At 71.5% G+C, this 115,343-nt stretch carries 95 protein-coding genes, 2 pseudogenes and 1 riboswitch (2 of these 98 cut by a window edge); of the genes and pseudogenes, 47 read left to right on the forward strand and 50 right to left on the reverse strand.

Features of this window, described 5'->3' with window-relative positions:
- The 3 genes and pseudogenes from OHS81_RS33375 to OHS81_RS33385 form a co-directional block, all read right to left on the reverse strand.
- Positions 1 to 404: the beginning of a PucR family transcriptional regulator gene (locus tag OHS81_RS33375; protein ID WP_328389477.1), read on the reverse strand. Its footprint begins 583 nt before the window's first position; only the first 404 of its 987 coding nucleotides appear in the window; the start codon lies at positions 402 to 404; the stop codon falls past the left edge of the window.
- Positions 352 to 1,320: an isocyanide synthase family protein gene (locus tag OHS81_RS33380; RefSeq protein ID WP_328391606.1), complete on the reverse strand. Its 969-nt coding sequence runs from the start codon at positions 1,318 to 1,320 to the stop codon at positions 352 to 354. The genes OHS81_RS33375 and OHS81_RS33380 overlap by 53 nt, the downstream gene beginning before the upstream one ends.
- A 224-nt stretch (positions 1,321 to 1,544) precedes the next feature.
- Positions 1,545 to 2,816 (reverse strand): annotated as a pseudogene (locus OHS81_RS33385) (cytochrome P450 family protein); the annotation flags it as partial.
- A 204-nt stretch (positions 2,817 to 3,020) separates the two neighbouring features.
- Here OHS81_RS33385 and OHS81_RS33390 point away from each other — a divergent pair.
- The 3 genes from OHS81_RS33390 to OHS81_RS33400 are packed head-to-tail and all read left to right on the forward strand — an operon-like array spanning position 3,021 to position 6,381.
- Complete coding sequence (locus OHS81_RS33390; protein ID WP_328389480.1) at positions 3,021 to 3,389, forward strand: hypothetical protein; 369 nt, start codon at positions 3,021 to 3,023, stop codon at positions 3,387 to 3,389.
- Complete coding sequence (locus OHS81_RS33395; RefSeq protein WP_328389482.1) at positions 3,386 to 5,887, forward strand: heavy metal translocating P-type ATPase; 2,502 nt, start codon at positions 3,386 to 3,388, stop codon at positions 5,885 to 5,887. Before OHS81_RS33390 ends, OHS81_RS33395 begins: the two co-directional genes overlap by 4 nt.
- Positions 5,884 to 6,381: a copper chaperone PCu(A)C gene (locus OHS81_RS33400; protein ID WP_328389484.1), complete on the forward strand. Its 498-nt coding sequence runs from the start codon at positions 5,884 to 5,886 to the stop codon at positions 6,379 to 6,381. The genes OHS81_RS33395 and OHS81_RS33400 overlap by 4 nt, the downstream gene beginning before the upstream one ends.
- A gap of 186 nt (positions 6,382 to 6,567) precedes the next feature.
- Here the strand turns inward: OHS81_RS33400 and OHS81_RS33405 are convergent, their stop codons facing one another.
- Positions 6,568 to 7,206: a sigma-70 family RNA polymerase sigma factor gene (locus tag OHS81_RS33405; protein WP_328389486.1), complete on the reverse strand. Its 639-nt coding sequence runs from the start codon at positions 7,204 to 7,206 to the stop codon at positions 6,568 to 6,570.
- Positions 7,207 to 7,255: 49 nt separating this feature from the next.
- Between OHS81_RS33405 and OHS81_RS33410 the strand changes: the two genes are divergently transcribed.
- Positions 7,256 to 7,645 carry a zf-HC2 domain-containing protein gene (locus OHS81_RS33410; protein WP_328389487.1) on the forward strand — a complete coding sequence of 130 codons (390 nt, stop codon included), beginning with the start codon at positions 7,256 to 7,258 and terminating at the stop codon, positions 7,643 to 7,645.
- A 214-nt stretch (positions 7,646 to 7,859) separates the two neighbouring features.
- On the opposite strand, the gene OHS81_RS33415 is transcribed toward OHS81_RS33410, so the two are convergent.
- The 3 genes from OHS81_RS33415 to OHS81_RS33425 all read right to left on the reverse strand — a co-directional run bounded on the left by OHS81_RS33415 (position 7,860) and on the right by OHS81_RS33425 (position 10,609).
- Positions 7,860 to 8,636, reverse strand: a complete 777-nt coding sequence (locus OHS81_RS33415) for a PE-PGRS family protein (RefSeq protein WP_328389488.1) — start codon at positions 8,634 to 8,636, stop codon at positions 7,860 to 7,862.
- Between the two features lie 562 nt (positions 8,637 to 9,198).
- A complete protein-coding gene (locus OHS81_RS33420; protein ID WP_328389490.1) occupies positions 9,199 to 9,414 on the reverse strand; it encodes a ferredoxin in 216 nt (71 codons plus the stop codon).
- A gap of 4 nt (positions 9,415 to 9,418) precedes the next feature.
- Positions 9,419 to 10,609 (reverse strand): cytochrome P450, encoded by a 1,191-nt coding sequence (locus OHS81_RS33425; protein WP_328389492.1) that lies wholly within the window; start codon positions 10,607 to 10,609, stop codon positions 9,419 to 9,421.
- 113 nt (positions 10,610 to 10,722) lie between these two features.
- On the opposite strand from OHS81_RS33425, the gene OHS81_RS33430 reads away from it, so the two are divergent.
- The 3 genes from OHS81_RS33430 to OHS81_RS33440 all read left to right on the forward strand — a co-directional run bounded on the left by OHS81_RS33430 (position 10,723) and on the right by OHS81_RS33440 (position 14,214).
- Positions 10,723 to 11,355 (forward strand): TetR/AcrR family transcriptional regulator, encoded by a 633-nt coding sequence (locus tag OHS81_RS33430; protein WP_328389494.1) that lies wholly within the window; start codon positions 10,723 to 10,725, stop codon positions 11,353 to 11,355.
- 146 nt (positions 11,356 to 11,501) lie between these two features.
- On the forward strand, positions 11,502 to 11,960 hold the full coding sequence (locus OHS81_RS33435; protein ID WP_328389496.1) for a hypothetical protein: 459 nt from the start codon (positions 11,502 to 11,504) through the stop codon (positions 11,958 to 11,960).
- A 946-nt stretch (positions 11,961 to 12,906) separates the two neighbouring features.
- A complete protein-coding gene (locus OHS81_RS33440) occupies positions 12,907 to 14,214 on the forward strand; it encodes a benzoate/H(+) symporter BenE family transporter (protein WP_328389498.1) in 1,308 nt (435 codons plus the stop codon).
- A 160-nt stretch (positions 14,215 to 14,374) separates the two neighbouring features.
- On the opposite strand, the gene OHS81_RS33445 is transcribed toward OHS81_RS33440, so the two are convergent.
- From OHS81_RS33445 to OHS81_RS33455, 3 genes are all read right to left on the reverse strand, one after another.
- Positions 14,375 to 15,643, reverse strand: coding sequence for an SPFH domain-containing protein (locus tag OHS81_RS33445; protein WP_328389500.1), 1,269 nt, complete (start codon positions 15,641 to 15,643; stop codon positions 14,375 to 14,377).
- 105 nt (positions 15,644 to 15,748) lie between these two features.
- Entirely contained in the window at positions 15,749 to 15,970 is a 222-nt protein-coding gene (locus tag OHS81_RS33450) for a hypothetical protein (protein ID WP_328389502.1), read from the reverse strand.
- 68 nt (positions 15,971 to 16,038) lie between these two features.
- A complete protein-coding gene (locus OHS81_RS33455) occupies positions 16,039 to 16,440 on the reverse strand; it encodes a hypothetical protein (RefSeq protein WP_328389504.1) in 402 nt (133 codons plus the stop codon).
- Between the two features lie 162 nt (positions 16,441 to 16,602).
- Between OHS81_RS33455 and OHS81_RS33460 the strand changes: the two genes are divergently transcribed.
- Both OHS81_RS33460 and OHS81_RS33465 read left to right on the forward strand, forming a co-directional pair.
- Entirely contained in the window at positions 16,603 to 17,688 is a 1,086-nt protein-coding gene (locus tag OHS81_RS33460; protein WP_328389506.1) for a hypothetical protein, read from the forward strand.
- A 48-nt stretch (positions 17,689 to 17,736) separates the two neighbouring features.
- Positions 17,737 to 17,825: riboswitch (ZMP/ZTP riboswitch) on the forward strand.
- Between the two features lie 20 nt (positions 17,826 to 17,845).
- Complete coding sequence (locus tag OHS81_RS33465; protein ID WP_328389508.1) at positions 17,846 to 18,694, forward strand: bifunctional 5,10-methylenetetrahydrofolate dehydrogenase/5,10-methenyltetrahydrofolate cyclohydrolase; 849 nt, start codon at positions 17,846 to 17,848, stop codon at positions 18,692 to 18,694.
- A gap of 611 nt (positions 18,695 to 19,305) precedes the next feature.
- Here the strand turns inward: OHS81_RS33465 and OHS81_RS33470 are convergent.
- Both OHS81_RS33470 and OHS81_RS33475 read right to left on the reverse strand, forming a co-directional pair.
- Positions 19,306 to 20,463, reverse strand: coding sequence for an NAD(P)/FAD-dependent oxidoreductase (locus OHS81_RS33470; protein ID WP_328389509.1), 1,158 nt, complete (start codon positions 20,461 to 20,463; stop codon positions 19,306 to 19,308).
- Complete coding sequence (locus tag OHS81_RS33475) at positions 20,460 to 20,780, reverse strand: bifunctional 3-phenylpropionate/cinnamic acid dioxygenase ferredoxin subunit (RefSeq protein WP_328389511.1); 321 nt, start codon at positions 20,778 to 20,780, stop codon at positions 20,460 to 20,462. Before OHS81_RS33475 ends, OHS81_RS33470 begins: the two co-directional genes overlap by 4 nt.
- 282 nt (positions 20,781 to 21,062) lie before the next feature.
- Here OHS81_RS33475 and OHS81_RS33480 point away from each other — a divergent pair, with 282 nt between their 5' ends.
- The 12 genes from OHS81_RS33480 (at position 21,063) to OHS81_RS33535 (ending at position 39,075) form a co-directional block, all read left to right on the forward strand.
- The gene (locus tag OHS81_RS33480; RefSeq protein WP_328389513.1) at positions 21,063 to 22,148 is read left to right on the forward strand and encodes an S-(hydroxymethyl)mycothiol dehydrogenase; all 1,086 of its coding nucleotides are present in this window, start codon (positions 21,063 to 21,065) and stop codon (positions 22,146 to 22,148) included.
- Positions 22,149 to 22,195: 47 nt separating this feature from the next.
- Positions 22,196 to 24,691 carry a GcvT family protein gene (locus OHS81_RS33485; protein WP_328389515.1) on the forward strand — a complete coding sequence of 832 codons (2,496 nt, stop codon included), beginning with the start codon at positions 22,196 to 22,198 and terminating at the stop codon, positions 24,689 to 24,691.
- A gap of 60 nt (positions 24,692 to 24,751) precedes the next feature.
- Positions 24,752 to 25,912, forward strand: coding sequence for an N-methyl-L-tryptophan oxidase (solA, locus tag OHS81_RS33490; protein ID WP_328389517.1), 1,161 nt, complete (start codon positions 24,752 to 24,754; stop codon positions 25,910 to 25,912).
- 10 nt (positions 25,913 to 25,922) lie between these two features.
- Positions 25,923 to 27,095 (forward strand): aromatic ring-hydroxylating oxygenase subunit alpha, encoded by a 1,173-nt coding sequence (locus OHS81_RS33495; RefSeq protein WP_328389519.1) that lies wholly within the window; start codon positions 25,923 to 25,925, stop codon positions 27,093 to 27,095.
- 540 nt (positions 27,096 to 27,635) lie between these two features.
- Entirely contained in the window at positions 27,636 to 27,800 is a 165-nt protein-coding gene (locus tag OHS81_RS33500) for a thiomuracin/GE37468 family thiazolyl RiPP peptide (protein ID WP_328389521.1), read from the forward strand.
- A gap of 130 nt (positions 27,801 to 27,930) precedes the next feature.
- Entirely contained in the window at positions 27,931 to 30,564 is a 2,634-nt protein-coding gene (locus OHS81_RS33505) for a lantibiotic dehydratase (RefSeq protein WP_328389523.1), read from the forward strand.
- A gap of 38 nt (positions 30,565 to 30,602) precedes the next feature.
- Positions 30,603 to 31,511 (forward strand): thiopeptide-type bacteriocin biosynthesis protein, encoded by a 909-nt coding sequence (locus OHS81_RS33510; protein WP_328389525.1) that lies wholly within the window; start codon positions 30,603 to 30,605, stop codon positions 31,509 to 31,511.
- Positions 31,508 to 32,626 (forward strand): thiopeptide maturation pyridine synthase, encoded by a 1,119-nt coding sequence (locus OHS81_RS33515; protein WP_328389527.1) that lies wholly within the window; start codon positions 31,508 to 31,510, stop codon positions 32,624 to 32,626. Before OHS81_RS33510 ends, OHS81_RS33515 begins: the two co-directional genes overlap by 4 nt.
- A gap of 77 nt (positions 32,627 to 32,703) precedes the next feature.
- Positions 32,704 to 34,008 carry a SagB/ThcOx family dehydrogenase gene (locus OHS81_RS33520; protein WP_328389529.1) on the forward strand — a complete coding sequence of 435 codons (1,305 nt, stop codon included), beginning with the start codon at positions 32,704 to 32,706 and terminating at the stop codon, positions 34,006 to 34,008.
- Positions 34,005 to 35,900 (forward strand): hypothetical protein, encoded by a 1,896-nt coding sequence (locus OHS81_RS33525; protein WP_328389531.1) that lies wholly within the window; start codon positions 34,005 to 34,007, stop codon positions 35,898 to 35,900. The genes OHS81_RS33520 and OHS81_RS33525 overlap by 4 nt, the downstream gene beginning before the upstream one ends.
- Complete coding sequence (locus OHS81_RS33530) at positions 35,893 to 37,845, forward strand: TOMM precursor leader peptide-binding protein (RefSeq protein ID WP_328389533.1); 1,953 nt, start codon at positions 35,893 to 35,895, stop codon at positions 37,843 to 37,845. The genes OHS81_RS33525 and OHS81_RS33530 overlap by 8 nt, the downstream gene beginning before the upstream one ends.
- A gap of 15 nt (positions 37,846 to 37,860) precedes the next feature.
- Positions 37,861 to 39,075 carry a cytochrome P450 gene (locus OHS81_RS33535; RefSeq protein WP_328389536.1) on the forward strand — a complete coding sequence of 405 codons (1,215 nt, stop codon included), beginning with the start codon at positions 37,861 to 37,863 and terminating at the stop codon, positions 39,073 to 39,075.
- 25 nt (positions 39,076 to 39,100) lie between these two features.
- Here OHS81_RS33535 and OHS81_RS33540 read toward each other — a convergent pair whose 3' ends face one another.
- The 3 genes from OHS81_RS33540 to OHS81_RS33550 all read right to left on the reverse strand — a co-directional run bounded on the left by OHS81_RS33540 (position 39,101) and on the right by OHS81_RS33550 (position 44,705).
- The gene (locus OHS81_RS33540) at positions 39,101 to 42,184 is read right to left on the reverse strand and encodes an AMP-binding protein (protein WP_328391608.1); all 3,084 of its coding nucleotides are present in this window, start codon (positions 42,182 to 42,184) and stop codon (positions 39,101 to 39,103) included.
- A gap of 146 nt (positions 42,185 to 42,330) precedes the next feature.
- On the reverse strand, positions 42,331 to 43,986 hold the full coding sequence (locus tag OHS81_RS33545; protein WP_328389538.1) for a hypothetical protein: 1,656 nt from the start codon (positions 43,984 to 43,986) through the stop codon (positions 42,331 to 42,333).
- A complete protein-coding gene (locus OHS81_RS33550) occupies positions 43,983 to 44,705 on the reverse strand; it encodes an ABC transporter ATP-binding protein (RefSeq protein ID WP_328389540.1) in 723 nt (240 codons plus the stop codon). Before OHS81_RS33550 ends, OHS81_RS33545 begins: the two co-directional genes overlap by 4 nt.
- Positions 44,706 to 45,328: 623 nt before the next feature.
- Here OHS81_RS33550 and OHS81_RS33555 point away from each other — a divergent pair.
- Positions 45,329 to 46,126, forward strand: coding sequence for a FadR/GntR family transcriptional regulator (locus OHS81_RS33555; protein ID WP_328389542.1), 798 nt, complete (start codon positions 45,329 to 45,331; stop codon positions 46,124 to 46,126).
- A gap of 106 nt (positions 46,127 to 46,232) precedes the next feature.
- On the opposite strand, the gene OHS81_RS33560 is transcribed toward OHS81_RS33555, so the two are convergent.
- Positions 46,233 to 47,906: an L-lactate permease gene (locus OHS81_RS33560; RefSeq protein WP_328389544.1), complete on the reverse strand. Its 1,674-nt coding sequence runs from the start codon at positions 47,904 to 47,906 to the stop codon at positions 46,233 to 46,235.
- A 213-nt stretch (positions 47,907 to 48,119) separates the two neighbouring features.
- On the opposite strand from OHS81_RS33560, the gene OHS81_RS33565 reads away from it, so the two are divergent.
- From OHS81_RS33565 to OHS81_RS33580, 4 genes are all read left to right on the forward strand, one after another.
- Positions 48,120 to 48,887, forward strand: a complete 768-nt coding sequence (locus tag OHS81_RS33565; RefSeq protein WP_328389546.1) for a (Fe-S)-binding protein — start codon at positions 48,120 to 48,122, stop codon at positions 48,885 to 48,887.
- A complete protein-coding gene (locus tag OHS81_RS33570) occupies positions 48,884 to 50,455 on the forward strand; it encodes a lactate utilization protein B (RefSeq protein WP_328389548.1) in 1,572 nt (523 codons plus the stop codon). The genes OHS81_RS33565 and OHS81_RS33570 overlap by 4 nt, the downstream gene beginning before the upstream one ends.
- Positions 50,452 to 51,090: a LutC/YkgG family protein gene (locus tag OHS81_RS33575; RefSeq protein WP_328389550.1), complete on the forward strand. Its 639-nt coding sequence runs from the start codon at positions 50,452 to 50,454 to the stop codon at positions 51,088 to 51,090. Before OHS81_RS33570 ends, OHS81_RS33575 begins: the two co-directional genes overlap by 4 nt.
- A gap of 244 nt (positions 51,091 to 51,334) precedes the next feature.
- Positions 51,335 to 51,961 (forward strand): GntR family transcriptional regulator, encoded by a 627-nt coding sequence (locus OHS81_RS33580; RefSeq protein ID WP_328389552.1) that lies wholly within the window; start codon positions 51,335 to 51,337, stop codon positions 51,959 to 51,961.
- Between the two features lie 19 nt (positions 51,962 to 51,980).
- Here OHS81_RS33580 and OHS81_RS33585 read toward each other — a convergent pair whose 3' ends face one another.
- Both OHS81_RS33585 and OHS81_RS33590 read right to left on the reverse strand, forming a co-directional pair.
- Entirely contained in the window at positions 51,981 to 52,775 is a 795-nt protein-coding gene (locus OHS81_RS33585) for a carbon-nitrogen hydrolase family protein (protein ID WP_328389554.1), read from the reverse strand.
- A gap of 138 nt (positions 52,776 to 52,913) precedes the next feature.
- A pseudogene (locus OHS81_RS33590) lies at positions 52,914 to 53,837 on the reverse strand (MFS transporter); the annotation flags it as partial.
- 15 nt (positions 53,838 to 53,852) lie between these two features.
- On the opposite strand from OHS81_RS33590, the gene OHS81_RS33595 reads away from it, so the two are divergent.
- A complete protein-coding gene (locus tag OHS81_RS33595) occupies positions 53,853 to 54,116 on the forward strand; it encodes a DUF2848 family protein (RefSeq protein ID WP_328391610.1) in 264 nt (87 codons plus the stop codon).
- A gap of 151 nt (positions 54,117 to 54,267) precedes the next feature.
- On the opposite strand, the gene aspA is transcribed toward OHS81_RS33595, so the two are convergent.
- The 5 genes from aspA to OHS81_RS33620 all read right to left on the reverse strand — a co-directional run bounded on the left by aspA (position 54,268) and on the right by OHS81_RS33620 (position 59,873).
- Positions 54,268 to 55,689 (reverse strand): aspartate ammonia-lyase, encoded by a 1,422-nt coding sequence (aspA, locus tag OHS81_RS33600; protein ID WP_328389556.1) that lies wholly within the window; start codon positions 55,687 to 55,689, stop codon positions 54,268 to 54,270.
- 62 nt (positions 55,690 to 55,751) lie between these two features.
- Entirely contained in the window at positions 55,752 to 56,783 is a 1,032-nt protein-coding gene (locus OHS81_RS33605) for an asparaginase (RefSeq protein ID WP_328389558.1), read from the reverse strand.
- A 2-nt stretch (positions 56,784 to 56,785) separates the two neighbouring features.
- Complete coding sequence (locus tag OHS81_RS33610) at positions 56,786 to 58,429, reverse strand: amino acid permease (protein ID WP_328389560.1); 1,644 nt, start codon at positions 58,427 to 58,429, stop codon at positions 56,786 to 56,788.
- Positions 58,426 to 59,163, reverse strand: coding sequence for a FadR/GntR family transcriptional regulator (locus tag OHS81_RS33615; protein WP_328389562.1), 738 nt, complete (start codon positions 59,161 to 59,163; stop codon positions 58,426 to 58,428). The genes OHS81_RS33610 and OHS81_RS33615 overlap by 4 nt, the downstream gene beginning before the upstream one ends.
- A 95-nt stretch (positions 59,164 to 59,258) precedes the next feature.
- Positions 59,259 to 59,873, reverse strand: coding sequence for a GNAT family N-acetyltransferase (locus tag OHS81_RS33620; protein WP_328389564.1), 615 nt, complete (start codon positions 59,871 to 59,873; stop codon positions 59,259 to 59,261).
- A gap of 375 nt (positions 59,874 to 60,248) precedes the next feature.
- Between OHS81_RS33620 and OHS81_RS33625 the strand changes: the two genes are divergently transcribed.
- A complete protein-coding gene (locus OHS81_RS33625; protein WP_328391612.1) occupies positions 60,249 to 60,716 on the forward strand; it encodes a GNAT family N-acetyltransferase in 468 nt (155 codons plus the stop codon).
- Positions 60,717 to 60,948: 232 nt separating this feature from the next.
- On the opposite strand, the gene OHS81_RS33630 is transcribed toward OHS81_RS33625, so the two are convergent.
- On the reverse strand, positions 60,949 to 61,641 hold the full coding sequence (locus OHS81_RS33630; protein ID WP_328389566.1) for a DUF7342 family protein: 693 nt from the start codon (positions 61,639 to 61,641) through the stop codon (positions 60,949 to 60,951).
- Between the two features lie 46 nt (positions 61,642 to 61,687).
- Positions 61,688 to 63,364 carry a sensor histidine kinase gene (locus OHS81_RS33635; protein WP_328389568.1) on the reverse strand — a complete coding sequence of 559 codons (1,677 nt, stop codon included), beginning with the start codon at positions 63,362 to 63,364 and terminating at the stop codon, positions 61,688 to 61,690.
- A 251-nt stretch (positions 63,365 to 63,615) separates the two neighbouring features.
- Between OHS81_RS33635 and OHS81_RS33640 the strand changes: the two genes are divergently transcribed.
- From OHS81_RS33640 to OHS81_RS33650, 3 genes are all read left to right on the forward strand, one after another.
- Positions 63,616 to 64,431, forward strand: coding sequence for an ABC transporter ATP-binding protein (locus tag OHS81_RS33640; RefSeq protein WP_328389570.1), 816 nt, complete (start codon positions 63,616 to 63,618; stop codon positions 64,429 to 64,431).
- On the forward strand, positions 64,421 to 65,299 hold the full coding sequence (locus OHS81_RS33645; RefSeq protein WP_328389572.1) for an ABC transporter permease: 879 nt from the start codon (positions 64,421 to 64,423) through the stop codon (positions 65,297 to 65,299). Before OHS81_RS33640 ends, OHS81_RS33645 begins: the two co-directional genes overlap by 11 nt.
- A gap of 71 nt (positions 65,300 to 65,370) precedes the next feature.
- On the forward strand, positions 65,371 to 66,396 hold the full coding sequence (locus tag OHS81_RS33650) for an ABC transporter substrate-binding protein (RefSeq protein ID WP_328389574.1): 1,026 nt from the start codon (positions 65,371 to 65,373) through the stop codon (positions 66,394 to 66,396).
- 78 nt (positions 66,397 to 66,474) lie between these two features.
- On the opposite strand, the gene OHS81_RS33655 is transcribed toward OHS81_RS33650, so the two are convergent.
- Positions 66,475 to 67,371 (reverse strand): DNA/RNA non-specific endonuclease, encoded by an 897-nt coding sequence (locus OHS81_RS33655; protein ID WP_328389576.1) that lies wholly within the window; start codon positions 67,369 to 67,371, stop codon positions 66,475 to 66,477.
- 220 nt (positions 67,372 to 67,591) lie between these two features.
- Complete coding sequence (locus OHS81_RS33660; RefSeq protein WP_328389578.1) at positions 67,592 to 67,783, reverse strand: DUF6381 family protein; 192 nt, start codon at positions 67,781 to 67,783, stop codon at positions 67,592 to 67,594.
- Between the two features lie 369 nt (positions 67,784 to 68,152).
- Between OHS81_RS33660 and OHS81_RS33665 the strand changes: the two genes are divergently transcribed.
- Positions 68,153 to 69,160 (forward strand): hypothetical protein, encoded by a 1,008-nt coding sequence (locus tag OHS81_RS33665; RefSeq protein ID WP_328389580.1) that lies wholly within the window; start codon positions 68,153 to 68,155, stop codon positions 69,158 to 69,160.
- A gap of 130 nt (positions 69,161 to 69,290) precedes the next feature.
- On the opposite strand, the gene OHS81_RS33670 is transcribed toward OHS81_RS33665, so the two are convergent.
- A complete protein-coding gene (locus OHS81_RS33670; protein WP_328389582.1) occupies positions 69,291 to 69,788 on the reverse strand; it encodes a DUF6328 family protein in 498 nt (165 codons plus the stop codon).
- Positions 69,766 to 72,345: an ATP-dependent Clp protease ATP-binding subunit gene (locus tag OHS81_RS33675; protein ID WP_328389584.1), complete on the reverse strand. Its 2,580-nt coding sequence runs from the start codon at positions 72,343 to 72,345 to the stop codon at positions 69,766 to 69,768. Before OHS81_RS33675 ends, OHS81_RS33670 begins: the two co-directional genes overlap by 23 nt.
- 318 nt (positions 72,346 to 72,663) lie before the next feature.
- Between OHS81_RS33675 and OHS81_RS33680 the strand changes: the two genes are divergently transcribed.
- Positions 72,664 to 73,857, forward strand: a complete 1,194-nt coding sequence (locus OHS81_RS33680) for a PP2C family protein-serine/threonine phosphatase (protein ID WP_328389586.1) — start codon at positions 72,664 to 72,666, stop codon at positions 73,855 to 73,857.
- Positions 73,858 to 73,886: 29 nt separating this feature from the next.
- Here the strand turns inward: OHS81_RS33680 and OHS81_RS33685 are convergent, their stop codons facing one another.
- Entirely contained in the window at positions 73,887 to 76,052 is a 2,166-nt protein-coding gene (locus tag OHS81_RS33685; RefSeq protein WP_328389588.1) for an FUSC family protein, read from the reverse strand.
- 353 nt (positions 76,053 to 76,405) lie between these two features.
- Here OHS81_RS33685 and OHS81_RS33690 point away from each other — a divergent pair, with 353 nt between their 5' ends.
- Positions 76,406 to 77,011: a helix-turn-helix transcriptional regulator gene (locus OHS81_RS33690; RefSeq protein WP_328389590.1), complete on the forward strand. Its 606-nt coding sequence runs from the start codon at positions 76,406 to 76,408 to the stop codon at positions 77,009 to 77,011.
- Positions 77,012 to 77,105: 94 nt separating this feature from the next.
- Here the strand turns inward: OHS81_RS33690 and OHS81_RS33695 are convergent, their stop codons facing one another.
- Positions 77,106 to 78,089: an acyl-CoA dehydrogenase family protein gene (locus OHS81_RS33695; RefSeq protein ID WP_328389592.1), complete on the reverse strand. Its 984-nt coding sequence runs from the start codon at positions 78,087 to 78,089 to the stop codon at positions 77,106 to 77,108.
- Positions 78,089 to 79,258: an acyl-CoA dehydrogenase family protein gene (locus OHS81_RS33700; protein ID WP_328389594.1), complete on the reverse strand. Its 1,170-nt coding sequence runs from the start codon at positions 79,256 to 79,258 to the stop codon at positions 78,089 to 78,091. Before OHS81_RS33700 ends, OHS81_RS33695 begins: the two co-directional genes overlap by 1 nt.
- 235 nt (positions 79,259 to 79,493) lie before the next feature.
- Here OHS81_RS33700 and OHS81_RS33705 point away from each other — a divergent pair, with 235 nt between their 5' ends.
- Positions 79,494 to 80,276, forward strand: a complete 783-nt coding sequence (locus tag OHS81_RS33705; protein ID WP_328389596.1) for an SDR family oxidoreductase — start codon at positions 79,494 to 79,496, stop codon at positions 80,274 to 80,276.
- Between the two features lie 120 nt (positions 80,277 to 80,396).
- Positions 80,397 to 81,554, forward strand: coding sequence for an acetyl-CoA C-acetyltransferase (locus tag OHS81_RS33710; RefSeq protein ID WP_328389598.1), 1,158 nt, complete (start codon positions 80,397 to 80,399; stop codon positions 81,552 to 81,554).
- Positions 81,555 to 81,662: 108 nt separating this feature from the next.
- On the opposite strand, the gene OHS81_RS33715 is transcribed toward OHS81_RS33710, so the two are convergent.
- Genes OHS81_RS33715 through OHS81_RS33730 form a run of 4 tightly spaced genes read right to left on the reverse strand, consistent with a single transcriptional unit; the run spans position 81,663 to position 85,079 of the window.
- On the reverse strand, positions 81,663 to 82,721 hold the full coding sequence (locus tag OHS81_RS33715; protein WP_328389600.1) for an NAD(P)H-dependent flavin oxidoreductase: 1,059 nt from the start codon (positions 82,719 to 82,721) through the stop codon (positions 81,663 to 81,665).
- Complete coding sequence (locus OHS81_RS33720; protein ID WP_328389602.1) at positions 82,718 to 83,467, reverse strand: CoA-transferase subunit beta; 750 nt, start codon at positions 83,465 to 83,467, stop codon at positions 82,718 to 82,720. Before OHS81_RS33720 ends, OHS81_RS33715 begins: the two co-directional genes overlap by 4 nt.
- A complete protein-coding gene (locus OHS81_RS33725; protein WP_328389604.1) occupies positions 83,464 to 84,303 on the reverse strand; it encodes a CoA transferase subunit A in 840 nt (279 codons plus the stop codon). The genes OHS81_RS33720 and OHS81_RS33725 overlap by 4 nt, the downstream gene beginning before the upstream one ends.
- 2 nt (positions 84,304 to 84,305) lie before the next feature.
- Positions 84,306 to 85,079: an enoyl-CoA hydratase family protein gene (locus tag OHS81_RS33730; RefSeq protein WP_328389606.1), complete on the reverse strand. Its 774-nt coding sequence runs from the start codon at positions 85,077 to 85,079 to the stop codon at positions 84,306 to 84,308.
- A gap of 82 nt (positions 85,080 to 85,161) precedes the next feature.
- Between OHS81_RS33730 and OHS81_RS33735 the strand changes: the two genes are divergently transcribed.
- Positions 85,162 to 86,040, forward strand: coding sequence for an SDR family oxidoreductase (locus OHS81_RS33735; RefSeq protein WP_328389608.1), 879 nt, complete (start codon positions 85,162 to 85,164; stop codon positions 86,038 to 86,040).
- 35 nt (positions 86,041 to 86,075) lie between these two features.
- Complete coding sequence (locus tag OHS81_RS33740) at positions 86,076 to 86,993, forward strand: SDR family oxidoreductase (RefSeq protein WP_328389610.1); 918 nt, start codon at positions 86,076 to 86,078, stop codon at positions 86,991 to 86,993.
- 44 nt (positions 86,994 to 87,037) lie between these two features.
- On the opposite strand, the gene OHS81_RS33745 is transcribed toward OHS81_RS33740, so the two are convergent.
- Together OHS81_RS33745 and OHS81_RS33750 are read right to left on the reverse strand one after the other, a co-directional pair.
- Positions 87,038 to 88,477 (reverse strand): MFS transporter, encoded by a 1,440-nt coding sequence (locus OHS81_RS33745; RefSeq protein ID WP_328389613.1) that lies wholly within the window; start codon positions 88,475 to 88,477, stop codon positions 87,038 to 87,040.
- Positions 88,478 to 88,672: 195 nt separating this feature from the next.
- Complete coding sequence (locus OHS81_RS33750) at positions 88,673 to 89,464, reverse strand: uracil-DNA glycosylase (protein ID WP_328389615.1); 792 nt, start codon at positions 89,462 to 89,464, stop codon at positions 88,673 to 88,675.
- 387 nt (positions 89,465 to 89,851) lie between these two features.
- Between OHS81_RS33750 and OHS81_RS33755 the strand changes: the two genes are divergently transcribed.
- From OHS81_RS33755 to OHS81_RS33785, 7 genes are all read left to right on the forward strand, one after another.
- Entirely contained in the window at positions 89,852 to 91,009 is a 1,158-nt protein-coding gene (locus tag OHS81_RS33755; protein ID WP_328389617.1) for a M20 metallopeptidase family protein, read from the forward strand.
- Between the two features lie 165 nt (positions 91,010 to 91,174).
- Positions 91,175 to 92,338, forward strand: a complete 1,164-nt coding sequence (locus OHS81_RS33760) for an NAD(P)/FAD-dependent oxidoreductase (RefSeq protein ID WP_328389619.1) — start codon at positions 91,175 to 91,177, stop codon at positions 92,336 to 92,338.
- 61 nt (positions 92,339 to 92,399) lie between these two features.
- Positions 92,400 to 92,720, forward strand: coding sequence for a (2Fe-2S)-binding protein (locus tag OHS81_RS33765; protein ID WP_328389621.1), 321 nt, complete (start codon positions 92,400 to 92,402; stop codon positions 92,718 to 92,720).
- Positions 92,701 to 94,095, forward strand: coding sequence for an FAD/NAD(P)-dependent oxidoreductase (locus tag OHS81_RS33770; protein ID WP_328389623.1), 1,395 nt, complete (start codon positions 92,701 to 92,703; stop codon positions 94,093 to 94,095). Before OHS81_RS33765 ends, OHS81_RS33770 begins: the two co-directional genes overlap by 20 nt.
- A gap of 74 nt (positions 94,096 to 94,169) precedes the next feature.
- Positions 94,170 to 95,066, forward strand: a complete 897-nt coding sequence (locus OHS81_RS33775) for a dihydrodipicolinate synthase family protein (RefSeq protein WP_328389625.1) — start codon at positions 94,170 to 94,172, stop codon at positions 95,064 to 95,066.
- A gap of 13 nt (positions 95,067 to 95,079) precedes the next feature.
- Complete coding sequence (locus OHS81_RS33780; RefSeq protein WP_328389627.1) at positions 95,080 to 96,081, forward strand: proline racemase family protein; 1,002 nt, start codon at positions 95,080 to 95,082, stop codon at positions 96,079 to 96,081.
- Between the two features lie 95 nt (positions 96,082 to 96,176).
- A complete protein-coding gene (locus tag OHS81_RS33785) occupies positions 96,177 to 96,893 on the forward strand; it encodes a GntR family transcriptional regulator (RefSeq protein WP_328389629.1) in 717 nt (238 codons plus the stop codon).
- A 42-nt stretch (positions 96,894 to 96,935) separates the two neighbouring features.
- Here the strand turns inward: OHS81_RS33785 and OHS81_RS33790 are convergent, their stop codons facing one another.
- Positions 96,936 to 98,321, reverse strand: coding sequence for an aminopeptidase P family protein (locus tag OHS81_RS33790; RefSeq protein WP_328389631.1), 1,386 nt, complete (start codon positions 98,319 to 98,321; stop codon positions 96,936 to 96,938).
- Between the two features lie 137 nt (positions 98,322 to 98,458).
- Between OHS81_RS33790 and OHS81_RS33795 the strand changes: the two genes are divergently transcribed.
- A complete protein-coding gene (locus OHS81_RS33795) occupies positions 98,459 to 100,801 on the forward strand; it encodes a collagenase (protein ID WP_328389633.1) in 2,343 nt (780 codons plus the stop codon).
- 114 nt (positions 100,802 to 100,915) lie between these two features.
- Here OHS81_RS33795 and OHS81_RS33800 read toward each other — a convergent pair whose 3' ends face one another.
- Together OHS81_RS33800 and OHS81_RS33805 are read right to left on the reverse strand one after the other, a co-directional pair.
- Positions 100,916 to 103,363, reverse strand: a complete 2,448-nt coding sequence (locus OHS81_RS33800; RefSeq protein ID WP_443058804.1) for a glycoside hydrolase family 65 protein — start codon at positions 103,361 to 103,363, stop codon at positions 100,916 to 100,918.
- Positions 103,360 to 104,121: an HAD family hydrolase gene (locus OHS81_RS33805; protein ID WP_328389635.1), complete on the reverse strand. Its 762-nt coding sequence runs from the start codon at positions 104,119 to 104,121 to the stop codon at positions 103,360 to 103,362. Before OHS81_RS33805 ends, OHS81_RS33800 begins: the two co-directional genes overlap by 4 nt.
- Before the next feature lie 252 nt (positions 104,122 to 104,373).
- Between OHS81_RS33805 and OHS81_RS33810 the strand changes: the two genes are divergently transcribed.
- Complete coding sequence (locus OHS81_RS33810) at positions 104,374 to 105,252, forward strand: universal stress protein (RefSeq protein ID WP_328389637.1); 879 nt, start codon at positions 104,374 to 104,376, stop codon at positions 105,250 to 105,252.
- Between the two features lie 26 nt (positions 105,253 to 105,278).
- Here the strand turns inward: OHS81_RS33810 and ppk2 are convergent, their stop codons facing one another.
- From ppk2 to OHS81_RS33855, 9 genes are all read right to left on the reverse strand, one after another.
- Entirely contained in the window at positions 105,279 to 106,100 is an 822-nt protein-coding gene (gene ppk2 / locus OHS81_RS33815) for a polyphosphate kinase 2 (RefSeq protein WP_328389639.1), read from the reverse strand.
- A gap of 33 nt (positions 106,101 to 106,133) precedes the next feature.
- Positions 106,134 to 107,480 (reverse strand): nicotinate phosphoribosyltransferase, encoded by a 1,347-nt coding sequence (locus OHS81_RS33820; RefSeq protein WP_328389641.1) that lies wholly within the window; start codon positions 107,478 to 107,480, stop codon positions 106,134 to 106,136.
- A gap of 61 nt (positions 107,481 to 107,541) precedes the next feature.
- The gene (locus OHS81_RS33825; RefSeq protein WP_328389643.1) at positions 107,542 to 107,841 is read right to left on the reverse strand and encodes a dsRBD fold-containing protein; all 300 of its coding nucleotides are present in this window, start codon (positions 107,839 to 107,841) and stop codon (positions 107,542 to 107,544) included.
- 192 nt (positions 107,842 to 108,033) lie between these two features.
- On the reverse strand, positions 108,034 to 108,912 hold the full coding sequence (locus tag OHS81_RS33830) for a universal stress protein (RefSeq protein ID WP_328389645.1): 879 nt from the start codon (positions 108,910 to 108,912) through the stop codon (positions 108,034 to 108,036).
- Between the two features lie 127 nt (positions 108,913 to 109,039).
- Entirely contained in the window at positions 109,040 to 110,284 is a 1,245-nt protein-coding gene (locus OHS81_RS33835; protein WP_328389647.1) for a permease, read from the reverse strand.
- Between the two features lie 86 nt (positions 110,285 to 110,370).
- Positions 110,371 to 111,657: a sugar ABC transporter permease gene (locus OHS81_RS33840; RefSeq protein WP_443058805.1), complete on the reverse strand. Its 1,287-nt coding sequence runs from the start codon at positions 111,655 to 111,657 to the stop codon at positions 110,371 to 110,373.
- Positions 111,654 to 112,463, reverse strand: coding sequence for an ATP-binding cassette domain-containing protein (locus OHS81_RS33845; protein ID WP_328389649.1), 810 nt, complete (start codon positions 112,461 to 112,463; stop codon positions 111,654 to 111,656). The genes OHS81_RS33840 and OHS81_RS33845 overlap by 4 nt, the downstream gene beginning before the upstream one ends.
- Positions 112,464 to 112,476: 13 nt before the next feature.
- A complete protein-coding gene (locus OHS81_RS33850) occupies positions 112,477 to 113,577 on the reverse strand; it encodes a sugar ABC transporter substrate-binding protein (RefSeq protein ID WP_328389651.1) in 1,101 nt (366 codons plus the stop codon).
- A 1-nt stretch (position 113,578) separates the two neighbouring features.
- Positions 113,579 to 115,343 carry the 3' portion of a SpoIIE family protein phosphatase gene (locus OHS81_RS33855; RefSeq protein ID WP_328391617.1) on the reverse strand. The gene runs 641 nt beyond the window's last position, so the window shows 1,765 of its 2,406 coding nt (coding positions 642–2,406); the start codon falls outside the window, past its right edge; it ends in the stop codon at positions 113,579 to 113,581.

Below are 115,343 nucleotides of genomic sequence, written 5' to 3' on the forward strand. Positions count from 1 at the left end.
GTGACCGCGTGCACAATCCGCTGCCCGGCCCCGAACAGATAGCCCGCCAGCTCTACCAGTGCGGCCTCCTCGCCCGGCCGGGCCGCGTCCCGCAGTGCCTGCCACAGCACCCGCACCCCCACACAGTGCGTGGTCAGCAGCAGAGGCAACGGCATGCCCTCCTCGGCCCGCTGGGCGGCGCGTTCGCGGAAGACGTCGAAGTCGCCGGGTGCGGTCCGGGGACCGGGGTCGTGCGTCACCCGGTCCAGGAACAGCCGCAGCCCGTGCCGCGCGGTCGCCGCGATCTCCACGTCCTTGACGTCGGCGGGGAGTTCGGCATAGCCGTGCAGCTGCTCGAAGGCGCCCCGTCCCTCACCCGGCCACGAAGTGGCTCGGCCGGCCCTGGCGGAACACCAGCCGGCCAAGCCGCTCGGCGTCCGCCCGGTGCAGCAACTCCCGCCGCCCGTCGCGGTGTTCGAGCACACAGGAGTGCCAGGGCGTCATCCACACATCGGGCGCATCGAGCAGCCGTATCCCGAACTTGGCCGAGCCCCGCGGCTGCGGATGAATGGAGAGCCGGATGGCGCCCGGGTGGTGCGCGCCGATCAGCTCGCCCCAGGCGCGGCTGCGCTGCATCACACCGTAGGCACGGCGGCGGCAGTCGCGCTGCCACGCCGAACGGGTGCCCGTGAACGAGGCCGAGTCCTCGGCGAGGAAGCGGGTGATGCCCTGGTACAGGCGGCGCGTCGGTTCGTCGCTGCGCGTCAGGGACCGCAGGTCCTCCAGGGCCGGGGCGTAGCGGTCGTGGACGAGGGCCCGTTTGGCGTCGTGCGACAGCCGCTGCCCGTAGACCTGGCGCAGGTCGAAGACGTCCAGCCGGGTCAGGCCCTCGTCGTGGATCAGTACGCGCAGGGCGTCGGCGTAGGCATCGATGTCCCGGTCCGGCACGTGGATGAGATCACTGAAGACATGCCCGTCCGAGCAGATGACCACCCGCGCCCCGGGCGGGTGGACGGCCTCGATCCGGGCACACAGGGCGTCCAGGAAGCGCAGCGCCAGCCGTTCGCCCTCGTCGGGGAGGTGGCCGAGCACCTTGGCCGGATGGGGTGATTTGCAGGGGAAACCCGGAAGGGTGAAGACGAGGGGTGCGCCCGCCGCCACCGGAGCGGCGAGCTGCCGCAGTTGGGCGGGGAAGGCGTCGGGGGTGTCCATGTCCATGTCCCCGTCCTCGTGGCCGGAGTCCAGGGTGCGGCGGTAGGGCAGCAGCTCGGCGAGCACCGCCGCGCAGCCGGCCGGGTGGCCGTCGGGCACACCGGGGCGCGGTCGGGCCGGGCTGGTCAGCACGCGGCATCCGGTCCGTTCGTGACCGGGCAGGTGGCATGTGGTCCCTCCGTGACCGGACGGGGAACATCCGGTCGGTCCGTGACCGGACAGGTGGCACCCGGTCTGTCCGTGACCGGACGGGGGACATCCGGTCGGTCCGTGACCGGACAGGTGGCACCCGGTCCGTCCGTGACCGGACGGGGGACATCTCGCCCGTTCGTGACCGGACAGGCGGCCGGTGCGCCGTAAGTCACCGGCAGCCGGTCGACCCCGCGTGCCAGTACCGCCGGGATCCAGCCCAGCTCGCCGTCCGGGACGGCGAGCCGCAGCTCCGGCAGCCGTCTCAGCAGGGTGCCCAGGGCGATCTGGAGTTCGATACGGGCGAGAGTGGCGCCGGGGCAGAAGTGGACGCCGTGGCCGAAGGCGAGATGCGGGTTGGGGGTGCGGTCGAAGTGCAGGGCGTCCGCGTCGGCAAACCGGCGCGCATCGCGGTTCGCCGCACACAGCGACACGATGACGGAGTCGCCCGCCGGAATCCGGGTCCCGTGCAGATCGGCGTCCTCCGCGAAGAACCGCCAGGTGGTCAGCTCGAAGGCGCTGTCATAACGGAGAAGTTCCTCGACGGCGCGGGGCAGCAGCTCCGGCCGGCCGGCCAGCTCCGCCAGGTGGGCGGGGTGGCGCAGCAGGGTCACCAGGGCGGTGGTGATCTGGTTCGTCACCGGTTCCTGCCCGGCGACCAGCAGCTGGAAAATCATCGAATCCAGCTCCTCCTGCCCGAGCCGGCCGTCGTCGCGGGCGGCCACCAGCCGGGAGAGCAGATCCTCGCCCTGCTCGGCGCGCTTGTGGACGACGAGATCGGCGATGTACTGCTGCAGCGCGCGCAGCCGTGCCTCGTACGCCGGACGCCCCGGATCCGACGGGCCGACGGGCTGGACCACCTTGCCCCAGTCCCGGTCGAAGCGCTCCTCGAACTCCGTGGGCAGCCCGATGACTTCGGCGAGCACCTGGAACGGGAAGCGCCCGGCGAACACCTCGACCAGATCGGCCTCGCCGGCGTCCGGGAGGCCGTCGAGCAGGGCATCGGCCATCTCCTGGAACCGGGGGCGGAGCCCTTCGACGCGCTGGGGTGCGAAGGCGTCGGTGATCAGCCGGCGCAGCGCGGTGTGCCGCGGCGGGTCCTGGTGGAGCAGATGCACCTGGAGCTGGGAGTGCTGGGGCTCGGGCATGATCGAGGCGCGGGCCCGCCAGGCCGCGTTGCCACGTGAATGGTGTTTGCCCAGCCGTACGTCGGTCAGCGCCTGGTGGGCGGCTTCGTAGCCGGTGACCAGCCAGGCGCACACGCCGCTGGGGAAGCGCACGCGGTGGACCGGGCCGCGCGCCCGCAGCTCGGCGTACAGGGGATAGGGGTCGCGGGTGTACTCCGGCCCGTACAGCTCTACGGGGTCGATGGGGTTGACGGGATCGACGGGGGCGGCAGGGGCGATGGGGGCGGCGTGATCGGGCGATGTGGACATGGGGGTCCTCCTCAGCAGACGTCGGGTGATGACGAACCGCGCCTGTACGGCGCACCGTTGGAGAGGTCGTGCGCGGGGCACGCCGAGTTCCCGCCGGGGGCCGCGGATTTCGGCCGGGAGGCGGCCGGGCCGAGGCCGAAGAACGCACCGTCCAAACCCAGTTAGTCGGGCCCGAACGCCGGTGAGTTCCGGCGCGGGAACGGGATGAACCTCACCCTCCGGCCGGCCCCCGATCCGCCGCTCGGCACCGCCTCCACCTGCCACCATGACGCGATGCCACGCTCTTCGGCCGACCGCAGTCGGCCCCCTCTTCGCCAGGCCGTCGCACGGTTGCTGCCCGCCCGGCCGGTCCTGGGTTTCCTCCTGCTGCTGGCGCTGCTCGGCACCCTGTCGTACGCGGCCGGTGCCGCCGCCGGTCCGGTGGCCCCGGATCTGCATCCGGCCGGCGGCACCCGTACGGGAGGCGGCACGCCCGCCGATGACGGTGACATGGGCGGGATGCACGGCATGGGCGGAATGCAGGGCATGGGCGGCGCGGCCCCTCGCCCCGTGCAGGGGGGAGCACCGCGATGACGCCGCAGCCCCGTCCCGGCCCCCCGTCGCCCCCCGACGCGGCATCGGCCCCGCCCCGCACCACCACCCTCACCATCGGCGGGATGACCTGCGCCGCCTGTGTGGGCCGGGTCGAGAAGAAGCTCGGCCGGCTCGACGGCGTCGCCGCCTCGGTGAACCTCGCCACCGGCCGGGCAACGGTCAGTCACCCGGCGGCGGTGTCCGTCACCGACCTCGTCACCACCGTCGAGGCGGCCGGATTCACCGCCCGGCTCCACGAGCCCGCCCCGGCACGGGACGCGGACGACCCACCGTCGTCCGAAGCGAGCCCCGGCGACTCGCCGTCGCCCGCCGCCCGCCCTGACAGCCGGGACGACGACGGCGACCGCGCCGAGCGGCACCGGCTGCTGCTGACCGCGGTGCTCTCGCTCCCCGTCCTGGTGCTGTCGATGGTGCCCGGCTGGCAGTTCCGTAACTGGCAGTGGCTGTGTTTCGTGCTCGCCGCGCCCGTCGCCGTGTGGGGCGCCGCCCCCTTCCACGCCCGTGCGCTGCGCGGTCTGCGGCACGGCGCCGCCACCATGGACACCCTGGTCTCGCTGGGCGTCGCCGCCTCCTTCAGCTGGTCCGCGTATGCGCTGTTCCTCGGCGGGGCCGGTGCGCCCGGTATGACGATGCCGTTCAGCCTGCTGCCCGCGGCCGGTGACGGGGCCGCGCACCTGTATCTGGAAGCCGCCGTCGGTGTACCGCTGTTCGTGCTGGCCGGCCGGCGGATGGAGGCCAGGGCCCGGCGCGGCACCGGAGCCGCGCTGCGCGCGCTGGCCGAACTCGCCGCCAAGGACGTCGAGGTACGCACGGCCGACGACGGAGAGCTTCCCCCGGGCGGACAGCGCCGGGAGTGGGGGAGGCGCATCCCCGTGGACCGGCTGCGGGCCGGTGACCACTTCCTGGTCCGGCCCGGGGAACGGGTCGCCACCGACGGCACCGTCGTCGACGGTAACTCCGCCCTGGACCTCTCCCTGATCAGTGGGGAGAGCCGCCCCGTCGAGGTCGGTCCGGGCGCGGCGGTCGTCGGCGGCGCGGTCAACTCCGGAGGTCTGCTGGAGGTACGGGCCGACGCGGTGGGCGCCGATACCCAACTCGCCCGGATCACCCGCCTCGTCGAGGACGCCCAGACCGGCAAGACCAAGGTCCAGCGGCTCGCCGACGCGGTGGCGGCCGTTTTCGTCCCCGCCGTCCTGTCCGTCTCGGTCACCGTCCTGGGCTTCTGGCTCGGCGCCGGAGCCGACCCGCAGTCCGCGATCACCGCGGCGGTGGCCGTCCTCGTCGTCGCCTGCCCCTGTGCGCTGGGGCTGGCCACCCCGACCGCGCTGCTGGCCGCCACCGGCCGCGGTGCCCAGCTCGGGATCCTGGTCCGCGGCCCGGAGGCGCTGGAGCGACTGCGCCGCATCGACACCGTCGTCCTCGACAAGACCGGCACTCTCACCACGGGCCGGATGAGCGTCACCGCCCTCACCGCGCGCACCGGCGGCCTGGACGCCCTGGAGGCGCTACGGCTGGCCGCCATCGTCGAGCAGGGCTCCGAACATCCGCTGGCCGGCGCGATCGGCGCGGCCGCCGATGCCCGGCTGCCGGGACACCCGCTGCCCTCGGGACACCTGCTGCCCTCGGGACACCCGCTGCCGTCGGGACAACTACTGCCCCCGGAACAATCTCTGCCGCCGGTCAAGGACTTCGGTGCCACCCCCGGATACGGCGTCCACGGTACGGCCGGCCGGCACCGGGTGGAGGTCACCCGCCCCGGCGACCTCACCGGCCTGCCCGCTCCGCTGCCGGACGCGGTGCACACCGCGGAGGCGGCCGGCCACACCGCCGTCCTGGTCACCGTCGACGGCACCCCGGAGGCCGTCATCGCGGTCGGCGACGCCCTCCGTCCCGACAGCTACCGCGCCGTCGACCATCTGCGCCGTCTGGGGCTGCGGCCGGTTCTGGCCACCGGCGACCGGGACGCCACCGCCCGAGCCGTGGCCGGCCATCTCGCCATCACCGAAATCCACGCCGGGGCCCGCCCCGAGGACAAGGCAGCCCTCGTCACCACCCTCAAGGAGCAGGGCGGACGGGTCGCCGTCGTCGGCGACGGCGTCAACGACGCGGCGGCCCTCGCCCTCGCCGACCTCGGGATCGCGATGGGCAGCGGCACCGATGCCGCGATCGGCGCCGCCGATGTCACCCTCGTGCGCGAGGACCTTCAGGCCATCCCCGACGCGGTACGCCTGGCCCGGCGCACCCTGGGCACCATCCGCAGCAATCTCGTCTGGGCCTTCGGCTACAACCTCGTCACCGTGCCGCTCGCCGCCGTCGGCCTGCTCAGTCCGATGCCGGCGGCCGCCGCCATGTCCGCCAGTTCCCTGCTCGTCGTGGGCAACAGCCTCCGGCTGCGCGCCTGGCGACCGGGCGGGCCCGGCAGGCCGGCCCGCCGCCCCCACGGCCGGCGGCCCCAACCCCGTGGGGAGACCTCATGAAACGGCCGTCCCTTCCCTCCTCCGCTTCCCTCCCGTCCCTCTCGTCCGTCGCCGTACCGCTGCTCACCTGTCTGGTGACCCTCGGCGCGCTCACCGCGTGGACCGCCGGCGGCAACGCGGGCAGCCCCGCGGAGCTGAGGATTCCCGAGGGCCGGGTGCTGATCCCCTCGGGATCCGAGGCGACCGCGGCGTTCTTCACCCTCCGCAACACCGGCGGCGCCGATGACGTCCTGACCGGCGTCACCGGCCCCGCCGGCCATCGTGCGATGCTCAGCCGCACCGTCGACATCGGGCACAACGCCCGGAGCATGGCGATGGTCCGCGGCGCCACCGTCCCGGCGGGCGGCGCGCTGACCATGACGCCGACCACCCTGGACGTCATGGTCAGCCCGCCGCCACGGCTCGCGCCCGGCGACCGGCTCACCTTCACGCTGCACTTCCGCCACAGCCCGCCACAGACCGTACGGGCCCGAGCGGTACGTCCCGGCAGCTGAACTGAACCGCGGGCCCTACGCCATGGGCCGCACGCCACGGGCCCCACGTCACGGGGCCGATGCCACGGGACCCACTTCACGGGCCTCATGCCACGGGCCCCACCGTCACGGGGCTCATGGACCGGCCCTTCGCCCGTCCATGAGCCCCGTCGCTCTGCCGTGTGCTCCGCACCCTGTGCGCGGCCGTCAGGCCACGGCGTCCGCGTAGACCCGCGGCCCGTGGGCCCGCTCCGGGCGCTTCCCGTCCGGGCGTTCCCCTTCCAGGAGCTTCCCTTCCGGGCACTCCGCATCCGTCAGCAACCCGACCAGCGTCTCCCGGGCGCGCGCCACCCGGGACCGCACGGTCCCCACGGGACAGCCCATGACCCCGGCCGCCGCCGCGTACGGCAGCCCCAGCAACTGCGTGAGCACAAACGCCTCCCGCCGCTGGGGCGCCAGCGCCGTCAGCAGCTCGGCCAGCGCGATGCCCTCGTCGAATCCCGGCACACCCCGCGGCTGCACCCGCTCCGCGGCCGTCTGCCAGTCGTCCGTCGCGGCCAGCCGGGGCCGCGCCGCAACGGACCGGATGCGGTCCGCCACGACCCGCCGGGCAATGGTCAGCAGCCAGGTACGCGCCGACGACCGGCCCTCGAACCGCGGCAGACTGCGCAGCGCCCGGACATAGGTGTCCTGCATCAGATCGTCGGTCGCCTGCGGATCACCGCTGAGATGCGTCACATAGCGCCGGACATCGAGCTGCGTGGCCCGCACGAACTGCTCGACGGCCCTCTCGTCCCCGGTGCGGGCGGCCAGCGCCCAGCCCGTCACCGCCTCGTCATCCCGCATGCCGCGACCGCCCCTCGCCGCGCCACCGTGCTTCGGGGAGGATGGACGCATGCTCTGCTCGCGCATCCGTACGGCACTCTCCGCCCGCCTCGACGGCGAGGAACTGCCTCCCGGGCTCGCCCCCGGCCGGCTCGACGACCACCTGGCCGGTTGCCGGGACTGCCGACGGTGGGACGCACAGGTACGGGCCCTGACGACCGGCTTCGACCGCGCCGCCGCGCACCCCGCAGACGAGCCGGCGGCCACCGGGGCGCTGCTCGCCCGACTGCGTGTGGTCTCCGCGGAACCGGCGATGTCCGGCATGGCGGACACCGGCACGGGAGACACCGGCACGGGAGATACCGGCACGGGAGATACCGGGACGGCGGACACCGGCACAGCGGACACCGGCACAGCGGATACCGGCACAGCGGATACCGGCGGTACACCCGCCGGCTGACGCGGTGGCCGGCGGGCGCCCGCCTCCGTCGGCCGGCGCGCCGGGGAGGGACGCGGGCGGCAGCGCCACCGGCATCCGGACAGGAATCATCATCTGGAGTCCTTCGCATGATCCGGTCGCCGCGCGCGGCGGGGACCGGTGAAGTCGGAGCCGGGACGTCGCCGGGTGCGCTCGGCACCCGGCCGTCCGCCGGCTCTGGAGTTCGACCGTGCTGTCAGCCGACAGCCGGCTCCTGCGGTGGACCCCGCAACGACCTCGTATACGCCAGCAGCAACTGCCGCACCGCACGCCGCGGCTCCTGACGGGCGGCGCGGACGGCGGGCCGCGGATCGGGCAGCCGGATCCGCAGGACGAGCACCAACGGCGCGAACAACCAGGCCGACAGGCTCCGTACGAGCTGGAACGCCGCCCGCTCGCCACCCCACAGCCACCCCGCGCTGAGCAGGGCGACCAGCAGGTGGGCCGCCAGCATGCCGGTGGCACTGCCGTGCATCCCCGGCATCTGACCCGCGTGGGCCATGCCGCTCATGCCGCTCATGGAGTCCATGTGCCCCATGCCGGCCATGTCCCGCATGCGGCTCGCGCCGTCCGTCGAGGGCAGGGCCGTCATCTGCTGATGCATCAGCTGGATCAACCGGGCGCTGCCGTGCCCGGAGAGCTGCGTCCCGTCCGCCCCGCACAGCCAGGTCTCCGCCCACCGGCGCGCGAGCGGGCTCTCGTCCCCACCGGAACCGGCGACCGCCTGGCCCAACGAGAAGGCACTGTGCAAGGCCGCCTGGGTGCCAACGGTCAGCACCCCCACGAGCAGCGGCCCGCGTTCCCGGCCCGCGCAGCACCAGGCGCCGGCCGCGGTCCCCACCCCGGCGGCGAGCAGCATCCACGCGGGTACCACGGCATCCGACATCACCATGTGCCCCAGCGCGGCGAGCAGCACACACACCACCGCGAACACCGCGGCGCGTAGCCCCCTGAGAACCTGCCCCGCATCCATGACAGGCCCATCGTCGCACCCCTGACCCGCAGCGGAGCGAGAGGGGCCGGTTCGCACCCCTGGTCGGCGGGCGTGTACGACACGATCATGTCGCGGCGCCAGTCGCGGGCGGTCCACAGAGTGAAGCCGATCCCGTCACCCGGGGCCTGGATCGGATACTGCTCCACCCACGCGGCGAGCATGAGTTCCAGGCCGGCGGCAGCATGGTCCCAGCACCACTGTTCACCGGCTTCGTCACCCGCCACGACGGTGCAAAGACACGGGGCGGGGCCACGGGATCAGCGCCGGGATGCGGGCGCGGTAAGCCTCGTAGGAGGTACCGGACTGACCGGCCGTCATGCCGTCCTCGATCCGGACCGGCGCAGCAGCCGGGGGCCGGCGACCGTCAGGTAGCCGATTCAGATGCAGCAGGGCGGTGGAACGAGCACGAGCAGGGCGCCCGAGATCCTTCCCTGCGGGTGGGCGCCGCGCCGGCGGTACGGGCCGCTCCGGGATGCAGCGCACCCGCATCCCGGAGGAGCCCGGTCGCCGGCCCCGGGAGGTTGACGGCACCTCCCTCTCCCTACGGCCGGGGCCCGACGACCCTTTCCCCGTCCCGTACGGTGATCGCGGCGGCCGGACAGACGTCGGCGGCGTCCAGCGCACGTTCGTCCTTGTCGATCCGCTCCTTGAGCGGACGGGCATGCGCGCCGTCCAGGACGAAGAGGTCCGGCGCGATGGCGGCGCAGGACCCCGAGGCCATGCACTGCCCGGGGTCGATCTCCAGCTTCCAGGTCATCAGTTCACCACCCCACCGGCATGACGCGGGGGCCGCGCACCAGCATCTCGCTCTTCCACACCACATCGCCCGCCGGCCGCAGATCCGGGAACCGGGTGATCAGGGCGATCAGCGCCTCCTGGAGCTCCAGTCGGGCCAGCGGCGCACCCAGACAGTGATGGACCCCGTGACCGAACCCGAGGTGCTGGGTCCCGGCCCGCGAGATGTCCAGCGCCCCCGGTGAGTCGAAGCGCAAGGCATCCCGGTTGGCCGCGCCCACCGCCACCAGGACCGGGGTGCCGGCCCGTACCAGCGTCCCGCCGACCTCGACGTCCTCCGTCGCGTAACGGGGCTGGCTCGCACCGCTGCCGAGCGGCACGAAACGCAGGAGTTCCTCCACGGCCCGGCCGATCAGCTCCGGCTTTTCGCGCAGCAGCGCGAGCTGGCCGGGGTGGTCCAGCAGCGCCAGAACGAAGTTGGGAATCTGGGTGGCGGTGGTCTCGTGCCCGGCGACCAGGATGCCCACGCAGAGGTCGACGAGTTCGAGTTCGGACAGCCGGTCGTTGACGTCCCGGGCGTCGATGAGCGCCGTCATCAGGTCGTCCTGCGGCGCGCCCCGGTGCTGCTCGATCAACTGCCGCATATAGGAGCGGAGTTCTTCTTGATTGGCGTCGAATTCCGCCGCGGTGAGGGAACTTGTCGACAGGGCGGCGTCACTCCACACCCGGAACCGCGGCCGGTCCTCGGCCGGGACACCGAGCAGGCGGCAGATCACCGCGACGGGGATGGGCAGCGCATAGCGGTCCACCAGGTCGGCGGGCGGCCCGGCCGCCGCGAGCTCGTCGAGCAGTTCGTGCGCCAGTTGCTTGACCTGCGGCCTGAGCTTTTCGACCTGCCGGACGGTGAAGGCCTTGGCCACCAGGGTGCGCAGCCGGGTGTGGTCGGGCGGGTCCATGCCCAGGATGCCGCTGTCGCGGCGCCCTTCGGACTGCCGGGGCTCGTCGTGCCGGACGCCCTCGGCGCGGCTGAAGCGCTGATCGCCGAGGACGAACCGGGCCTCGGCGTACCGGGTCACGAGCCAGGCCGGCTCGCCGTACGTCATCCGGACTTTCAGCAGCCCCGGACGGTTGCGGGCGTGCTCGTACTCCTCGGACAGCTCAAGGCTCTCGGGGACATTGAAGGGGTAGGAGAGGGGTGCTGTGTCGGCTGTGGTCAAGGTGACCTCCCTTGTGTAAGCACCTGCTTACATAAGGTAGGACGCCCCCCTCGGGCCGGTCAACGATCGATTGTGGCCGTCATTCTGACGGGCCAACGGAGAGGAGCGTGGTGATGGCGGAGTCCCCGCAGCACGGCGCGGAGAGCGCATACCGCCGTAGTGCACAGGGCACCCGGCTGCGGTTGCTCGATGCCGCGTCGGAGCTGTTCGCCGAGCGTGGCTACGAACGGGCGACGGTGCGCGATATCGCGGCCCGCGCCGGCGCCAATCAGGCCCTGCTGTTCCGCTACTTCGGCTCGAAGCGGGCGCTGTTCGGGGAAGTCATGGCACGTGGCGGCCATGAACAGCTGCGTACCACTCCCGCCGAGCGGCTGTTCGAGGTCGCGCTGCGCGGCATGCTGGCCGGCGGCCGGGAGGAGGGCGCCGACCGCTCGCTGGAGGTGTGTCTGCGCTCCATCGGCGGCAGCGACGAGATCGCGGAGGCGCTGCGGGGGCTGGGGGAGGAGTACGCGGCGGTGCTCGCCACGCTCTCCGAGTCCGATACCGGGACCTTGCGGGGCGATCTGGCGCTGTCCTGGCTACTGGGAATTGGCCTGATGCGTGTGGTGGTCGGCAAGGAGCCACTGGCGAGCGCCGATCCCGACACGGTCTGCCGGCTCGTGGTGGGCGCCCTGGGCGGTCTGCTGGAGAGCCTGCCGCAGACCGACGGGTCGGTGGCCGCGGAAAGCGGCCGGATGCCGGAGTGAACAGGGGGCCCGCGACGTGGGCTGTTGGGGTGCGTGCTGCGTTCCAGTGATTCTGCGGCGGGTCGCGGGTCGATGGGCAGAACTACCCTTATTGTCACTTTTGCAGAGAATATTCTTTTTCTGCAGAGTCGAGTGAAGGTGGAATCATGCACCCTTCGATCCCTCGCGGCCTTGCCGTGGCCGGTCTGGCCGCGGCTGCCCTGGTGGTGCCGACGGCAGGCGCTGCCACCGCCGCAACCCCGGTCCCCAGCAGCTCACAGAGCGCCAAGTGCTTCTCGCACCACTGCGACAGGGGCCACTACGGCGACCGGCACCACAACCGCCACCACAACCGCCACCACGGCCACGGTCGCGGCCACGGCCGCTTCGGTCACGGTGGCCACGACGGCTACGACGGCTACGGCCGCGTCGGCGCCCGTGACGACGGCTTCGGCCGTGACAGTGGCTATGACCGCGACGGCTTCGGCCGCGAGGGCAACGAGCGCGACGGCAACGAGCGCGACGGCAACGGGCGTGACGGCAACGGGCGTGACGGGCTCGGCGTGGGCAGGGACGGTCTGGGCAAGGACGGGCTGCTCGGCCTCGGCCTGCTCGGCGTCGTCTAGACACTGTCGGCTGATCAAGCGAGGGGCCCGGGATCGTGATCCCGGGCCCTCTGTATGCCGTGTCACATACCGATCTCCACCGGTCTCCGTGGCGCGAGCGGGGCCCACGTGCCGACGGGTACGGCAGGTATACGACCCGGCGGGGGCGCCCGGTCAATGGGAAGAATGCATTCCGCCCGGCCGCCCCGCCGCATTTCACCGTTCAACGTTTTCGGATTCCGGTGAATCGTTGTCACGAGGCTTGCGGAGTGGCAGGATTGCACCGTCACATCGCGAATGGGGGATTTGCGACCAACGCGGACGGGGGAACGGTCCCTTCCGCGGAGAGCGCACCTGACCCGTGCGCCGGCCAACAAGCCCATGGGTAACTCGCCACTGCGAGTGCACTTGCTTTGTGCTGCCCATTTTCAACGGTTTGGATTCTGGTCCGTCACCACGCACGGGTGGCCGAACGCCGGGCCGGAATGCCCCGGTACAAGGCATCTCAGGAACCTGCCTGAGAAGGGGGAGTCTTTCTTATGCTCAACTTCGGGACGGTCGCCGGAGAAACAGCCCGTCAGGTCTCCGGCGGTAAGCGGGGAGACGTTCCCGGAATGGTGCGCAGCGCCTACCAGGCACGGGAATCCCAAGACTTCATCATTCCGGACGGCTGTATCCCTCACTTCCCGGAAAGCCGGACCTCCCGGATCATTGCACGGCCCGCATTCCCGGGCGGGAGCCGCAACTCCGCTTCCGCGCCACGTCGTTGGACGGTGTGGAGAGTCCGGTGCCTGATTCCTGATACCTGACGCCTGATACCTCGCCTGATCGAACGCCGCTCCATCTTCGAAGGACCGGGTAGTACCTCGCCGATGGACGTGCTGCGGCCGTTCCTCGGTCTGGAGAGCCCCACAGACCTTGCCGCCGACCTCGAACAGGCCCTTGAAAAGGCCGCTAAGGACAACCGTTGAGTTCCAGGACGCCCACCCCCCACCCCGAGGCCGCACCGCCCAACTCCTCCTCGCAGACCGGCGCCACGACCCCGGAAGGTACCGACGCACCCCCGGCCGCCGGGCCGGACCGCCGCCCCGGCCTCTTGCGTGACGCCTCACTGTCCGCCGTACTGGCAGGCTTCGTCGCCGTCGTCGTGTCGTACTCGGGCCCGCTCGTCATCGTGCTCGCGGCGGCCTCAGCCGGGCATCTCGATACCGCCCAGACCAGCTCCTGGGTATGGGCCATCTCCATCGGCAGCGGCCTGACCTGCATCGCGCTCAGCCTGCGTACCAAGATGCCGGTGATCACCGCATGGTCGACACCGGGCGCGGCCCTGCTGGTCACCAGCCTGGGGGCGTACTCCTACGCGGAAGCCATCGGGGCCTTCCTGATCACCGGACTGGTGATCACCCTGGTCGGCCTGACCGGGGTGTTCGGGTGGCTGATGCGGCAGGTGCCCACCGCCGTCGTCTCCGCCATGCTCGCCGGCATCCTGTTCTCGTTCGGCACCGGCGTCTTCACCTCCCTCAAGACCGCGCCCCTCATAGCCGGTGCCGTCCTGCTCGCCTATCTCCTGGCGAAGCGGTGGCTGCCCCGGTACGCGGTACTCGTCGCCCTGGCGGCGGGCGTCCTCGCCAGTGCGGCAAGCTCCCGGCTGGACATCCACCTGGACCGGATCGAGCTGGCCAAGCCGGTCCTGACGACCCCGGACTTCTCGCTCGCCTCGCTCATCGGTATCGCGGTGCCCATGATCCTGGCGACGCTGGCCTCGCAGAACGCACCGGGCATGGCGGTACTCACCGCGTCCGGCTACCGGCCCGAGGACCGCCTCCTGATCGGTTCGACGGGCCTGGTCTCCACGCTGCTGGCCCCGTTCGGCTCGCACGCCATCAACCTCGCGGCGATCACGGCCGCGATCTGCACCGGTCCCGAGTCCCACCGCGACCCCCGGCGCCGCTACGTGGCCGGGGTCTCCTGCGGAGCGTTCTACCTCCTCATCGGGGCGTTCGGCTCGACGCTGGTGGTGCTCTTCGCGGGACTGCCCAAGGAACTCGTGGCGGCGGTCGCCGGAGTCGCGCTGCTCGGCGCCCTGGCCGGCGGCCTGACCGGTGCGGTGAAGGAGGAGAAGGACCGCGAGGCGGCCCTGATCACCTTCCTCGCCACCGCCTCCGGCGTCACCCTCTTCGGCATCGGCTCCGCCTTCTGGGGACTGCTCTTCGGGGTCATCGCCCATCTCGTCCTGACCCGGTGGCGCGGTACGTCCGAAAAAACCGCTGCCTGACCCGAGCCGCCGCTCACCGTCGGCCGGCGCCACCCGTGCCGGCCGGGCGCTGCAAGGCCGCCGGGCCGCAGGACTGCCGGACACCCTCCGTATCCGGCAGCCCGCGCCACCCGGCAGGCCCGGTCCATCCGCCGTACGGCAGACGGGATTACGGGAACGATCAGCCGGAGCCGGAGCCGGAGCCGGAGCCGGAGCCGGAGCCGGGCCCGGCGCCGTCCCGCTTCAGATTCGTCACCTTCTGCGGCAGCCGCCCCGCACCGCCGGCGAGCGGGGGAGTCGAGCCGGGCGCGGTGGTCCCGTTCTTCAGGCTGTCGAGAATGGCCAGCCCCTCGCCGACGATGCCGGAGGCGATCTCATTGATCCCGTCGGTGCCGTTGAGGACGGTGAGCCGGGAACCGGACAGGCCCTCGGCCGCCGCCTTGGCGAGGGCGGGAAGGTTCTCGATGGTGCGATTGGCGGCGATCAGCTCCTGGTTGCCGTCCCGCAGCGAGCCCGCGAGGGCCGTGTTCGCGTCGGCCCGGGCCTGAGCGACCGCCCGCTCGCTGTAGGCGCGGGCGTCCGCCTCGAAGCGGACCTGGTCACGCTGTGCCTCCGCCAGGGTGCGCAGCCGGTAGGCCTCGGCGTCCGCCGGGCGGCGCACCTCGGCCTCCAGCCGCTGGGCGGCGAGCGAGGCCTGCCGCTGGGCCAGCGCGGTCTGCTCCTCGATGACCTCCTGCGAGGCCCTGGCCTGCGACAGCGGGCCCGCCTGTGCGGCGCGGGCGTTGGACTGCTCGGTCTCGGCGAGGAAGCCGGCCCGCTTGATCGCGGTGTCCCGCTCGTACTCCGCCTTCAGGGCCGCCGCCTGCTGCTCCCGCTCGGTGGCTTCCTGGTCGGCCTTGGCCTGCGCGATCCGGGCCGCGCTGGCGACCGCCGCGGCGTGCGGAGCGGCGAGATTGGTGATGTAGCCGGAGGTGTCGGCGATCTCCTGGATCTGCAGGGCGTCGACGACGATGCCGAGCTTCTCCATCTCGGAATGGCTGCCGTCCTTGACCTCCTGGGCGACCCGGTCCCGTTCCCGGATGATCTGTTCGACGGTCAGCCCGCCGACGATCGAGCGCAGGTGACCGGCGAAGATCCGGCCCACCAGCTCTTCCATGGTGGTCTGCTCGTCCAGGAAGCGGCGCGCGGCGTTGGCGATCGACGTCTGGTCGTCACCGACCTTGAAGACGGCGACCGCCCGGACCCCGATCCGGATGCCCTGCTGGGTGACGCAGTCCTCGGAGATCTCCGCCTCCCGCAGCGACAGCGCCAGCACGCTCGCTTTCTGCTTGACGGGCATGACCCAGCAGCCATGGCCCGTGACGATACGGAATTGGGCGTCCCCGGTCCGGCGCTTCGAGCCGGAGATCAACAGCGCCTCGTTCGGCGCAGGAACATGCCAGAACAACATCGGAAGGCTCCTGGTCCGTTGCGACCGGCCCCGGGCCGGTGGGCGGGGACCGCCGCGGGAAGGGAACCGCCCGGGTGGCCGGGCGGGATCTTCAGGACGGTCCGGTCAGGCGGGCAGCGGCGCGACGATCACCGACCGCGCCGAGGTGTGCTCCACCACGATGACCTGGGTATGGCGGGCGATGGGCTCGCGGGACCAGGCGGCGAAGGCCTCGGTCCCGCCGCGTACGGGCAGCAGCACCTCGCCGGGGCCGTCGGCCGGGATGGAGACGGTCACCCGCCCGATCAGGCCGATCGGGCTGAAGTCCGTGTCATCCGTTGCGCTCACCCGGGCTCCGTCGCTGGTCAAAGCCGCTGCCCGATTCAAGATCCCGGCAGCGGGAAATCCTCGACAACTCAACGGTACTCCGGCTGGGGCGGCGTTTCAGACCGGGCTGCCGGGGCCGCCGGCGTACGCCGGGTTCCGGCGTCCAGGCGGGCGGAACGGGCCGCGGGGACCTGCGTCCTCGGCCCCGGAAGCACATCGGGCGCGCGATGGGGCCGCAGGGCGGTGAGGGCGGTCTCGGTCTCCTCCATCAGCGCGCGGTAGGAGACCAGCCGCTGCCACTCCGGGTCGGCAACCCCGGGCACGGTGGCGGCGCGCTCCGTCCACTGCTTCACCAGCCCGGCGTACACCGGTGTCTGCCGGAGGATGTCCGCGGTGATCCACCGCGGCATCTGCCCGGTGCGGGGGAGGGGGGTTCGTCCATGGCCTGCGACGGTGCCGCCTGCGACGGTGCCGGAAGAGGGGTCGCTCATGGCCGTAGAAACGATTCTTCCGCCCTGGGGTCACTGCGTATTTTTACCGCGGCCCGTACGTCTGCCGTGGAGGCAAGGGCGTATCTCTCTCGAATATCACCTTATGCAGTGATCTATAGCCGGGAAGCAGTCCAATCCGGGCGAGGAAACGTTGTCGCAGTCATGGAACCGAGGGAGTTGTGGGAGCGCCATGCCGTACTCGCACAGGCGTTTTGCAGCAGCGATGACGAGGTCCGCCATACGCAGGGACTTCTCGACGAGGCCGAGGCCCGCCGCTCGCGGACCCTGGCCGCCTTCGCCGTGACCGTGGGCAGCGACGCGGTGGTGGCGGAGCTGCTCGGCCTGGACGAGCGCGAAGTACGCCTGGCCCGCCGCACGGTGGGCAAGGAGGACGCCCGCGCGGTCGCCAAGAGCCTGCTCGCCCAGACCACGCGCGAGCAGCCCCCCGCCCAGCAGACCGCCACGCCTCCCGCCACGCCTCTCGCGACACCCCCCACGACACAGTCCACGACGCCCCCCGCGCCGCAGCCCGTGGGCCCGGCAACGGCGCCGCCCGCTGCCGCCCCCAACGCACCCCACGCCCCCCAGCCCCACGAGCCGGCCTGGGCGCCGGCTCTGGACGCGGTCCTGATGAGCAGCTGGCACAGCGGAGTTGACCTCACCGCCCTTGCCACCGAACTCGGGCTCGATGTCCGGCTCCTTGTGGCACGCGCACAACAGCTCGCCGCCGAGAGCCGTCCGGTGCAGTCGCCGCCACCGGACCGCACGGGCCGGCACCGCCGGCTGGCCCATCTTCCGCCTGCCCCGCAGCACGAGAGCACTTCTTCGACCTGGCGCGAGCGACCGCAGCAACCCCCGCGCGAGCCCTACGAGCAGGAGCCCTGGAAGCAACAGCCGTACCAGAACTACCGGGACCAGCAGGAGTACCAGGAGTACCGGGTGTACGAGGAGCATCCACAACAGCACCCGCAACACGTACAGCAACACCCGCAACAGCAACAGCTACAACAGCACCAGCAACACTCACTGAACCAGCACCAGCAACACTCACTGAACCAGCACCAGCAACCCTCACCGCATCACCAGCAACACTCACCGCATCAGCAGTATCAACAGGCCTCTCATGCCACCTGGGACGCCAATGCCATCACCGCTGCCCAGCACGACTGGGACGGCATCCTCAGTCAGTGGGAAGCCACCACCTCCCCCACGCCGCCGCTCTCCGCCCCTGGTCAAGGGGGTGTGTGACGGGCCCGCTCTCCCCGGCGCCCGGCGTCAGGGCGTCGATTAAAGTGGGCGCCGAGCCGTGACTGGCGCTTGGGTGGAGTACCACCGGGGAGCGGCTCGGCCACTTCTGGCCGGTGCCGCGCGCCTGGGCGATCCGACACCACGCTCAGGAGCACCGATGACCCCGACCGCCCGCCTCATGGACGGCAGCGCACTGGCCCGCCGTATCGTCGGACAGGCCGCGGAACGCGCGGCGGACCTCACCCGGCAGACCGGCACGTCCCCGTGTCTGGCCACCGTATTGGTGGGCGATGACCCCGCCTCGGTGACGTACGTCCGCATGAAGCGCGCCCGTTGCGAGAAGGCCGGGATCCGCTCCCGGCACGTCGCGCTCCCCGCCGCCACCACGACCGCCGAACTGGTCGACACGATCACCGCACTGTCGAACGACCCCGACGTCCACGGCATCCTGCTCCAGCACCCGGCCGGGCCGCACATCGACGAGCGCGCCGCCTTCGAGGCCATCGCCCCCGAGAAGGACGTCGACGGCGTCACCTGCCGCTCCTTCGCCGCGATGAGCTTCGGCCTGGACGGCTTCGCCTCCTGCACGCCCGGCGGCATCCTCCGCCTCCTGGATCACTACGACGTCGACCTGGCCGGCCGGCATGCCGTCGTGGTCGGGCGCAGTGCGATCCTCGGCAAGCCCGTCGGGATGCTGCTGCTCGCCCGCAACGCCACGGTCACCTATTGCCACTCCCGCACCACCGACCTCGCGTCGATCACCCAGGACGCCGACGTCCTGGTCGCCGCCGTGGGGCGGCCCCGGTTCCTGCGCGGCGAACACCTCAAGCCCGGGGCCGTCGTGATCGACGCCGGCTCGAACCCCGGCAACGTCGGTGATGTGGACTTCGACTCGGCGTGCACCCGCGCCTCCCTGATCACCCCGGTCCCCGGCGGCGTCGGCCCGATGACCATCGCCACCCTGCTCACCCAGACCGTCGATGCCGCTGCTGCCCAGCGGAGCTGACCGATACGCGCCGTTTTCGGCTCTCCCGCCGTGGGGGTTTCTCTTTGTTGCGCCTGGCGGCGGGCCCGTCCGCTGCGCTTTGCCTCCGCCCGTTTTTGGCTTTTCCGCCGTTGCGCCTGCGGCGGGCGGGGTCCGCTGCGCGGGGCGGGTCCGCTGCGCGGGGCTGTCGGGGTGCGGTGACGGGCCTGCGCGGGTGGGTGTCCGGACTGCTTCGCTTTACGTCCGGACACCCACCCGCTCCGGCCCGTCCCCTCCCGTTGGGGGTGGGGGAAGAAGGCCGGTGGGGGTGAACCTGGGTGGTCCGGTGCACCTCGTCGGCACGGGAAAACGGCCACGACCGTGGCCCGCCCCCACCCACATCCACTTCCCCACCCACGGGAGGGGACGGGCCGGAGGGGCCTGGTGTGTGGACGTAAAGCGAAGCAGTCCACACACCAGGCCCCGCAGGCCCGTCACCGCACCCACAGCCCCGCGCAGCGGACCCAGCCCGCCGCTGGGGGTACCTCCCACGCCCTTTAGGCAGTGGGGGAGCAACGGCGGGCGCACCGCGCAGCGGGCGACAAACGGCGAGCAACAACCACGGCGGGAAAGCCGAAAACGTGGGGCGGAGTTCAGGCGGTGAACGCCATTTCGCGACGCAGGCGCATGAAGGGGCGCGGGCGGTTGAGGGCGAGTACCGCGGTGGTGCGCCCGTCGCGTTCGTAACAGGCGAGGAAGCTGCGGTCGTCGGGGGAGCCTTCGAGGATGCGCGGGGTATCGGTGGGCAGCAGGCGGCCGGCGAACTGAAGGCGTACGCCGTACTGGTCGGACCAGAAGTACGGCAGGCTGTGGTGGGTGGCGACGGCGCTGCCGGCCAGCAGGTTCTGTGCGGCGACGGCGGCTTGTTCGGTGGCGCTGGTCCAGTGCTCGGCGCGGACGCCGTTCACCCGGGCGACGTCGCCGACGGCCACGACGGCGGGCAGCGGGGTGACACAGCCCGCGTCGCACAGCACACCGTCGTCGAGCGGCAGGGGGGAGTCCGCGAGCCAGTCGGTGTTGGGGCGCACCCCGATGCCCATGACGACCACCTCGGCGGGGAGCAGCCGGCCGTCGCTCAGCTCGACTGCGGTGACGCGGTTTTCGGTGCCGCCGCTGTGCAGCCGGGCGACACCGGTTCTGGTGAGCAGGGTGACGCCGTGGTCCGCATGGAGGGCGGAGCAGATCTCGGCCATGGCATGGCCGAGTTGGGGGACGAGGGGGAGCGGGGCGGCCTCGACCACGGTGACGTCATGGCCGAGGGCGGCGCAGGACGAGGCGACCTCGGCGCCGATGAAGCCGCCGCCGATCACCACGACCCGGACCGGCGGCGAGGACAGATCCGCACGGAGCGCCTGGGCGTCGTCGAGGGTGCGCAGGGTGTGGGCCCCGGCGGGCATCGGGCCGGGCAGCAGGCGCGGGGTGGCGCCGGTGGCGAGGACCACGCCGTCGGTGGTCAGGGAGCGGCCACCGTCGAGCAGGACCGTGCGCCCGCCGGTGTCGAGCCCGGTGGCCCGGGTGCCCAGCAGCCATTCGGCGTCCAGTTCGGCGATCTCCTCGGCGTCGGCCAGGGCCAGTTGACCCTGGTCGGTGGTGGTGCCGGTGAGGAAGTCCTTGGACAGCGGTGGCCTGTCGTACGGGCGGTGACACTCGTCCCCGACGATCACCAGGCGGCCGTCGAACCCCTGGGAACGCAGGGCCCGCGCGGCGTACAGACCCGCCAGCGAGGCCCCGATGACAGCGACCGACTTCATGCGGCGGTGCCCTCCTCGGCGGCGTGATGGACGTAGATCATGCCGTCCCGGACGGTCACGGGATGGGTGCGCACGGCCCGGCGGGCGGGCAGGCAGGTCGCCGCTCCGGTGCGGAGGTCGAAGGAGGCGGCGTGCAGCGGGCATTCGACCAGGCATCCTTCCAGCCAGCCGTCCGCCAGCGAGGCGTCCTGGTGGGTGCAGGTGTCGTCGATCGCGTACAGCTGCCCGTCGGTGTGGAAGACGGCGATCGGCGGTGCGGTGTCGATGCGTACGGACTCGCCTGCCGGCAGGTCGGCGAGAGGGCAGACAGGAATCACAGGACCCCCTGGTGCATTCGGAATCATCGAGTTTCGCGGAGCGCACGATGAAGCGCCATGCGCAACAGAATCCCGATGGTGGGCGGATGCGTCAAGCACTCCCGGGAATTGCCGGAACGAGGGCGGCGACGCCGGAGTTCCGGCTTCCCGGCTGTGCGCAGGGACGCGGCAAGTCCGTTGCCGAGAGCCGGCCCGTACCTCTTGACGCTGCCGATCCGGCGTTCCCACTATGTCTCTCATCGCGCAACCAGTCGTGCACTGCGCAACACTGAGGGGTAGGGCATGCCACACGAAGTCCATGCCGTCGTCGCGGCGAAACAAGGCGCACCCGTCGAGCTGCAGACGATTCTGGTGCCGGATCCCGGCCCCGGAGAAGTGCTCGTCGCCGTACAGGCATGCGGGGTCTGCCACACCGATCTGCACTACCGGGACGGTGCGATCAACGACGATTTCCCCTTCCTGCTGGGCCATGAGGCGGCCGGTGTCATCGAGGCGGTCGGCCCCGGCGTGACCGCCCTCGCCCCTGGTGACTACGTCGTCCTCGCCTGGCGGGCGCCCTGCGGCACCTGCCGGTCCTGCCGCCGCGGGCGGCCCTGGTACTGCTTCGACTCCGGCAACGCCGGCCAGCCGATGACGCTGCGGGACGGCACCCCGCTCGCCCCCGCGCTCGGCATCGGGGCGTTCGCCGAGAAGACCCTGGTGGCCGCCGGACAGGCGGTCAAGGTCGACCCCCACGCCCGCCCCGAAGCCGCCGGTCTCATCGGCTGCGGAGTGATGGCCGGGTACGGCGCGGCCGTGCACACCGGCGCGGTGGGCAGCGGGGACACCGTCGCCGTCATCGGCTGCGGCGGGGTGGGCAACGCGGCGATCGCCGGGGCGTCGATCGCCGGGGCGCGCCGGGTCATCGCGGTCGACATCGACGACCGGAAGCTGGACGGCGCGACCCGCTTCGGGGCCACCCACACCGTCAACTCCCGTGGCACGGACCCCATCGAGGCGGTGCGCCAACTGACCGGCGGCCATGGCGCGGATGTGGTGATCGACGCGGTCGGCCGCCCCGAGACCTACCGGCAGGGGTTCTACCTGCGCGACCTCGCCGGGACCCTGGTCCAGGTCGGCGTCCCCGACCCGGACATGCGTATCGACCTGCCGCTGATCGATCTCTTCGCGCGCGGCGGCGCCCTGAAGTCCTCCTGGTACGGCGACTGCCTGCCCAGCCGCGACTTCCCCGTGCTCATCGACCGCTACCTCAGCGGACGGCTCGACCTCGACGGATTCGTCACCGAGACGATCGCCCTGGACGAGGTGGAGTCCGCGTTCGACAAGATGCGCGACGGCCGGGTACTGCGCTCCGTCGTGGTCATCTGACGGCGTACCGCCCACCGCCGACCACCCCGACCAGCAGGAGGAGGGTCATGTCCCGCACGCCCGCACACCGTTCCCGTGTGGTTGTCATCGGTGCCGGCATCGTCGGCTGCTCGCTCGCCGACGAGCTGACCGCCCGCGGCTGGACCGAGGTCACCGTCCTCGACCAGGGCCCGCTGCCGGCCCCCGGCGGCTCCACCTCGCACGCCCCCGGCCTGGTCTTCCGGACCGGCCCGTCCAAGACCATGACCGAGTTCGCCGCCTACACCGTCGAGAAGTTCGGCTCCCTGGAGGTGGACGGGCTGCCCTGTTTCCACCCCGTCGGCGGCCTGGAGATCGCCACCACCGAGGCCCGCTGGGCCGATCTGCACCGCAAGGCCGGACTCGCCGCCTCCTGGGGCGTACGCGGTGAACTGCTCTCCCCGCAGCAGTGCAAGGAGCTGTGGCCGATGCTCGACGAGACCGTGCTGCACGGCGGTTTCCACACCCCCGACGACGGACTGGCCCGCGCGGTGCTCGCCTGCCGCGCCCAGATCGCCCGGGCCGAGAGCCGCGGCGCCCGCTTCCTGGAGCGGCACACCGTCACCGGCATCGAGCGGGAGGACGGCCGCGTCACCGGCGTCGTCACCGACCGCGGCACCTTCCCCGCCGACCATGTCGTCTCGGCCGCCGGCTTCTGGGGCCCGGTGATCGGCGCGATGGCCGGTGTAGACGTACCGCTGCTGCCGCTGGCCCACCAGTACGCCACCACCGAGCCGCTGCCCGAGCTCGACGGCGTCAACGCCCCCCGTAGCGAGGCGAGCAAGCCGATCCTGCGCTTCCAGGACCGTGACCTCTACTTCCGCGAGCACCACGACCGGCTCGGCATCGGCTCCTACGCCCACCGTCCGATGCCCGTCGACCCCTTCACCGTCCCCGCCTTCGACGAAGTTCCCGTGATGCCGTCCTCGCTGCCCTTCACCGAGGACGACTTCGCCCCGAGCTGGCAGGACAGCGTCGGACTGCTGCCCGCCCTGGGCGCCTCGCGGGTGGCCGAGGGCTTCAACGGCGTCTTCTCCTTCACCCCCGACGGCATGCCGGTCCTCGGCGAATCCCGTGAACTGCGCGGATTCTGGCTCGCCGAGGCGGTCTGGGTCACCCACTCGGCGGGCGTCGCCAAGGCCGTCGCCGAGTGGATGACGGACGGCCGGCCGGGAATCGACATTCATGAGTGCGACCTCTACCGATTCGAGGACGCCCAGCGCTCGCCCGCCTACGTCGCCGACCGCGGCGCCCAGAGCTTCATCGAGGTCTATGACGTCATCCACCCGCTGCAGCCCATGGAGCAGCCGCGGCCGCTGCGCACCAGCCCCTTCTACCCACGGCAGCAGGAGCTCGGCGCGTACTTCCTGGAGGCCGGTGGCTGGGAGCGCCCGCACTGGTACGAGGCCAACGCCCCGCTCACCGAGGGGCTGACCCTCCCCGAGCGCGACGCCTGGTCCGCCCGCTACTGGTCGCCGATCGCCGCCGCCGAGGCCAGGGCCACCCGCGAAAGGGTCGCCCTGTACGACATGACCCCGCTGCGCAGGCTGGAGGTCACCGGGCCCGGCGCCCTCGCCTTCCTCCAGCGCATGACCAGCAACAACCTCGCGAAGAAGCCGGGCGCGGTCACCTACACCCTGCTCCTGGACGAGACCGGCGGCATCCGCTCCGACCTCACCGTCGCCCGGCTGGCCCCCGACCGCTTCCAGGTCGGCGCCAACAGCGCATCCGACCTCGACTGGCTGCTGCGGCACGCTCCCGACGAGGGAGTGCAGGTCCGCGACATCACCTCCGGCACCTGCTGCATCGGCGTCTGGGGCCCGCTCGCCCGCGACCTGGTCCAGCCACTCACCCGCGACGACTTCTCCCACGAGGCCTTCGGCTACTTCAGGGCCAGGCAGACCCATCTCGGACACGTCCCGGTCACCGCGATGCGGCTCAGCTATGTCGGCGAGCTCGGCTGGGAGCTGTACACCACCGCCGACCTGGGACTGCGCCTGTGGGACACGCTCTGGGAGGCCGGCCGGGAGCACGGGGTGATCGCCGCCGGCCGCAGCGCCTTCAACAGTCTCCGGCTGGAGAAGGGTTACCGCTCCTGGGGCCATGACATGACCACCGAGCACGACCCGTACGAGGCCGGTGTCGGCTTCGCCGTCCGCCCCGCCAAGGGCGACTTCCTCGGCCGCGACGCACTCGAGGGCCGCAGCGAGGAGACCGCGGCGCGCAAGCTCAGCTGCCTCACCCTCGACGACCCCGAGGCCGTCGTCCTCGGCAAGGAACCGGTCTACGCCCCCACTCCCGACTCCGCTCGAACGGGAGGTGCCCCCACCGGCCTCCCGGCCGGCTATGTCACCTCCGCCGCCTACGGCTACACCCTCGGCCGGGCCATCGCCTACGCCTGGCTGCCGGCCGCCGCGGCAGCACCCGGCACCCCCGTCCACATCGAGTACTTCGGCCGGAAGATCCCCGCGACCGTCGCCCGGGAACCCCTCTTCGACCCGCAGATGGAACGCATCCGCAGGTAGCCGTCCTCCGTTGGTCCACCGGTGATCCGCTCGTCCCCCGTACGCAGAAGGAGCAACCGCATGGCTCCCACCTACGACGTCATCGTCCTCGGCCTCGGCGGCATGGGCAGCGCCGCCGCCCACCATCTCGCCGCCCGCGGTGCCCGGGTCCTGGGCCTGGAGAAGTTCGGCCCGGTGCACCACCGCGGCTCCAGCCACGGTGGTTCCCGTATCACCCGGCAGTCCTACTTCGAGGACCCCGCCTACGTACCGCTGCTGCTGCGCTCCTACGAGCTGTACGAGAAGCTGGAGCGGGAGACCGGCCGCGAGATCGCCACCCTCTGCGGCGGGGTGATGATCGGCCGCCCCGACAGCCGCACCGTCGCCGGCAGTCTGGCATCCGCCCGCCAGTGGGATCTCCCGCACGAGATGCTTGGCCCCGAGGAGATCCGCCGCCGCTTCCCGACCCTCACCCCCGCCGGGGACGAGGTCGCGCTGTACGAGGCACGGGCGGGCCTGGTCCGGCCGGAGTACACCGTCGCCGCGCAGATCCAGCTGGCCGGCCGGGACGGTGCCGAGCTGCACTTCGAGGAACCCGTCACCCGCTGGGAGGAGCTGCCCGGCGGTTCCGGGGTCCGCGTCCACACCCCCGAAGACACCTACACCGCGGGCCAGTTGGTGATCTGCCCGGGAGCCTGGGCACCCCAGCTGCTCACCGACCTGGGCGTGCCGTTCACCATCGAACGGCAGGTCATGTACTGGTTCGCCCCCGACGGCGGCACCGCGCCCTTCGTCCCCGAACGGCACCCGGTCTACATCTGGGAGGACGACCGGGGCGTGCAGGTCTACGGCTTCCCGTCGATCGACGGCCCCGGGGGCGGCGCCAAGGTCGCGTTCTTCCGCAAGGGCACCGTCTGCACTCCGGAGACCATCGAACGCACGGTGCACGACCACGAGGTACGGGCCATGGCCGACCAGATGCGCCCCCGCATCCCCGCCCTCCCCGGCCGCTTCCTCAAGGCCGCCACCTGCATGTACTCCAACACTCCCGACGAGCACTTCGTGATCACCCGGCACCCCGCCCACCCGGAGACCGTGACCGTCGCCTGCGGATTCTCCGGACACGGCTTCAAGTTCGTCCCCGTGGTCGGCGAGATCGTCGCCGACCTCGCGCTGACCGGGGCCACCGCGCACCCCATCGAGCTGTTCGACCCCCGCCGGCCCGCCGCCGCGGGCGCTTGAGGAGACCGCCATGACGACCACCCACACCGAGACCGCCCCGGCCGCGGCCACTTCGCCCGCGGCCGGTGCCTCCCCGAGTCTGATCGCCACCCTCGCCGGCCCTTACTACACCGACCCCGGCATCTTCCGCCAGGAGCAGGAGAAGATCTTCGAGCGGTTGTGGTTCTGCGCGGTCCGCAGCGCCGACCTGGGAAAGCCCGGCGCCTTCCGTACGGTCTCCATCGGCCGGGAGAGCGTCCTGATCACCCGTAACCGCGCCGGAGAGCTGCGCGCCTTCCTCAACATCTGCCGGCACCGAGGCGCGCAGCTGTGCACCGAGGAGTCCGGCGAGGTCCGCCGCAACCTCCAGTGCCCGTACCACGCCTGGACCTACGACCTCGACGGCCGCCTGGTGGCCGCCCCCAACCTGCAGAGGATGCCGGACATCGACCGCGGCGAACGCTCTCTGGTCACCGTCCCGCTCCGCGAATGGCTCGGCTACGCCTGGGTGTGCCTGGCCGACGAGCCGCCGTCCTTCGAGGACACCGTGATCGGCGCGGCCGTCGAGCGGCTGGGCGACGCCGCCTGTCTCGACCGCTACCGCACCGAAGGGCTCGCCCTCGGCAGGCGCTTCACCTATGACGTGCACGCCAACTGGAAGCTCATCATCGAGAACTTCATGGAGTGCTACCACTGCGGCACCATCCACCCCGAACTCACCGACGTTCTCCCGGAGTTCGCCGACGGATTCGCCGCCCAGTACTACGTCGGCCACGGCGCGGCCTTCTCCGAGGAGACCACCGGATTCACCGTGGACGGCACCGAGGGCTTCGGCCGGCTCCCCGGTATCGAGGACACCCAGGACCGCCGCTACTACGCGATCACCGTCCGGCCGCAGGTGTTCGTCAACCTCGTCCCGGACCATGTCATCGTCCACCGGATGTTCCCGATGGCCCCCGACCGCACCGTCGTCGAGTGCGACTGGCTGTATCTGCCCGAGGTCGTCGACTCCGGCGCCGACCTCTCCAAGTCCGTCGAGCTCTTCCACCGGGTCAACTCCCAGGACTTCGACGCCTGCGAGCGCACCCAGCCCGCGATGAGCTCGCGCGCCTACCGCACCGGCGGGGTACTGGTGCCCAGCGAGCACCACATCGGCGCCTTCCACCAGTGGGTCACGGACTGCCTGGAGGAGACGCGCGCCTGAGCTGTTCATCGAACCGAGGGCCGCTGAGGGGCCGCGTGCACCGGGCTCCTGCGCTCGCCGCGGACCACACCTTCGTCCTCTGCCGGCTCACCTGTCACCCTTTCGCCTCCCGCCCGGTTCCGGTCCCCACTGCGCCGTACCGGAGCTGAACCCGACGGCCTTTGCCGCGCACTCGCTCCACCCGACCGGCACCATTTAACGCCGCCACCCGCATGGCCTGATTCCATACCGGCAGACGCGTTGTTCAGACGCATTCAGAAACCGGTGTGACACGACGAGATGCAGCCCTCGGCGACAGCGCGTGGTCGATGCCTGCCTGTCGCGTAATATCGGAATCAATAGTTCCGCAAAAGCAGCCTTCCCTCCTTGACCGGAACCTGCATCACCACATTCTTGGACCGGTGGCATTGGTCATCGGATGCTGTTAGCGTCATTGCCTGCGACACATCGAGGGTCGGCAAGACTTGGCTGACGCTCCTTGCCAGTATTACTGCCTTCATTCGGTGGTAATTTCTATTCCCGTTACGGAAGGAGTCGTAGGTGGAAAGCACCGAGTTCGATTTCGATATCGATGACATCCCTTCGGATGTATTCGAGCTGGCTGACCGTGGGCTCACGGTGGAGTCGTTGACCAGCGGTCATGGGCTGGTCGAGAACGGCGCTTCGTCGCCGAGTTGCGGAAGCTCCTGTTCGTCGCTGCCGTAGCCAAAAGGGCGGGCGTCAGGACGGCCACCGTTCTGGCGCCTGCCGTTGGCGCCCCGTGGCAGTTCGGCGGCACGGGCGTCCCGCGGCGTGAAGATTCTGGGCATGGGCGGGCTTCAGGCAAGGATGATGCGTGACTTCATACTCCGTCGGGGAATCCTTTTTCGTGCGCTTCTGCGGGCTCCCCGTATCGGTGCTGGAAGAATTGACTCAGCGGCGTTCCTGGGGGCTGGTCGAAGAGATTCAGGCGCTGGACGAGGCATTGAATGCCGACGCCGAAACCCTGAAGGGCGCGCTGTATTCCGAAATCGGTGGGCTTGCCAACTCCGCATCGAAACCCCGCCTGGTGGCATTGAGGCGCTGCGTCCATCAACGACGCTTTCCCGCCAAAGGTGAATGGGGTGCGAACGTCGCGAGTGCCCTCTCTGGTGAAGTGGTGTCTCAAGTCGAACAGTGGCTGATACGCATGGGTCAACGCGAATCGGCCCTGGAAGAACTCTTTTTGGCCGTAGAGCAGGAAACGCATGACGAAACGAGGATCCTCCTCAAAGCAGCCAATGACCCAGTGTTCCGACATGCCCTATCTCAGGCCAGTCCCGCCCTGCTGGACGAGTTGCTGCGCCTCGAACTCGCCGCACAACCGAAGCTGCGGCGGCGCACGGCGATCGGATTGACGAAGTTCCTATCCCGAGCGGCGACCAAGACCAGTCCGTACAGCACCTTCACCGCAACGGCCGCTGGAACCTGGGCCGACACCGGGCCGCTCTTCTCCTCATCGGGTAGCGACGAGCTGCGCTGCGTACTCGAACTGGACCGTATGGTCTTGGAGCAGACCGTCCATTCCCTTCTCGCTGACGGGAAGTCGAGCGACGCCTTGCGGATCCGGCCGAATCCCAGCCTGAACGAATGCGACGGCCGGTACACCTTCCTCGGCCGAAGACCGGCGGAGTCGTTGGTGGCCATACCCGCATCCCGGGAAGTCCGGGAGTGTCTAAGGATCGTCGGCGACGGATGCACAGTGAAGCATCTGCACAGCACACTGGCTGCACGCACCCCGCAGCAGTCGGCGGCGGCAGCAGCGTTCTGCGCACAGCTTGTCCGGATCGGCGTCTTGGAGTACGAATCGCCGGTGCCGGACCAGTCGGAGAGGCCGCTGGACGACCTCGTCCGGTTCCTCGGTACCACGGCGTCGGACCAGCATCGGACGGTCACGCCCTTGCTGGTGTCCCTGCGCGAGAGACTTCACGAGGACCCCTCACCGACGGCCGTTGCCCCGTACCGGGAGCAACAGCGCGCGATCTCCTCCCTGGTCGCCGACATCGGGCAGGAATTGGGGCTCGACTGGCCGAAGGCTGACGTTCTGCGCAAGGTCGCCTTTCACGAAAACGCTGTCCGCATCGGGGGCGACATCACCTGCTCGGCTCCTCAATGGCGGCCGGTGCTGGATGACCTTGACGTGCTGCGCCGCTGGCTTGCCCTGCACGATCGCATGCTGCCGGTCCGCATCGCGCTCACCGCCTATGCCCGACACCGCTTCGGCACCGGAGCAAGCGTTCCGTTCCTTGCCTTGCATGCGGGGGTGCAGGCCGACCTCGCACGCGAGGACGCGGACTGCCCGGACTGGTTGCTCCCGTTGCGTCCCTTCCTTCAGCTCAGTAATCCGGTCCCGGCTGACGAGCTGGAGCGGAGCCCGGTGCCGCCATTGAATCGGCTGCACCGACTGCGTCGCGAGTCCCTGGAAACCGTGCTGTCGGGCGACCGACAGGAAGACGGTGTCCTGCGCACCGACCCCGCGGCCTTGACGGAACTGTCATCTCAGTGGCCTGACTGGGTCCGCACGCCGGGATCGATCGCCTGCTACTTACAGCCGTACACCGTGAACGGCGAGCTGAAAGCCGTGGTGAACACCATCAGCGGCGGATACGGGAAGGGGCGGGGGCGATGGTTGCGCTTGCTGGACCAGGCCGGCGGGTGCATCGATGCCGCGCCACGCCCTGACCACGACGCGCAGTCTCCGCTTCTCGCCGAGATGTCCGGCACCTTCGGCGTGTCCGTGAACCTGCGGAGGCCAGCTGCCCCGTATGAACTCGACTACCCGTACACCACCAGCACCCGCCCCGAGGATCAGCGGATCCCCCTCAACGATCTCCTCGTGCGGCATGTGGCGTCGGGTGCGAGGCTCGAATTGTGGTCGCGTTCCAAGGGCCGGCGGGTGCAAGCCGCGCATCTGGGTATGATGGCTGATCCGTTGCTGCCGCCTGCGGCCCGCTTGCTGTTCGCGGCGTTCGGGCAGTCCTATCTGCTGCACCCGAGCCTTTCGCTGCTCAAGCCCCGAGAGGTCTCCGAGCCCTCGGACGTCTCTTTCCAACCCCGGGTCGAGGTGGGCAGGGCCGTCGTGCAGCGGGCCGAATGGTCGGCCCCGATCGCGTGCGTACCACAGGAGCGCACCGGCGAACCGGACGGCGCATATCTGCTGCGCTTGGCGGAATGGCTCCGTGCCCATGGGATACCCCGGCGCTGCTTCGTCCGCTTGTATGCGACAGATGGTGACTGGGTGAGCCGGGTGTTCGTGAAGTCCAGAAAGCCCATGTTCCTCGACTTCGCCAGCCTGTCGATGGTGGCCGTCTTGAGGAACATGACCAAGGGGTTCAGCGGCAGAGTCGGCTTCGAGGAGGCTCTGCCCGATCCTTCGGCACCGTCCCCGTTCGAGTGCGGCGTGCCCAGAGTCGCCGAGTTCGTTGTCGAACTGACCGCGGAGGGCTCCTGATGCGCCGCGAACTCCGAGCGGGCGGCGACTCTTGCTGGGTGAGTGCGCATCTCTTCTCCCAGGGCAACCTCGATCGCGTGCTGACCGGCCTGGTAGACCCCTTGCTCGACGAACTGCGCGAGCAGCGGTTGGCGAACCGCGGGTTCTTTCTCCGGTACTGGGACGGGGGGCCACACGTCCGGCTGCGCGTGCTGCCCTCCTGCCAGGAGGCTGCCCCCGTAGTGCGCGGCCTGATCGAGCAGCGTGCCACCGCGTACTTCGCGCACAGCCCGGCCCCCGACGTGCTCAGTCAGGAGGAATACCTGCACTCCGCCCGCGAGATCGGGGCGTGGGAGGGTGTGCGGCCCACGGAGCGCATGTACGCCAACAATTCCGTGCACTTCCTGCCCTACGTTCCTGAGCAGCACCGCTACGGTCAGGGCGCGACGCTGCAACTGGTGGAGGAGCACTTCAGCACATCGAGCGAGCTCGCATTGGACCTTTTGCGGGGGGAGGACGGCACCGACAAGCGTGAACTGGCCGCCCTGTGCCATTTGTTGCTGGCTTGGTTCCTCGGTGCTGATGACGTTCGCGAGCTGGCAGGACGGCAGCTCGCCAAAGCGTCCGCACGGCGCGAGCTCGGTGCAGCGGATGCGATGGCGGCGTCGGACGCCCGGTTTCTCCGCCGGCGTGAGCGATTGCTGACCCTCGCCGCGACCATGCACAAGGTCGCCCGCGCATGGCCTCACATGCCGGACGGCAGCAGTCTGAAGCGGTGGGCGTCATCCGTCCGGGGTGTGGTGGACGCGCTGGGAGCTGATGCGGAAGCGCCGTCGGCCGAGTCAGCGGCGGACCTGTGCGCGCACCTCTTCGCCAATCGCGTTGGGGTGCGCATCGACTCCGAGGGCGCGCTGCGTTATCTGGCAGCCCGTGCGGTCACCGATTCTGCCGTTTACCAGGGGGCATGATGTGGCGGAGCTTCCACGTCCACTACTACGACCATGACAAGAACGGGTTACTGCTGGACGCCGTCCGCCCTTTCTTGCACCGGATAGCGCCGGAGGTGTCCGGTGCCCACTACCTCTTGCACTGGTTGCGCGGCCCGCACGTCCGTATCAATGTGAACGCTGAGCCCGAAGGCTTTGCGACGACCGTGCTGCCTGCACTGGACGAGGTGATCAGGCCATATCTGGCCGAGCATCCGTCAACCGCAGTGATCGACACCGTCGCCTTGGAGTCCCAGCACACACGTCTTGCCCAGCTCGAAGACGAACGGGGCCCGATCAGTCCGTTGTGCGCGGACAATTCCCTCCACGAGGCCGACCATGACCAGCGGCTGCACGTTCTCGGCAGTGTGCAGGCCGCCGAGCTGCTCGCGGACTTCTATGACGCCACCACGCCACTCGCCTTCGAGATGCTCGATCACACGCGCCGTCGTGGCAGCCCGTTGGCCGGATTGGCCTTCGACACCATGATCGCCACGGCACATGCATTGTCCGGCGTCGGGCTGCAGCGCGGTTTCGTATCCTTCCGGTCGCATGCGGAAGCCTTCCTGTCCTGGTGGCCGGAAGCTGAGGGGCTGCGGCAGGCATGGGACCGGCACTACACCGTTCACGCCGGGAAGCTCGCCGAACGTGTGCGTCACGTCATGCGGGCAGTTGAGCCGCCGACGGAGTCGCGAGGCTTGGTGGGCCGCTGGGTGCAGGAAGCAGCTCCCTTTCTGCAACGCGGGGCTGCGCTGATGACGGCCGGTGAGCTTTCCATGGACCCGCCCTGGGCGGGCCGGTTCTCCGAGGACGACGAGCTGATCGCCGAGATGGCACGCAAGAGCGCCTTCCACAACCATCCCCGGCCGGCCGGCGAAGCGGTTGACCAGCTCTGGTTCGACCAGTACCGGATGATTCTGAATTACACGTATCTCCAGTTGACCCGCTTGGGGCTGTCGCCGGTGGAGCGGTTCCTGCTGTGCCACCTTGCGGCGAACACCGTCGAGGACCTGTTCGGCGTCGCGGCCACCGAGGTGCGGTTGCCCGCGCCCGGCGAGTCCTTACGAGGGGCTGCGATCCTGCGGGAGTCGCCGTGAGCCATGGGGATGTGTGTCGCCTGTACCGGCTCAGAAGTGGCGTCCACAGTGTGCGGTCCGCATCCGGCGAGGTGGCTTTGGCTGCCTGGCCGCACCTCCAGTCGATGGGACGGCTGACCGCCGAGCAGCGGTCGCTGCTCCAGATGTTGTCCAGTGATCGGTCGGCCGAGGGGCTTACCGAACGCTGCCCCCGAGATCAGGCCGAGGAACTGCTCGCCATCCTGTCCTCGGGCGGTTGGCTGATCAGCACCGTTGTCTGCGGAGACCGTCCGCTGTTCAGCAGTCGGCCGCTGGTAGCGCACGGGAAGCCCCTGCCTCCCGCGGAGCCGCGCAGGCTGTCCCGGTTCGCCTCGGTCCGCCGGGACGGTGACGAGATCGTGGTGGGGTCTCCGGCCGCTGGGGCGGAGGTGCGCCTGTACGACAGCCGTCTCGTCGAGTCGGTCCTGAATCCGGGTGCGGCACAGCAGGTGCGACCTGACGTGCCGGCGGAAGCCGTACGCCTGCTCACCGGCGAACTGGCCGACACCGGCTTTCTCGCGACCGCGGCCGAGACGAACTCCCTCAGCAGCGTCCAGTGGAGCCCGCATGAACTGGCCTTTCACCATGGCAGCAGACTGCGCGGCGACCACAGGATGGGGCGGGACTTCGGCGCATCGTACTGGGCGAAGGGGAGGTTCGACGCGCCACCGGGCCAGCACCCGCGATGGCCGGAGGCGGGCATCGAGTTGCCGCGTCCCGCCCTGGACAGACTCCGCGTCCAGGACCCCGCCCTGGCTGAGGTCATGGAAGAGCGGCGTTCGATCCGTACCTACGACGAGGACAACCCGCTCTCCGTCCGGGAGTTGGGCGAGTTCCTCTTCCGCACGGCACGGGTGCGGGCGACGGGTAGCGACGCCGAGGGACTGGACGTCTCCAGTCGGCCGTATCCCGGGGGCGGCGCCGGCTATGAGCTGGAGCTGTACCCACTGGTCCGTAACGTCCGTGGTCTGGACGCCGGCCTGTACCACTATGCCCCGCAGGGCCACCGACTGTGCCCGGTCCCGGCGTCGGCGACAACGCTGCGCTGGCTGATGAAGGCGTCAGCAGCGGGGATGACCGGGGAAGCCACACCGCAGGTGCTGCTGGTCATCGCTTCGAGGTTCGGTCGCCTGGCGTGGAAGTACCAGGCGATGGCCTACGCGCTGACGCTCAAGCATGTGGGCGTGCTGTACCAGAGCATGTATCTCGCGGCGACAGCCATGCGGCTGGCGCCCTGTGCGCTCGGGGTGGGCGACTCGGATGCCTTCGCCGCGGCAACCGGGCTGGACTATTTCGAGGAGACCAGTGTCGGCGAATTCGCACTGGGCAGCCTGCCCGCGGCGCGGAGAGAGAGCACCGGATGAGACCTCGGCTCAAGGACGACGTCTATTTCACGCCGGTGGACGAGGGCATGGTCTGGCTGACCCCCGCCGGCTTGCTGAGGATGAGGGAACCGTCCGTCGCCACCATGGTGGAGAGGCTTGCGCCACGGCTCAACGGACGTCACACGGTGGACGAGCTCACCGCGCGCCTGCCGGAGGGGACCCGCCGCCTGATCGTCGAGCTGCTGGATGCGCTTGTCCGCCAAGGGCTGGTGGAGGATGCCGGGCCGGGCCGGACGCACACCGCGCGTGCGGAACCGGACGCGGCCTTCACGCAGCACGTCACCGGTGACCCCCACCCCGCCCTCCACCGCTACCGCAACGGCAGAGCGCTGGTGATCGGGTCTGATCCGCTCCTTGCCCATGTGGTCAGGGCCCTTTCCGCCAGTGGTGTGACGACGGTGGAGACGGTCCTCGACGAGGGCGGTGCAGCGTCGGACGACGCCGTGCACGCAATCGTTCACGGCGGCATCGACTTCGCGCTGCACGTCTTCGATTCAACTGGTGTGTCGCACGCTTCTGTCCTCGCGGCGGCCTGCGCCCACCGTGGCGTACCGCTGGTCCAAGGCCTGGTCTCGGAGTCGGAGGTGCTGGTCGGGCCCTGTGCGAGCGCCGACTGGATGTCTGTGTGGCGGCGGCTGCGCGACGAGGACAGGAAGCAGTTCGAGGCGGAGCCGGGGCCACCCTCTGGTGCTGCCGGGCGCGTCCTCGCGAACCACATGGCGTTCCGGCTGTTCCGGTGTGTCACAGGCACTGCCGCACCCGGGGATCAGAGGATCTGTTCCTTCGACACACTGACGCTGGAAACACGTCGCCATGATGTGCTGCCCCACTTCTCCTTCGGAACGGTGCGGCCTCAGTCCCGGGTGGATTTCGTCCGCACCGTGCGCGAACTGCGGCGTGGGCTGGGATGCACCGAGACAGAGTTCTCCACGCGAGCAGTGCAGGCGATCGATGCGCAATTCGGGCCCATTCGAAGCCTGGCCGAGGACGAATTGCCGCAGCTGCCCCTCCGTCAGGCACGCGCATTCGTTGCTGCGCCCTCCTGGGCCGACGGCCCGGTGGCGGTGACCGCCTCTGGTCCGGACTTCGCCACCGCACGGCACCGCACTGCGCTGAAGGCCATCGCCACGTACGGAGCCATGACAGTCGATCCTCGACGCTTGCACGTGCGCAGCCGGAGCGGTGGCCGCCTTCCTGACGAACCCGATGACGTCATCCGTTTGATCCGGGCGGGGGAGGCCGACGCCCGACTCTGGGGAATCCGTCTCGACGACGCCCAGCCGTGCCTGGTCGACGCACGCGCGGCGTTCCCCGTGCTGTCCGAAGGCAGCATCCTGCCGATGGGGCTCGGCTTCGGCCTCGACTGGACGAGCATGACGAGCGTCGCCGTCCTTGAGCAGTGCCGCGCCACCGTGCTCGCGGACCCAACGGCGTTGGCGGGGCCACGGGTCGGGCAAGAGGTGATCGACGGGGACCCGGTGAGCAGGCGCTACCGCCGGCTGCTCACCGCACTCGGCCACGACCTCCGGTTCATCGACCTCAGCAGGCAGACAGGCGTGCCGACTGTGGCGGTCATGATGAACGGCGCTTCCGTAGAGGTGGCGTGCAGACTCCGTCTGGTCGAAGCCATCCGGGATTCCCTGGAGGCCGTGCTTGTGGCAGCGCAGTCGCAGCAGCCGCTTCCCTCCCTCGGCCGCAGGGTGCAGGAAAGCACGGCGCAATGGTCACCACCGCAGGACGCGTCCTTGGGCGATGCCGTTACGGCACTGCGGCAGACCGGCCAGACTCCTGTGCTGGTTCCGCTGGATCACGATCCGGCGATGAATCGGATCACGCCCTATGCCGGAAACGTGGTGCTGATCGATGAGTGACACACATCCGCTCGTCAGCGTCCAGGGCGCAGGCCGACTACGCGATGCCGTCGCGACGCACCTGGCCCTCGATCCCCCGATCAGCTGCGTGCCGACGGATGGGTCGGCACAGGGCTCGACTGCCGTGGTCGTCGTCGCGGACGCCTGGCTGGAGGATTCTGTTGCGCTGGGCCCGGAAGGCGCGGCAGCAGTCCTGCCGGTGTCGACAGAGCTGGGGCATGTGGTCATCGGTCCGCTGACCAGGCCGGGAAGGCCGGGCTGCTGGATGTGCGCCCGGCTGCGCCGCAGCCGCAACCATCCGGAACGCGATCTGGTGATCAGGCGGAACCAACATGCCCTGGCGAGCCGGCCGTCGTCCGCGCTGACCAGCTTCGCCGCCGACGCAGTGGCCGCGCTGGTACATGAGGAGATCACAGCCATCGTGGAGGGAGCCGGGCCGCGTACGGCGTCGTCCTTCCTCCGGGTGTCGCTGGCCGATCTCACCGTCCGGAAGCACCGTGTGCTGCCAGATCCGCTGTGCCCGGTCTGTGGGGAACTGCCGGAGGACACAGCCGAGGCCGCTGTGCTGTCCATGCCACGGAGGCTCAAGCCTGCGCCCGGTGCTTTCCGCACGCGGGCCGTCGTCGACGCCCGGGAGACCCTCCTGAGCACCTATGTGGACCCTGAGGCGGGGCTGGTCAGCGAAGTGCAGACGGGCGACGAGGGGGGGCTGCCGGTCGCCAAGGCTCCGCTGGCGATGCGGGGCGCTTCAGGCACCGAGGCGGGCTGGGGGCGCAGCGAAAGTTACCGTGTCAGCGCGGTGACCGCCGTGCTGGAAGCGGTCGAACGGTGGGGCGGACTGCAGGCCGGCGGCACACGCACGGCCGTGCGCGCTTCCTACCGAGAGGTCCGCGAACTGGCCGTCGACCCGGTCTCACTGGGCCTGCACGGCGACGAGAGCTACGCCGATCCGGACTTCCCGTTCACACCGTTCCACGACGCTCTCGAACTGCGCTGGGTGTGGGCATACTCCTTCCGCCTTCGGCGCTCGGTCCTCGTTCCTGAGACCTACGCGTACTACGGTGCGCACGTCCTGCAGCGGGATGAGCCGCGACTCGCGTACGAGATATCAAATGGATGTGCCCTGGGGGGCTGCATCGAGGAAGCGATTCTTTACGGTCTCCTCGAGGTCGCCGAACGGGATGCCTTCCTGATGGCGTGGTACGTGCAGCGACCGCTGCCCGTGATCGACTTGGCCTCTGCCCGCGATCCGCGGGTGCGGTTGCTTGCGGCGCACCTCGAAGAGGAGAACGATCGGACGATCACGCTCCTGGACGCCACGGTTGAGCAGAACATCCCGTGCGTGTGGGCCATCGCCGTCGGCCGTCCCGGTGAGACGGTGCGGGCGAGGGCGGTGTGTGCAGGGGGTTCGCACATCGACCCCGAGCGGGCGGTGCTGAATGCGCTCTGCGAACTCGGTCCGATCCTTGCGAGCGTGGACCGCTCCTACGAACAGCGCCGGGAACATGTCACCGCGATGACCAAGGACTCGGGACTGGTCCAGACGATGGGTGATCACTCTCTGCTGTACGCCGATCCGGAAGTCTTCCCCCGGCTGCAATTCCTGTTCGCCTCGCAGGAGCGTCGCTCCTTGCAGGAAATGGCGGCGACGAGCATCCGCATCTCTCCTGATGATCTCACCCAGGACGTCGACCAGGTCGTCGAGCGCTACCTGGAGACCGGCCTGGACGTGCTGGTCGTCGACCAGACGACCTCGGAGCACCGCCACGCGGATCTCGCCTGCGTCAAGGTGATCGTGCCGGGCGCGATACCCATGACGTTCGGTCACGGGATGCGCAGGGTGCACGGTCTGCCGCGGCTCTTCGACGTACCGCGTCTGCTCGGAGACCGTAACCCGCCCGTGACCATCGAGGATCTCAATCCCTACCCGCATCCGTTTCCCTGAGGACCGACGACGCCCATGGCCAGCATTGAAGGACAGGCAGACCCGACCCCGCCCTCGTACCCCTTCCGCCAGGCTCGGGGGGTCGGCATCGATCCCGAGTTCGCGCGCTTGCGGCACGAGGCGCCGCTCGCCCGCGTCACCATGCCCTATGGCGGCCAGGCCTGGCTGGTGACGCGGTACGAGGACGTGCGTACGGTCCTTGGCGACCGTAGATTCAGTAGGGCGGCCACGCTGGGACGGGACGTGCCGCGGCTCGTGCCGCTCGTCCAGCAGGTGTCGAGCATTCTGACGCTTGACCCACCGGATCACACCCGCCACCGCAGGTTGGTTTCACGCGCCTTCACCCCTCGCCGTATGGAGGAGCTGCGTCCGAAGGTACAGCAGTTCGTCGATGAACTCATCGACGAACTGGTCAAGCACGGGCCGCCCGCTGACGTGGTGGCTCATGTGACCCGACCGCTTCCCGTCATGGTGATCTGCGAGCTGCTGGGCGTTCCCTTCGGCGAGCGGCGCCTGTTCTACATCTGGTCGGAGGCGATGCGGTCCACCGGCGCCGACGCGGTCAGCAAGATGAAGCAGGCAGGACAGCTCCCCTGGGACTACCTGGCCGACAGAATCTCTGCCGAACGTGAGAACCCGTCCGACAATTTGCTCGGAACGCTGGTGCGAGCGCGTGATGAAGAGGAGCGACTCAGCGAGCAGGAACTGGTGAGCTTTGCGGTGACCCTTCTGCTGGCAGGGCACGAGACGACCACTGACGAACTCGGCAATTTCCTCTACACGCTCCTCGTCACCCCGGCTCACCGTGAGCAATTGCGTGCCCATCCAGACATGTTGGAGCCAGCCATCGAAGAGCTGCTGCGCTTCGTTCCGATTGGAACCCTCTCCGGCTTCACCCGGATCGCCACCGAGGACGTGCATCTGAGCGGTGGCCTGGTACGAGCGGGAGAATCGGTCGTGGTGCAGGCGGACTCGGCCAACCGCGACGAATCAGTCTTCGCGGACCCTGACGAGCTGGACTTCCGGCGGGAGCCGAATCGGCACCTGGCCTTCGGGTACGGGCCGCACCACTGCCTGGGAGCACAGCTCGCCAGGATCGAACTACGGGCCGCAATAGGCACGCTGCTGGCCCGGCTGCCCGCCATTGCGCTGGCGGTGCCGGAGCACGAAGTGCCTTGGAAGCTCGGGCGATCGGCACTTGGGCCGCAGGCACTGCCTGTTACGTGGTAGAGCGGGGCCGTCGGCGGCAGGGTGCTCAGGCCAAGGCCTGTACGACCTGCCGGACGTTGTTGACGAACTGACGGGCAAGCATCCGGGCGTCGTCCTCCGGGATGGCGTCGCGCCGGTAACGCAACACGCCCCCTACGGCAGGGTGCGGCCACAGTTCCACGGTCAGCTCCGGGACAGCGTTGGCGGCCGGACTACGGATGAGATCGGCATCGGCGTCACCCAGCCGCATCGAGGCCGGGGGGATCTCCTCCTGCAGCAGATACGCCTGCAACAGCGGGTGCCTCCGGTAGCCGTCAGGAAGCTTGGGCATGATCGCATTCATGGGGACGAGAGGCGGCTTCATCGCGGCACGCAGTTCCTCAGCGGCGGTGGACGCCAGCGAGTGCGGCGTGTCGGCATCGGCCGGCAGCCGCAACGGCAACAGACCGGCCATGCAGCCGACCAGAGAGGCCTCCTGCTCTGTGTACCGGCCGCTCACGGGAATGGCGACAGCCGGGTCGGGCGCCCCCGTGTACGTGCGCAGGAGCATCACGTAGGCGGCGTAGAACACCGACATGGCAGTCCCCTGAACAGCGGCAGCTGCGACGCCGACCTCGGAGATCAGGTCTTCGTCGATGGCCAATGCCACCTCGCCTGCCGGACCGCTCCAGGGCCTGCGGTCGTTCAGCGGAAAGGTCAGCTCGGGGGCGTCAGCCATGCGCTTGCGCCGTGACCAGATGGCGAGCGGGAACTGCTTCCGGTACTGCTGACGCCGGGCAGCGATGACACGGAAGTAGGACGGTGGCTGATCGGCCTGCGGGGCAAGGCCGCGGCGCAGCGCCCGGTAGGCATCAGTGAGTTCCTGGCTGAACAGCCGGGCAGACCAACCGTCGAAGAAGATGTGGTGGACGCTGATGGCGAGCACCGCTTCGTCCGGACCGGCCGGGAAGAGTGCGGCCCTGATCGGGCTGCCGGCCACCAGGTCGAACGGGCGCATCGCCCACTCGGTTGCCGCCCGCTCCGCCGTTGTCAGGCTGGCCACCGCATGATGCCGCTCCAACAGCCCTGCGGTCTCACCGGCGGGCAGAACGCGGACCTGCGGATGCTCCAGGTCGGAGCCGAATCGCACCCGTAGCACCTCGTGGCGGGCCACGAGGTGGTCCAGGGCCTTTGCGAGCACGGCCCCATCGACGGCACCTCGCAGTCGGTAGATCACGGGCACCACGGCTTCATCAAGGCGGGTGCCGCTGCGCAGTGCCGTCCAGAAGCTGCCGAAGACGAAAGGGAGTTCACGCGGCGCGTATCCAGTCTCCGGACCGGGGTCGGCATGCCCTGCGTCAGGATCGCTCGGAGAGGCAGGTGCCCGGTCGAGCAGCTCCGCGATCCGCTGCGGCGATCGCGCGCGGAAGATGTCGGAAACCTCGATGGTGCGTGAGAATCTGCTGCTCAGCCGGGTGGCCAGGCGCATGGCCGTCAGGGAAGTGGCGCCGCGGTCGAAGAGATCGTCCCGGGGGCCGATCGAGTAACCCAGCAGCTCCGCAGCGACGGAACGCACGGCTTCGATGCGGTCGTCTGCGGCGGCCGGACTTTCGTCGGCAGTCGGTGTCGGTAGGAGCGCGGCCAGGGCGCGCTGGTCGGCCTTGCCGTTCGCGGTGAGAGGGAGTTCGTCGACGGCGCGCAGGACGTCGGGTACCAGTCCGGCGGGCAGGGTCCCGGTGACCGCAGCGTGCACCTGATGGGGGTCCACGCCCCCGTGCTCGGTGAGGTAGAACGCCGCCAGGCGGGTCTTGTTCGGGGCATCGAGCGGCAGCGCCAGCGCGACGGCGCGGGTGACGCCGGGCACGGACTCGACTAGGCGTTCGATCTCCTCCGGCTCGATACGCAAGCCCCGCACCTTGAGCTGGCGGTCCTTACGACCGGCGAACAGAAGTTGCCCCCGGCTGTTGATCCGTCCCAGGTCACCGGTCAGATAGGCCCGGACAAACGCACCGTCCGCCTCGACCTCGATGAACCGTCCGTTTGCCTCGGTACCGGATCCGAGGTACCCGAGAGACAACCCGTCACCGCTGAGCGCGATCTCACCCACCTGCCCCCTGGGCACAACGGCGTGCTGCTCGTCGACAAGGTGCACAGACGTGTTGGTCACCGGCGTGCCGATGGGAACGTCATCGGCCAACTCATCGTTCCGGGCGACCCACAGAGTGGTGTTGATGGTGTTCTCCACCGGCCCGTAGGCGTTCACCAGCTGAAGTCCTGGATGCTCTCGCAGACATCGCGCCACGTGGCCGGCCGACAGCCGTTCGCCGCCGACGAAGACGAGGCGGAGTCCGGTGAGTGAACCCGGGTCGTCATCGACGAGCATGCCGAACAGAGGAGTGGCGACCGCCAGCATGGTGAGCCCGTCCCGGACCAGTTCGCGCAGCCGCTGCCCCGTCAGATATCGGTCATCGAAGAGCACACAGGTGCCGCCGTTGATCAGACTCACCCACAGTTCGAGGGCGAAGATGTCCCAGGCCATCGAGGAAAGCTGCAGTGTGGTCGGCGGCTCGTCGTGCAGACGTCTGATGTCGATGGCCGTGCGTGCGACGCCCCGGTGTGGCGCCAGTACGGCCTTGGGCATGCCGGTGCTGCCGGACGTGAGGAACACACAGAAGGGATCTGCGCCGCTGGTGGGCGGCGCGGGCCTGGCCGCTGGGACAGGGCGATCGGAGCAGTGCGCGAGCACCTCCTCAACCGTCAGCGTGGTGGAGGTGCCGACCGGCTCTCCGGGCACCGATGTCACACACAACGTGGCGCCGGTCTGCTGGACAAGCTGTCGGCAACGGCCGACCGGCCAGTCAACCGGCGCACACGCGTAGACCGCGCCCGCCTTCAGAAGCCCGAGCAACACGGTCATCGTCTCGGGAGTGCGCGCAGCGCGAACAACCACCACGTCACCCGTGGCCACTCCGTGCCCGGTCAGGACTGCAGCCGCCCGGTCCGCCGCCGCTACCAGTGCGCGGTAGGTCACCGATGTGTCTCGCCACCGGAGCGCCACGGCTTCCGGGGTGGCACTGGCGGCGCGATCCACGAGGACATCTATGCGCTCCCCCTCGGAGTAGGGAGCGCGTGGACCGTGTAATACCGACATCGGCAGTAAGGCTGTCGCCACCTGGCGCCTCCGTTTGTGTCCAGGGCTCGGGCGCAAATGCTGCGCAGTCGCCACAGCTTGCACACTATCTCTGGGGCGGCGACCGCTTGTGCGATTTCGGTGGTCTCACGCCCACTCTCTCCTGATCAATGCCTGCGCAATTTTCTGGCCAAGTGGGAGGCGCCGAGGAGCAGAACGGCCGTCAATGCCAACGCGACCAGCACCATGCACGCAAGGGCATCGAGGCCGGAGCCGGGGGCGAGGACAGCGTCCAGCGCAAAACTCAGGCCGGTGACCGAGATCAGCAGCGGTGCTGCGTACCAAAACAGGAAAACGAAGAAGCTGAGGTCCCCGAAGGGAGTGGGGATGCCGATGAACAGCAGCTCGGACCGGACCGGCCCGCGTACCGCCGCCAGCACCGAGGCCGAGGCGAACGGAAGAGCGCACACCGGCATCAACAGGAGTGCCCAGGCACTTCCGTTGAGTGCGAAAGGTACAGCCGCCGTGCAGCCCAGTACTGCACCAAGCCCTGCCGGGACGATCGCGTGATGGAGCATCAAGGTCGCGAAGCGGAAAGGGGACCACGACGAGCGCCGGAGGTCGTCTGCCTCCAAGCGGGCCGACTCGGCCAGTCGGCCCACCGCCAGATACCCGAGCGTCAAGGCCATGACCACAGCAGCGGTCCTGCTCAGGCCGTCGAGCGACGCGGCAAGCCCCGCGATCGCCGCTGCGACCACGGTCCAGAGAGCCGCGCTGCCGACCCGGCCCGGTGCGCGCAACAAGGCCACGGCGTCGCGCCAGACCACCACGAGATATTTGCTGCGCGGCATGGGCAGCCGACGCCGTGCATGGCGTCCGTTGCTTCCGAGCGCCTCGCTGACTGCCAGCTTCGCGGCGCGCAGTTCCACCGACCAGAGCACTGATGCAACCGTGGTGGCCGTCGCCGCGCGAGCGCGCAACTGCCTGGTGGGGACGGTCGCGGAAGCCGTATGCCCGTACCAGGTCGCCGCGGCGGTGAGCACCACGAGCAGCGCAACAGCGACGGGCCATACGCGCGCCGAGCCACCCGCCGTATGGACAATCGGTTGGGCGGCCCAGCCCCAGGGCCCGGACCACAGCTCGATCTGCTCCAGCATCGGAAGCCGGTGCCCGGCTGCCGCCCACCCTGTCTGCGCGACGAGCACCACCAGCAACAGCACGGCGTACGGCGTCGCTGCCCTGACCCGGGCTCCCAGGCCGGTCCGTCGTTCGACCTGGAGGGCGAGTACGACCGCAAGCAGCGGGAGACACAGTCCGGCGGGCAGGCAACCCACGAGCCCGGGCCCCAGTGAGGAGACCCCGGTCAGGTGCAACAGGACACCCCCGGCGACTGCGCACAGGAGGCCGCCGGCGACAGCGAGTCCGGCGGAGAGACGGAAGTAAGGACGTAGCACTCGGGCCCGGTCGACCGGCTGGCCGAGCAGCCACGCCGCGTCCGGTCCCGGCACGAGCACCGGCCCGCGCCACAGTGCGTCGCGCGCGGCGATCAGGGCGAGGCCGAGAGCCAGCAGCACCAGGCCGGCGGGAAGCGCACGGCGGATCGCCTCCAGCGCGTCCCCGTGGGCAGCCGCGTGCTGGAGACGCCTGGCGAAGCGGTAGACGAACGTCGTGCCGTAGCCGCCGGCGAGCAGGACGAGCGAGTAGCCGATGACGCCGAGATCACGATTGCGTCTGCTGCGGTGCCCGCGGCGCTTGTCGCGCAGCCAACGCAACGTCTCGGAAGTGCGGTCGTACTCCGTCGTCCAGGCTGTCTCCTCGCTCACTGGTGGCCGCCCAACTGTTGGAGAACAGTGGCGGGGTCGCCTGAGGCCACGACCTTGCCGTCCTCCAGGGCGACCACCCGGTCGGCCACCGCTCGGGCGAGATCTGCCTGGTGGGTGGCGAGCAGAACCGCTACGCCGTCCTCTTTCTCGCCGATCAGCAATTCACCCAGCTGCCTGCGGGATTCGGGGTCGAGGCGTTGCTCCGGCTCATCGAGCACGAGCAGATCGCGGGGGCGGACCAGAGCGGCGGCGAGCAGGAACGCCTGTAGCTGGCCCGATGACAGGGCGCCGGGGAGATGGTGCGCATGACCGCCCAGGCGGCGGTCGGCAAGGACTTGATCGATCCACCCCTCCGCGTCAGCCACGTCGTGGGCCACGGTGATGAGTTGGAGATGGTCGCGCACGCTCAGGTCCGGGTAGCAAGCGACGGTGTCGCCGACGACGGCGACCCTTGCGCGCACCTCGGGGTTGTCCTCGTCGATGACCTTTCCGTCGAACAGCGCTGTGCCGGTGGTCGGTTCGTCCCGGCCGCCGGCGATGCGCAGCAACGTGGATTTCCCGGAGCCGTTGTGCCCGAAGAGGGCGGTACAGGTGCCGGCCGGGACCTCAAGGTCCAGCGGATGAAGCGCCCGGCGATCGCCATAGGTGCGGCTGACCCCGCGGAGCTGTAATAACGCGGGGCCGGCGCCATCATCGGCTTTGCTTGTCCTGCTGGGCATCGTGCCTCCGAATATGGGGGAAATCCGATGTCGCGAGCCTAAGGGTTCGCAGAAGAACAACATGCGTGCTCGTGGTACATGGACTTGGAGTGTCAAGTCTCAGAACCAGCAAGTTGATTCTCTGCGGACCCCAAGGGCTGTCCCGCAAACGCTGGCTGGGGCGTGAACCGGGTGCTGGGCGGGACACTCCCGAGACTCTGCCAGGGCAGTGGTGGCAGCCTGCGGACATGCCAGAGCTGCGTGTTCATGCAGGCCGTCACTATGCCGTCCCGTTCCGTTACGCCTTGCCCGCACGATGCGTGGCGCGTGGAGCTGAGTGAGGCCGTCCTGGTGCCGGCCGCGTGGGTTGAGATTCCCAGCGCAGAGAAACACCTGCCTGGAGCTGCCTTCCCGGTGGCGGTGTTACCCGACGAGGACCCGAACCTGGAGCCGACCGGCCCTTCGGCGTGAACGCTGCCCGGCACGGCGACCCGACCTCCGAGAACGCCTGCTGCCTCACCCCGAGCATCCCCCGGCCCGACCGGGCGGAACAAACGCCCTGAGCTCGGCCGTATGGTCCGACCACACGCTCTGTGTGACATAGTTTTGGCAAGGGAGCACGGGGCCGAGCCGGGGAGTGGTGGATGTCTGCCGAATGGCGACCTGTGCGGCAGTCGCGCACACATGAGCTGGTCCTCGAACGCATCGAGGAGCGGGTGCTCGCGGGCGAGCTGAAGGCCGGGGACCGGTTGCCGCCCGAGCGCGAGCTGGCACCGGTGCTCGGGGTCAGCCGGTCCGCGCTGCGCGAGGCGCTGCGGGTGCTGGAGACGATCGGGGTGCTGGTCGCGCAGGCGGGCCGCGGGCCGGACGCGGGAGCCCGGATCGTACGGAATCCGGACGATGCGCTGGGCCGGCTGTTGCGTCTGCATTTCGCCCTGGGGAGCTACAGCCTGCAGGACGTGCTGGAGGCCCGGGTGGTGCTGGAGCGTTCCAGCTTCGAGGCGGCCGCGGAGCACGCTTCGGCACAGGACCTCGACGAGGCCGAAGCGCTCGTGGCGCGTATGCAGGAGCCCGAGGTGGGGGTCGACGACTTCAACGACCTGGACACCCGGTTCCATGTCGCCATCGCCCGTAGCTCCGGCAATCAGCTCACCTCCACCCTCACCTCGGCCGTTCGGGAGTCGGTGCGTCCGCTGATCCTGCGGGCGCTGGAGAGGGCGGAGGACTGGCCGGCCACGGCGGGTGCGCTGAACGCCGAGCACACCGAGCTGCTGCGCCTGGTGCGCGCGGGCAAGGGCGCCAAGGCCGCCGACCTGGTCGAGTCGCATATCCGCGGTTTCCACGGGACGTTGGTCGACGAGAAGCCCCAGGCCGACCGGGCGGGGGAGGCAGACGACGCGGAGCGGGCGGGCGACGCGGCCGAGTCGGCCCGGGAAGGCTGAGTCGGCTGGGCTGAGCCGGCAGGGTTGAGACCCAAGGCCGGTAGGCCGAATCCGCACCCGATGGGGGACAGGGCGGGCCCGTCCCACCCCGCCCCCGCCGGTCCCCCTACGGCAGCATCCACGACAGCACCGGCAGCGACTGCAGGGCGACCAGGACGCACAGGACCGCCAGCATCGCGACGCTGTATCCGATGACCTTGCGCAGCAGGATCCGCTCGGTGCCCGGTTGTCCCACCGCGGTCGCCGCGATGGTCAGGTTCTGCGGGCTGATGAGTTTGCCGACGACACCGCCGGTGGTGTTGGCGGCCACCAGCAGGGTCGGGTCGATGCCCGCGGCCTTCCCCGCGGTCTGCTGGAGCGTGGCGAACAATGCGTTCGACGAGGTGTCCGAGCCGGTGACGGCGGTGCCGAGCCAGCCGAGCACCGGGGAGAGCACGGCGAAGAAGCCGCCGGTGGCGGCGAGCCAGGTGCCGATCGCGAGGGTCTGGCCCGACTGGTTCATCACGTAGCTCAGGGCCAGGACGGTGGCGACCGTGGCGATGGCGGTCCGCATGTTCCGCACGGTGCGCCCGGCGCAGACGAGGCCCGTGCGGGCGGTCATCGGGAAGCGGTCGGAGTCCTTTGCGCGGCTGTAGATCAGCATCACGAGGAGGCCGGAGAGGAGGAGCAGGGAGCCGGGATTGGCCAGGACCTCCAGCTTGTAGACCGCGCTGCCCGCGGGGGAGCCGTCGGCGGCCAGGAGATTGCCGTACAGGCCGGGCCAGTTGAGCTGAAGGGTGGTGGCGCCGAGCAGCCGGGGCATGTCGAGTCCGCCGATGCGGAGCTTGGCGAGGGCGAAGACCGCGATCACCAGGAGGTACGGCAGGACGGCAAGACCGACGCGGCGGCCGGTCAGCGGTTCGGCCTCGACCCGGGAGCGCTGGTCGTCCGGCGTCGTGGGGGACCAGAAGCGCAGCATGACCACGGCGGCACCGAAACCGGCCAGTGCGGCGACGACATCGGTGAGCTCGTACGCGAAGTGGGCCGAGCACCAGAACTGGGCGAGCGCGAAGACCGATCCGGTGACCAGGGCGATGGGCCACAGCTGCCGCAGCCCGCGCCGCCCGTCGACGAGGAAGAGCAGCAGCAGCGGGACGAAGAGGGCGAGCAGTGGGCTCTGGCGGCCGATGACGCCGGCGAGGTCCCCGGCCGGTATGCCGGTGAGGGTGCCCGCGGTGGTGATGGGGATGGCCATGGCGCCGAAGGCGACGGGCGCGGTGTTGGCGACGAGGACGGTCACGGCCGAGGTGAGCCGCGGCAGCCCGAGCGCCATCAGCATGGCGGCGGTGATCGCGACGGGGGCGCCGAAGCCGGCGAGGGCTTCGAGGAGCCCGCCGAAGCAGAACGCGATGAGCATGGCCTGGATGCGCAGATCGCCGCGGCCGACGGAGTTGAAGGAACGGCGCAGGTCCTCGAAACGGTTGCTGACCACGGTGAGTTCGTAGAACCAGATGGCCGACACGACGATCAGCATCACCGGGAAGAGGCCGAAGGCCAGGCCCTGGGTGGCGGACAGGACGCCGAGCTGCAGGGGCATCCCGTAGCCGAGGACCGCGACCAGCAGCGCGGCCAGCAGCGCGCCGAGGGCGGAGTGCAGCGCGGGGCGGCGGGCCGCCATCAGCAGCACGAAGAAGGCCGCCAGGGGGACCAGACCCAGTAGCGCGGTGGCGGTGAGGCTGCCCCCGACGGCGGCCACGTCAGGGGTGTAGGCCGCCAGGACGGCGGGTGGTGTGGTGGCCACGGAGTGCTCCTCATCGAGTCATCGAGTTCTGCGCGCCGTCCGGCCGGTCGGAACGTCCCGTTCCCGGCGAGAGCGGCGCGCCCGGTGGCTGAGAATCGGCCCTCAGTAGTCCACTGAAGATGTCGCATGTCAATAAGGTCGGACCAAACTGCGCCCTTACTTTTCTCTTCGGTCCGCACCGAGTATGGTCGGACCATAAGCAAGGGAGGCTCCATGCGCATCGCGCTCTTCGCCACCTGCCTGGGAGACACGCTCTTCCCTGAGGCGGTGAAATCCACCGCGGTCCTGCTGGCCCGTCTGGGGCACGACGTGGTGTTCCCGCCGCAGCAGACCTGCTGTGGTCAGATGCACGTCAACACCGGCTATCAGCGGGAGCCGGTGCCGCTGGTGCGGAACTTCGCCGAGCAGTTCGGCGACCCGTCGATCGAGGCGGTGGTGATGCCGTCGGGGTCGTGTGCGGGCTCGGTCCGCCATCAGCACGAACTCGTCGCCGCACGGTACGGGGACGCCGCGCTGCGCGCCGGGGTCGCGGACGTGAAGACCAAGACGTACGAGCTGTCCGAATTCCTCGTCGACGTACTCGACGCGACCGACGTCGGCGCGTACTTTCCCCACCGGGTGACCTACCACCCCACCTGCCACTCCCTGCGGATGCTGCGGGTGGGTGAGAAGCCGCTGCGGCTGCTGCGCGCCGTCGAGGGCATCGACCTGGTGGAACTTCCCGAGGCCGACGCGTGCTGCGGCTTCGGCGGCACCTTCGCGGTCAAGAACGCCGGCACCTCCTCCGCGATGCTGAAGGACAAGATGGACCACATCGCCGGCACCGGCGCCGAGGTGTGCACGGCGGGCGACTCGTCCTGTCTGATGCACATCGGCGGCGGTCTCTCGCGCATCAAGTCCGGTACGCGGACACTGCACTTGGCGCAGATCCTCGCCGCCACCCGCACCGCGCCCCACGTCCTGACGGAGGCCGCCCGATGAGCACAACGACCGGCCCCTCCGCGCGCGGCACCTTCCTCGGTATGCCCGCCGTCCCCCCGCGCTCCCCCTACGGGACGGGCCATCTGCGGGGCGAGCGCGCCTTCCCCCGGGCCGCCCACGACGAGCTGGGCAACGAGCAGTTGCGCCGCAACCTGGGCAAGGCCACCCACTCCATCCGCGCCAAGCGCCTGGACGTCACCGGTGAACTGCCCGACTGGGAGGCGCTGCGCGACGCCGGCTCGGCGATCAAGACCGACACCATGAACCGGCTGCCCGAGCTGCTGGAGCAGTTGGAGCGGAAGGTCACCGAGCACGGCGGCACCGTCCACTGGGCGCGCGACGGCGTCGAGGCCAACGAGATCGTCACCCGCCTGGTCCGGCGGACCGGCAGCGACGAGGTCCTGAAGGTCAAGTCGATGGCCACCCAGGAGACCGGCCTCAACGAGCACCTGGCGAGCCAGGGGATCACCGCCCTGGAGACCGACCTGGCCGAGCTGATCGTGCAGCTCGCCGACGACCGTCCTTCGCACATCCTGGTCCCCGCGATCCACCGCAACCGCGACGAGATCCGGGAGATCTTCCTCCGCAAGATCCCCGGCGTCGACCCCGCGCTGGACGCCGCCCCCGCCGAACTGGCCGCCGCGGCACGCGCGTATCTGCGCGAGAAGTTCATGACCGCCAAGGTGGCCGTCTCCGGCGCCAACTTCGGGATCGCCGAGACCGGCACCCTGTCGGTGGTCGAGTCCGAGGGCAACGGCCGGATGTGCCTGACCCTGCCCGAGACGCTGATCACCGTCATGGGCATCGAAAAGGTCCTGCCGCGCTTCCAGGACCTGGAGGTCTTCCTCCAACTGCTGCCGCGCTCCTCGACCGGCGAGCGGATGAACCCGTACACCTCGCTGTGGACGGGCGTGACGCCGGGCGACGGCCCGCAGGACTTCCACCTCGTGCTGCTCGACAACGGGCGGACGGCGGCGCTCGCGGACACCATCGGGCGCGAGGCGCTGAACTGCATCCGCTGCTCGGCCTGCCTCAATGTCTGCCCGGTGTACGAGCGGACCGGCGGCCACGCCTACGGATCGACCTACCCCGGCCCGATCGGCGCGGTGCTCACCCCGCAGCTCGCCGGTATGCACGCCGCCAAGGACGACCCCAACAGCTCGCTTCCGTACGCCTCCAGCCTGTGCGGAGCCTGCTTCGACGCCTGCCCGGTGAAGATCGACATACCGTCGCTGCTGGTCGAGCTGCGGCACCAGCACACCGAACAGTCCGGAACGAGTGCGGAGAAGCTGGCGATGAAGGCCGCGGCCGCGGTCATGAAGCAGCCGAAACTGTTCACGGCCGCACAGCGGGCGGCCGGGCTCGGGCGCGTGGTGGCGGGGCGAAACGGCACGTTCTCCCGTCTGCCACCGCCGTTCCGGGGCTGGAGCGACAGCCGGGACACCCCGGCCCCGCCGAAGCAGTCCTTCCGCTCCTGGTTCGCCTCCGCCGACGGAGCGGCCGCGATGCGGGCGGCGGCGGAGGACGGCGCACGGCACACCGACGACGATTCCCAGGAGACACAGTGACCGCGACCGCACGGGAGACGGTGCTGCGACGCATCCAGGATGCGCTGGCCCGCTCCGACCGGCCCGAGGCGACCGTTCCCCGCGCCTACCGCACCGGACGCGCCCTCCCCGACGGGGAACGGCTCGCCCTCTTCGCCGACCGGCTCGTCGACTACAAGGCGCAGGTGCGCACCTGCACGGCCGGCACCACCGCGACGGTGATCGCCGAGGCGCTACGGGCACACGCGGCACGGAGGATCGGGGTCCCTCCGGGGCTCGATCCGGCCTGGCTGGCCGGGTGGGACGGGGAGATCCGCACCGACTCCCCGGACATTCCGGCGCCCCGGCTCGACGCGCTGGACGGGGTGGTGACGGCCTCCGCCGTCAGCTGCGCCGAGACCGGCACGATCTTCCTGGACGGCGCCGCGGCGGACCAGGGACGGCGCGCACTGACCCTCGTCCCCGATCTGCATGTCTGCGTCGTCGACCTGTCGTCGGTGCGGACCGGCGTGCCGGAGGCGGTGGCACGCCTCCGGCCGGAGCACCCGACCACACTGATCAGCGGCCCCTCGGCCACCTCCGACATCGAGCTGGAGCGGGTGGAGGGCGTGCACGGGCCGCGCGCCCTGGAGGTGGTGATCCGCACCGACGTATGAGCGGTGCCGGTGTGCCGCACGGGCGCCCGCTCGGCTGGGCCACTGACGTCGTCCCTGTCCGGGCTCCGGTGGTACGGGGCCCCGGTGTGCCGGGCTCCGGCGGTACGGGGCAGCGGCCGCGCCCGGGGACGTATGGCGTTCCGTCAGAAACGGCGCGTACATGGCGCGTCGTGCCGGTCGCGCACCGTGTAGCCTGCGCATACGTGTTGTATGCAATTTCCACGGGCGCAGGGGAGAGCGGGCGATGCAGTCGGGGCGCGAGAAGGCCTACGCGTATCTCAAGGACAGCGTGCTGACCGACCCGGAGATGCAGGACCGGTTCCTGTCCGAGCAGGAGATCGCGGACCGGATCGGCGTCTCCCGCACTCCGATCCGCGAGGCCCTGCTGCTGCTCGCCGCCGAGGACCTGGTGCGGCTGGTGCCCAAGCGCGGCGCGCATATCGCCCCGCTGTCCGGCCGCGAGATCAGAGAGCTGATGGAGATGCGCGGCCTGATCGAGCGCTTCGCCGCGCAGCGCACGACGGACCACGGGACCGCACCCGTCGACGAGATGGCGGACATCCTGGCCCACCAGGACACCCTGCGGGGCGAGGCGACCACCAAGGAGTTCATCGACGCCGACCACCGCTTTCACGCCACTCTCGTCGCCGCCGTCGGCAACACGTTGATGAGCCGCCAGTACGACGCCCTGCGCAGCCGCCAGATCCGGGCCGGTGTCCTGGCCCTCTACCGCTCCGGCAACCGCCAGGACGAGGTGCTTGCCGAGCACCGGCAGATCCTCGACGGCTTGGTGGCCGGGGATGCCGTGGCCGCCTGTGCGGCCATCGACAGCCACATCAAGGCGACCCAGCGCATCCTCCTGGCCGCCTGACCCCGACGGCCGACGGGGCCTACAGCTTCCGGTTGTCCAGCACCGCCACGGCCCGCCGCACCCGCCTGGCCTCCTCGGGATCCACGTCCGCGATCAGCAGGTCGGGGACGCTGCCCAGCTGGGCGCGGACGGTTCCGTCGGGGCCGATCAGCGCGGTGTGCCCGACGCCGTTCGGCGCCTCGGCGGGCGCCTCGGGGTCGGCCTGCGGATCCGGCGCGGCCTGGTCCACGGCCGCCATCCAGACGGTCGCGTCCAGGGCGCGCGCCCGCACCAGCAGGTCCCACTGCGCACGCTTGCCCGGTCCCGCGGCCCAGGACGCGGGCAGCAGCGACAGCGTCGCCCCGGCGTCCGCATGCGCCCGGAACAGCTCCGGGAACCGCAGGTCGTAGCACGTCGCCAGGCCCACCCGGACGTCGTCGACGTCGAGGGTGACCACGCGGTGGCCCGGGGCGACCGTGTCGGACTCCCGGAAGCCGAACGCGTCGTACAGATGGATCTTGTCGTAGGACTCCTCGACCTCGGGTCCGGTGGCCAGCAGGGTGTTGGCCACCCGCCCGTCGGGCGCGGGCGTGAACATGCCCGCCACCACCGTCACCCCGGTCTCCCGGGCAACCGCCCGGACCCCCTCGGCCCACGGCCCGTCCAGCGGCTCGGCCACCGCCGCGAGCGGCGCCCCGAACCGCACCATGGCCGCCTCGGGCAGGACCACCAGCCGGGCCTCCTCGCGCGCCGCGCGACGGACCTGGTCCTGGACGTCCACGAGGTTTTCCTTCGGATCGTTCGATGCCGTCATCTGGCACAGCGCGATGCGCATACGGATCTCTCTTCTCTCGTGCCGGTCGGTGTCGTCGGAACTGTGCGGAACTCTTCGGAACCCGGTGCCGGGCGGCCCGCCTCAGCGGCCGGGTGCCTCCCGGACCATCCTCCCCGGCGACCGCCCGGCGCCCTTCGCCGGGCGGGTGTACTCCTCGTCCTCATCGTGCGCCGGATCCCGCCCCAGCAGTACGCCCACGATGGTGACCACGGCGGTTCCGGCCAGGTACAGCGCCAGCGGCAGCCAACTGCCGAACGAACCCAGCAGCGCGGTGAACAGCAGCGGAGCGACGGCCCCGCCGATCACCCCGGCCAGCGTGTACGCCAGCGACGACCCGGTGTAGCGCAGCCGGGGGGTGAACTGCTCGGCGACGAACGCTGCCTGCGGCCCGTACAGCAGGGAGTGGATCGCCAGCGCCGCCACCACGCCCAGCACCAGCAGTCCCCAGGAACCGCTGTCCGTCATCGGGAAGAACACGAACGGCCACACCGCAGCGGCGGCCGCGCCACCGAGGTACATCCGGCGCCGGTTCCAGCGGTCGGACAGCGCCCCGGCCAGCGGGATCAGCACGATCTGCAGCGCCGAGCCGATCAGTACGGCCGTCAGCGCCTTTCCGCGGGGCAGGCCCAGGTGCTCGGTGGCGTAGGTGAGGACGAAGACGGTGAACATCGCATAGAGCACGTCCGGTGCGACCCGGCTGAGGATCGCGGCCACCAGGGCCCGCGGCTCGGTCGTGAACACCTCGCGGACCGGCGCCCGGGACCGGTTGCCGCTCGCCTCCATGGCCCGGAAGGCCGGGGTCTCCTCCAGGTGCACCCGGATCCACAGCCCGAACACCACCAGGACGCCGGAGAGCAGAAAGGCGATCCGCCAGCCCCAGGCCAGGAACTGCTGCTCGGTCAGGAGCGAGCCGAGGGCCGCCAGCACGCCGTTGGCCATCAGATTGCCCACGGGCGGGCCGATCTGCGCCGCCGAGGCCCAGAAGCCACGCTGGTGGGAATCCCCGTACTCGCTGCTCAGCAGGACGGCGCCGCCCCACTCGCCGCCGACGCCGACGCCCTGACCCTGCGCGCCTGGGTGACCCCCGTCGGCGGCGGCGAGGAAGTCCTCCTCCAGGACGGGACGGCGGGCGAACTGCTCACTCCCGGCTACTGGGCCGAGGTCCTGCGCGGGCGCGGCGAGCTGCGGCCCGGCACGGTCCTGATATCGGGCACCATCCCGATGCGGGAGGGCGTCGACCAGTTCGCGGCCCGCTGGCGCGTCGAACTCGCGGACCCGGCCACCGGGAACGTCATCGCGCTCGCCTACGACGTCGTCCCGATGCCGGAGCCGGCCGGCTGACCGGCCGCTGCTCGGTGGCACCGGTCGGCTGACCCGCCGGCGCGCACCGCAGCCGCCCAAGACGGCGGGCCGGGCAGGCGCCCTCCCGGCGGAGGTGCCTGCCCGGCCCGTACGGGACCGGATCCCGCGGCCGCCGCGGGACGGCGAGGGCTCAGACGCCGGCCGCCTCCCTGCCCGTGCCGGCGATCTCCTCCGGGCGCAGCAGGGCGGCGAGCCGGTCGGCCGGGAGCAGCCCCTGCTCCAGGACCAGTTCGGCGACGCCGCGCCCGGTGGCGAGTGCTTCCTTGGCGATCGCGGTGGCCGCGGTGTAGCCGATGTGCGGGTTGAGCGCGGTGACCAGCCCGATGGAGTTCTCCACGCCGGCGCGCAGCGTCTCGGTGTTGGCGGTGATGCCCGCGACGCAGCGCTCGGCGAGGGTGCGGCAGGCGGCCCCCAGGTGGGTGATGCTCTCCGAGAGGGAGTGCAGGATCACCGGCTCGAAGGCGTTGAGCTGGAGCTGGCCCGCCTCGGCGGCCATGGTGATGGTGACGTCGTTGCCGATGACCTCGAAGGCGACCTGGTTGACGACCTCGGGGATCACCGGGTTGACCTTGCCGGGCATGATGCTCGAACCGGCCTGTACCGGCGGCAGATTGATCTCCGCGAGACCCGCCCGCGGCCCTGAGGAGAGCAGCCGCAGATCGTTGCAGCTCTTGGAGAGCTTGACGGCGACGCGCTTGAGGACACCCGACAGATGGACGAACGCCCCGCAGTCCTGGGTGGCCTCGACGAGGTTGGCCGCGGTGACCAGGGGCAGGCCGGTGAGGGTGGCCAGGTGCTCGCGGGCCGCTTCCGCGTAGCCCCTGGGGGCGTTGAGGCCGGTGCCGATGGCCGTGGCGCCGAGGTTGATCTCGTGGATGAGCAGGACCGCCTCCGCCAGCCGGCTCTGGTCCTCCTCCAGCATCACCGCGTACGCCGAGAACTCCTGGCCCAGGGTCATCGGCACCGCGTCCTGGAGCTGGGTGCGGCCCATCTTGAGGACGTCGCGGAACTCCTCGGCCTTGGCCGCGAAGGCCTCGCGCAGCACGGTCATCGCGTCGAGCAGTTCGTGTACCGCGATGACCGTGGCGACGTTGACGGCCGTCGGGTAGACGTCGTTCGTCGACTGGCTGAGGTTGACGTGCTCGTTGGGGTGCAGCCGGCGGTAGTCGCCCTTGGCGTGGCCCAGGATCTCCAACGCCCGGTTGGCGATCACCTCGTTGGCGTTCATGTTCGTCGACGTACCGGCACCGCCCTGGATGACATCGACGACGAACTGGTCGTGCAGCTGCCCGCCGTCCCGGATCTCCCGGCAGGCGGCGGCGATCGCGTCGGCCCGCTCGGAATCGAGCAGCCCCAGATCCTCGTTGGCGCGGGCCGCGGCCTCCTTGACGGCGGCGAGCGCATTGATCAGGTGCGGGTAGGTGGCGATCGGCGTACCGGTGATGGGGAAGTTCTCCACGGCGCGCAGGGTGTGCACGCCCCAGTACGCGTCGGCGGGTATCTCGCGGTCGCCGAGCAGATCGTGTTCGCGGCGGTGGCGGGCGGCAGTCATGGTGCAGGTGGTCCTTTGCGAGGTGGGGGAGGGGAGGGGCCCAGGGAGGGAGTGGGGCGGCGTCAGGCGCCGTGTGAGGTCAGCGCGTCCGTCGCCCGTAGCGTGCCGACCGGTGCGCCACCGCCGATGACGGGTGTGGCGGCAAAGGGGGCGAGGACGCCGGGGTCGACCCCGCAGTGCGCCAGGGCCGCCGCCGTCACCGGCATCCGGGCGCGGTCGGCGCCGTCGGCTATCTTCACGCCGACCGCCCGCCCGTCCGGCAGCGCCGCGATCTGCACCCCCTCGAAGCCGTCCTTGGCCAGCAGGCCCGGCACCGCCCGCACCAGGCGGGCCACGTCCCGGCCGCTGCCGGAGACCATCGTCGGGTGCTCGCGCATGGCGTGGGCGACCCTGCCCTCGTCGGTGCCGGGGACGGCCGTGGCCAGCCGGGCCGCGGCCCGGGCCAGACCGTGCAGGGACACGGAGAACAGCGGGGCGCCGCAGCCGTCGACGGTGACTCGGGCGATGCCCTGGCCGGTGAGGTCCGCCACGGCCGCGGCGAGCTCCTGCTGCAGCGGATGCCCCGGGTCGAGGTAGTCGTCCAGCCGCCAGCCCCGGGTGCGGGCGGTCAGCAGCATGGCCGCGTGCTTGCCCGAGCAGTTCTGCGCGAGCCGGGTCGGCCCGAGGCCGCGGCGGATCCACGCGTCCCGTACGGCGGGGTCGTACGGGAGATCGGGGACATTGCGCAGCTGGTCCTCGGCCAGCCCGGCGACGGCGAGGATGCGCCGGGCGGTGGCCAGGTGCGGTTCCTCGCCGGAGTGGCTGGCCGCGACCAGGGCCAGCGCCTCGTCGTCGAGCGGCGGCAGCCCCGCGCGCAGCAGGCCGACCGCCTGGAGTGGCTTGAGCGCCGAGCGCGGGTAGAACGCGGCCTCGATGTCGCCCGCCTGGAACTCCACGCTCCCGTCGGCCGCCAGCACCACGACCGAGCCGTGGTGGACGCCCTCGACGAGTCCGCCGCGCACCACATGGGCGACGGGCACGTGGGCCGGTTCGCGGACCACGGGCGGTGCGCCCGCAGCGCGGTGCGGCGGCAGGGTGGTGCTGCTCTGACTCATGATCAGTTCTCGGTGCTTTCCGTGCTGTTGGTGCTGTCGGTACTGCTTGTGCTGCTCGTGCTGTCGGTGCCGGGGCTGTCCCCGGTGTGCGGGGTGGGTGCGGTGCTGCCGGGGCCGGCCGTGTCGCCGGGGCCGTCGGTGCCGCCGGTGGCCGCCTGCCCGCCGCTCTCGCCCGCCGCCGCGTCCCGGAGGGCGCCCACCCGGCCCCGTACCAGGAACCAGCCGCCGACCAGCAAGGCCACGATCGCGGGCAGGGCCAGCACGGTGGTGCGGCCGGCTCCGCCGTCGGCCCACATCAGCACCAGGACGAAGGCCAGGAAGGCCAGCGTCACGCTCTCGGTCCAGGGCGAGCCGGGGAGCCGGTAGCCGGGGCGGACGAGCAGCCCGGCCCGGGCCTTCCGCCAGAAGAGCAGATGACAGATCATGATCATGGCCCAGGTGCTGAGGATGCCGATCGCCGCGAAGTTCAGCACGATCTCGAACGCCTCACTCGGCACGACGTAGTTGAGCCCCACGCCCAGGACGCAGATCCCCGAGGTGAGCAGAATGCCGCCGTAGGGGACCTGGCTGCGGCTCATCACCCCGGTGAACCGCGGTGCGGAGCCGGACATCGCCATCGAGCGCAGAATGCGCCCGGTGGAGTAGAGGCCGGAGTTGAGGCTGGACATCGCGGCGGTGAGCACGACGAGGTTCATCACGCCGCCCGCGGCCGGTATCCCGACCCGGGACAGCACGGTGACGAAGGGGCTCTCGGCGGCCGAATACGAGGTCCAGGGCAGCAGCATCGCCAGCAGCACCACCGAGCCGACGTAGAACAGCGCCACCCGCCACATGATGGAGTTGATCGCCTTCGGCATGACCTTGGCCGGATCCGCGGTCTCGCCCGCCGTGACACCGACCAGCTCGACCGACGCATAGGCGAACACCACACCCTGGATGACCAGCAGCATCGCCAGGGTCCCGGTCGGGAAGAGCCCGCCGTGGTCGGCGATCAGCGAGGGGCCGGGGGTGGTGCCGCCGACCGGGTGCCGGGTGACGAGCAGGAAGATGCCGATCAGCATGAAGACGACCAGCGCACCGACCTTGACGATCGAGAACCAGAATTCCAGCTCGCCGAAGATCTTCACGGAGATGAGGTTCACGGTCAGCACGACCGCGAGCGCGATCAGCGCGATCACCCACTGCGGGACGTTGGAGAACATGCCCCAGTAGTGCGTATAGGTCGCCACCGCCGTGATGTCGGCGATTCCGGTGGTCGCCCAGTTCAGGAAGTACATCCAGCCCGCGACGAACGCCCCCTTCTCACCGAGGAATTCGCGGGCGTACGACACGAACGCACCCGAGGACGGCCGGTACAGCACCAGCTCGCCCAGGGCGCGCACCACCAGGAACGCGAACAGGCCGCAGACCGCGTACGCCACCGCCAGCGACGGCCCGGCGCCGGCGAGCCGGCCGCCGGCGCCGAGAAAGAGCCCGGTGCCGATGGCCCCGCCGATCGCGATCATGTTGATGTGCCGGGACGTGAGGGACTTCTGGTACCCGGCGTCACCGGCGTCCACGTGCTCGCCGGACGGCCGCTGTGCGCCGTCCTGCCCCGCTCCCTGTCGTTGCTGCCGTTCCGCCTGCCGGAGGGATTGCTCGCTCACGCGTGATCCTCGTCTTCCGTGGAGGGGCCCGCACGGTGTGGTGGCCGCACGATGGTGGTCAGCGTCGTCTCGACGCGTGCGAGGTGGTGCGCCATGGCTTCCACCGCGTCGTGCTCACTGCTGTCGACAAGCGCCTCGACGATCGCCCGGTGCTCGCGGTTCGACTGCTCGCGCCGTCCGCCGAGCTCATTGAGGAAGGCCGACTGGCGGGCCAGCGCATCGCGGATCTCCTCGATGACCCGGCGGAAGACCGGATTGCGGGCCGCCTGGGCGACGGCGAGATGGAAGAGGGAGTCCATCGCCACCCATGCGGTGGTGTCGGTCTCCTGCTCCATCCGCTCCAGCAGACGGTTCAGCTGATCAAGATCCTCCGGCGTACGGCGCACTGCCGCGTATCCGGCCACCGGGATCTCGACGTGCCGGCGCACCTCCAGGAGGTCACTCGCCGCGTAGTCGCCGAAGGTGGGGTCCGCCACCGCGCCGTCGGAGACGACGAAGGTGCCCTTGCCGGTACGGGAGACGGTCAGCCCCATGGTCTGGAGCGCGCGCAGCGCCTCCCGGAGCACGGGTCTGCTCACCTCCAGCCGACGGCAGAGCTCCGCCTCCGAGGGGAGCTTGTCCCCGACCGCGTAGTCACCCCGCTCGATGGCGTCGCGCAGATGGTGCAGGACCGCTTCCATGGCGCTGATCCGACGGGGGGCCTCGCCAGCTGTCTGGCTGTCTGACAGGTTCACCCCGGGATCGTCAGGCCCGGCCGGGGGAGCTGTCAAGGGGTGGGACGCAGGGGGTTCCCCAGGGGGCTGCCCCGCGCCTCTTCGTGACGGCGCCGCTACTGCTGGTGCGGTGCTTGCTGCCCTGGCCGCCCCGGCTGCCCGCTGCCGCGGAAGTCCAGCATGTAGAAGACCTTGTCGTAGCGGCGTCCGCCCATGGCGACGAAGTCGGGGAGGCGGCCGTACTCGCGAAAGCCGAGTGACCGGTAGAGGTCCAGCGCCCTGGTGTTGTCGGCCCGCGCGTCCAGGGTGAGGACTTCGATCCCGGCCTCCCAGGCGTCCCCGACCAGCGCGGCGGTCAGCGCGCGGCCCACGCCCCGGCCGTGCGCCCCGTGCGCCACCGCAAGCTTCTCCAGGTCCGCGTGCTGCCGATGGGTCGGACGGGCGTAGCGCAGCCAGTACCCCAGCCCGACCAGCCGGCGCCCCGCGTACGCCGCCCGTAGTGCCCCGTCCCCGGCCCGCGCGGCGCGCAGCACCCGCTCGACGAGCTCCGCCACCTCGTCCGCCGGGGGCGGGGCGGTCCAGCCGAGCGGGGCGCCGCCGCCGACCAGCTCCGCCAGGATCCGGTGCGCCGACGCGGCGAACCCGGCCGCCAGCTCCGGATCGGCGGACAGCTGCCTCGCATCGAGCAGGTCGGGCTCGGAGTCGGTCCCACGGGGAGTCGCAGCATTCATGACCGGCAGCCTAAAGGCCGTCCCGTATGGGATCTCCGGTGGCCGGCCGGCCAGTTGGGCCGGGACGCGGGCGGGCGGCCATGGGACGACTCTTGGGTTTTGCTTCGCCGATTTCCGATGGGCTGCGTACTTCGCAGCGTGGAACGTGACGCAGCGTTTCGGCTGTTGCTCTGACCGGGATGGTTCGCCGGTGCGCGCGTAGGGCCGAGTGGACGGGCCTTCATGCGGTCGGAGTGTATGGGCCACTGCGAAAGCCGTTGGACACATCCTTGACGCCCCACGACGATTCGCCCTGTGACAGACAAAGCCGAGCTCCGGCCCCCAGTCCCCACCAGCCCGAAGACGGTGCGATTTGTTGAGTTGCCGGCCACGGCCATGACTGCCTTGCTGGACGGCGACCTTGCTCGAGCCAGTGCCGAAGCGGGGGTCGCTCTCACCGAGTATTTCGTCACCGACCGGGCGAAATGGGTGTGGCGCTATCGGGTCAATCAGTTGGCCTCGGACCCGGGTAGCGCGGGGTGGCTCACGAACGCCGTGGTAGCCGAGCCGGAAAGTGCCGTCGTGGGGTATGCCGGGTTCCACGGGCCGCCGGATGCGGCAGGCATGGTGGAAATTGGCTACTCCGTGGCCCCCGGCTACCGTCGCCGGGGGTACGCCAGGGCGATATTGACCGAGTTGGTGCATCGAGCCGTTGCCGAAGCCCGGGTCAGGACCGCGCGGGTGACGATCAGTCCTGACAACGCCGCGTCCCTGGCGACGATTTCCGGGTTCGGCTTCGTGGAGGTCGGAGAGCAATGGGACGAGGAGGACGGCCTCGAACTCATATTTGAGGTCCCTGCCTGATCACGCTGCTGCCGAAAGCGGGGATTGGCGGCCGGCGCTTGCCAGACGAAGGGGTAGGGGCATTGCGCGAGCCGATGCAGGACGGAGCTGTCGTTCTCGGTATGCGCCGGTTCGAGGTAGTCGGCAGGCGCAGGCACGGACACGGCCCCTTGGGATCGTCGGGCGGACCACCCTGTCATGAGGGCATGGCCATCCGTCTGCAGGTTTTTCTGATCGCAACCGGTCCGGTCCTTCAGTGGGTGCTCGCCCAGCGGTAGCGGTGTTCGGGGCGGCCGGTGTCGCCGTATTTGAGGGTGAGGGTGATGTGGCCGCTGCGTTCGAGGTGTTTGAGGTAGCGCTGGGCGGTGGAGCGGCTGACGCCGGCGCGTTCGGCTACCTCGTGGGCGGACAGCGGGTGCCCGGCCGTGTCCAGGACCCGGCGGATCAGGTCGACGGTCGCCGCCGAGTGGCCTTTGGGGAGTTCGGTGTGCGGGGAGTCGGTGGTCCGGAAGGCGCCGAAGATCCGGTCCACCTGCTCCTGGCCCGCTTCGCCGTGTCCCCCCATCCCCTCCACGGTACGGCGCAGCGCCGCATAGCCCTCGAGTTTGGCGCGCAGTCCGGAGAAGCCGAACGGTTTGACGAGGTATTGCAGCGCCCCACAGCGCATCGCGTCCTGGACGGTGGCGACATCACGGGCCGCGGTCACCATGATCACGTCGGTGCGGTGGCCGAGTTGGCGGAGTCGTGGCACCAGTGCCAGGCCCGTTTCGTCGGGCAGGTAGTGGTCGAGCAGTACCAGATCGGCGGGGGTGCGCTCCAGGGTGGCCAGCGTTTGGGCGGCGGTGTGGGCACGGCCGGTGACCCGGAAGCCGGATACCTGGGACACATACGCGGCATTGATCTCGGCGACGTGGAAGTCATCGTCCACGACCAGGACATCGATCATTGTGATGCTCCGCTCGGCCGGGGTCTTCGCTCCGGCGGCTCCGTTTTCACCGTGGCCCTCCCGCGGCGGCGAGCCGGCGTCCGGGCGCGTCGTCGTGCCGGGCGAGCGCTTCGGGGAGGACGACGGTGAAGACCGCACCGCCGCCCGCGCGGGCGGTCACCCGGGCCATCCCGCCGTAGCGCTCGGCGAGCCGGCGCACCAGTGCGAGGCCGATGCCCCGGCCGCGGTGGAAGGCCGCCGGGCGCGCGGACGGCCCGGCTCCGGGGGCGGGCGGGGCGGCCTTGGTGGACCAGCCCTCGGTGAAGATCCGCTCCCGTAGCTCCGGCGGCACCCCCGGCCCCGTGTCCGAGACCCGCAGCACGGCGGTGGTGTGCTCGGCCCGCAGCTCCACCTCGACGAACGGCTCGTCGCGGCGGCGCTCCCCGGTGGCGTCCAGCGCATTGTCGATGAGGTTGCCCAGCACGGTCACCAGGTCGCGCGGGTCGACCACCGCATCGGGCAGCAGCGTCGTGGACGACACCCGCAGCGACACCCCGCGTTCGGCGGCAACGGCAGCCTTGCCGACGAGCAGTGCGGACAGCAGCGGGTCGTGCACCCGCTCCGCGATCTGTTCCGCGGAGGCCCGCTGGGCGCTGGCCACTTCGCTGACGAACTCCACCGCCTTTTCGTACCGGCCCAGTTCCAGCAGACCGCGCAGGGTGTGCAGTTGATTGGCGTGCTCGTGGTCCTGGGCCCGGAGCGCGTCCAGCAGCCCCTGGGTGCCGTCCAGTTCGCGGCCCAGCAGCTCCAGCTCGGTGCGGTCCCGCAGGGTCACCACCGCCCCGCCGTCCTGGGTCGGCATCCGGTTGGCGACCAGCACCCGCCCGCCGCTGACGGCCAGCAGATCCGTCCCGTCCACCCGCCCTGCCAGCACATCCGTCGTCCGCCCCGGCGGCAGCACCTCGTCCAGCGCCCGGCCGGCGGCCCGCGCGTCCAGGCCCAGCAACCGCGCGGCCTCGTCGTTCACCAGCCGGATGCGGCCGCGCCGGTCGAAGGCGACGACGCCCTCCCGGATGCCGTGCAGCATCGCCTCCCGCTCGTCGAGCAGGGCGGAGATATCGGCGAACGCCACCCCGTGCGTACGACGGCGCAGCCTCCGGGAGAGCGCGACCGCGGCCAGTACCCCGACGGCCAGTGCCGCGCCCGCATACCGCAGCAGCGCGGGGATGGTGCCGAACAGCCGCCCCCGGACACTGTCGTAGGCGATACCGACCGACACCGCACCGACGATCCGGCCGTGGCCGTCGCGCAGCGGCACCTTGGCACGGGCCGACCGCCCCAGGGTCCCGGTGTCGATCTGCCGCACCTGCCGCCCGGCGAGGGTCCGGCTCGGATCCGTGGAGACATGCCGGCCGATCTCGTCGGTGTGGGTGTGCGACCAGCGCACTCCACGGGTGTCCATCACGACGACGTACAGCGCCCCCGTCGCGGTACGGATCCGCTCCGCTTCGGCCTGCACCGGCCCGTGCGCCGCCGGTTCGGTGGTGACCAGCTCCCGGGCGAGGTCCGGACCGGCGGCAGTGGTCTGGGCGATGGACAGCGCCCGGCGCATCGCCTGGTCGTCCAGCTCGGAGCTGAGCGGGGCGAGGAAGAGGCCGGTGGCGAGCACCATGACGCCGGTGGTCAGGGCGACTTGCGCGGTGAGCACCTGCGCAAAGACCCGTCGGGGCCAGCGGATCCGCATCGGGTCTCCCTTGTCTCCGGCCCTCCGCACCCTTGCGGAACCGAATCTTCCGTTTTCACTTCGTGATCACCGCACCTTTTACTTCGCGATCACCGCACCGTAAGCCGTGCGTGAGTGCTCGCACACCCCCTGGTGACGACTTAGCCGTTCTAGCGTGAGCAAAATGAGCACAACAGGGTTTGCGCGCAGAAAGGTCACTTGCGCCCACAAGGCTGCCGCTGTGGCCCGGATCACTCCTAGCCTCCCGACCCATGAACAGCCACACGAGCCCCGCTATCGAACTGCGGGGTACGAGCAAGGCCTTCCGGACGCCCTCAGGAGCGCTGCACACGGCCGTCCGGGACCTGGATCTGGTCGTCGAACGCGGTGAGTTCGTCGCGGTCGTCGGCCCCACCGGGTGCGGTAAGTCCACCACGCTGACCCTGGTCAGCGGGCTGGAAGAGCCCACGGAAGGCGACGTACTGGTCGCCGGGGAGCCGGTGCGCGGCATCGGGGACAAGATCGGGTTCGTCTTCCAGCAGGACGCGGTCTTCCCCTGGCGCACCGTGCTGTCGAATGTGATGGCCGGCCCCCGGTTCCGCGGCGTACCGAAGCCCGAGGCCAGAGCGCGGGCACGGGAATGGCTCGCCCGGGTCGGTCTTGCGGCCTTCGAGGACCGCTATCCGCACCAGCTCTCCGGCGGGCAGCGCAAACGTGTCGCCCTCGCCGCGACCTTCGTCAACGACCCCGAACTCCTGCTCATGGACGAGCCGTTCTCCGCCCTCGATGTGCAGACCCGGGCGCTGATGTCGGACGAACTGCTGGAGCTGTGGTCGGGGACCGGCGCCTCCGTCGTCTTCGTCACCCACGACCTGGAGGAATCCATCGCCCTCGCCGACAAGGTGGTGGTCATGACCGCGGGCCCGGCCACCGTCAAGGAGGTCTTCCGGATCGATCTGCCGCGCCCCCGCAAGGTCGAATCGATCCGGCTGGAGCCGCGGTTCCTCGAGATCTACCGGGAGATCTGGTCCTCGCTCGGCGAAGAGGTCCGCATCACCCGTGAGAGGGGCGTCGCGGATGTCGCCTGAGACGGAGACCGCGCTTCCGGTCACGTCCCCGGCCGGAGCAGGCCGTACGGACCGCTCACGGGCCAGGGCCCGGGCCGCGCGCCACCACAAGCTCCTGGTCCACGGGACCCGGGCGCTGCTGCTCGTCGCGCTGACCGGACTGTGGGAGTGGCTGGCCCGCGCCGCCGTCATCGACCCGTTCCACTTCTCCATGCCCTCCAGGATCTGGAACCAGATGAGCCAGTGGGCGCTGCACGGCACCCCGCAGGGCTCGCTGTGGGAGCAGATCTGGTACACGCTCTACGAAGCGCTCCTGGGCTGGGTGATCGGCGTCATCGGGGGTGTGGTGCTGGGGATCGCGCTCGGCCGGGTCCGCTTCCTGGCCGATGTGCTCGGCCCGTACATCAAGGTGCTCAACGCGCTGCCGCGCATCGTCCTGGCCCCCATCTTCCTCATCTGGTTCGGCCTGGGGCCGGCCTCCAAGGTCGCCTCCGCCGTGGTCCTCGTCTTCTTCCCGGTCTTCTTCAACGCCTTCCAGGGCGCCCGGGAGGTCGACCGCAACCTGGTCGCCAACTCCCGGATCCTGGGCGCGAGCAACCGCCAGGTCACCCTGCAGGTGGTGATCCCCTCCGCCACCTCATGGATCTTCACCAGCCTTCATGTCAGCTTCGGCTTCGCGCTGATCGGCGCGATCGTCGGCGAGTACATCGGGGCGACCAAGGGCCTGGGCCTGCTGGTCTCGGCGTCCCAGGGGACCTTCAACGCGGCCGGTGTGTACGCCGCGATGGTGATCCTCGCCGTCGTCGCCCTGCTTGCCGAGGGGCTGCTGGCCTTCCTCGAAAGGCGGCTCTTCCGCTGGAAGCCGGCCGACGCCGGCGACGGCCGCTGAGCCTCGCGCGCCCCCCGCAAAGACCCCTTCCCCGCTTCCCCTTCCTCTTTCCACCTCACAAGGACGTGACCATGCCCACCGCACGGAAGCTCTCGGCCGCCGTGGCCGCCACCGCCCTCGCCCTGACCACCCTCACCGCCTGCGGCGGCTCCCCGGCCGCCGGTTCCGACAACGGGAACGGCAAGATCAAGATCATGGTGGGCGGCCTGGACAAGGTCATCTACCTGCCCGCGAGACTCACCCAGCAGCTCGGCTACTTCGAGGACGAAGGCGTCCACGTCACGCTGCTGACCGAACCGGCCGGTGTGCAGGCCACCACCTCGCTGGTCTCCGGCGATGTACAGGGCGTCGTCGGCTTCTACGACCACACCCTCGATCTGCAGGTCAAGGGCAAGCAGGTGGAATCGGTGGTCCAGCTGGCGCACGCCCCCGGCGAGGTCGAGGTCGTCTCCGACAAGGCGGCCGGCGACCTCACCTCGGCCAAGGACTTCCAGGGCAAGAAGCTCGGCGTCACCGGCCTCGGTTCCTCCACCGACTTCCTGACCAAATACCTCGCGGTGAAGAACGGGGTGCAGACCCACGAGTTCACCCCGGTGGCGGTCGGCGCCGGCCAGACCTTCCTCTCGGCCCTCCAACAGGGCTCGATCCAGGGCGGGATGACCACGGATCCCACGGTCGCGCAGATCCTGGAAAAGAAGCTCGGCAAAATCCTCATCGACATGCGCACCCCCGAGGGCTCGAAGAAGGCGCTCGGCGGCCCCTACCCCTCGTCCAGCCTTTACATGGACACCGACTGGGTGAACAGCCACAAGGAGACCGTGCGGAAGCTGGCCCGCGCCTTCGTGAAGACCCTCAAGTGGATGTCCACGCACACCGCCGAACAGATCGTCGCGAAGATGCCGTCCGACTACGCCCAGGGCGGCAAGGAACTGTACGCCCGGTCGATCAAGGACACCCTGCCGATGTTCACCAAGGACGGGGTGATGCCGGCCGACGGCCCCGCCACCGTCGAACGCGTCCTGAAGGCCTTCAACCCCAACCTCAAGAACGCCACCGTGGACTTGAAGAAGACCTACACCACCGAATTCGTCAAATAGTCAGGGGCGGCCCGCCCACGCGTTGCCGTGCAGGGCAAGCCCTCGCCCCCGGGGCGTACGGCTCGCGGCTTCGGCCCCTCACCGGCGCTGCAGCACGATGTCGTCGTGTGAGGCGAGCCGTTTCCAGCGGTCCTCCGGGGCGCGTACGACGGGCATCAGATCGGCGGCAGGAAGGGGGCCCAGGCTCAGCGAGGTGAGCTCGGCGACATCCGTCACCGGCACCTGGAACGTCCGGAAGGCGCCCAACACCGGGGGCGCCCCCGGTGTTGCCCCGGCCAGGGCACGCTCGGCGTCCCAGATCAGGTCCGGGCTCTGGTCGAGGACGTACGCCGTCGCCGCCAGCGAGCCCTCCCGGAGGAACGCCGCCACCTTCCAGAAGCGCAGCGGTACCTGGATGCCCCGGTACGGCGGGTCCGAGTCGTGCAGTACGGGCCCGGCGAGGACGGCCAGCTTGCGGCAGGGCCGGGCGGCGTGGTCGAGCAGATAGCCCTCCAGCCCCTCCCAGACCTGCCTGCTCCGATTGCACACATCCGCCTGCGGGGCGGCATTCGTGTAGTGAAAGGTGTCGGCATCCGCCTGGTACGCCTCCGCGGCCTCGCCCCACACGGGATCGCGCCGGCCCACCAGATGCCCCTTGTCCAGGGAGTTGTTCCGGTAGACCTCCTCGCCGGTCTGCCGGTCCTCGTCCAGCCGCGGATCGGGTTGCCAGTCGTGCTCTGGCGGCACCTGCTCCAGCAGCCGCTCACCGTCGATACACACCGCGGTGGCCGCCGCCATCCGCCGGTCCGGTCGCAGCACCACGGTGAAGTGGGTGTAGGGCAGCACTACTGTCCGCACGGCGGGGCCCGCGGGCACCGGCAGAGGTACCGGCACCCCGAGGAAGCGCTCGTCGTAGCCCGTACGGCCGGCCATGGACTGCCCGGACGCCGTCCGGGCCACGGCCCCGGCGGCCCGTGGGGGCTCGGAGGGAATCATGCGGTCACCGCTTCCCGGCGGCACGGACCGCTGATCGGTGCCCACCGCGAAGCCACTCGAACAGCCGGGCGCTTCGGCGACGCCTCGCCCGCGCGACGGTGCGGCCTCACGCAGGGCAGCCCGGCCTCACGCAGGGCGGCGAGGCCTCACGCAGGACGGTGCGGCCTTACGCAGGACGGTGCGGCCTTACGCAGGGCGGTGCGGCCAGGACAGCCCGGCCTCACTCGGCAGGGTAGATGTCTCCGCTGGCCATACCGCTTTCCTGCTCACTCTGGGACAGGAGCCTGCGCGCCTTCTCCTGGAGCCGCTTTTGCTCCTCCGGGTCGCCGGCGCGTTCCGCGGCCGCCTGCAATTCCTGGGCCTTGTCGCGCATCTGCTGGATGCGTCCGTGGGATTCTCCTGTTGCGCTCATGATCTGTCCTTCACCGGTGTGGTGTATGGAGAGCTCCACCTACCAGCGAATCAGGCTCGGCGGGCCTTGGCACGTCGAAACGTCACGTCTCGTGGTGGGGCGTACACGGCCGACGTCACAGAGGACCGCCGGGCGGCGGCGCGCCCGGGCATACCGGCGTGTCTCCACCGGATGGCCTTCCTGAATGGCGGGGGCACACCGAAGGGACGTTGGCTGAAGCACAGCACTCTCAACGTCCGCCGAGTGTCAGCGCTTCTGGTGTTTGACGCTCCCCTCGTTCAGTGGAGTCCCTCCATGACATCCGAACCAGCACTCTGTGGGGGCGACGCCGAACTGTCATCGACAGGACCCGGCGAGCACTTTCCGCCCATGCCCCCTGAGCACAACTCGTCCCACACCCTTCTGTGGGAGGCAGTCACCCATCGGCCCTTGGAGGAAGTCGCCGCCCTGGTGGAACTGCTCAAGCGCAGCGGCGACGTTCCCAACCCCGGCGATGAAGCCCTGCGGATGGCGGTGGTTTCCCGGCCGGTGAGCGAGGTCGCCGCGCTCTTCGACATGCTGCGGGCCACCCCGCACACCGCGGAGTCGAGCCAGGAAGCGCTGCGCGCGGTGGCCGTCGACCGGCCCGTCGAGGAGGTGGCGCAGCTGATCGAGCTGTTCGACCGTACGAAGGGCGGCAGCGACGGCCACCACGGTATGGCCGACCCTTTCCCGCCGGACCCCTTCCCGCCCGGCCCCGGTAGCCACAGCGGCCACGGCGAACCCGAACCCACCGCCTCCATGCACGTGCTCGACCCCGATGTCCGCCCCCTGGACCGCAACGGGCAGCCGCTGTCCACGGCACAGCGGGAGTCCGCGATGGGCCGGCCGCCCCAGCACACCCCCTGGTCCCGGCAGCCCGCCGACACCATGCGGCACGGCGGCCCGGCGTGGGCCGCACCGGCCGAGGCGGCTCCGCAGCCGGGCTACGCGGTCCCCGGCGTACTGCGGTCCGTACTGCGCTGGCCCGCGGCCGCTGCCCTGGCCCTGTGCGGTCTGAGCCATCTGCCGGTGCACTCGTCGCACCTGCAGGGCGCCCAGGCGGCCGCCGGGCTCTCGATGGCCATCGCCGTCGTGTACCTGCTGCTGGCCGGCTGGCTGGCGATGCGCGACACCGCCCTGGTCTGGACGGTGAGTGCCGCCGCGGCAATGATCATCATCGCCCTGCACGCGCTGTCCCGGGCCGGCGTCCTGTCTCCCCTGGGCAGCGGCCTGGGAGAGGCGGGCATGTGGCCCGAGCTGCTGGCAGTGGGGCTGGCAGTCGCCAGCGCCGCACTCGCGGGCGCGGCGCTGCTCTACCGCCCGCGCCGGGTGGGTCCGGCCGCCGCACGCGCCTGACGGGCGACGGCGCAACGGCCGTCAACGGCCGCCAAGGGCGCGGGCCGAGACCCAGGTCAGGGTCTCGGCCCGCGCCCTTGGCGGCCGTTGACGTGCGGGGCCGCACCGGTTCAGTCCTTGGACGACCGGTTCAGTCCTTGGACGAATAGTGGCGCAGGACCCAGGCGGGCAGCACGAACCAGCAGACCACGAACCAGGCGACCATCCCGGTGACGACCCAGGGGACGGCGGAGTTGTGCAGCGCGATGCGCAGGATCAGCAGCAGCGCGGAGGCGACCGTCGCCAGCAGGAGAACGATGCCCAGCAGGGCCAGGCGGGAGGCCCACAGGACCGTCTCCGGCTTCAGCCGGTGCCCGGTGACCAGCCGGTGAAAGGTCACCGTACCGATCAGCGCGCCGGTCGTGGCCGCCCCCAGCAGGACCGTCACCACGTAGATGACCTTGTCCGTCGGCTCCAGCGTGGCGAAGCGCGGGGTGAAGACGACGGTGAGCAGGAACGCGAAGAGGATCTGCACACCGGTCTGGATGACCCGGACCTCCTGCAGAAGTTCGTTCCACCGACGGTCGGCCCGCTCTTCCGGCGACTCATGGCGCCCCTGGGAGGTGTCACGCGGGCCCAGCGGTGCCACCCGGACCCTCCTCCTGCTTCTCCTCGGTGCGGAACACCAGCTCGCTGTCCTTCACCTCCACGCGCACCGCGCCGCCCTCCGACAGCGCGCCGTCCAGCAGCAGCCGCGACAGCGCGTTGTCGATCTCGCGCTGGATGGTGCGCCGCAGCGGCCTGGCGCCGTATTCGGGCTGGTGGCCGCGGTGGGTGAGCCAGTCCACGGCGCCGGGGGTGAACTCGATGGAGATGTCCTGGGCGCGCAGCCTGCGGGTGGTCCCGTCGAGCAGCAGGACGGTGATCTGCCGCAGCTGGTCGTCGGTGAGCCGGCGGAAGACGATGATCTCGTCGAGCCGGTTGAGGAATTCCGGTCGGAAGTGTTCGCGCAGGGAGCCCAGCGCCCGCTCCCGCGCACCGTCGCCCGCCTCCGCCCCCGTGACCTCCGGGCCGAAGCCGAGCACCCCGCGGCCGCCGCTCAGCGCCTCGGAGCCGAGGTTGCTCGTCATCACGATGACGGTGTTCTTGAAGTCGACCCGGCGGCCCTGGGAGTCGGTCAGATGCCCGTCGTCGAGGACCTGCAGCAGGATGTTGAAGACATCGGGGTGCGCCTTTTCGACCTCGTCGAGCAGCAGCAGCGCATACGGGTGGTGGCGTACCGCCTCGGTCAGCTGGCCCGCGTCCTCGTGGCCGACGTATCCCGGGGGAGCACCGACCAGCCGGCTGACCGTGTGCCGCTCCTGGTACTCGCTCATGTCCAGGCGCACCATCCGCTCCTCGCTGCCGAACAGCGCCTCGGCGAGCGCGCGGGCCAGCTCGGTCTTGCCCACACCCGTCGGGCCGAGGAAGAGGAAGCTGCCGATCGGGCGGTCGGGGTCTGCGAGCCCGGCCCGGGACCGCAGGATCGCCTCGGAGACGGCCGTGACCGCGTCGTCCTGGCCGATCACCCGGGTTTGCAGCCGTTCCTCCAGGCCGAGCAGCAGCTCTTTCTCCTCCTGGGTCAGACTGCTCACGGGCACACCGGTCTGCCGCGACACGATCTCGGCGATGTCCTCGGCGGTGACCTGCACGATCCGGCGGTCGGTCGGCGGCTCGCCCCGGCCGGCCTCGATCCGCGCGGTGAGGGCGGCGACCCGGTCGCGCAGCTCGGTGGCCCGTTCGTACTGCTCGGCGGCGACCGCCTGGTCCTTGTCCCGCACCAGCTGCTCCCGCTCGCGTTCCAGGTCGCGGACGTCGGTGGCCTTCGCGCCCGAGCGGAGCCGGACGCGTGCGCCCGCCTGGTCGAGCAGGTCGATCGCCTTGTCGGGCAGGAAGCGGTGGGCGATATAGCGGTCCGAGAGCTCGACCGCGGCGAGCAGTGCCTCGTTCGTGTAGCGGACCTGGTGGTGCGCCTCGTAGCGGTCCTGCAGCCCGCGCAGGATCTCCACGGTGTCGGTGACGTCCGGCTCGGGCACGAGGATGGGCTGGAAGCGGCGGGCGAGGGCGGCGTCCTTCTCGATGTTGCGCCGGTACTCCTCCAGCGTGGTGGCGCCGATGACATGCATCTCGCCGCGGGCCAGGGCGGGCTTGAGCATATTGCTCGCCTCCAGGGAGCCGCCGTCCCCGCTGCCGCCGCCGGCGCCGACGACCGTGTGCAGCTCGTCGATGAAGACGATCAGCGATTCGGGGTGCGTGCGGACCTCCTCGATGATGGCGTTCATCCGCTCCTCGAAGTCACCGCGGTAGCGGGTGCCGGCGAGCACGGCCGTCAGGTCCAGGGCGACCACGCGCCGCCCCGACAGGTTCTCGGGGACGTCGCCGTCGGCGAGGCGCTGGGCCAGGCCCTCGACGATCGCCGTCTTGCCCACTCCCGCGTCGCCGACCAGTACCGGGTTGTTCTTCCCGCGGCGGGACAGCACCTCGATGGTCTGCTCGATCTGGTCCTCGCGGCCGATGACCGGGTCGATCCGGCCCGCCCGGGCCAGGTCGGTCAGATCGCGGCTGAACTTGTCCAGGGTCGGTGTGTCGTGCTTCGGCGGGGTGCCGTGCTCGGGGGCCACGTGCGGCGCCCCGTGGCCGCTCTGCGGGGCGGCCTGCGGATCGAAGTGGGCGAGGTTCAGAATGCGCCCCGCCGCCGAGTCCATGTTGGCCGCCAGCGCGTCCAGGACATGCTCCGGGCCGATGTACGAGGCGCCGTTGTCCCGCGCCAGGTCGTGCGCGCCCAGCAGGGCCCGCTTGACCGCGGGGGTCACGGCGACGCTGGACTGCTTCGGCCCCGAACCGGCGCTGCTGTCGATCTCGGCCGCCAGCGCGTCGGGGTCCGTCCCCGCCTGTTGCAGCAGGGTGCGGGTCGGTTCGGCGGCGAGGGCGGCCCGCAGAAGGTGCTCGGTGCCGAGCTCCGGACTGCCGTGCTCGGCGGCGTAAGCGGCGGCGGCGGTCACCAGATCCCGGGCGGGGCCGCTCATCATGCGCGCGATGTCCGCCTGCCGGGGCGCGGGCTGCCCCGGCTCACCGCTCGCGGACGGCGCGGCACCGAAGAAGCGGGCGAGGAAGTCACCGAACGAGTCCGGGCCGTAGCCCTCCGGACCCATGAATCCATTGCTCATGTGTGTCCGTTCCGCTGCCACGGCGGTACCGCGACATGCTGCCTTGTCGGGTTCCTTGTGCTGTTGCTGCGTGTTCTTGCCCGGCGGATGCCCGCAAGCGGCGACGCCACACCACGCACATGGCTCCACTGCTTCAGGATCAGGGCCCGCCACCCCATCCGCACCCGGGCGGACCGGAGCCGGGCACCCGCGTCCGGCGGCGCTTCGCGCGCGAGCGCGGCCGTTGGGCCGTATGGCGCCTCCGGATGGCACGGGCACCCGGAACACACTTGGCTCGCAGTGCTCATGACGACGCACGGTGCTCGGAGGGACGCGCGGATGGCCGTGGAGAGTGTTCCGGCCGGTGACGGCGAGCAGCTGCTGCAGGAGTTCCTGACCGCCGTCCACACCGCGCCGCCCTCACACTTCCTCGCCCTGGTCGACCGCTACGCCGCCCGGATCGGTCTGCGCCGGGTGTCCGTCTACCTCGTGGACCTCCAGCAGCGGCAGTTGACGCCCCTGGCCGGCGGGGAACCGCTCCTGGTGGACGAGTCGCTGGCCGGCTGGGCCTACCGCACGCTGACGCTGCGCGTCGAGGAGAGCGCCGCCGGCCCCCTCATCGCCTGGCTGCCGCTGGTCAACGGCGCGGACCGGCTGGGCGTGGTGGGGATGCACGTCGACACGCTGGACGGCGCCGTGCTGCGCCGCTGCCGCACCCTGGTGGCGGTGCTGTCCATGGCGATCACCTCCCAGCGCGGCATCAACGACCACGTGGTGCGCAAGACCCGCACGGACACCATGACGCTGCCCGCCGAGCTGGTGCGCTCCCTGCTGCCCCCGCGGACCGTCGGCAGCGACCGGGCCGTGTCCACCGGCGTCCTGGAACCGGCCTACGGGCTGGGCGGAGACGCCTTCGACCATGCGCTGACCGAGTCGACGCTGCATGCGGTGATCCTCGACGCGATGGGGCACAACCTCGCCTCGGGGCTGACCACATCGATCGCCATGGCCGGCTGCCGCAGCGCGCGCCGGATGGGCGCCGCGCTGCCGGAACTCGTCAAGACCGTGGACGCGGTGCTCGCCGAGTGGCTGCCCGAGCAGTACTGCACCGGCATCGCCGCCCGGCTGGATCTCACCAGCGGGGTGCTGACCTGGTGCAACTGCGGTCATCCGCCGCCCCTGCTGATCCGCGACCACCAGGTCCACAAGGCGCTGGAGCGCCCGGGCGAACCGCCGATGGGCATGCCCGCCACGCTCGCCGACGCCCCGCGCACGGTCCACCGGGAGGCCCTGGAGCCGGGGGACCGGGTGCTGCTGTACACCGATGGTGTGACCGAGGCCCGCACGGCAGGTGGCGGACGCTTCGGCCTGGCGGGGTTCACCGACTCCATCATCCGGGCCACCGCGGTCGGCGAGCTCGCCTCGGAAGCGCTCCGTCAGCTGATCCACGTCATTCTGGAGAGCCGGCACGGCGGGCTGAACGACGACGCCACGATCCTGCTCCTGGAGTGGCAGCCGCTCGGCAGGCGGTGAACCCGTGTCCGACGGCCGACGGCGCGGCGTCACATCTCCTGGTGGATCCGTTCCAGATCGGCGGTGAGCGCATCGAGCCAGATCACCGAATCGAGGAGCAGCGCGGCCGAGAGCGCGCGGGCCTCCCGGTCCGGGCAGTGGCGCGGGACTGCCGGGGCCACCGCCAGCAGCGCGCGGATGTCGAGCGGCCGGGCGTCCGCCCGGGGCACCTCGCCGTCCGCGTGCAGATGCCGGGCGAGGGACCGGTAGCCGTCTGCCGTCCGGTCGGCCGCGCGGCGCAGCCAGGCGCTGACCTCCTGCGGGGCGATCCGTCCCGGCCGGCCGGGCAGCAGCCGTTCGCCGCGCCGGGCGTCCGCCCCGGCAACCAGCACCGAGGGCCAGTCCGGCTGCCCGGCACGCTCGTCCCGCAGCTCGCAGTGGTACTGGGCCAGGCTCTCCTGCGCGAGGACGAGGGCCCGGTTGATGGCGAGGCAGTCCGCGCTGCCGGAGTGGTCGACGACCCGTGCGGTGGTGTACCCGATGGCATCGGCGATGGCCGAGCACAGTCCCGCCATGCTGCGGCGCACCTCGCGGCCCGCGCCCCGCGGCCAGGCCACCAGCCCGCAGGCCAGCCCGATGAGGCTGCCGACCAGCACATCCACCAGCCGGACCGGGGCCAGCTGCCAGGTGACGGGGGAGACCTGGGCGAACAGCGTGGCCACGACCAGCGTGAACCCGCCCTGCGCCCAGGCCAGCCCGCGCAGCGGCCCCGCGATGAACGCCACCAGCATCACCACCGGCAGCACGAGGGCGTACACCGTGTCCCGGTCGTGGACCAGCGCCAGCAGCCCGCCGGCCAGCACCGCTCCGACCAGCGTGCCGGCCAGCGCCTGGCGGACCGCGGACCAGGTCTCCAGGCTGGTGGTACGGGTGAGGGTGAGCGTGGCCAGCAGCACCCAGAAGCCGTGCTGCAGATCGAGGAGCCCGGCGACGGCCCGTGCGGCGGCCAGGCCGAGCGCGAACCGGCAGGCGTTCTGGAAGATCACCGAGCGGGGGGTGAGGTGCGTGGTCAGCCGTTGCCACCACAGCTCGTGGAAGCGCGCCTTCGCATAGGAGAAGGTGTGCCCGGCGGGGCTCCGTTCGACGGACCGGTCGCCCAGCAGCAGCCGGGTGGCCAGGGCGAGGACGACGGCGCTGTCGGCGGCCTGCACCACCTGGGACCGGCGGCGCAGGTAGACCAGCCGGTCGTCGGTGCTCAGCTGCTCCAGGGTGTCCACGGCCCGGTGGGCCCGCGCCGGGGCCAGTTCGCTCTGCAGGACGGCGGAGGACGGCCCCTCCCCGGGCCGTAGCCGCCTGCCCCGCCGCAGTGCCTTCGCCGCCTCGCGCGCGGCGTCGCCGATGTCCTCCAGCAGCACCACGGTCTCCGTGTGGTAGACGTACTGCGGCCCGACCGAGGCGTGCAGGGCCTCCAGCCGGGCCAGCAGGGTGCGCACCGCCTCGGTGGCGTGTGCCATGGCCTTGTGGGCGAGGGTGGGGGAGGCGGGCAGATCGGCCGGCGGCACCCGGGACGGACGCAGCGCGTCCCCGGTCTCGTGCGCCCGGGCGAGCGCCTGCACGGGAAGCGGACCGCCGTGATGGTCCGCCAGGCGCGCCGCGGCGTCGGCCGCATCGGCCAGCAGCCGGCAGAACGGCGGGGTGTCCGGTTCGGGCACCAGAAAGCGCTGGGCCAGCGCGAGCAGGACCGCGCCCAGCAGGAAGCCGGACAGCCGCTGGCCGAGCGCGTCCGGGGCGTAGGGCGGGAAACACGGCAGGATGTAGAGCAGTTGCATCCCGGGGGCGGCCCCGGCGATCCGCGGTCCGGTGGTGCCCGCGTACGCCACCAGGAATCCGATGACGAGCATGCCGAGGACGGCGGCCCACGTCTGCACGGCGAGCAGCGTGCCCAGTGTGACGAGCGCCAGCCCGGCGGGGATCGCCGTGAGCACGGTCGTGGCGCGCTGGCGTCCGGACCCCGGAATCCGGGCGAGCACGCCGAGCGACACCACGGTGAACGTGGCGTAGACGGACATCACGGTCAGACCGAGGGCGTAGCGGCAGAGGTAGAAGGCCACGCACGAGGCCACCGTCACCCGGAGCGCGTTGCCGGCCACGGAGCGGTGTGGGCGCAGGACGTGCCATCCGATTTCGAGCAGGTAGCGCAGTCTGTGCCGCACCATCCCGGCGGGCCCGCCGGCCGACGGCCGCGGCCCGGACCGCGGGGAAGCTCCCTGTAGCCGGCTCACCTTTCCACTATTGGCCAGCGGCTCGCGGTCCGCACCGCGCAGCCGGCCGCCTCGGACGTACGGACATCGCCGCCGGCCGCGGACCCTACGCCCGGGGCGGCCCGGGCGGTTCGGGGAAGGCCTCGCGGTCCGCGTCGGACCGGGCGGGGGAGACACCGGCACAGCGGGTGCCCTCAAGGAAGTCCGCTTGCGGGGCGCACACGGGTGCCGGGAATACGGGTGCGGGGGAGGGGAGTTGGCGATGTCCGGGACGGGCGGGCGCGGACGCGGACCGTACACTGCGGGACGTGACGGAGAAGAAGGCGGGCGCCGTGAGCGCCGGCGATGCGGAGCGACCTGCACTGCCGGCCACCGGTTGGGCGGTGCTGGGCCTGCTCTCCTTCGGTGAGGAGCTGTCCGGCTACGACCTGAAGAAACGGTCGGACCGGTCGCTGCACTTCTTCTACTGGAGCCCGTCCTTCAGCCAGATCTACGGCGAGCTGAAGCGCCTGGAGAAGGCCGGTTACGCCAGCTCCCGGATGGTCGCCCAGGAGACCGGCAACCGCGACAAGCGGGTCTATGTGATCACCGACGAGGGGATGGCGGCGGTGCGCCACTGGGTGCGTGAGGCCCCGGTGGAACCGCCGGTTCTCAAGCACGGGGTGATGCTGCGGCTGTGGCTCGGCCATCTGCTGGAGGGCGACCGGATGCGTGAACTGCTGGGCCGTCACCGGGAGTACGCGGAGACGATGCGCCGGCGCGCCGAGGTGGACGGGGCGGATACCCGTGCCGAAGAGGCCCGGTCCTACCCCTCACTCGTGCTGAAGTGGTCGGAGCGGTACTACACCGCCGAGCGGGATCTGGCCGACGCCATGCTGGCCGACCTGGACGAGAGGGACCGCAGGCTCCCGTAGGGGCGAACCCGCAGGACGCCCGGCGGACCGGCGAGGGCAGCCCGGCGAGGACCCCGCTTGGCGGCGTCGGGGTCGGCTGCGCCGGTCCGTGGCGTCAGGAGGCGGCCAGCACGCGCGCGCGGCACTCGGCCGGGGTTCCCCACGCGTCCCGCAGCGGGCGGGCCTTGCGGATCCACAGCGAGAGGTCCAGCTCCGCGGTGTAACCGACGGCGCCGTGCACCTGGAGTGCCGTACGCGCCGCGGCGTGGGCGGCCTCCCCCGCCGCGACTTTCGCCGCCGCCACCTCCCGGCCGGCCGACGGGGCGCCCGCCGCCACCGCCAGGGCCGCCGCGTACACCAGCGGCTGTGCGAACTCCAGCCCGATCAGGGTGTCCGCCAGCCGGTGCTTGACCGCCTGGAACGAGCCGATGGGCCGGTGGAACTGGGTGCGCTGCTTGGCGTAGGACACCGTTTCCGTCAGCAGGGTCCGGCCGACGCCGAGGGACTGCGCGGCGGTGACGAGCCGCGCGACATCGACGGCGTGTGCGGCGGCCGCGGCCACCGCGGGGCCCGTCGCCAGGATGCCGCCGCCGAGCGGGCGCGCCAGCCGCCGGGCGGGATCGAGCGAGGCCTGCACGGGGCCGTGGGCGTCCGTACGGCGCACCGTGTCGCCCCCGACGACGAGGACGGTATCGGCGGCATCCGCGTCCACGGCGTACGGGCCCCGGGCGCACAGGCTCACGACGGCATCGCCCTCGGCGATCCGCGGCAGCAGGTCCTTGGCCGCGGCACTCTCGCCGAGACGCTCCAGGAATGCGGCCGCGGCCACCGTCTCCGCCAGCGGCCCCGGCACGGCGTGCCGCCCCAACTCCACGAAGGACAGTGCGAGTTCGACCGGGAGTGGTCCCATCCCGCCGTGCCGCTCCGCCACGGCGAGCGCGAACACACCCGCCGCCGCGATCCGCGCCCACAGCTCACGGCCTGGCTTGTGCTCCCCGGCCGCCCACGCCCGCGCCACCGCCGGGGTGCCACACGTCCCCAGCAGGGCGTCCAGCGTACGGGCGAACTCCCGCTGCTCAGCGGTCGCAAGGAAGCGCATCAGCGGCGGCCCTTCGGCAGGCCGAGCAGCCGCTCGGCGATGATGTCGCGCTGGATCTCGTTGGTGCCGGCATAGATCGGCCCGGCGAGGGAGAAGGTGTACCCCTCGGACCAACTCCCGTGTGCGGGCGCCTCGTCGGCGTCATCGGCGAGCATGCCGTACGGGCCGAGCAGGTCCAGGGCGGTCTCGTGCAGGGCGATGTCCAGCTCGGACCAGAAGACCTTGTTCAGGCTCGACTCGGCACCGACCGACCCGCCGGCGGCGAGCCGGGAGGCGTGGGCGTAGGTGAACAGCTGATACGCCCTGGCGCCGATCAGCGCGTCGGCCACCCGCTCGCCGAGCGCCGGGCCGGCCGTCTGAGGGGCCTCGCGCCACAGCGTGGCCAGCCGTTCGGCGGCCGCGGTGAAGCGGCCCGGACTGCGGAGTGTCAGGCCGCGTTCGTTGCCGGCGGTGCTCATGGCGACCTGCCATCCCCGGCCCGGCTCGCCGATGACGTCCGCATCCGGCACGAAGACCTCGTCGAGGAAGAGTTCGGCGAAGGCCGGTTTGCCGTCCAGCCGGCCGAGGGGGCGCACCGTCACGCCCGGCGCGTCCAGCGGGAACATCAGATAGCTGAGGCCCTGGTGCGGGCGGGCGGCGTCCGGGTCGCTGCGGAACAGCCCGAAGGCGCGGTCGGCGAAGGCGGCCCGGGACGACCAGGTCTTCTGCCCGTTCAGCAGCCAGCCGCCGTCGGCCCGTACCGCGGTCGAGCGCAGCGACGCCAGATCCGAGCCCGACTCCGGCTCCGACCAGGCCTGTGCCCAGATGACCTCGCCGCGTGCCATGGGGCAAAGGAGGCGGGCGCGTTGCTCGTCGGTGCCGTGCTCGAAGAGGGTGGGCGCGAGGAGGCTGATGCCGTTCTGGCCGACCCGCCCGGGGGCGCCCGCGGCGTAGTACTCCTCCTCGAAGAGCAGCCACTGCAGGAGCGAAGCGCCCCTGCCGCCGTACTCCTCGGGCCAGGAGACCACCGACCAGCGGTCCGCGGCGAGCCGGCGCTCCCATTCCCGGTGGGCGGCGAAACCCTCCGCGGTCTCCAGTGACGGCAGCGGAACGGCGGGCACCTGCGCGGTGAGCCAGGCGCGGGCCTCGGCCCGGAACGCCTCGTCCGCGGCGGTGAGGTCGAGGTCCATCAGGCCTCCGCCTCCCGGGCGGCGGCCGCATGAGGCCCCCGCGGAGCACCGCTCGGGAGTGCGTCGTGGCGGGCAGCGGGCATCCGCCCTCCTTCCCCGGCAAGCCCTGGCAAGAGCTTCCCTAACAAGTGTTTGGTAGATTAACGTACCGGCAGGAGCGGCGTCGAGGCCCCCGCCACCGTCGGGAGCCTCGGCCCGGAATCCGCAGCAGGCTGCGGGAAGAGGAGGCTCACGGATGACACCGCCGCCCTACGTGCCCGGCCATCATCTGCTCGACGGCCGGACCGCCGTCATCACCGCGGCCGCCGGAGCCGGCATCGGCGGGGCCACCGCCCGCAGATTCCTGGAGGAAGGCGCCCGGGTGGTCCTCGGTGACACCCACGCACGCCGGCTGCAGGCCACCGCCGAGGCGCTGGCCGAGGAGTTCGGCGCCGGCCAGGTGGCGTCACTGCCCTGCGACGTCACCGACGAGGACCAGGTGAGCGCCCTGCTGGACGCCGCCGAGGAGCGCCATGGCCGCCTCGACATCGTGGTCAACAACGCCGGGCTCGGCGGCACCGCCGACCTCGTCGAGATGACCGACACCCAGTGGAGCGCGGTCCTCGACGTGACCCTGAACGGCACCTTCCGCTGCACCCGGGCCGCCCTGCGCCGGATGAAGGCCGCCGGCCGCGGCGGCGTGATCGTCAACAATGCCTCGGTCGTCGGCTGGCGCGCCCAGCGCGGCCAGGCCCACTACGCCGCGGCCAAGGCCGGGGTGATGGCGCTGACCCGGTGCGCCGCCGTGGAGGCCGCCGAGTACGGCGTACGCGTCAACGCGGTCTCGCCCAGCCTCGCGATGCACCCGCACCTGGCGAAGGTGACCACGCCCGAGCTGCTGGCGGAGCTCACCGAGCGGGAGGCGTTCGGCCGCTGGGCCGAACCCTGGGAGGTCGCCAATGTCATCGTCTTCCTGGCCGGCGACTACGCCTCGTACATGACCGGGGAAACGGTGTCGGTCAGCTCCCAGCATGCGTGAGGCGCGGTGGGCCGGGCGCCCTGCCATCCCGGGCGGACCGCCCCCCGGTACCCGCCGGCGGCCCGCACCACCTTGCGGATCCGGCCGCCACCGCCGCAGAATCCGAACCGAGGAGACCCCATGCCCGAGGCCTATATCGTCGACGCGGTCCGTACCCCGGTGGGCAAGAAAGGCGGCGGTCTGTCGGCCGTCCACCCCGCCGACCTGGGCGCCCATGTCCTGACGGCGCTGATGGCGCGCAGCGGCGCCGATCCGGCCGCCGTCGAGGACGTCGTCTTCGGCTGCCTGGACACCGTGGGCCCCCAGGCCGGGGACATCGCCCGGACGTGCTGGCTGGCCGCCGGACTGCCCGAGGAGGTACCCGGCGTCACCGTGGACCGCCAGTGCGGCTCGTCGCAGCAGGCCGTGCACTTCGCGGCGCAGGGCGTGCTCTCCGGCACCCAGGACCTGGTGGTCGCGGGCGGTGTGCAGAACATGTCGCAGATCCCGATCGCCTTCGCCAGCCGGCAGGCCGCCGCCCCGCTGGGCCTGACCGACGGCCCGTTCGCCGGCTCCGAGGGCTGGCGGGCCCGCTACGGCGAGGCACCCGTCAACCAGTTCCACGGCGCCGAACTCATCGCCGACGAGTGGGGAATCTCCCGTGCGGACATGGAGGAGTTCGCGCTCCGCTCCCACCGCCGGGCCGTCCGCGCCATCGACGAGGGCCGCTTCGACCGGGAGATCGTCGCCTACGGGGACCTCACCGCCGACGAAGGACCGCGCCGCCATACCTCGCCGGAGAAAATGGCCGCGCTGCCGCCCGTCGTCGAGGGCGGCCGGCTGACCGCGGCGGTCTCCTCGCAGGTCTCCGACGGCGCGGCCGCCCTGCTTCTCGCCTCCGAGCGGGCGGTGGCCGAGCACGGCCTCACCCCGCGCGCCCGCATCCACCATCTGTCGGTGCGCGGTGCGGACCCCATCCGGATGCTGTCCGCACCGATCCCGGCGACGGCGTATGCGCTGAGGAAGACCGGGATGTCCCTCGGCGACATCGACCTGGTCGAGATCAACGAGGCGTTCGCGCCCGTGGTGCAGGCCTGGCTCAAGGAGACCGGCGCCGACCCGGAGCGGGTCAATGTCAACGGCGGCGCCATCGCTCTGGGCCATCCGCTCGGCGCGACCGGCGTCCGGCTGATGACGACCCTGCTGCACGAACTGGAGCGCACCGGCGGCCGGTTCGGCCTGCAGACCATGTGCGAGGGCGGCGGTCAGGCCAACGTCACGATCATCGAACGGCTCTGACGCCCGGTCCGGCGGCCTGGTACGGATGACGGACCCGCCGCATCTGTGACGGGTCCGACGGGGCCCGGCCCGGGGAAACCACCCCCCCGGCGGGCCACCGTGTCCCGCTCAGCGCGGCAGCGCGCCCAGCACCGCCCGCGCCTCGGCCATGATCCGGTCGACGAGCTCCGCGCAGGACGGCAGATCCTCGATCACGCCGGCGACCTGCCCGGACGCCATCACCCCCAGATCGGTACGGCCCTCGACCATCGAGGCCTTCAGCAGCATCGGGGTGTTCGCGGCCAGCAGGACCTGGCTCCAGGAGAGGTCCCGGCCGTGCTTCATCGCCAGGCCGTCACGGACCATCCGCGCCCAGCTCAGGCCGGACAGCTTCCGGAACGAAGCGGCCCGCCGGACGGCTCCGAGCAGCGCGGTGGCGCGCCCGGACCGCTCCAGCGCCTCGACCAGCTCACTGCGCAGCATCCGGTGCGGCAGACCGTCCACCTTCGTGGTGACGGTGATGTCCAAGGCGCCCGCCGCCAGATAGCGGTCCTGCACGGCTCGCGGCACGGTGCTGTCCGACGTCAGCAGGAAGCGGGTGCCCATGGCGATACCGGCCGCACCGTAGGCGAGCGCCGCGACCAGCCCCCGGCCGTCGAAGAAGCCGCCCGCGGCGATCACCGGGATGCCGACCGCGTCCACGACCTGCGGGAGCAGCACGCTCGTGGCGACCTTCCCGGTGTGGCCGCCGCCCTCCCCGCCCTGGACGATGACCGCGTCCGCGCCCCAGGCGGCAACCTTCTCGGCATGGCGGCGGGCACCCACGGACGGGATGACGACGACCCCCGCGTCCTTCAGCCGGGCGATCAGCTCACGGGAGGGCGCCAGCGCGAACGAGGCGACCCGGACGCCCTCCGCCACGATCAGGCGCACCCGCTCGCCCGCGTCCGCCGCGTCCGCGCGGAGGTTGACCCCGAAGGGCGCGTCCGTACGGGACGCCACCTCGCGGATCGCCGCACGCAGCTGCTCGACGGTCATGGTGGCCGAGGCGAGAATCCCCAGGGCGCCCGCCTCGGCCGCGGCCGAGACAAGCCGGGGCCCCGCCACCCATCCCATGCCGGTCTGTACGAGGGGGTGGCGCACCCCGACGAGCCTGGTCAGCGGCGTCTCGATCCGGACGTCCGTCATGCCGACGGCACCTCGCGCTCGCGCCGCCCCTCCGGGTCGAGGACCGTACGGATCAGCTGGAGCTCGGTGGCGGTGGGCTCCCGGGTGCAAGGCACCTCGTCGGGCAGCGCGAGCGGGAACCCGGTGGCTTCCTGGACCTCCTCGACCGTCACGCCGGGATGCACACTGGCCAGCCGCATCGCGTGGTCCGCGGTCTCGAAGTCGAAGACGCCGAGGTCGGAGACGACACGCGGAATACGGTGGTAACGGGTCGCGGACGGCCCGGCGGCGGCGGCGCTGTCGTACCCGACCCCGCAGATCATGTCGACCTTCTCGACGAAGACCCGCTTCGAGTGTTTCGGAACCCAGTAACTGACCGGATTGTTGAGGGAGTTGACCGGGGCGCCGCGGACCCCGAGGAGCTGGCGGGCGGGCTGCTCCCACGCGCCGATGCAGGAGATGTTCTGGTTGCCGAAGCGGTCGAGCTGGCTCGCGCCCATCATCACATGGCGCCGGCCGCCGGTGACCATGGTGAGGTGCCGGCGGTAGGGCAGCCAGCCCTCGGCCGAGCCGTCCGGGCCGACGATCATGGCCTCGCCGTCGGTGAGGAGCAGATCGGGGGAGAAGGTGTGCCGGGCGAGCCGGGCGCCGATCGACGGAATCAGGCCCATCGGGCCGGCCAGCACCTCGCCGTTGCCCCGCCAGGCGTCGGCGCAGGCGATGGCGCAGTACTCGGCGCGGGTCGTCGTCGTGGGGGTAGCGCTCACTGCTGCTCCTCGTGCCAGGATTCGACCGCGGACCGGTACGCCTTCTCGTCCCCGGACAGGAACCGCTCGGCGAACTCGGCCCAGGGCGTGGTGGCGTACAGCTTCTGGAAGGACTCGTCACGTCCGTAGTCGGGGACGCAGGAGGTGAAGTGTGCGCCGTTCGGGGTCTCGACGACTCCGGTGACCGCATGCCGGCTGACCAGGAGGGTCTGCGGGACGGCCGTGGCGAAGTCGTCCACGAGCCGTTCGCAGGAGACATACGCACTGTCCGCGGCCTCGCAGAACAGATCGTCGAAGTACGGGTCGGGGCCCAGGTACTGGCCGTTTCCGTGCCGGTCGGCACGGTTGAGATGGACCAGCGCCGCATCCATGCGCAGGGCCGGCACCGCGACGAACGTCTCACCGTCCGCATAGGGCGACGTGACGGTCTTCAGACCGGGGTTGACGCGCATCACGTCCGAGCCGAGGCCGGACCGCACGGGCAGGAACGGCAGCCGGTTGGCGGCGGCGTGCAGGCCCCACATGAACATCGCCTCGTCGATCTCCTTCAGCTCGAACGCACCGCGCTGACGGGCCGCGCGGAAGTGCGGTTCGAGGGGGATCGAGTCGAGGGTCGCGAACGCGGCGACCAGGGTGCGGATCCTGCCCGCGGCGGCGAGCAGGCCGACATCGGGACCGCCGTAGGAGATCACGGTCAGATCGGTGATGCCGGAGCGCAGCAGCGCCCGCACCAGCGCCATCGGCTTGCGGCGCGAACCCCAGCCGCCGATGCCGAGGGTCATCCCGCTGCGCAGCCGGGAGACGACGTCCTCGGGCGTCATGGTCTTGTCGGTCACGGTCAGCCTTCCTTCGTCGGGGTGGTGCCCGGCGCACCGAAGGTGTCGCGGACGCGGTCGGCGACTCCGCTGAGGTTCGCCTCGAAGGTGAAGCCCTGCTCGAAGCGGTAGCTGCGCCCCACGTCGACGGGGTCGATGCCGTTGAGGGCGGCTTTGGCCAGACGGAGCAGAAAGCCGTCCTTCCGGGCGATCTCCCGGGCCAGTTCCCGTGCGGCGCCCGCCAGTTGCGCGCGGGGGACGACCTGCCAGACGGAGCCGTGCGCCTGCAGTTCGGCGGCGGTGACGGTGCGGGAGGTGTAGTAGAGCGCGCGCATCAGGTGCTGCGGTACCAGCCGGGCCAGGTGGGTGGCCGCGCCGAGCGCGCCGCGGTCCAGCTCCGGGAGTCCGAAGGTGGCGTCGTCGCTGGCCACGATCGCGTCCGCGTTCCCGACGAGGCCGATGCCGCCGCCCAGGCAGAAGCCGTGCACCGCCGCGACGACGGGTACCTCGCAGGCGTAGACCGCCGAAAACGCCTCGGCGCAGCCGCGGTTGGCGCCGAGCAGGGCACCGTGCCCGCCGGACGCGGTGTCCCGTTGCATCTCCTTGATGTCGACCCCCGCATTGAAGCCGCGGCCGTTCGCGGTGAGGACGACGCAGCGGACGCCGGGGTCGCGGCCGGCCGCGCGCACGGCCTCGGCGAGGTCGTACCAGCCCTGCACGGGAAGGGCGTTGACCGGCGGGAAGTCCACGGCGACGACGGCGACGCCCTGATCAGGCCGGGAGGTGGAGACACCCATGAGCAGATCAGCTACCTTTCCACCAAGCGTTTGTTAGGTAGCGAAGTTAGCAGCGGATGGTGCGCTGCGGGAGGGGTGCTCCGTGAGCCTGGCCCTCGATCTGTCCGGGCGGCTGGCCGTCGTCACCGGCGGCACCCGCGGCGTCGGCGCGGGTATCGCCCGCGCCTTCCTGCGGGCCGGTGCGGAGGTCGTCATCTGCGCGCGCCGGCCACCGGACGCCCCCGTCACGGCGGCCGGGCGCAGCGCGCACTTCCGTCCCCTGGACCTGCGCGACCAGGCCGCCGTCCACGCCTTCTTCGCCCGGCTCGCGGACGAGTACGGCCGGTTGGACTGCCTGGTCAACAACGCCGGAGGCACGCCGTACCGACTGCTGGGGGAGGGGGGAGCCGAGCGGCACGCCCGGGTGGTCGCGCTCAACCTCCTCGCGCCGCTGACCGCCTCGCTCGCCGCCTACGAGGTGATGCGGGGCGGGCCGGCCGGCGGTTCGGTCCTCATGATCGGCAGCGTCAGCGGCACCCGCCCCTCGCCCGGCACCGCCGCCTACGGCGCGGCCAAAGCGGGCCTGGACCACCTGGCCCGCTCCATGGCCGTCGAATGGGCCCCCGAGGTACGGGTCAACACCCTCGTCCTCGGCATGGTGCGCACCGAACTCGCCGCCCTGCACTACGGCGACGAGGCGGGCATCGCTGCCGTCGGCGCCACCGTCCCGCTCGGCCGGCTCGCCGAACCCGCCGAGATCGGCGACGCGTGCGTGTTCCTCGCCTCCGACCGGGCCGCCTACCTGACCGGGGCGAGCCTGCTCGTCCACGGCGGCGGAGAGCGCCCCGCCTTCCTCGACGCCGCCACCGTCAACCACTCCGGCGCGTCCGCCACCGCCCATCACCGCACGACGCCCGATGACGCGACCGCCGATCACCCCACCGCGCCCGGCTCCATGAAGGGCACTGACCCGACGCCATGAAGGGCAACTGACATGACCGGCAAAGGAGTACGGACATGACCGGCACCGGAGTCTGCACGGGACGCGTGGCCGCCGTCACCGGGGCGGGCCGTGGCCTCGGCCGAGCCCACGCCCTGGCCCTCGCCGCCGAAGGCGCCCAGGTCGTGGTGAACGACCTCGGAGTGGCCCCCGACGGGGCCGGCGCCTCGGCCGGACCGGCCCAGCAGGTCGCCGACGAGATCCGGGCCCGCGGCGGCCGGGCCGTCGCCCACACCGGCGACATCACCACCACCGACGGCGCCGTCTCGCTCGTCACCACCGCCCTGGAGGCCTTCGGCCGCCTCGACACCCTCGTCAACAACGCCGGATTCCTGCGGGACCGGATGCTGGTCAACCTCGATGAGGACGACTGGGACGCCGTCATCCGGGTGCACCTCAAGGGCCACTTCCTGCCCCTGCGGCACGCCGCGGCGCACTGGCGGGCCGAGGCGAAGGCCGGCCGCACCCCCGATGCCCGGATCGTCAACACCAGTTCGGGTGCCGGGCTGCTCGGCAGCGTCGGCCAGGGCAACTACTCCGCCGCCAAGGCCGGCATCATCGGCCTCACCCTCGTCGCCGCCGCCGAACTCGCCCCCTACGGCGTGCAGGTCAACGCCCTCGCACCGGCCGCCCGCACCCGTATGACCGAGCAGACCTTCGCCGCGACGATGGCGGCGCCCGCCGAGGGGGAGTTCGACGCGATGGCCCCGGAGAATGTCTCCCCGCTGGTGGTCTGGCTGTCCTCCGCCGACAGCGCCGGGGTCACCGGCCGGGTCTTCGAGGCCGAGGCGGGCCGGATCACCGTGATGGAGGGCTGGCGCCCCGGCCCCACCGCGGACAGGAAGAGCCGCTGGACACCCGCCGGGGCGGGCCTGGCCGCGCGCGAGCTGCTGGCCTCCGCCGAGGAGCCACGGCCGGTGTACGGCGCGCGCTGACGCATGACGGGGTGGGGCCCGCCGCCCGGATCCGCGCCGGGCCCTCAGCCGGGAACCGTTGAACCGGCCCGGGCCCGCAGCCGTGGCGCACTGACCGCGAGCAGACCGAAGGCGCCGAGGAAGGCCAGCACGGACGTACCGCGCAGGACGGTTTCGATGGCGGGGCCGTCCGCTGCCGCGGTCGACGGGGAGCCGCTGATGACCTCCAGCACCGTCGCCGCGACGGCCACGCTCACCGCCCCGAACAGCACCAGCGACGTCAGCACCAGCCCCGATGCCGCGCCCGTCCGCTCCGCGGGGACATGCGCCTGCGTGGCCACATTCGTCAGCGCCCACCCCAGCCCGATCCCCACCCCGCAGACCATGAAGACCACCGCGTACCAGCCCAGGGGCTGCACCCAGGTCAGCACCAGCAGCCCGGCACCGCTCGTCAGCATGCCGCAGGCCATCAACCGCTCGGCACGCCAGCGCAGGGCCAGCTGCCCGGCCCGGTAACTGGCGGCGCCGACCCCGCAGGAGAGCGCCAGAAAGATCACCCCGGCGTGGAACGGCGACAGTCCCCGGGCCTGCTGCAGATAGAGCGCGGAGAACACCGCGATGAGGCAATAGACCACATTCGAGAGCGAACCCGCGAGGGTGATCACATCGAACTTCACGTTGCGGAACAGCGAGAGATCGATCAACGGCTCCGGCGTCCGCCGCTCCACCGCAACGAACAGCACGAGGAAGGCGATCCCGACGGCGACGGTGGCCAGGGTGGGCGCGGAGCCCCACCCCCAGCCCTGGCCCTGGTCGACAGCCAGCATCAGGCAGGCCAGACCGAGGGCGACCGTTGCCGCACCGGCCAGGTCGAGATGCCGCGTCGCCCGCTCGTCGCGGCTCTCGGGAACAAAGCGCAGCACCAGCAGCATGGCCGCCAGGCACACCGGCACATTGAGCAGGAACACCGCACGCCAGCTGACGTGTTCGGCGAAGACGCCGCCCACGAAAGGCCCCAGGGCGGTGCCGACGGAACTGAACGCCAGCACCGTACTGACCGCCCGCCCCTGCCGGCCGTCGCGGAAGTAACTGGTCACCACCGCCACGGAAACGGGGAAGATCAAGGCCGCGCCGGTGCCCTGCACCACCCGTGCGGCAATCAGCCAGGGGGCGTTCTGGGCGGCGCTGCACACCACGGACAGGGCGGCGAACACGATCAGCCCGATCACGATGACCCGTCGCCGCCCGTGCAGATCGGCGGCCCGGCCGCCCACGATCATCAAGGCGCCGACGGCCACCATGTAGCCGCTGACCAGCCATTGCAGATCGGTGGACGAGGTCCCGAAATCCCGGGCGATGACCGGAAGCATCAGATCGAGCGCGAACCAGTCCATCTGCACGATGAGCATGGACAATGCGGCAGCGACGATCACCGCCCGGTCCCGGTGCGAGAAGGAGCCGCCCGAAGCGGTCGTCCCGATCTGGTCCGCCACACGATGGTGCACGAGCACTCCTCGGCCGTAATCCCGTCACCCACCGGTCTGCGCAGCCGTCTCGCCTCTCAGGATAGAAGTCGGCGCCGGGGGCCGCATGGCGGCGAATCCGCGGTCCCGGGTGCGGCGTGCGGGCGCGGGTCCGGGACCACGGACGGCCCCGGATGTCACTCCTGTCTCGCTTCTCTCGCTCGTCTCTCGCGTTCGTCAGCCTCCCGGAGGCTTCAGCCCCGCGAGTCCGGCGGCGCGGGCGAGCAGATCGACGAGCATGTCGAAGGTGAGCCGGCCGGTGAACGTATTGCGCTGGCTGGGGTGGTAGCTGCCGAGCACCTGGAGTTCCCGCCGCCGCCCGGTGGCGGGCAGGGTCAGCTGGACGCCGTGACCGAACGCGGGGCGGGGCCGGGGGAGCGGCCACCCCGCGTCGCCCAGTACGGGCAGCAGCGCCTGCCAGCCGAAAGCGCCGAGCACCACGACCGTCCGCAGGCCGGGGCCGAGGAGTTCGAGCTCCGCCGACAGCCACGGCCGGCAGGTACGCCGCTCGGCGGGCGTGGGCCGGTTGTCCGGCGGAGCGCAGTGGACCGGCGCGGTGACCCGTACTCCGTACAGCTCCAGCCCGTCGCCCCGGTGCGTCGCGGTGGGCCGGGAAGCGAGACCCACCGCATGGAGGGCGGCGAACAGGAAGTCACCGGAGGCGTCCCCGGTGAACATCCGGCCGGTGCGATTGCCGCCGTGCGCGGCAGGAGCGAGCCCCACGAGGGCCAACGCCGCGTCGGACGGCCCGAATCCCGGGACGGGCCGCGCCCAGTACTCCTGGTCCCGGAACGCCGCCCGCGGATGCGCCGCGACCTCCTCGCGCCATTCCACCAGCCGGGGACAGGCGCGGCAGCGGACCAGCTGGGCGTCGAGCTCCACGAGCTCGCCGCAGCGCCCGGCGTGATGGACGGGGAAGGCTGCCTCATCCCTGCCGGGCGGTGACCCCGCCGCCCCGGTTTCGTTCATGCCTCCACGCTAAGGGCTGTCCCGTCCCCATGGGGGTTGTCCCCACCTCCACATGGGGGCGCGCCGGATGGGCAACGGCTACTGCATGCGGCCATCGTGTCGTATCCGGGTTTCCGCTCACTGGCGGCGACGGACGGTCATGCGGAAGCGGTGCCGCATTCGGCTGCCCGGGAGGCGTACCCGGAGGCCCGGTGAAGGACAACTGACATCAGAAGGCCAACGGAAGCCCAACTGAAGGTCAGTTGGGGGATCGGAGGGGGAACGGTGAAGCGTCCCGGGGAGCGCGCTCTCGCGCGCCGTACGTTACTGGCCGGCACGGCGGCAGCCGGTGCGGGAGCCGTGTGGGGAGCTGCAGGGAGGGCTGCCGCCGGCGGGCGGGGGCAGGCGATGGGGCAAGGGGCGGTGGACGCCGAGGTGGCGCGCCTGGAGCAAGCGCTGATCGCGCTACGGCGGGACATCCACCGGCACCCCGAGGCGCCGGGGCAGGAGCAGCGCACCGCCGGCGCGGTGGCCAGGGAGCTGCGCGAAGCCGGGCTGGCCGTCACCACCGGGGTGGGTGGCCACGGCGTCGTCGGCGTCCTGCGGGGGACGCGTCCGGGCCGGACCGTCGCGTACCGGGCGGACCTGGACGCGGTGCCGCCCAAGGACATCGTCGGGGGTGGCCGGGCGGTGGCCCACGTCTGCGGGCACGACATCCACACCGTCGTGGCGCTCGGCGTCGCACAGGTCCTGGCGCGGCTGCGGCGGCAACTGGACGGAACGGTGGTGTTCCTCTTCCAGCCCGCCGAGGAGACCCTGTCGGGGGCCCGTGCGCTGATCGACACGGGTGTGCTGGAGCGCACCCGTGTGGAGGAGATCCACGCGCTGCACTGCGGGCCGTTCCCCGTTGGCCGGTTCGCCGTGACACCGGGCTTCGGAATGCCGGGCCAGGACAAGGCGGAGATGACCGTCTCCGGGCCGGACGCGCCCGATGCCGCACGACGACTGGCCGGCGAGATCGGCGCGCTCGCCACGGTGGCACTGCCGCAGACCCCCGCGGACCTCGAGCGCATCGTCGCCGACGCCCAGACGCCCGACGGGCCACTGGCCCGGTTCGTGGCCCTGCGGGCACGGGCGGAGGAAGCCAAGGTGAGTGTGTCCTACCGCTGCTGGCCTCAGGAGTGGTACGTGGAGGTACGCGAAGACATCCGTCACCTGGCTGCGTTGTATGCGGGGGCCGGGGTGAGTTTCCCCACCGAGCCGTTCCCTGCCATGGTCTGCCCGGAACACGACGCCCGCGTGCTCGCCTGCCACCTGCGGCACACCCTCGGCCGAGACGCGGTGACCGAGCTCCATGCCGCCTTTCCGCCGTTCAGTGGCGAGGACTTCGCCCTCTACCTGGACCGCCTCCCCGGCACGTTCACCTTCCTCGGCGTCCGTGCCCCCGGCGCACCCCTCACCACCAGCTACCCGCACTACCCCGACTTCGCCCCGGACGAGCGCGCCATCGGCATCGGCGTACGGGCCATGGCGGGCTGGATCGCGGAGCGGACCCGGAGCCGGTGACCACCGCCGCCGGCATCGCCCGACCCGTCCTCCGGCCCCCGGGGCCGTCAGGGCCGGTAGCAAAGCCACCGTGGCGGTCCGCCAAGTCCCCTTTCCGACGCTTGTGTTGTGTGACATATTACTGATGTGCCCACGAGACACAGACAGTCTTTGGATGCTCCGGATGTGGTCATCGTCGGGGCCGGAGTGGTCGGCGCCGCCTGTGCCTACTACGCCGTCCGGTCCGGCCTTGATGTCGCCGTCGTCGACCGCGGACCCGTCGCGGGCGGCACCACCGGCGCCGGAGAGGGGAACCTGCTCGTCTCCGACAAGGAACCGGGACCCGAACTCGAACTCGCGCTGCTCTCCCTCCGGTTGTGGCGCGACCTCGCCGCCGAGCTGCCGCCGGAGATCGAGTACGAGACGAAGGGCGGGCTGGTCGTCGCCTCCGACGAACCCGGCATGGCGGCGCTGCGCGCCTTCCGCGCGGCGCAGGGCAGGGCGGGCGTGCGGAGCGACTGCCTCTCCGCCGACCGGCTGCGGGATGCCGAACCGCATCTGGCGCCCGGCCTTGCCGGAGGCGTCCTCTACCCGCAGGACGCCCAGGTCCAGCCCGCCCTGGCCGCCGCCCATCTGCTGCGTGCCTCCGGGGCCCGGCTGCACCTGGGCGCGGAGGTCACGGCCGTCCTGCGGGGGCCCGGCGGGACGGTACGGGGCGTCCGTACCCCGCGGGGCGACCTCCTGGCCCCCGCAGTGGTGAACGCCACCGGCACCTGGGCCGGCCGGCTGGCCTCCCTCGCCGGGGTGCGGGTCCCCGTCCGGCCCCGCCGGGGATGTGTGCTGGTCACCGAGCCGCTGCCGCGTGTCGTACGCCGCAAGGTCTACGCCGCGGACTATGTCGCCGATGTGGCCAGCGGATCGGCGGCGCTGCAGACCTCCGCCGTCGTCGAGGGCACCCCGGCCGGACCGGTCCTGATCGGTGCCAGCCGGGAACGGATCGGCTTCGACCGCACACTCTCGGTCGGGGTGCTGCGCCGGCTCGCCGCCCAAGCCGCTGCCCTGTTCCCCGTATTGGCAGGTGTCCGGGTGATGCGCACCTATCAGGGGTTCCGCCCCTACCTCCCCGACCACCTCCCGGCGATCGGCCCCGACCCGCGCCTGCCCGGCCTGCTGCACGCCTGCGGTCACGAGGGCGCGGGCATCGGACTCGCCCCGGCCACCGGCCGGCTGATCGCCGCCGCGCTGACGGGGACCCCCGGCCCGCTGGACGCGCGGCCGTTCCGCCCGGACCGGTTCGCCGAAGGGGCGGGAGAGGAAGGGGCGGCGGAGGAAGGGGCGGGGGAGGCATGACGCTGTCCGCCCTGCTCGTGCCTTCGCCCGCCCGCACACCACCACCGAGAGGAGTCCGGGGATGACGCGTCGCCGTACCCCCGCCGACGTCGTACGGGCCGCGCCGGGACCGGCGTTCGAGATCCGTTTCGACGGGCGGCCCCTGCCCGCGCTGCCCGGTCAGAGCATCGCCGCCGCGCTCTGGGCGGCCGGTGTGGTCTCCTGGCGGACCACGCGACGCGAGGGGCGGCCGCGCGGAGCCTTCTGCGGGATCGGCTCCTGCTTCGACTGTCTGGCCACCGTCAACGGCCGGCCCAACCAACGGGCCTGCCTGGTGCCCGCCCGGCCCGGGGACACGATCACCACCCAGGAGGGACACGGGCATGCCGATCTCGCCGTCTGACACCCACGACCTCGTGGTCATCGGCGCGGGGCCGGCCGGGCTCGCCGCCGCCGTCACCGCCGCCGGCTTCGGGCTGCGGGTGGCACTCGTCGACGCGGCCACCCGGCCCGGCGGACAGTTCTACCGGCAGCCGGCTCCCGGGCTGGGCGCCGCCCGCCCCGAGGCCCTGCATCACTCCTGGCGTGCCTTCGCGCGGCGTACCGCGCGGCTGGACGCGCAGCTCGCCGCAGGCCGGGTGAGTCACTTCGCGGCACACCACGTCTGGGCCGTCACCCGGGACCCGGCGCACTGGACCGTGCACGCGGTCACCGGGCCCGACGGCGGGCAGGGGCGGGCCGAGGTGAGGGCGCAGCACGTGCTTCTCGCCACCGGCGCGCACGAGCGTCAACTCCCCTTCCCCGGCTGGACGGTGCCCGGTGTGGTGGGCGCGGGAGGCGCGCAGGCCATGCTCAAGGCGGGGCTGGTGCTGCCGGGGCGGCGGATCGTGGTCGCCGGCAGCGGGCCGCTGCTGCTCGCCGTCGCCGGATCGCTCGCCGCGGCCGGCGCCACCGTGCCGGTGGTCGCCGAGGCGAGCGGCTACGCCGGATACGCCCGTGCCCCGCGCACACTTGCCGCCAACCCCCGCAAGCTCGTCGAAGGGGCCGGTCACGCGGTGACCCTGCTCCGCCACGGGGTACGCCTCCGTTCCCGCAGCGCGGTCACCGCCGTGCACGGCAGCGACCGGGTCGAGGCCGTCACCGTGACCCGGCTCGACCGGGACTGGCGGCCGGTGCCCGGGACCGGACTGCGCATCCCCTGCGATGCGCTCGCCGTCGGGCACGGGCTCGTACCGCAACTGGAGACGGCCACGGCACTGGGCTGCGCCACCCGTCGTACTCCGGACGGCACCTGGGCCCTGGTGCTCGACGACCAGCAGCGGACCACGGTCGACGGTGTCTGGGCGGCCGGTGAGGCCGGGGGCGTGGGGGGTGCGGAACTCGCCTTTGCGGAGGGTGAGTTGGCGGCGCACAGCATTGCCCGCCGGGCCCCTCGCGCCGCGCTGCGGCGCCGCCGGGACCGGCTGCGGCGGTTCGCCCTGACCATGGCCGCCGCGCATGCGCCGCGCCCCGGCTGGGCCGGCTGGCTCCGTGCGGACACCGAGGTCTGCCGCTGCGAGGAGGTCACGGCCGGCCGGATCCAGGACGCCGTATCCGGCCTCGGTGCCCGCGACACCCGTACCGTCAAACTGCTCACCCGGGCCGGAATGGGCTGGTGTCAGGGGCGGATGTGCGGCCCCGCGGTGGCCCGGCTCGCGGGTCAGGACGGGCCCGCGGCCGACCGCAGACCCCTCGCCTGTCCCGTCGTCCTGGGGGAACTCGCGGGCGGACAGGCCTAGTTCGATTCCGGGCGGCCTTGGCAAGCCCCTGGAGCGCTCAGTAAAATGTCACATCTCATAGAAGGAGACTTCCTATGGTCACCCGCACCCGCCCCTGGCACGGCATCATGGTTGCCACCACCCTCCCCTTTCGTGACGACCTCTCCGTCGACCACGACGCCTACGCCGACCAGGTGGCCCGGCTGCTCGCCGCCGGCTGCGACGGTGTCGTCCCCAACGGCTCCCTCGGCGAGTACCAGACGCTCACCGACGACGAGCGCGCCCGGGTCGTCCGTACCGCCGTGGCGGCCGCCGGTGACGGAGACCGGGTGATGCCCGGTGTCTCCGCCTACGGCAGTGCCGCATCGCGCCGGTGGGCCGAGCAGGCCGCCGAGGCGGGCGCCGGCTCCGTCCTGCTGCTGCCGCCCAACGGCTACCGTGCCGAACCGGCCGCGGTCCGTGCCCACTTCGCCGAGGTGGCCGCGGCCGGCCTGCCCGTCGTCGCCTACAACAACCCCTTCGACACCAAGGTCGACCTCACCCCCGGCCTCCTCGCCGAGCTGCACGCCGACGGCAGCATCGTCGCCGTCAAGGAATTCAGCGGCGATGTCCGCAGGGCCTACGAGATCGCCGAAGTCGCGCCGGAGCTGGACCTGCTGATCGGCGCCGACGACGTCCTGCTCGAACTCGCCCTCGCCGGTGCCGTCGGCTGGATCGCGGGCTTCCCCAACGCACTGCCCGAGGCGTGCGGCACCCTCTACCGCGCCGCCCTCGCCGGTGACCTCGACACCGCGCGGCCGCTCTACCGCGCCCTGCACCCGCTGTTGCGCTGGGACTCCCGGCCCGAGTTCGTGCAGGCGATCAAGCTGGCCATGGACCTCGCCGGACACCGTGGCGGCCCGACCCGCCCGCCACGCTCCCCGCTCACCGCCGAGCACGCGGCCGCGCTCCGTGCCGCCACCGGAAAGCTCCTCGCCGACGGCCACCGCTGAAAGGGGGTCCGCCATGCGCACCCGCCATGTCTTCCACGCCGTCGACTCCCACACCGAGGGCATGCCCACCCGCGTCATCACCGGCGGCGTCGGCATTGTGCCCGGCGCCACCATGGCCGAGCGCCGGCTGCACTTCGCCGAGCACCGCGACGCCCTCCGTACGCTGTTGATGTACGAGCCGCGCGGCCACGCCGCCATGAGCGGCGCGATCCTCCAGCCGCCGACCCGGCCCGACGCCGACTACGGCGTCCTGTTCATCGAGGTCTCCGGCTACCTCCCGATGTGCGGGCACGGCACGATCGGCGTGGCCACCGTCCTCGTCGAGACCGGCATGGTGGAGGTCCAAGAACCCGTGACCAGGGTGCGGCTCGACACCCCCGCCGGACTGGTCACCGCGGAGGTGCAGGTGAGGGACGGGGCGGCCACGGCCGTCACCCTCACCAATGTGCCCGCCTTCTGCGCCGGACTGGACCGCAAAATCGCCGTCCCGGGCTACGGCACGCTGAGCTATGACCTCGCCTACGGCGGCAACTTCTACGCGATCCTGCCGCTGGACAGCGTCGGCCTGCCCTTCGACCGGGCCCGTAAGGACGACATTCTCGCCGCCGGACTCGCCCTCATGGAGGCCGTGAACGCCACCGACCGGCCGGTCCATCCCGAGGACGAGCGGATCGGCGGCCTCAAGCACGTCTACTTCGCCGCGCCGGGGTCGGACGCCTCCCGCTCCCGGCATGCGATGGCCATCCACCCCGGATGGTTCGACCGCTCGCCGTGCGGTACGGGCACCTCCGCACGGATGGCGCAGCTGCACGCACGCGGCGAACTCCCGCTCCACCAGGACTTCGTCAACGAGTCGTTCATCGGAACGGAGTTCACCGGCCGCCTCGTCTCCACCACCACGGCCGGCCCGTTCCCGGCCGTGGTCCCCACCGTCACCGGCCGGGCCTGGGTGACCGGCACCGCGCAGTACTTCCTCGACCCGTCCGACCCGTTCCCCGCGGGGTTCGTGCTGTGACACGCGGCCCGTGAGGCCGACGGCCGCCCGCCACCAGGGAGTTCGCGCAACGTGACATTGTACGCTGGCACTCCGCGCCAATTCGGAGGACCACGATGGGTGAACTCAAGCACCGCAGCCTGATCACCGCGCAGGAGCGGCTTCGCGACCAGGTCGCCCATCAACTGCGCGCGGCCCTGATCGCGGGCGAGCTCCGCCCGGGGTCGGTCTACTCGGCCCCGGGCCTCGCCGCGGACTTCGGGGTCTCCGCCACCCCGGTGCGCGAGGCGATGCTCGACCTCGCCCGCGAGGGGCTGGTCGAGCCGGTGCGCAACAAGGGCTTCCGGATCACCGAGGTGAGCGAGCGCGACCTCGACCAGTACACCGAGATCCGTGCCCTGATCGAGGTCCCGGTCGTCGGCCAGGTCACCCGCACCGCCGACCCGGCACAGCTGGAGGCCCTGCGCCCTGCCGCCCTGGAGATCGTCGCCGCCGCCCGCGCGCACGACCTCATCGGCTACCTGGAGGCCGACCGCCGCTTCCACCTCGACCTGCTCGGCCTCAGCGGCAACGACCGCCTGGTCGAGACGGTCGGGGACCTGCGCAAGCGCTCCCGTCTCTACGGCCTCACCCGCCTCGACGAGCGCAATCAACTGCTGCCCTCCGCCGAGGAGCACGTCGAGCTCCTCGAGGTGATGCTGACGGGCGACGCCGAGGCGGCCGAGGCCTGTATGGCCCGCCACCTCGGTCATGTCCGCTCGCTGTGGGCCCAGGGCCGCGAGGAACCGCTGGTACCGCGGCCGCAGCAGCCGCAGGCCGCCCGCCGGGGCTGACCGGGTGGACGGGGCAAGCCCGGTCAGCCCCGGTCAGCGTGGTCAGCCCCGGCCGGTGAGCAGCCCGTCCATCCACTCCTCCACCCCGTCGGCGGTGCGCGGCAGCGCCGACGACATCAGCCGGGCACCGTCCGAGGTGATCACCAGATCGTCCTCGATCCGGACCCCGATACCGCGCAGCTCGCGGGGCAGGGTCTCGTCGTCGGGCTGGAGATAGAGCCCCGGTTCGACGGTCAGGACCTGCCCCTCCGCCAGGACGCCGTCCAGGTACTGCTCGGCGCGGGCCCGGGCGCAGTCGTGCACATCGAGCCCGAGCATATGGCCCGAACTGCACAGCGTGTAGCGCCGGTACAGGCCGCTGTCGGCGGCCGGCGCCTCCCGCGCCGGGATGCGCAGGACGCCCCAGTCGGCCAGCCCCTCGGCCAGGACGCCCGTACAGGCCCGGTGGAAGTCCCGGAAACTCGCGCCCGGCTTGAGGGCCGCGATGCCCGCCTCCTGCGCGCCGAGCACCAGCTCGTACACCCGGCGCTGGACGGGGGAGAAGCGCCCGGAGAGCGGCAGGGTGCGGGTGAGGTCGGCGGTGTACAGCGTGTCGGTCTCCACGCCCGCGTCCAGCAGCAGCAACTGGCCGGGGTCGAGCGGTCCGTCGTTGCGGGTCCAGTGGAGCACACAGGCATGGGCGCCGGCGGCGGCGATGGTCTCGTACCCGGTGCCGTTGCCCTCGGCGCGGGCGCGCAGCTGGAAGACCCCTTCGATCCAGCGTTCGCCGCGCGGGTGGCGCAGTGCGGCGGGGAGGGACCGTACGACATCCTCGAAGCCGGTGGTGGTGTGCGCGACGGCCTCCTGGAGCTGAGCCACCTCCCAGTCGTCCTTCACCAGTCTCAACTCGCTGAGGACGGAGGCGAGTTCCGCGTCATGGGCGGCGTCCCGTCCGGGCCGGTGAGGTGCGAGGTCGTCCAGGTGCGCACAGCGGAGGCCGGTGAGGCGTTCGGCCTCGGCGAGATCGGGGCGGCGGCCCACCCAGAACTCGCCGTAGCGGCGGTCCCGGTAGAACGCGCCACCGTCGTCCCGCGGCGGCCGCGGCCGCAGGTACAGCACCGCCTCGCCGTCCGGTTCCAGTACCAGGACGTGCCCCGGCTGGTCCTCGCCCGTCAGCCCGGTCAGCCAGGCGTAGGCGCTGTGCGGGCGGAAGCGGTGATCGCAGTCGTGGGAGCGGACCTTCAACTCCCCGGCGGGGACGGTCAGCCGCTCGCCGGGGAAGCGTGCGGCGAGCCGGGCCCGGCGGCCGGCGAACCGGGCGAAGCCCGGGACGCGGGGGCCGTCGGGGGGAGGGGTGGTGGCCCACCGGCCGGTCATGAAGGAGGCGAGGGCGTCCGACACCGGCAAGTCGTGGCTGCCGGTGTGGAGTTGGGGGGCGCGCGAAGTCAAAGGACACCTCCGGTAAAGAAAGTACCTGAAGCCTTGTCAGTGCAATTTCACATTACTATGTTATGGGTCACACCTCGTGGAGTGAAGGCCACCGCCTCCATCCCCACACAACCCCCCACCCCCTCCCGGAGGTTCAGGTGTCCCCTTCGCGTCTGCCGCGCAGCATCCTGCTGGCCGCGACCCTCGCCACCACCCTCGCCCTGCCGGCCGTCCAGGCCGCCCAGGCGGCACCCCACCCGTCGGCCCCCTCCTCGCAGCGGACCCGGGCACCCCAGCCCGGACACCGTCCTGCCGCCCCCACCGCCAACCCCTTCGACCACGCCCAACGCCTCGCCAGAGCCCCGAAGTCCGACGCCGCCCCGGCGCCGGCACCCCGTGCCCTCGTCGAGAGAGGCCGTATACCGGGCCCCCAGACCAAGCCCGCAGGCCCGCCGCAGGGCCCGAGACCCGAGGTCGCCCCCTGCACCCTCGACGGCATCACCGGCCTGAACCCCGAACAGTTCGCGGACTTCCTCGCCGACCCGGCCGTCACGGCCGACGGCTGTCTGCGCACCCTCGTGTGGACCTGGGACCCCCGGCTCATCCCCGTCATGTCCGACGCCCACGTCCAGGCGGTGGCCCGTCGCATCACCGGCCTCGCCGCCGCCCACGACGGCAAGAACACCAGCCATCTGTACGAGATGTTCACGTACTTGCACGCGGTGGCCTACCAGGACTTCTCACACGACGAGATCGACACCACCGACGCCCCCACCGTCGACGCCGTACGCCGCGCCGTCGAGGCCTTCGGCACCGCGGCCCGCACCTTCGACGTCACCCGGGCCAACGCCGACACCCTGCGCGAAGCCCTCTACGCCGCCAGCGCCCCGGGCCTGCGTCAGCACCAACTCGACCTGATCCAGCGGGTCCTGGCCACCCTGGACGCGGCCCACCCCGCCACCCACAAGGACCCGGCCTGGGGCAACGCCGCTCTCGCCGCGCTCTCCGTCAACTACCTGGGCGTCTACCCCGGCAACAAGGACACCGCCTTCCAGTACGCGGTCGCCGCCGACCCCGCTTACCGCGCCGTCTTCAAGGCGTTCGCCGGATACACCCACCTCAAGGGGACACCCAACGCCTGGGCCGTACGCGATGCGCTCGGGGAGTACGGCCGCTTCGGCCAGATCGATTCCCTCAAGCAGGCCATCGTCACCGACCTCGGCGCCCTCCTCCCCACCACCGTGCGCAACTTCGGCGACGGCAGCGAACCCTGGGCCAAGGTCGCCGGCTGGCTGATCTTCTTCGACGCCTGCAAGCCGTACGCGGTGTGCAAGGACGACATCGAAAAGCGGATCTTCCCGCACACCTACTCCTACGACAACGGCGCCCTCAAGGTCCGCACCGCCCTCGACCGCGCCGTCGTCGACCAGCTCTACTACGCGTCCAAGCAGGTCAGGGCCCAGTTCCACCGGGTGCTCGGCACCACTGAACCGCTGGCGGGCGACCCCAACACCACCCTCACCATCGTCCTGTACGCCTCCCGCGCCGACTACGAGGTCTACCACCCGATGCTCACCGGCATGGGCACCAACAACGGCGGCGTCTACATCGAGCAGGGCGCGACCTTCTACACCTACCAGCGGCGCGTCCCCCAGGACTCCAGCCTCACCCTCGAAGAGCTCTTCCGGCACGAGTACGTCCACTACCTCAACGGCCGCTTCGCCGTCCCCGGCTTCTTCGGCGAGGGCCCCTGGTACGAGGGCGACCGCACCACCGCCATGGACGAGGGCAGCGCCGAGTTCTTCGACGGCTCGACCCGCGACAACGGCATCGCCGTGCGCCGGTCGCTCGTCCGCGACATCATCGCGGACACCGCAGACGGCAAAGCCCGTATGAGCATCAACGCGTTCCTGCACGCGACGTACGACCGCGACGGCTTCCGCTTCTACTCCTACGCCGGGACGTTCTTCGAGTTCCTGTGGCGCGACCACCCCGCCATGCTCCAGGAGATGTACCGGTACCTGCGGGCGGACGACCCGGCCGCCTTCGACTCCTGGCGCAACCGCATGGGATCCGACGCGGGGCTGCAGCAGCAGTACGACGCCTTCCTCGACGCGCAGATCGCCATCGTCGACGACCTCTTCGTACCGGACACGACGTTCACGCCCAACGGATCCCTGAAGTTCGCCACCCCCGCCGAAGTACAGAGCGCCTTCGCCGCCGCCACCGCCAACACGCCCGTCTGCAAGGACGACGGCGACCCGGGCATCGGCCGGTTCACCTGCACCGGCCGGATCACCGCCAATCTCGCCAACTCCGGCGACCCCGGCCAGGTCTTCAAGGACATGGCCGAGACCGTCGACTACTTCATCCTCGACCGCACCAAGCCCGCCGCGAACAACTTCACCGATATGAACTGCTCCTTCGGCCCCACCGACATCTGGTCCTCGGGCCGGGCCGGCAGCGCGGACTTCCGCTGCGAGGGCCCGTTGCGGCGGTGAGAACGCCGCCGTCCCCGGCGCCGGCACGGCCCGTCGTGCAACTGGCGGGCCGTGTCCGGCCGGTGAGCCGTGACCGGCGGACGGTCCGTGACCGGCAGGGCCCTTCGGCCTCCGTCAGTCGCCGGGCAGATCGAGCCGGCGGGACGTACCGGGCGCCAGCGAGAACGCGCGGTCGCGCAGCCTGACCCGCACCGCGGCGTTCTCGGAGGCCGGCACCGCGATCCGTACCTGCTCGGCGCGGATGCGCAGATCGATGTCCCAGTGGCGCCGGAAGCGGATGCGGACCCCGAACTTCGAGAGCTCCGGCAGCGGCGCCGGATCGAGCCACAGCGCCTGGTCGCGGGTCTCCAGGCCGGTCATCCCGCGCTGGACGAAGTCCAGGGTGCCGGCCATCGCGCCCAGGTGGATGCCCTCCGCTGTGGTGCCGCCCTGGACGTCCGCCACGTCCCCGGCCAGCGCCTCCTCGCAGAACGTCCAGGCGTCGGGACGCTGGACGCGGGCCAGGACCCAGGCGTGGACCAGGGCGCTGAGGGTGGAGCCGTGGCTGGTGCGGTGCAGGTAGTAGTCGACGGTGGCGTGCCAGATGTCGTCGTCCAGGGGATGGCCGAGCCGGCGGAACACCGAAGCGAGCTCCGACGGCGAGAAGAGATAGCCCAGCATCAGCACATCGGCCTGTTTGGAGGCCTGGTAGCGGTTGACCGTGTCGCCCTCCGCCTCCAGGATCCGGTCCAGCCGGCGGATGTCACCGTAGCGCTGCCGGTATCCGTGCCAGTCCAGCTCGTCGAGGTCCCCGTATCCGGCGAACTGGCTGATCACCCCGCGGTGGTAGGGCACATGGAGCCGGTGTGCGATGTCCTCCCAGCGCTCGGGCTCCTCCGGGCCGAGCTGGAGACGTTCGCACAGCTGCCGGTGATGGGCCTCGGGGAGCGTGCGGCAGAGATCGAGGGCACGCATCAGCACCCAGGCCGCCGTGACATTGGTGTAGGCGTTGTCGTCCACTCCCGGTGCGGCGGCGTCCGGATAGCCGTCGTGGTACTCGTCGGGACCGACGACCCCACGGATGCGGTACCGGCCCAGGGAGGCGTCCCAGACCGCACAGGCGGCCCAGAAGCGGGCGATCTGCAGCAGCATCTCCGCGCCCCTGGTGTGCAGGAACTCCGTGTCGCCGCTGGCCTGTCCGTACTGCCACACGTTGTAGGCGATCGCCGACCCGACGTGGTGCTGGAGCCGCGAGTAGTCGGGCAGCCAGCGCCCCGAGCGCGGGTTGAGGTGGAGCTGCTGGGTCTCCTCACGGCCGTCGCCGGCGCTCTGCCACGGGTACATCGCACCGGTGCGGCCCGCTTCCCGCGCGGCATGGCAGGCGGCGGGCAGCCGCCGGTAGCGGTAGTCGAGCAGCGCACGGGAGACCTGCGGCAGATGCAGATTCAAGAACGGCAGTACGAACAGCTCGTCCCAGAAGACATGTCCGCGGTACGCCTCGCCGTGCAGCCCCCTCGCCGGCACCCCGGCATCCAGCTCGGCGGTGTGCGGCGAGAGGGTCTGCAGGAGGTGGAAGAGGTGCAGCCGCAGGATCCCGCCCGCCTCGCCGGGGACCTCCAGCTTGGCCTGCCGCCACAGGTTCTCCCAGGCGCGGTGGTGCGAGGCCCGCAACTGCCGGAAGTGCGGGGCCAGGGCCACACAGTCCACTGCCGCGTGCCGCGGGCTCTCGATCGCCGGGTCACGCGAGGTGAACAGCGCCACGGTCTTCTCGACGACCGCGGGGGAGGCCGGGGGGAGGGGCAGGACCAGGGTGTGGAACGCCCCCAGCGCGGTGAGCTGCGGCATGGGTGCCCCGCCCCGGCCGGAGGAGGCGCGGGTCCGGGCGGCCAACGCGATACGGATGTCCGAGTCGAGGGTGCGGCAGCTCAGCCACACGGTGTCCGGCCGCTCGCTGCCGGTCTCCCACCCCGTCAGATGCTGGTCCGCCAGCTCGCGGTAGCGCGCGACGCCGGCATTGCGCACCGCACCGTCGATCCCGGACTCCACCTCCACCGTGCCCGCCCACCCATGGGACCGGAAGCAGGTGCGCAGCGCGGCCAGATGGGGTTCTCCCATGTGCACCAGGCGGCACTGTTCGACGGTCAGCCGCCGGCCCGCCTCGTCCTCGTAGACCGAACAGCGGGTCAGCGTGCCGTGCCGCAGGTCCAGGGTCTGCCGGTGCTCTGCCAGCTGCGGGTGGTCGGGGGAGAGCCAGGGGCCGGGAGCCGCGTCGGCGGGGCAGATCCGGTAGCGCAGCGGGAGCCAGTTGGGGAGGTTGACCATGTCCTCGTTCTCGACCGGGCGCCCCGCCACCAGCGAGGTGAGCCGGTTGTAGCAGCCGGCGGCATAGGTGCCGGGGTAGTGCGCGGGTCCGGCCGGCACCTCGGACGCCGCGCCGCGGGTGGCGAAGTAGCCGTTGCCGAGGGCACAGAGCGTTTCGCGCAGCCGTTCCGTCTCCGGGTCGTACCCCTCGTACGACCAGGCCCAGGGGTGCGGCATCCGCCCGCCCCGGCCGCCGTACGGCCAGGTCCAGGCGCTCGTCATCCCCCCTCCCCGGCCGTCAGCAGCTCGCCGGGGTCGGCCACGACCACATCGGCGCCACGGCGGCGCAGGGCGGTGGCACTGTACGGTCCTGCCGTCCGGTCCACGCCCACCACCAGGCCGAATCCGCCGCGGCGGCCGGCCTCGACACCGGCGAGGGCGTCCTCCACCACGGCGGTGTCCGCGGCCGGGACACCGAGCCGCCGGGCCGCTTCAAGGAAGAGCGCGGGGTCCGGTTTGCCGGGCAGGTGCAGCCGGCGCGCCTCGTTGCCGTCCACCACGGCCCCGAAGAGCCCGAGCACATCGGCCGCGGCCAGCAGCTCGGTGGCATGGCGGGACGCCGAGACGGCGGCGCACGGTACCCCGAGGTCCCACAGCACCCGCAGCAGGCGCACGGTGCCGGGCCAGGTGGTGACGGCCTCGGTCCGCAGGCGCGCGGTGAACAGCTCGTCCTTGCGGGCCGCGACGGCGCCGACGGTGTCCGTGCCCGGTGCGTCCTCCGGCGTGCCGGGCGGCAGACCGAGGCCCCGGGCGCGCAGGAAGGCGGCCGCCCCGTCCTGCCGGGACCGTCCGTCGACATAGCGCAGATAGTCGTCCACGGGGTCGAAGGGGCGCTGCCCGCCCGCGGCCGTCAGACACGCGTCGAAGGCGCTCTTCCAGGCCGCGGCATGCATCCGCGCGGAGTCGGTGATGACCCCGTCGGTGTCGAAGACCACGGCCCGCAGCGAGTGCAGACAAGCGGCCAGGGAGACGCCGCTCATGGTGACGGTTCCGTTCGCATGGTGACGGTTCCGTTCGTCGGTGTGTCCCTTCCATGGCACCACGACTGCGGGCCATGGGCGCGCCGCGCTCCGTCACCCCGGGCCGGTGGGCCCGGTGCGGCCCGCGCGGCCCGGCGCGGTCCCGCCGAACGGCTTCGGGACCGCCTGGCCGCCGCCCCTGCGCGCACCGGACCACGGTGCGACGGTGGCAGTAGGCCCCCTCGCCGAGGTGAGCGTAAGGAAGGGAAGGCGATGGAGCATCCGCTGACCGTCGGAACCGATGGATCGGATGCCGCGTTCCGGTCGCTGGACTGGGCGGTGGACGAGGCGGTACGCCACGCCCTTCCGCTGCGGATCGTCCACGCCTCCCGGTGGGAGCGCTACGAGGGCACCTCGTCGGCGCCGGCCCCGGAACGCCCCGTCGAGCAGGTGCTCGCCGAGAACATCGTGGCGTCCGCCGCCGACCACGCCCGCCACCGTCACGCGGACCTCAGGGTCTCGGCGGAGGTGCTGGCCGACGACGCGGTCACCGTCCTGCTGAACGAGGGCCTGCATGCCTCGGCGCTCGTCCTGGGGTCGCGGGGACGCGGGGAGATCACCGGCCTGCTGCTCGGGTCGGTCACTCTGACGGTGGCCGCCCGCGCCCGCTGCCCGGTGATCGTGGTACGCGGTGACCCGGCCGGACTCGCGGGCACACACGACCGCGTCCTCCTCGGCATCGCCGACCCGGCCGGTGAAATGGCGGCCGTCCGCTTCGCCTTCCGCGAGGCCGAGGCCCGCGGCTGCACGCTGGAGGCGGTCTGCGCCTGGCGCCGCCCGGCACCCGGGACGGCGGCCGACGCCCCACAGCCCGCCGCGGAGCCCCACCGCTCCGACGAGGAGCAGGCCACGGCGTTGCTGGATGACGCCCTGGCCGAGGCGGCCGGCGCCCATCCGGCGGTGCGGGTGGAGCGCGCCGTGGTCGAGGGGCCGGCGCACAAGGTCCTGGTGCACCGCGCCGCCGCAGCCGATCTGCTGGTGGTCGGGGCGCAGCGCCGCCACGGACACTTCGGTCTGCAGCCCGGCCGGGTGGCGCACACCGCTCTCTGCCACGCCGCCTGCCCCGTGGCGGTCGTGCCCCCGACCGCCTGAGCCGGCACCGGCACCCGGGCCCGGTGCTACGTCCCCAGCCCGGCCGCATGATCGGGGACGTAGGTCTGCAGGTCCCGGGGCGGCCGCTGATAACCGGTGGCCGGCGGCCGCGGCGGCAGGGTCAGCTCGGGCGGGGTGACGGCGCGGTAGGGCACCGTCGACAGCAGGTGGGCGATCATGTTCAGCCGGGCCCGGCGTTTGTCGTCGCTCTCGACGACGTACCACGGCGACTCCGCGATGTCCGTGTGGACGAACATCTCGTCCTTGGCCCGCGAGTACTCCTCCCAGCGGGTCAGCGACTCCAGGTCCATGGGGGAGAGCTTCCAGCGCCGGGTGGGGTCCTGCAGCCGCCGCCGGAACCGCTGCTCCTGCACCTCGTCGCTCACCGAGAACCAGTACTTGCGCAGCAGGATCCCGTCCTCCACCAGCATCCGCTCGAAGACCGGGCACTGCCGCAGAAACAGCTGGTGTTCGGCCGGTGTGCAAAAGCCCATGACCCGTTCGACACCGGCCCGGTTGTACCAGCTGCGGTCGAACAGCACCATCTCGCCCGCCGCGGGAAGGTGCTCCGCATAGCGCTGGAAGTACCACTGGGTGCGCTCCCGCTCGGTGGGCCGCGGCAGCGCCACGATCCGTGCCACCCGGGGGTTGAGGTACTGGGTGACCCGTTTGATGGTGCTTCCCTTGCCGGCCGCGTCACGCCCCTCGAAAACGACGACGAGCCGGGCACCCTCGGTGCGCACCCACTCCTGGAGCTTCACCAGCTCCGTCTGCAGCCGGTACAGCTCCGTCTCGTACAACGACCGCGGCAGCTTCCCGGCGCCGCTCCCGCCCTGCTTGTCCGCCATATGACGACGGTACGGAGAAAACCCCCCGGTGGCTCAGGCGTGCGAGCCGAACGGGGCCAGGGCCTCGCGCTCGATCCGCCGCCGGACCTGTTCGGTCAGGACGGCGAGCCGCTTCGAGACCTTCGCCCGAACGGCCTGCGGCGACCGGATGTACCGGGCGGCCGCGGGCAGCTCCGCGATATCGGCCGTGACCCGCCGCCGGGCGTCCTCGAGGCGGCCCCGCGGCGTACTGCGCACGCCCCCGCGCATCAGCGTCTCCAGCAGCGGCGTACTGCCCGGGGGCACCGGCTCCTCGGCCAGGCCGATCACATCGTGGCACCCGGGCCGGCGGAAGACCTGTTTGCGGCCCGGTGCGGTGGCCTTCGCCGCCGACAGCTTCATCAGCGGCCGGCCGTCGTAGGCGACGAGCTTGTACGCCGAATCCAGCGCGGGGGCGTCGGCGCTCACCCCGACCCGGGTGCCCACGGCAAAGACGTCGATCGGGGCTCCCGCCCGTGCCAGATCGTGCACCGCGAATTCGTCCAGCCCGCCACTGGCGACGATGCGGACCTGTGGAAGTCCCGCGTTGTCCAGGATCGTGCGGGCGCGGAAGGCCAGTTCTGCCAGGTCACCGCTGTCCAGGCGGATGGCCGACCCGTCACCGCGCCCCAGTGCGTTCAGCACCCTGGCCGCTGCCGCGACGCCGGATTCGGTGGCGTAGGTGTCCACCAGAAAAGTCACCGGTCCGGGATGGCGGAGCGCGAACGCGGTGAACGCCGCCTCCTCGTCCCCGAACGCCTCGATGTACGAATGCGCCATCGTGCCCACCGCCGTCAGATCCTCGGCGTGGGCCGCCGCCACATTGCTGGTGCCGGTGAATCCGGTCATGGCACCCAGCCGGGCCACCTGGCAGGCGGCGGCGGTTCCCGGGCTGCGCCGCAGCGAGAAGTCCACGACGGAGCGCCCCCGTGCGGCGAGCACGCATCTGACGCACTTGGACGCGATGGTCGTCTGATGGGTGAGGTGGTTGAGCACATACGACTCCACGAACTGCGCCTGCGGCAGCGGAGCGGTGATCTCCAACAACGGCTCACCCGCCAGGACGACCCGGCCCTCCGGAACGGCCCGGACCTCCCCGGTGAAGCGCATCCCCAGCAGCGGAGCGAGCTCTCTCGCCGGCCGCTGCAGCGCCTCGGCGAACACCTCGACATCGTCGTGTCCGACCGCGAAGCCGGAGAGAAAGTCGAGGACCGTCTCGGCCCCGGCGGCGATCAGGAACCCCCGCTCCGGCGGCAGGGCCCGTACGAAGCAGCTGAAGGTCGCCGGCTCCGTCATGCCCTCGTGGAGGTACGAGAGGGCCATGGTCACTTCGTACAGGTCGGTGAGCGTCGCATCCGACATGGCCGGCTCCTTCCAGGGAGCGCCGTGGCACCGGCCGGCCGGGGACGGCGCCCGCACGGACTCACGCCATCGCGTCGGCCCAGCCGTACGCGGCGCGGTGGTCGTGCCGGGGCGGCGCGGCACCGACCCCTTCGAGATCGAGATCCGCCACCCGCTGCAGTTGCCCCGCGAGGTCCTTCATCGCACGCCCGGCCGCGATCTCGTCCCCGATCTCCGGTACGTCCCGGTCCTCGGGGCTGCAGCGGGCCGTGCCGTGCCCGGTGAGGGTGGTGGTTCCGGTCCGGAGCTCCACGCGCGCCTTGGTCGTTCCGTCCTCCTCGAAGAGAGTGAGACGGACGGGCCATTCGACTGTCTTTGCCATGGCTCACCTCTGCCTTCCACCGGGGCTGCCGCTACCGGCGGCTGCCGCCTCGGGCCGCGGACGGAGCCGTCATGCCCTCGGCAGGCGGTCCCGCCGGTATGACCTCTCACCGTCATCATCCGCCTTCTGCCGCGGGGCGTCATGGCGCCGGCCCCCGGCCGTCTCAGACCGTGGACGCCCGCCGCCGCGTGGTCACTCGTGCGGCACCACGGCCACCGGACACGGGGCGTGGTGGACGGCCGCCTGGACGATATGGCCGATCCGCGGTGCCGGCATCCGGCGCCGGTGCCGCCGGCCGACGATGAGCAGCCGGGTGTCCGCGGCGCTGTGCAGCAGGGCCGGCGCCGGACTCTCCATCACCACCCGCTCGTTCACCCGCAGGTCCGGGTACTTCTCCCGCCACGGATGCAGCGCCGCGGCCAGCTCCTGCCGCGCGTCGCGCGCCGCCTCCTCGGCGAGGACCGGTTCCACACCGCCGCCCCGGTTGTACGCGTACGAGGGCAGGTGCCGGCCGTGCACGGCGCGCAGCGCGGCACCCCGGCGGGCGGCGCTGTCGAAGGCGAAGGCGAGCAGCGCCTCGCACGGCCCGTGCAGGCCCAGCCCCACCACCACCTCTCCGTCCTGCCCGGTCGCCGCGATGCCCGGCCGGGCACGTACCAGCACCGTGGGGCACTCGGTGTGCGCCACCAGCTTCAGTCCGAGCTCGCCGAGGGCGAAGCGGGACACCGGCCCCAGGTCCCGCGAGCCGAGGACCAGCAGGTCCGACTCTCCCGCGGCTTTCTGCAGGGCCTCCAGGGGGTCCGCGGGCACCAGGACCGGGTCCACCGGGAGGTCCGGGAAACGGGTGCGCACCGCGGTGACGGCTTCCTCCATCATCCGGTGAGGCCAGTAGTTCTGGTCCCCCTCCTCCAACTCCTCCAGGGGACGGTCCACCGGCTCGGGCGCGAGCAGCACCCAGGCATGCAGCAGCCGCAGGCGCGCATGGCGCAGCCGTGCTTCGTGTGCCGCCCACAGGATCGCGGACAGGGACTCGGGCGTACCGTCCACACCGGCGGTGATGACATCGTTCATGGCCTCGCTCCGTTCCTGGCGCGCTCGGCGCATTCGCGCCCACACCTCCAGGGTGCTCGACCTCGCCCGCTCCGGCACGGGCCATCCGGCCTTCGCTCGGCACGCGCTCGGCCCCACCCGCCGCCGGTCAGCGCGGGCCGTGTCCGGTGCCCTCGGGTCCGGTGCCGCCGGGTCCGGTGCCGCCGGGCCCGGTGCCGTCGTGCCCGGTGCCGGCGTGCGCGGGATGAGCCCCGGGACCGTCAGGCGGTGTGCCGCCCATCACGCGCAGCATGGCCCGGCCCCCGGTGCGCAGGAAGCGGTGGACCAGCGCGGCGGCGAGGAGGAGGAAGGCGAGGTTGAGCCAGGTGGTGTAGTTCCACGAGACCCCGGACATCGGGATCGTCGCGTCGGCCTGGCGGGGGATCAGCCCCAGTCCGCCGAAGACGGCTTCGACCACGTAGCCCGCGACGACGACGGACGCATAGAACGTGACCAGCAGGAACAGGGCCATCCTGGTCCCGTAGTACTTCCGGTAGATGTGCAGGATCGGCAGGATCAGGAGGTCGGCGAAGAGGAAGGCGACCACCCCGCCGAAGCTGATCCCGCCCTTCCACAGGACCACCGCCAGCGGCACATTGCCGATGGAGCAGACGAACGAGGCGATCGCCACCAGCGGCCCGATCAGCGGCCCCCACACCTTCGCGGCCAGCGGGTGTCCGTCGAAGAAGAACGCGCGCCAGAAGCTGTCGGGGACCCAGGCGGCGATGGCCCCGGCGATCAGCAGGCCGAGCACCAGATCCTTGATGATCGCGGCCCATTCCATGACGAAGACGCGCGAGGTCGAGGTGTAGCCCTCGGCGGAGAACAGCCGTCGCGCGAAGGACCCCTCGCGGTGTACGGACATGTCCATCGCCGCGTGCCCCTCCATGGAGCCGGCCAGCCCCCGTTCGGCCTGCTCACGGGCGCGCCGCAGCAGCTTGTCGCGCAGGAAGAGGCGGAACAGCACGGCCAGCACGACGATCATGACCGGTCCGCCGGTGAACTCGGCGAGCGTGAACTGCCAGCCCATCAACAGGGCCAGAATGACGCCGAGTTCGACCACCAGGTTCGTGGAGGCGATCTCGAACGCCATGGCGGCCGTGAAGTGCGCGCCTTTGCGGAACAGCGACCGGGCCAGCGCGACCGCGGCGTACGAGCAGGAGGAGGACGCCGCACCCAGCGCGGCGGCCAGCGTCAGGGTGCGGGGACGGTCGTCGCCGAGCAGCCCGACCACGGTCGAGGTGCGCACCACGGCCTGGACGACCGCGGACAGCGCAAAGCCCAGGATCAGCGCCCAGGTGATCTCCCAGGTCATGGATCCGGCGATGGACAGTGCGTGCAGGATCGGGTGCATCGGCTGAGGTGTTCCTTGGCCTGCCGCGGCGCAAACGCCCGCTCGCCCGGTGGCGTTCCCGGGCCCCGGCCCGGTGCACGGGCGCGTCAGACCCGCCCGTGCGCCTTCTGCGCCCGCCGCGACAGCGAGTCGATGACCACGGCGATCAGCAGCACCCCGCCCGTGATCATGAACTGCACGGCGGTCCGGATGCCCATGAGGGCCACACCGGAGGCGATCGACTGGATGACCAGGACACCGAGCAGGGCGGACCAGGTCCGGCCCCGGCCGCCGAACAGGCTGGTGCCGCCGATGACCGCGGCGGCGATGGCGTCCATCAGCAGCAGGCCCGCCCCCGACGTCTGACTGGCCGAGGTGACGCGCGAGGCCAGGAACAGACCGCCGATCGCGGCCATCGTGCCGGACACCATGAAGACCGAGATACGGACCAGGTCCACATTGAGGCCGGTGCGGCGGGCTGCCTCGACGCTGCCGCCGAGGGCGAAGATCATGCGTCCGTAGCGGGTGCGGCGCAGCACGCAGTCGAGGCCGACGAGCACGACGAGGAAGATCAGCAGCGCCAGCGGCAGCCCCAGGAACTGGTTGAGGACCACGGCCGCGGCCAGGGCGATCACCGCCAGCACTCCGGTGCGCAGCAGGATCTCGCTCAGCGGCCGGGCGGGCACACCGGCGGCCCTGCGCCGCCGCACGTCACGGTACGACACCAGGAAGTAGCCGGCGGTGCCCAGCACCGCCAGACCGTACGCCGCGGCCACATTGTTGAAGTAATAGCTGGTCAGCATCGCGAGCAGGCCGTCGTCGTCGATGTTGATCGTGCCGTTGGAGCCCAGGACGTAGAGCATCAGGCCGTTCCAGCCCAGCAGGCCCGCAAGGGTGACCACGAACGCCGGTACCCCGACCTTGGCGAAGAAGAACCCCTGAACGGCTCCGATCACCGTGCCCCCGAGCACCGCGATCAGCACCGCAAGTCCCTCCGGCACGCCATGGTTCACGGTCAGCACCGCGAAGGCGGCCGCCGCGAGGCCGCTCACCGATCCCACCGAGAGGTCGATCTCGCCGAGCAGCAGAACGAACACCACACCGACCGCGATCATGCCGGTACCGACGATGTCCACGGTCAGATTGGACAGGTTGCGCGGCGAGAGGAAGTTCTCGTTCAGGCTCTCGAAGATGATCCACACCACGATCAGGCCGAGGGCCACCGGCACCGAGCCGAGCTCGCCGCTGTGGAACCTCCGCCGGAGCACGTCGAGGGGGTTCTGTGCCCCGAAATCGGGCGCGAGACGGCGCTGGTCGGCAGGGGGCACCGCCCCGCCGTTGGCCCCCTGCCCGCCGGACGGCCGCTGCTTGCGCAATGCCCAGGTCCTGCTCACGGCTGCACCTCCCACCCCGGTGTCCTGCGGCGTGTCACGGCGTTGTCCGTGGCCCCGGTGATCGAGGAGATGATCTGTTCGTGGGAGGTGGTCGTCACATCGAAGAAGCCGTTGTTGCGGCCGAGCCGCAGGACGGCGACCCAGTCCGCCACCGCCTTGATGTCCCCCATGTTGTGGCTGATCAGGAGCACCCCGAGCCCGCGTTCGCGGAGCTGGTCGACGAGGTCGAGGACCTGGGCGGTCTGTTCGATGCCCAGCGCCGCGGTGGGTTCGTCGAGGAGCACGAGCCGGGGTTCGCCGAGCAGCGAGCGGGAGATCGCGACGGTCTGGCGCTGGCCGCCGGAGAGCGAGGCGACCGGGAGGCGTACGTCGGGCATCCGGATGGCCAGCATGTCGAGCAGGTCCAGGGTGAGGCGCTCCATCTCCACCTCGTCCAGCACACCGGCCCGGTGGATCTCGCGGCCGAGGAAGAGATTGCCGACCACGTCGAGGTTGTCGCACAGCGCGAGGTCCTGGTAGACGGTGGCGATGCCCAGGTCCTGGGCTTCGTGGGGCCGGGTGATCTGGACGGGACGGCCGTCCCACTCGATCACTCCCTCATCGGCGGCGTCGACCCCGGCGACCACCCTGATCAGCGTGGACTTGCCGGCGCCGTTGTCGCCCACGAGTGCCACGACCTGGCCGGCGCGGACCTCCAGTTCGACATCCGCCAGGGCCTGCACGGCGCCGTACCGCTTGGAGATGCCGCGCAGCGCCAGCAGGGGCGGCGCCGGTGTCGGTCGCCGGTGGGCCGGGCCGGGCTCCATGGGGATACCTGCCTTACCTGGTCAGTCCCGCCCTCTGGCAGGCGGACGCGAACTTGGGGGTGCAGATCTGCTCGATCGTGTACATGCGGTCCTTGACCACGGTGTCCTTGATGCGGTGCACGGTCACGGAGACCGGGGTGAGCAGCACGGCCGGGATGCCCCGGGTGGTGGGGCTGTTGACCGTGTGCGTCGTGATGCCGTCGAGCTTCTTGCCGCGGCCCAGCGCGACGGCCATGGCGGCGGCGGTGCCGGCCTCGGGCGCGAAGGGTTTGTAGACGGTCATGTACTGATCGCCGGTGACGATGCGCTGGATGGCGGCGAGTTCGGCGTCCTGGCCGGTGACCGGCGGCAACGGAGAGATCTTCGCGGCCTGCAGGGCGGAGATGATGCCGGCCGCCAGCCCGTCATTGGCGGAGTAGACACCGTCGATGTGCCCGGCGCCGAGGGCCGAGACGGCGGCGGTCATATTGCTGTTGGCGTTCTCCGGCCGCCACCCGGCGGTCTCGTAGGCCTTCCCGATCTTCACCTTGCCCCGGAGCACGTCGAGCGCGCCCTGCTTGAACCAGGCGGAGTTGGGGTCCGTCGAATCGCCGTTCATCATGACGATCTGGGCGCCGCGCGCCTTGTCGCCGAGTGCCTGGAGAAGCGCCTCGCCCTGCAGTTCACCGACTCTCCTGCCGTTGAAGGAGACATACGCCGAGACCGGTCCCTCCACGAGGCGGTCGTAGGCGACGACCGGGATGCCCGCCGCCCGCGCGCTCTCGACCGGCGAGCGCAGCGACTTGGAGTCGACGGCGTCCAGGATCAGCACCCGGACCCGCTTGGTGATCATCGCGTCCATCTGCTGCTGCTGGGTGGCCACATCGTGCTCCGCGCTGACGACCTCCACCGTGCACTCGGGGCAGAGCTGATGGATCTTCTTCTCGATCAGCGGCTTGTCGAAGTGGTAGAGGCGCGAGGTGTTGTCCGGGAGCAGCACACCGATCTTCAGGGCGCCTGCGGAGCCGGGCCCGCCCGGCTCGTGCACCCCGGCGGCCTTGCCGCAGGCGGCCGGCCCGGCCAGCAGGCACAGCCCGGCCAGGACGGCGGCAGCTCCCCGCAGACGGGTACGCACCTCAGGGAACCTCCTTCCCCTCCCGCCGGCCGTCCGCGCCGGCCGGTGCCCCCTCGGCGTCGAGCTGTTCGTCCGGCTGCAGGGTGATCTCGCTCCACACCTGCTTGCCGCCGCTCAGCGGCACCGAGCCCCAGGACGCCGACATCGCCTCGACCAGCAGCAGCCCGCGGCCGCCGGTCGACTCCCAGTCCACGGTCGTCGGCTTGACGGGGGCGCGGGGCGAAGCGTCGTTCACCGCGATCCGCAGCCGGTCCCCGGCCAGCGTCAGATCCAGCCGCACCTCCCCCTGCGTGTGGGCAATGGCGTTGGTGACCAGCTCCGACACCACCAGCAGGGCCACGTCCAGCTCCTCGCTCACCTTCCAGGAGCGCAGGGTGCGGGCGGCGAAGCGGCGGGCGTGCATGACCGCGTCGGGGAGCCGCCACACCGTCCAGTGCACCCGGGTCGGGCGGACGCGCATCCCGTCGTAGCGCAGCACCAGCACCGCCACATCGTCGTCGCGCCGCTTCGTCTCGCCCAGCAACTGGTCGGCGAGTTGCCCGGCATCGGCCGGGTCGGCCGTGGCAAGCAGCTCGCGCACCCGGCGGATGCCGTCCTCCAGGTGCAGCGTGGCCGATTCGGCCAGGCCGTCCGTGAGCAGGACGAGCACGGTGCCGGGGGCCAGGCCCACCTCGGTCAGCGGGAACTCCCCCTCGGCGGCCACCCCGAGCGGAGGGCCGCCCTCGACCGACAGCTCCTCGGTGCTGCCGTCGGGGTACCGCAGCAATGGCGGCAGATGCCCGGCCCGGACGAACCAGGCGATGCCCTCCTCCATGTCCAGGTCCACATAACAGCAGGTCGCGAAGAGATCGGTCTCCATGCCGAGGAGCAGCCGGTTGGCATGGGAGACCACCACATCGGGCGGGTGCCCCTCGACCGCGTAGGCCCGGATCGCGGTGCGCATCTGGCCCATGATCGTGGCGGCGCCGGCGCTGTGGCCCTCCACATCACCGATGACGAGCGCGATCCGGCCGTCGGACAGCGGGATGACGTCGTACCAGTCGCCGCCCACTTCGAGGCCCATCGTGGCGGGCAGATAGCGGGCGACGGCCACCCCGCCGGGCAGCGACGGCAGCTTGCGGGGCAGCAGACTGCGCTGGAGCATCGTGGCGAGCTCATGCCCGGCGTCCAGCGCATGGGCGCGGACGAGGGCCTGGCCCACCAGACCCGCGGTCGCGGTCAGCAGGGAGCGTTCCTCCGGCCCGAACGGGTGCTCCTCTTCCCAGCCGACCAGGCACACCCCGACGATCCGGCCGCCGGCCGGCAGCGGCAGGACGGCGAGACCGCCGGGCCCGATACCCGCCAGGTCGGGTTCGAGAGCGGCCCCCGGAGGCCACAGGGCCACATGGCCGCCGCGTATCACGCTCTCCAGCGAGGGCATCGAATGGCACGACGCATCGGGCCACTCGGATCTCCACTCGGACCGCCACACCGCGGGCCAGGCGTCGGGTTCCGGCGGGTCGAGGACGGACACCACGAACCGGTCGGCCTCCAGCTCGGCCACCGCCACCCGGTCGGCCCCCAGCGGCGTCCGCAGGGCGGCGACCACCACCCGGCTGACGTCGCGGATGGTCGTGGCGCCGGCCAGCGCGGCGGACAGCCGCTGCACGATGGAGACCTCGTCCGCACTGGGGCGCAGATAGGAGGCGTCGGCGACCACGCCCAGCATGCGCTCCGGGGCGCCGGCGGCGTCGACCAGCACCCGGCAGCGCAGACTCAGCCAGCGG

It is taken from the genome of Streptomyces sp. NBC_00400, assembly GCF_036048035.1.
In the GTDB taxonomy this organism is placed as follows: domain Bacteria; phylum Actinomycetota; class Actinomycetes; order Streptomycetales; family Streptomycetaceae; genus Streptomyces.

Coding starts and splice junctions, on each gene's coding strand:
- OHS81_RS33530 (WP_328389533.1), top strand. CDS start 35,893: ATGAGTGACACACATCCGCTCGTCAGCGTCCAGGGCGCAGGCCGACTA.
- OHS81_RS33660 (WP_328389578.1), bottom strand. CDS start 67,783: ATGAGCGCAACAGGAGAATCCCACGGACGCATCCAGCAGATGCGCGAC.
- OHS81_RS33555 (WP_328389542.1), top strand. CDS start 45,329: ATGTCTGCCGAATGGCGACCTGTGCGGCAGTCGCGCACACATGAGCTG.
- OHS81_RS33730 (WP_328389606.1), bottom strand. CDS start 85,079: ATGGGTGTCTCCACCTCCCGGCCTGATCAGGGCGTCGCCGTCGTCGCC.
- OHS81_RS33415 (WP_328389488.1), bottom strand. CDS start 8,636: ATGGATGCGGGGCAGGTTCTCAGGGGGCTACGCGCCGCGGTGTTCGCG.
- OHS81_RS33825 (WP_328389643.1), bottom strand. CDS start 107,841: ATGGCAAAGACAGTCGAATGGCCCGTCCGTCTCACTCTCTTCGAGGAG.
- OHS81_RS33485 (WP_328389515.1), top strand. CDS start 22,196: ATGTCCCGCACGCCCGCACACCGTTCCCGTGTGGTTGTCATCGGTGCC.
- OHS81_RS33435 (WP_328389496.1), top strand. CDS start 11,502: ATGCACCCTTCGATCCCTCGCGGCCTTGCCGTGGCCGGTCTGGCCGCG.
- OHS81_RS33830 (WP_328389645.1), bottom strand. CDS start 108,912: ATGAACGATGTCATCACCGCCGGTGTGGACGGTACGCCCGAGTCCCTG.
- OHS81_RS33395 (WP_328389482.1), top strand. CDS start 3,386: ATGACGCCGCAGCCCCGTCCCGGCCCCCCGTCGCCCCCCGACGCGGCA.
- OHS81_RS33630 (WP_328389566.1), bottom strand. CDS start 61,641: ATGATCGATGTCCTGGTCGTGGACGATGACTTCCACGTCGCCGAGATC.
- solA (WP_328389517.1), top strand. CDS start 24,752: ATGGCTCCCACCTACGACGTCATCGTCCTCGGCCTCGGCGGCATGGGC.
- OHS81_RS33635 (WP_328389568.1), bottom strand. CDS start 63,364: ATGCGGATCCGCTGGCCCCGACGGGTCTTTGCGCAGGTGCTCACCGCG.
- OHS81_RS33585 (WP_328389554.1), bottom strand. CDS start 52,775: ATGCGCATCGCGCTGTGCCAGATGACGGCATCGAACGATCCGAAGGAA.
- OHS81_RS33470 (WP_328389509.1), bottom strand. CDS start 20,463: ATGAAGTCGGTCGCTGTCATCGGGGCCTCGCTGGCGGGTCTGTACGCC.
- OHS81_RS33540 (WP_328391608.1), bottom strand. CDS start 42,184: ATGTCGGTATTACACGGTCCACGCGCTCCCTACTCCGAGGGGGAGCGC.
- OHS81_RS33390 (WP_328389480.1), top strand. CDS start 3,021: ATGAACCTCACCCTCCGGCCGGCCCCCGATCCGCCGCTCGGCACCGCC.
- OHS81_RS33675 (WP_328389584.1), bottom strand. CDS start 72,345: ATGAGCAATGGATTCATGGGTCCGGAGGGCTACGGCCCGGACTCGTTC.
- OHS81_RS33430 (WP_328389494.1), top strand. CDS start 10,723: ATGGCGGAGTCCCCGCAGCACGGCGCGGAGAGCGCATACCGCCGTAGT.
- OHS81_RS33750 (WP_328389615.1), bottom strand. CDS start 89,464: ATGAACGAAACCGGGGCGGCGGGGTCACCGCCCGGCAGGGATGAGGCA.
- OHS81_RS33765 (WP_328389621.1), top strand. CDS start 92,400: ATGACGCGTCGCCGTACCCCCGCCGACGTCGTACGGGCCGCGCCGGGA.
- OHS81_RS33710 (WP_328389598.1), top strand. CDS start 80,397: ATGCCCGAGGCCTATATCGTCGACGCGGTCCGTACCCCGGTGGGCAAG.
- OHS81_RS33565 (WP_328389546.1), top strand. CDS start 48,120: ATGCGCATCGCGCTCTTCGCCACCTGCCTGGGAGACACGCTCTTCCCT.
- OHS81_RS33465 (WP_328389508.1), top strand. CDS start 17,846: ATGACCCCGACCGCCCGCCTCATGGACGGCAGCGCACTGGCCCGCCGT.
- OHS81_RS33700 (WP_328389594.1), bottom strand. CDS start 79,258: ATGGACCTCGACCTCACCGCCGCGGACGAGGCGTTCCGGGCCGAGGCC.
- OHS81_RS33680 (WP_328389586.1), top strand. CDS start 72,664: ATGGCCGTGGAGAGTGTTCCGGCCGGTGACGGCGAGCAGCTGCTGCAG.
- OHS81_RS33650 (WP_328389574.1), top strand. CDS start 65,371: ATGCCCACCGCACGGAAGCTCTCGGCCGCCGTGGCCGCCACCGCCCTC.
- OHS81_RS33535 (WP_328389536.1), top strand. CDS start 37,861: ATGGCCAGCATTGAAGGACAGGCAGACCCGACCCCGCCCTCGTACCCC.
- OHS81_RS33685 (WP_328389588.1), bottom strand. CDS start 76,052: ATGGTGCGGCACAGACTGCGCTACCTGCTCGAAATCGGATGGCACGTC.
- OHS81_RS33740 (WP_328389610.1), top strand. CDS start 86,076: ATGACCGGCACCGGAGTCTGCACGGGACGCGTGGCCGCCGTCACCGGG.
- OHS81_RS33455 (WP_328389504.1), bottom strand. CDS start 16,440: ATGAGCGACCCCTCTTCCGGCACCGTCGCAGGCGGCACCGTCGCAGGC.
- aspA (WP_328389556.1), bottom strand. CDS start 55,689: ATGACTGCCGCCCGCCACCGCCGCGAACACGATCTGCTCGGCGACCGC.
- OHS81_RS33835 (WP_328389647.1), bottom strand. CDS start 110,284: ATGCACCCGATCCTGCACGCACTGTCCATCGCCGGATCCATGACCTGG.
- OHS81_RS33780 (WP_328389627.1), top strand. CDS start 95,080: ATGCGCACCCGCCATGTCTTCCACGCCGTCGACTCCCACACCGAGGGC.
- OHS81_RS33655 (WP_328389576.1), bottom strand. CDS start 67,371: ATGATTCCCTCCGAGCCCCCACGGGCCGCCGGGGCCGTGGCCCGGACG.
- OHS81_RS33525 (WP_328389531.1), top strand. CDS start 34,005: ATGAGACCTCGGCTCAAGGACGACGTCTATTTCACGCCGGTGGACGAG.
- OHS81_RS33420 (WP_328389490.1), bottom strand. CDS start 9,414: ATGACCTGGAAGCTGGAGATCGACCCCGGGCAGTGCATGGCCTCGGGG.
- OHS81_RS33705 (WP_328389596.1), top strand. CDS start 79,494: ATGACACCGCCGCCCTACGTGCCCGGCCATCATCTGCTCGACGGCCGG.
- OHS81_RS33400 (WP_328389484.1), top strand. CDS start 5,884: ATGAAACGGCCGTCCCTTCCCTCCTCCGCTTCCCTCCCGTCCCTCTCG.
- OHS81_RS33845 (WP_328389649.1), bottom strand. CDS start 112,463: ATGGAGCCCGGCCCGGCCCACCGGCGACCGACACCGGCGCCGCCCCTG.
- OHS81_RS33715 (WP_328389600.1), bottom strand. CDS start 82,721: ATGACGGACGTCCGGATCGAGACGCCGCTGACCAGGCTCGTCGGGGTG.
- OHS81_RS33775 (WP_328389625.1), top strand. CDS start 94,170: ATGGTCACCCGCACCCGCCCCTGGCACGGCATCATGGTTGCCACCACC.
- OHS81_RS33785 (WP_328389629.1), top strand. CDS start 96,177: ATGGGTGAACTCAAGCACCGCAGCCTGATCACCGCGCAGGAGCGGCTT.
- OHS81_RS33640 (WP_328389570.1), top strand. CDS start 63,616: ATGAACAGCCACACGAGCCCCGCTATCGAACTGCGGGGTACGAGCAAG.
- OHS81_RS33805 (WP_328389635.1), bottom strand. CDS start 104,121: ATGAGCGGCGTCTCCCTGGCCGCTTGTCTGCACTCGCTGCGGGCCGTG.
- OHS81_RS33580 (WP_328389552.1), top strand. CDS start 51,335: ATGCAGTCGGGGCGCGAGAAGGCCTACGCGTATCTCAAGGACAGCGTG.
- OHS81_RS33605 (WP_328389558.1), bottom strand. CDS start 56,783: ATGAGTCAGAGCAGCACCACCCTGCCGCCGCACCGCGCTGCGGGCGCA.
- OHS81_RS33695 (WP_328389592.1), bottom strand. CDS start 78,089: ATGCGCTTCCTTGCGACCGCTGAGCAGCGGGAGTTCGCCCGTACGCTG.
- OHS81_RS33410 (WP_328389487.1), top strand. CDS start 7,256: ATGCTCTGCTCGCGCATCCGTACGGCACTCTCCGCCCGCCTCGACGGC.
- OHS81_RS33460 (WP_328389506.1), top strand. CDS start 16,603: ATGGAACCGAGGGAGTTGTGGGAGCGCCATGCCGTACTCGCACAGGCG.
- OHS81_RS33755 (WP_328389617.1), top strand. CDS start 89,852: ATGGGGCAAGGGGCGGTGGACGCCGAGGTGGCGCGCCTGGAGCAAGCG.
- OHS81_RS33620 (WP_328389564.1), bottom strand. CDS start 59,873: ATGAATGCTGCGACTCCCCGTGGGACCGACTCCGAGCCCGACCTGCTC.
- OHS81_RS33570 (WP_328389548.1), top strand. CDS start 48,884: ATGAGCACAACGACCGGCCCCTCCGCGCGCGGCACCTTCCTCGGTATG.
- OHS81_RS33625 (WP_328391612.1), top strand. CDS start 60,249: ATGACTGCCTTGCTGGACGGCGACCTTGCTCGAGCCAGTGCCGAAGCG.
- OHS81_RS33645 (WP_328389572.1), top strand. CDS start 64,421: ATGTCGCCTGAGACGGAGACCGCGCTTCCGGTCACGTCCCCGGCCGGA.
- OHS81_RS33800 (WP_443058804.1), bottom strand. CDS start 103,363: ATGACGAGCGCCTGGACCTGGCCGTACGGCGGCCGGGGCGGGCGGATG.
- OHS81_RS33665 (WP_328389580.1), top strand. CDS start 68,153: ATGCCCCCTGAGCACAACTCGTCCCACACCCTTCTGTGGGAGGCAGTC.
- OHS81_RS33495 (WP_328389519.1), top strand. CDS start 25,923: ATGACGACCACCCACACCGAGACCGCCCCGGCCGCGGCCACTTCGCCC.
- OHS81_RS33515 (WP_328389527.1), top strand. CDS start 31,508: ATGATGTGGCGGAGCTTCCACGTCCACTACTACGACCATGACAAGAAC.
- OHS81_RS33820 (WP_328389641.1), bottom strand. CDS start 107,480: ATGTCGGATGCGACGCTCACCGACCTGTACGAAGTGACCATGGCCCTC.
- OHS81_RS33405 (WP_328389486.1), bottom strand. CDS start 7,206: ATGCGGGATGACGAGGCGGTGACGGGCTGGGCGCTGGCCGCCCGCACC.
- OHS81_RS33810 (WP_328389637.1), top strand. CDS start 104,374: ATGGAGCATCCGCTGACCGTCGGAACCGATGGATCGGATGCCGCGTTC.
- OHS81_RS33550 (WP_328389540.1), bottom strand. CDS start 44,705: ATGCCCAGCAGGACAAGCAAAGCCGATGATGGCGCCGGCCCCGCGTTA.
- OHS81_RS33770 (WP_328389623.1), top strand. CDS start 92,701: ATGCCGATCTCGCCGTCTGACACCCACGACCTCGTGGTCATCGGCGCG.
- ppk2 (WP_328389639.1), bottom strand. CDS start 106,100: ATGGCGGACAAGCAGGGCGGGAGCGGCGCCGGGAAGCTGCCGCGGTCG.
- OHS81_RS33445 (WP_328389500.1), bottom strand. CDS start 15,643: ATGTTGTTCTGGCATGTTCCTGCGCCGAACGAGGCGCTGTTGATCTCC.
- OHS81_RS33480 (WP_328389513.1), top strand. CDS start 21,063: ATGCCACACGAAGTCCATGCCGTCGTCGCGGCGAAACAAGGCGCACCC.